The sequence below is a fragment of the Chromobacterium sp. LK11 genome, from assembly GCF_001043705.1.
GTDB classification, from domain to species: domain Bacteria; phylum Pseudomonadota; class Gammaproteobacteria; order Burkholderiales; family Chromobacteriaceae; genus Chromobacterium; species Chromobacterium alkanivorans.
On the sequence record NZ_LDUR01000004.1, the window covers coordinates 1 to 110512 of the forward strand.

The window sequence follows — 110512 nt, forward strand, 5'->3', positions numbered from 1 at the left end:
GCCCCATTGCGAAGCCCAGCTCACTCGAGCTGGGCTTTATGCATTGTGCTGGCGCCGGCGCCGGAACAAAGAAGCCTCCCCATGGGAGGCTTTGTTGCGTCTGGCGTTTTCCGGGGGCTCAGCGCTGCTTGGACGGAAAGCTGATGGTGAAGCTCGCGCCTTGGCCGGGCGCGCTGTCCAGCCGGATCTCGCCTTTCAAGATGGTGTGCACGATGTTGTGCACCATGGCCAGTCCCAGGCCCACGCCGCTTCGCCCCATTTGCGTGGTGAAGAAGGGGTCGAACACCTTGTCCTGCAGTTCCGGCGCAATGCCCTTGCCGTCGTCGGAGTAGCTCAGCAGCAACATCTCTTTCTGCGCTTGCAGCCGGATGCCGATGTGGCCGCGATCATGTCCGTCGAAGCCGTGGGCAAGGCTGTTGGCGATCAGATGGGACAGCAGCTGTTCCAAAGCCCCCGGATAATTCTCGATTTGCAGCTCAGGGGGCGCCTCCAGCGTCAGCCGGATGTCCGGATAGTGTTCCGGCGGCAGCAGCGCCTGGGTTAGCTGGGCGATGGTTTGAGCGGGCTTGAACGCGCGTTTGGGCTGGTTGAGCCGGTCGGAGGCGATCAGCTTGAAGCGGCCGATCAGATCGCCGGCCAGTTCGCTGTTTCTTTGCAGCAGTTCGCTGGTTTCGACCGCCTTGCGCAGGAAGTCTTGCAGATTGCCGCGCGAGAGCTGCTTGGCTTCGTCGGCGCGAATGATGGACTTGAGGTCCGCGTGCAATACCGAGGCGCTGAGCAGGATGTTCCCTATCGGCGTGTTCAATTCGTGGGCCATGCCGGCGACCATGCGGGCGAGCGCGGTCTGCTTTTCCGCGATGCTGATTTGCTGCATGGCCTGCTTGAGTTCGGCGGTCCGCTTGGCGACGCGCTCTTCCAGGTGGCTGTTGAGCTGTTGCAGCTCGGATTCCGCCTGTTTGCGCAAGCTGATGTCGGAGTAGGTGCCTATCATGCGCGAAGGCCGTCCCTGCTCGTCGCGGCCCACCACCATGCCGCGGCTCAGCAGCCAGATCCAGCCGTCCCCGGCGCGGAAGCGATGTTCCGAGGTGAACGAGCCTTCCGGCCGCTGCCGGTAGCCGTTGATGCCGGCCTGCACCGCGGGCAGGTCGTCTGGGTGGATGCCGGTGTGCCAGAGCTGGAACGCGCCGCTGTCCCGCTCCTCCAGCCCCAGCAGTTGCCGGCAGCGGGCGGAGAGAAAGACCGCGTCGCCGGCGATGTCCCAGTCCCAGACGCCGTCGCCGGCGCCTTCCAGCGCGAAGTGCCAGCGCTCTTCGCTTTCGCGCAGGGCCTGCAGCGCTTTTTGCTCCCCGGCCCGCAGCGATTCGAACTCTCGTCTCACCCGCTCGGCTTCGTCCGCGCGAAGGATGGCGTCTTCCTGTTCCCTGGCCTTGTCGTGATAGACCTGATGCAGATCGCGTTCGACCATGGCGCGGAATTGGCTGAGCAATTGCTTGTGGGTGGGGCTGTAGGGATTTTCGGCGCTGTCGAGCACGCAGATGGTGCCGAAGATGTCCTGGTTCGGCCAGATCAAGGGCATGCCCAGATAGGAGATCATGCCCAGCTTGATGTCGGGATTGTGATCCCAGTCCGGGTCTTTCAAGGCGTTGGGCACCAGCAGCTCCCTGCGGCTGCTCATCACGGTCTCGCAATACAGGCCGGTGTCGAGGTCGGCCAATTCGTCTTCTTCGTAGGGGTTGCCCGGGCTGTGGCTGGAGAGAAAGACTTTGATGCGGGGCGCCTGCTTTTGCATGATCAGCGCGGCGGGGATGTCGACGATTTTGGCCAGCAGATCCAGCACCTGCTGCCACTTTTCCGACAGCTCGTGGCTGATGCTCAGGTTTTGGGTGTCGATCTTGATGGCCGGCATCGGGGGCTCCATGTTTTGCTAAGCGCATTCATCTTTTTAGCATATGGGCCGATGCCGGCGGGGCGGGCTTTGAATCGTTTACAGCATCAGGTTGAGCATGCGGTCGATGCGCACGCGGCTCAGGCGGGTCAGCAGCTTTTTGATTTGCTCGGGGTAGGTGCGCACGTCTTCCAGTTCGCGGTAATGCAGCAACTGCCGGCTGTGGCGCAGGATGTTTTCCTGTTCCTGCTGGTTCTGATGCTTGAGTTCGGCCTTGGGGTCGCTGATCAGCAGCGCGTTTTCCATGTCCAGTCGGAAGGCGCGCGGATTGAGATTGTTGCCGGTCAGCAGCATGTGGCGCTGATCGCTGAACATGCCTTTGAGGTGGTAGGTGTTGTCGCCGTCTTTCCACTGATGCACGCGCAGCTGGCCGGTGCCGATGTAATGGCGTTGGCGCTTGGCGAAGCGGCGCAAGTTCATCTCGTAGAGATAAGGCAGCGCGCCGATGACGCGGAAGGGCTCGCTGGGCGGAATGTAGAAGTCGTTGGCGGTCTTGTCGCCGACGACGATGTCGATCTGCACGCCGCGGCGCAGCGCCTTGCTGATGGCGAGCACCACCGGCCGTGGGAAGTTGAAGTAGGGGGTGCAGACGAACAGCGAGCTGCGGGTGTTCGCAATCAGTTCCAGAATCACCCGGTTGAGCGCGTTGCCCTTGCCGATGCCGACGATGGGACTGACCGCCAGCCCGTCTTCCGCGCCGGCCTGGTTTTCAATCCGGTAGTGGCTATGGCTGAGCTTGTCGCGGAAGGCGCGGATTTCCTTGCGTATGCTGCGAGTGGCCGGCGCCGGCTTGTCCAGTCGGAATACCGCGGGGTCGTTGAAGAACTGCTCGTGCATATAGTCGGCCATCGTGTCCGCCAGCGCCTGGTTGCGGATCAGGTGATAGCGGTCGAAACGGTATTTGTCCAACTTGTGCAGGTAGACGTTGTTGATGCTGGCGCCGCTGTACAGCACCTGGTCGTCAACGATCAGTCCTTTGAGATGCAGCACGCCGAACAGCTCGCGGGTTTGCACCGGGATGCCGTAGATGGGCACGTCAACGCTGTGCCGCAGCGCCTGGGCCCGATACCAGGCGGCGTTGCAGCTGTCCTGGCTTTCGCCGATGCGCCCGCGCTGGGCGCGATGCCAGTCCACCATGACGCGGATGTCCAGCTGCGGCTGGCGTTGCTTGGCGGCGAACAGCGCGTCCAGCACTTCCTGGCCGGCCTCGTCGTGCTCCAGATAGAGCGCGGCGATATAGATGCGGTGCCGGGCCTGCGCGATCGCCTCCAGCAGGCAAAGGCGGTAGTCGGCGGTCTGGTGCAGGGTGGTGATGGCGTCGGCTTGCATGCGCAGCTTGGGAAGCTGAGCCAGCAACGATCTTTTTAGCAGAAATGCCATGTAAGCGTTGGGTTTGACGTTTAATCGTGGAATCGTAGCATCGTTTTCGCCTCTTGGGGGAGTCCGCGCCTGCGCAATCCTTGCGCCAGCGCAGTTCCGGACGAAGTCAGGCCTTTGCGAGGTCGGCGATAGAGTCCATGGCAAGGCGGGGCGAAATGTGCAAAAATTCGTTCAACTAGATGAATTGCAGGTTTTCCAATGCTGGACCGGGACGGATACCGCCCCAATGTCGGAATCATCCTCATCAACGGCAAAAATGAGGTGTTCTGGGGCAAGCGAGTGCGAGAGCATTCCTGGCAGTTTCCGCAAGGCGGGATCAAGCCGGGGGAGAGTCCGGAAGCCGCGATGTATCGCGAGCTGCTGGAAGAGGTGGGTTTGCTGCCGCAACACGTGAAGATACTGGGACGCACCCGCGACTGGATGCGTTACGAGGTGCCGACCAACTGGGTGCGCCGGGAGTGGCGCGGCAGTTACAAGGGGCAGAAGCAGATTTGGTTTCTGCTGAAGCTGGTGGGGCGCGAGTGCGATGTATGCCTGCGCGCCAGCAGCCACCCCGAGTTCGACGGTTGGCGCTGGAACGAGTACTGGGCGCCGGTGGACGCGGTGATCGAGTTCAAGCGCGAGGTGTACGAGCGCGCGCTGGCCGAGCTGTCGCGTTTCCTGCGCGGAGTGGAAAGCCGGGAGGCCTATCTGGCCCGGCTTGGCCGCGCTCAGGAGCCGCATTGACGCGGCCGCCCTCGAAGCGACACGGCGGGCCTGGCCCGCTGTCTTTTTTTGCGCCGCGGCCGTTGCCGCGGCGTTTGGCGTAATTTGCTGAGCAACAAGATTCAAACATGACGCAACAATACGATGAGTCGTCGGTACGGGTGCTGAAAGGCTTGGAACCGGTCAAGGAACGGCCGGGGATGTATACCCGCACCACCGATCCCACCCATATCTGCCAGGAAGTGATAGACAACGCCGCGGACGAGGCCTTGGGCGGCTACGCGCGCAAGATCGCGGTGACGGTGCATCAGGACGGCTCCCTGTCGGTGGACGACGACGGTCGCGGCATTCCGGTGGGCCTGCATCCGCAGGAAGGCGTGCCGGTGGTGGAACTGGTGTTCACCCGCTTGCACGCCGGCGGCAAGTTCAACAAGAAGGACGGCGGCGCCTATGCCTTCTCCGGCGGCTTGCACGGCGTCGGCGTATCGGTGACCAATGCGCTGTCCACCCGGCTGGAGGTGGAGGTCAAGCGCGAGGGCGGCGTGCACCGCCTGGTGTTCTCCGGCGGCGACGTGATCGAGCCGCTGGCTCGGGTGGCGGACTGCGGCCCGCGCACCAGCGGCACCCGGGTTCGGGTGTGGCCGGACGGCAAGTATTTTGAAAGCCCGCGCTACTCCCTGCCGGAACTGGAGCGCCTGTTGCGCGCCAAGGCGGTGCTGCTGCCCGGCGTGGCGGTCACCCTGGTGGTGGAGCGCCCCAGCGGCGACGAGGTCAAGGTCTGGCAGTATCCGGAGGGCTTGAAGAGCTATCTGGCCGAACTGTGCAACGGCGACGAGCCGGTGGCGCCCTTGTTCGCCGGAGAGGCGTACATCGGCGACGATCACGAGCAGTTCGCCAAGGGCGAGGGCGCGCAGTGGGCGATGGCCTGGTTCGAGGACGGCGCCAGCGGCGAGAGCTACGTCAACCTGATCCCGACGCCGGTGGGCGGCACCCATGAAGCCGGCTTGCGCGCCGGCGTGTTCGACGCGGTGAAGAGCTTCATCGACCACCACAATCTGCTGCCGCGCGGCGTCAAGCTGATGGCGGAGGACGTGTGGAGCCGCGTGCGCTTCGTATTGTCCGCCCGCGTGCTGGACCCGCAGTTTCAGGGGCAGACCAAGGACAAGCTGACCAGCCGCGACGCCTTGAAGCTGATTTCCGGCTTGGCGCGCGATCCGGTGGAGCTGTGGCTGAACCAGAACGTGGAGTCCGGCAAGAAGATCGCCGAGCTGGCCATCCGCCAGGCGCAGTCGCGCCTGAAGTCGGTGAAGAAGGTGGAAAAGAAAAAAGGCTCCGGCGTGGCGGTGCTGCCCGGCAAGCTGACCGATTGCGAGAGCGAGGACATCGAGCGCAACGAGCTGTTCCTGGTGGAGGGCGACTCCGCCGGCGGCTCCGCCAAGCTGGCGCGCGACAAGGAATACCAGGCCATCCTGCCCCTGCGCGGCAAGGTGCTCAACAGCTGGGAAACCGACAAGGACCAGCTATTCTCCAACGCCGAGATCCACGACATCTCGGTGGCCATCGGCGTGGATCCGCATGGCCCGAGCGATCACCCGGACTTGTCCGGCCAGCGCTACGGCAAGATCGCCATTCTGTCCGACGCCGACGTGGACGGCTCCCACATCCAGGTGCTGTTGCTGACGCTGTTCTTCCGCCATTTCCCGCGCTTGATCGAGAACGGCAACATCTACGTGGCTCAGCCGCCGCTGTTCCGCGTGGACGTGCCGGGCCAGGGCAAGCACCGTCCGCCGCGCAAGCTCTATGCTCTGGACGAGGGCGAGATGACCGCCATCCTGGACCGGTTGCGCAGCGAAGGCGTGCGCGAGAACGCCTGGAGCATTTCCCGCTTCAAGGGCCTGGGCGAGATGAACCCGGAGCAGTTGAAGGACACCACGATGAATCCGGACACTCGCCGGCTGTCGCAGGTGCGCGTGCGCGTCGGCGAACTGGAGCAGACGCTGTCCACCTTCGTCATGCTGATGGGCAAGGGCGAGGCGTCCAGCCGCCGCAGCTGGATGGAGGCCAACGGCAACGCGGTCGAAGCCGACATCTGAGCGCCTCGCTGCCGTTGAGAAATAAACGCCCCCGCGGGTTTGATCCGCGGGGGCGTTTGCATGTCCGGCTATAGTAAGGCTAGGCATCACAACAGGGGCGGCGGACATGGCCAAGCGATGGCGGGGACTGTTGGCGGGGTGGTTGGCCTTGCCCGCGCTGGCGGCCAGTTATCACTCCTCCAGTCAGGACATCGGTCCCTGGGGCGACGGGGCGAGCCAGGACGGCCTGGCGCCGCGTTTCATCCGTTTCGTGGCGCAGCAGGCGGGGCTGACGCTGAGCCAGGATGTCCGGCCCCTGCCGCGCGCGATCGAGGAGTTGAAGCGCGGGCACAACGCCTTGGCCCTGGTGACCGCCTCGCCGGAGCGCGCGCGCTTCGCCGTGGAGCTGTGCCGGCCGGTGTCTATCCGCATCTCTGTGCTCTACCATCGCCGCGGCCTGGTGTCGCCCGTTGACCTCCCGTGGTTCCGCCTGCGCAGCCTGGGCGTGTTGCGCGGCACCCATACCCTGGACGGTTTCATCGCCCAAAGCGGCGCGACGCCGGTGGAGGTGTCGGACATGCCGCAGGGCTTTCGCATGCTGCAAGCCGGCAGGCTGGACGCGATGATGTGCGTGCGTCCCGGTTGCGGGCACGCGTTGAGGCAGATGGGAGGCGGCCTGCCCAATCTGGCCGAGTATGCGCATGGCGACGAGCCGATGGCGCTCTACGTGTCCAAACGCAGCGAGCTGGCGCGCGACGCCGTCATGCTGGGCAAATTGAAGGCCGCCTGCCTGTCCGCCGCCGGCAAGCGCGAAATGGCCGACTTGCTGGCGATTTACGATTGAGGCGGCGGGCTCACCAGACGCGCAGCGTCTGACCGGTCTGCACGCCGTCCACGCTGCGCACATAGGCCAGCGCCGCGCGCGCCGCCGGCACCGCCTCGAAGCCGGGGAAGAAGTCCCGGTATTGCTCCCAGGACTCCTGCAACACGTTGGGGCTGACCACATTGATGCGGCGGCCGTCGCTCAACTCCACCGCCGCGCCGCGCACAAAGCCTTCCAGAGCCGAGTTCACCGCGCTGGCGTTGCTGCCGAAGCGGATGGGCTGCTCGCTGACGATGCCGCTGGTCAGCGTGATGGAGCCGCCGGCGTTCAGATAATGCTGACCGATCAGCGCCAATTCCACCTGGCCCATCAGCTTGTCCTTGAGGCCGACGCGGAATTGCTCGGCGCTCATCTCCGCCAGGGGGCCGAAGTGCAGCTTGCCGGCGGCGCTGACGATGGCGTCCACCTTGCCGACGCGTTCGAACAGCGCGCGGATGCTGTCGCCGTCGGTCAGGTCCACCAGCACATCGCCGCGGCGGCTGCCGGCCTTGATCACTTGATGATGGGACAGCGCCTGGCTGACGGCTTGGCCCAGCGTGCCGTGGGCGCCGACGATGAGGATTTTTTTCATGGGGAGTCTCCCTGATAAGTACAAGATGCGCTCATTCTGCGCCGGTACGGCGGATGGATTAATCCGCTAAGATGAACAAGATTGAAAACCACGGGTTATGAATGGCATGGATCGCCTATTGAGCATGGAGCTGTTCGTGGCGGTGGTGGAGCGCGGCAGCTTCACCGCGGCGGCGGAGGCGCACGGCTTGTCCCAGCCCATGGTGGGCAAGCATATCGCCAGCCTGGAGCGCCGGCTGGGCGGCAGGCTGCTGGCGCGCACCACGCGTCGTCAGCAACTGACCGAATTGGGCTCGCATTATTTCCAGCGCTGCCAGTCCATCCTGGCGGAAATCCGCGCGGCGGAAAGCGGGGCGGAGTTGATGAGCGGCGCGCCGCGCGGCGTGCTGCGCGTCAACGCCTCGGTGACCTTCGGCTCCTTGCGGCTGGCCGGCCTGCTGGCCGAGTTCATGCGGGCGTATCCGGACATCACCGTGGACCTGACCTTGTCCGACGACCTGGTCGACCTGGTGGCCGACGGCTACGACGCCGCCTTCCGCATCGGCCGGCTGCCGGATTCCGGCCTGGTGGCCCGGCCCTTGCAGCCTTACCGGATGATGGTGGCGGCGGCGCCGGCCTATCTGGCGCGCAAGGGCGTGCCGCGCGCGCCGGCGGAGCTGGCCGCGCATGACTGCCTGGGCTTTTCGCTGTGGCGCAAGGACGACGGCTGGGAACTGCTGGGCGCCGGCGAGTGGGCGCGCGCCAGCCGCTTCCAGTCCAATCACGGCCAGGCGCTGCGCATGGTGGCGCTGGCCGGCGGCGGCATCGTGCTGCAGGCCGAGGCGCTGCTGGGCGACGACGTGGCCGCCGGCCGGCTGGTGGAACTGCTGCCGGGCTGTTTGCCGCCGCCCAAGCCCATGCATTTGATTTATCTGCCGGATCGCCAGCCCTTGCCCAAGCTGCGAGTGTTCATAGACTTCATCGTGGAGCGCCTGGGCGCGCTGTGAGTTTTATTGACAGGGGCTGTCAGCGATTTTCGTTTGAGCTGCGGCGCGCATCGGCGTAGCGTGGACGCATCGATGATTTGGCGAGAGGAACGGGCATGGAGCCGGATTTGCGGGCGCCCAGCCGGCGCGATTTGTTCACCGGCTTTTTCGCTATCGGCCTGACCGGTTTCGGCGGCGTGTTGCCGCAGGCGCATCGGATGATGGTGCTGCGCCGCCGCTGGCTGAGCGAGGCCGACTTCGCCGTGGTGCTGGGCCTGGGCCAAGTGCTGCCGGGGCCCAATATCGTCAATGTCGCGGTGGCGGTGGGCAGCCGCTTCCACGGCGCGAGCGGGGCCTTGGCCGCCGTCGCCGGCCTGTTGCTGGCGCCCATGGTCATCGTGCTGCTGCTGGCCTCCTTCTACGGCCATTACCGGCAACTGCCGCTGGTGCAGAACGTGCTGCACGGGCTGGCCTCCGCCGCCGCCGGCCTGATCGCGGCGATGGGACTGCGCTTGCTGGCGCGCATCGAGCGCAAGCCTTGGTGCGTCTTGGTGGCGGCGCTGACCTTCTGCGCGCTGGGCGTCTTGCAACTGCCCTTGCTGTGGTCGCTGGCGCTGCTGGCGCCCGTCGCCGTCGGGCTGGCCTGGCGCGACCGGCCTAAGGAGGGCGCATGATTCTGCTGACGCTGCTGTGGCAGTTCTCGCTGTTGTCGCTGGTGGCGGTGGGCGGCGCCAATGTGCTGATTCCCGAGTTGCAGCGGCTGGTGTTGGAACAGGGCTGGATGAGCGGGCGCGAGTTCGCCGCGCTGTTCGCCATCGCCCAGGCCGCGCCCGGCCCCAATGTGCTGGTGGTCAGCCTGATAGGCTGGCAGGTGGCGGGGGTGCCGGGCGCGTTGGTCAGCATGCTGGGGATTTGCGGCCCGTCTTCGGTGCTGAGCTTCTACGTGGCGCGCTGGTGGCAGCGTTACCAGCGGGCGCCGCTGACCCTGGCGCTCCAGCGCGGCCTGGCGCCGCTGACCATAGGCCTGGTGGCCGCCAGCGCCTGGCTGTTGAGCCTGGCGGCCAACGCCGACGCGGGGGCCTGGCTCTTGTGCGGCGCGGTGGCGCTGACCGCGTGGCGCAGCGCGCTCAACCCCTTGTGGTTATTGTCGGCCGGCGCTTTGCTGGGCGGTTTGGGCTTGCTCTAAGCAGAAGCCATAATGAACAGGGCTTTCTCGGGAGGGCGCGCGTTGACGCGAATCTTGATGCTGCTGTTGTGCGTTCTGGCCTTGCCGGCGCAGGGGCAAACCTTGTCGATCCGCTATGCGCTGGTGTCCGGAGAGCAGGACCCGCACCTGCCTTATATGCAGGCTTTGCTGCAGCTGGCCTGCAGCGAGGCCGGGCTCAGTTGCGAATTGAGCAGCGCGCTGGACATGAACCAGGGGCGGGCGCTGGAGCAGATGGCGCACGGCGACGCCGGCGTGGACCTGTTCTGGGGCATGAGCAGCCGCGAACGCGAACTCAAGGCGCTGCCGGTGCGCATTCCCTTGTACAAGGGCTTGATCGGCTGGCGCGTGCCGCTGGTGTCGCAAAAGCGCGGCCGCTTGTTCGAGAAGGTGTTCACGCTGGCGGATCTGAAGGCGCTGAGCGCCGGCCAGGGGCAGGATTGGCCGGATACGCAGATTCTGCGCGGCGCCGGCTTGCCGGTGGTGGCCAGCCCCTTGTATTTGCCGCTGTTCGCCATGCTGCGGCAGGGGCGCTTCGATTATTTCCCGCGCAGCGTGATCGAGGTGGACCAGGAACTGGAGTCCGAGGCCGCCAAAGGCCTGACGCTGGACCCTTACATCGTGCTGCACTATCCGGCGGCCTTTTATTTCTTCGTGTCGCCGCGCCGGCCGGAGCTGGCCAGGGCGCTGACCCAGGGCCTGGAGGCCGCGATCAAGGACGGCAGCTTCGACAAGCTGTTCCTGCGCTTCAACGGCCCGCGCTTGCGCGCCTTGAACCTGGCGCGGCGGCGCATCATCGAACTGCCCAATCCCTTGCTGCCTAAGGATACGCCGCTGCAGCGCAAGGAGCTGTGGTTCTACCCGCGCTGAGGGTCAGGCGGCAGCAGGTCGGTGAACACGAAGCCGTCCCGCTCCACCGTTTCGCCCACCGCGTGCGGCACCGGATGCAGGAACATCGGCCCGTCCCAGGCGAAGGAATGGAACTCGCCGTATTCGCCGCAGGGGTCGGCGTCCGGCGGCAAGGCGTCCAGCAAGTCCTGGCCGAATTCGCTGCCGGCCAGGCCGCGCGGCAGCTTGCGCGGGTCCAGGCAGGTCAGTCTGGCCTTGAGCCCGCTGCGCAGCATGGTCTGCGCCAACTCGGCGGTGGGCAGGCCCCACAGCGGGAACAGCGGCTCTATGCCGCTGCCGGCCAGGTTCCGCTCGCGGTAGGCGCGCACATCCTCCAGGAATAGATCGCCAAAGGCCATGTGGCTGACGCCGTCGGCGCGGCAGGCGCCGACGAAGTCCGCCATCCGGCCGGCGTAATCCTCGTTGCTGCAAGGGTAGGGGATGGCCACCTGACGCAGCGGCAGCCCCAGCGCCGCGGCCTGCGCCTGCAGCAACTCCACCCGCACCGCGTGCATGGCCACGCGCTGGAAAGCCTGGTTGACGGTGGTGAACAGTCCGACGACTTCGACGTCGGGATCCCGGCGCAGCACATGCAGCGCCCAGGCGCTGTCCTTGCCGCTGCTCCAGGACAAGAGAACGGTTTTCTTCATGGCGCACAGCTTAGCCGCGCGGAGGCGCGCCGCCAAGCGGGGGGACTGAGCCGGGGGACTCGGGTATAATGACGCTCTATTTTTTCGCCTTTCAGGACTGATTGCCGCATGACCCAGCTCAAGAACGATACCTTCCTGCGCGCGCTGCTTGGCCAGCCCGTCGAATACACCCCGATCTGGATGATGCGCCAGGCCGGCCGCTATTTGCCGGAGTACCGCGCCACTCGCAGCCGGGCCGGCAGCTTCATGGGTTTGTGCACCAGTCCCGATTACGCCACCGAGGTGACGCTGCAGCCGCTGGAGCGTTTCCCGCTGGACGCCGCCATCCTGTTCTCCGACATCCTGACCGTGCCGGACGCCATGGGCCTGGGCCTGTACTTCGCCGAAGGCGAGGGCCCCAAGTTCGAGCGCCCGCTGCGCGACGAAGCCGCCGTCCGCGCGCTGACGGTGCCGGCTCTGGACAAGCTGAGCTATGTCTTCGACGCCGTGTCCAGCATCCGCAAGGCGCTGGACGGCCGCGTGCCGCTGATCGGCTTCTCCGGCAGCCCGTTCACCCTGGCCTGCTACATGATAGAAGGCGGCGGCTCCGACGACTTCCGCCATGTCAAAGCCATGCTCTACAGCCGGCCGGAACTGCTGCACCACATTCTGGACGTCAACGCCCGCACGGTGATCGACTACCTGAACGCCCAGATCGACGCCGGCGCGCAGGCGGTGCAGATCTTCGACACCTGGGGCGGCGCGCTGACCCAGGCGGCCTACCGCGAGTTCTCGCTGGCCTATATGCGCCAGATCGTCGCCGGCCTGAAGCGCGAGGCCGACGGCCGCCGCGTGCCGGTGATCGTGTTCACCAAGGGCGGCGGACAGTGGCTGGAGGAGATCGCCGCCATCGGCGCCGACTGCGTGGGCCTGGACTGGACCACGGACCTGGGCGCCGCGCGCGCGCGGGTGGGCGGCAAGGTGGCCTTGCAGGGCAACTTCGATCCCAACGCGCTGTTCGCCGAGCCGGCCGCCATCGAACGCGAAGTGGCCCGCATCCTGGCCAGCTACGGCGCGGGCAGCGGCCATGTCTTTAATCTGGGCCACGGCATCTCGCAGCACGTCAAGCCGGAGCACGCCGGAGCCTTGGTGGAAGCGGTGCATCGCTTGTCCCGTCCTTATCACGCCCAGGGCTGAAAAGCCGGATTAAACGCCGTTGGCATGTTTTTGCCGCTCCGGCGGAGTTGTCCGCGGCGGACGCACCAAGTTGGCGCGGTCCGGCGGGCATTAAAGCCGGCTTTATCAGTGTCTAAATCCGGCATCAAGCCGCTGTTAGCGCGGCCCGCGGAAAAGGATTTGTTTTTTCAACAGAAAATTTAACTTTTCCCCTGACGCCGTTCGCGCGCCGTCGGGGTATCCTTACCCGTCCGGCCAATGGCTCTCCTGCGGCCGGATTGTATTTTTGCACTGTGATGAATAAGGATATTGACAAGGCGAACCATAGTCGTTCTCTGAGTTATGCACATTTGCTAGTCAGAGTTCAGGTCCTTGTCAAGCCGATTGCTCATGTTTTTTTGATCAATTTAAGCCTTTGAAAATAAAGAGAAAAATAATTGATTAATTTTTGCGCAATCTAACGGAAATGTTGATCTGGGGCCGTTTCGACCTCTAGGCGACAGCTTGTTCACAAAGTTATCCACAGCATCTGTGCACAGTGGCCGCAAAGCCTTGTCACAACAGCATTTGTCTTCGGGGGCGCGCCGGATGGGGCAGCAAAGCATCGTGCAAGTGGCCGTGGACGTGCCGCTGCCAGGTACGTTCAGTTACCTGACCCAGTTGTCTGTCATGGCCGGGCAAAGAGTGGCGGTTTCCTTCGGGCCGCGCCGGCTGTGTGGCGTGGTTGTCACGGATATACCTCAGCAGGGTATCGATCCGGCCAAGCTCAAGCCGGTGGAGTCCGTGCTGTCCGGCCTGCCGCCGCTGCCGGAAGATTTCATGGCCCTGGTCCGTTTCGCCGCCGATTACTACCACCATCCGCTGGGACAGGCGCTGTTCACCGCCTTGCCCACCGGCCTGCGCGAGCCCCGGGACATCGTCTTGCCGGATGAACGCCCGTACGCGCTGACCCCGCAGGGCGAGGCGGAAGCGCCGCCGGCGCGCCAGCGCGCCCGGCTGGCGTTGTGGCAGGCGCTGCAGGACGGCGCGTTGACGCTGGCCGCCGCCAAGGCGGTGACGCCGCAGGCGGGCAAGGTGCTGGCGGATTGGCTGGCGGAAGACAAGGTGCGCCGCGTGGCGCCGGAGCCCGTCCCTTTGCGGGTGGCGGACAGCCCTGAACTGAACGACGAGCAGCAGGCCGCGCTGGACGCCTTGCGCGGCCAGGCCGGCTACCAGCCCTGGCTGCTGCACGGCATTACCGGCAGCGGCAAGACCGAAGTCTATCTGCGGCTGATCGCCGATCATCTGGCCGCCGGCCGCCAGGCGCTGGTGCTGGTGCCGGAAATCAATCTGACCCCGCAGCTGATCACGCGCTTCACCCAGCGCTTTCCGGACAGCCGCATCGCGGTGCAGCACAGCCATCTGGCCGACGGCGAGCGCCTGAGGGGCTGGCTGGACGGCTGGCAGGGGCGCGCCGACGTGATGATAGGCACCCGGCTGTCGGTGTTCACGCCGCTGCCGCGCCTGGGCCTGATCGTGGTGGACGAAGAGCACGACGGCTCCTTCAAGCAGCAAGACGGCTTGCGCTACCATGCGCGCGATCTGGCGATCTGGCGCGCGCGCCAGGCCGGCGTGCCCATTGTGCTGGGCTCGGCCACGCCCAGCCTGGAGACCATGGCCAATGTCGAGGCCGGTCGTTACCGCCGGCTGTCCCTGAGCCGGCGAGCGCACGGCGCGGCGCGGCTGCCGGATGTGAGGCTGGTCGACGTGCGGCGGCAAAAGCTGGCCGAAGGCCTGTCCGAACCGGTGATCCAGGCGCTGCGCCAGCGGCTGGCGCGCGGCGAGATGAGCCTGGTGTTCATCAACCGCCGCGGCTTCGCGCCGGTGGTGGCCTGCACCGATTGCGGCTGGACCAGCGGCTGCCCGCGCTGCTCCGCCAAGCTGGTGGTCCATCTGCTGGAGCGCAAGCTGCGCTGCCACCATTGCGGCTGGGAAGAGGCGGTGCCGCGCGCCTGCCCGGATTGCGGCAACCCCGACATCAAACCGCTGGGCGAAGGCACTCAGCGGCTGGAGTCCGCGCTGACGCGCTTGTTCCCCGAGGCGCGCATCCTGCGCATAGACCGCGACACCACCAGCCGCAAGGAAGCCTGGGACGAGATCTACCGCAAGGTGCACGCCGGCGAAGTGGACATGCTGGTGGGCACCCAGATGCTGGCCAAGGGCCACGACTTTGGCACCCTGTCGCTGGTGGTGGCGCTGGGCGCGGACGGCGGCCTGTATTCCGCCGATTTTCGCGCCTCCGAGCGCCTGTTCGCGCAGCTGATGCAAGTGGCCGGCCGCGCCGGCCGCGCCGAGGCCGCCGGCGAGGTGCTAATCCAGACCCAGTGGCCGGATCATGAGCTATACCAAGCGCTGACGCGCCACGATTTCGACGGCTACGCCAAGGCCCTGCTGGACGAGCGGCGCATCGCCGGCTTCCCGCCCTGCGCCTACCAGGCGCTGCTGCGCGCCGACAGCCCCAGCCTGGAACTGGCCACCGCCTTCCTGGCCGAAGTGCGGCGGCTGGCCGAGCCGCTGGCGGCGCAGGTGCTGATCGCCGGCCCGGCGCCGGCGCTGATGGCGCGCTTGGCCAACCGCGAACGCGCCCAGTTGGTGCTGGAAGCGCCGCAAAGGCAGGCGCTGCACGGATTTTTGAATCAATGGCTGCCGCAGGTGGAAGCGGCGGCCAAACGCCATGGACGCGGCCTGCGCTGGTCGCTGGACGTGGACCCACAGGACATGTGACCGCTCAATGAAAGCAAAAACGAAATCAAGCCTGCTGGCGGCCTGCCTGCTGCTGTCTGCCTTGCCGGCCCGCGCGCTGGACTTGCACGGCCTCAAGCCGGAGGAAGTGGCCGTCTGGGCCGCGCCGGTGGAGAGCGGCAAGACCCTGGCCGGCCATCGCGCCGACAGCGCGGTCAATCCGGCCTCCACCATGAAGCTGATCACCAGCTGGAGCGCGCTGAACCTGCTCAAGCCCGGCTACCGCTGGCACACCGGGCTGTGGTCCGCCGCGCCGCTGCGCGACGGCGCGCTGCAAGGAGATCTTTACTGGCTGGGCGCCGGCGATCCGCGCTTCAACAACGACAGCCTGCTCAATCTGCTGTACGGCCTGCGGCTGCGCGGCGTGCAGCGGATAGACGGCAAGCTGCTGCTGGACAAGAGCGCCTTCAAGGGCGCGTCCAGCGCCCGCGACTTCGACGAAGACGCCGGCCGCGCCTTCACCGTGGAGCCGGACAGCCATCTGACCAATCTGAAAGTGGCCTGGCTCAACTTCTACGTCGACGCCGGCGGCGCGCGCGTGGCGCTGGATCCGCCGTTGGCTGGCGTCAGCGTCAACGCCAAGCTGCAGGCCGGCGGCCAGGGCGGTCCGAGCGATTGTTCCGACGTGCGCCGCTATGTCAGCATCGCCAACGATTTGCGTTCGGTCACCGTCAGCGGCACCTTGCCGCCCAGCTGCGACGGCGTCAAAACCTTCGTCAACGTGCTGGATCACGACGCTTTCGCCAGCCAGGACTTCGCCGCCCTGTGGCAGGCGCTGGGCGGGGCCGGGCCCAAGGGCGCGGCGCAGGGACGAGTGCCGGCCGGCGCGCGCGAACTGGCCGGCCACGACTCGCAGCCGCTGACGGTGGCGATCAGCGACATCAACAAATACAGCAACAACACCATGGCGCGCACCCTGTTCCTGACCTTGGGCAAGGAGGGCGGAGGCGGCGAGGACACCCGCGCCAACGCCGAGCACGCGGTGAGGCGCCTGCTGGCCGCCAACGGCATTTCCGATGAAACGCTGGTGTTGGAGAACGGCTCCGGCCTGTCGCGCCGCGAGCGGGTCAGCGCTAGGCTGATGGGGCAGGTGCTGCTCAACGCCGCGCGCGGGCCGTACGCCAGCGAATTCCTGGCCAGCCTGCCCATCGCCGGCGAGGACGGCACCTTGCGCAAGCGCTTCGCCGAGCAAGGGCCGCGGCTGCGGATGAAGACCGGCACCCTGAAGGACGTCAAGGCGCTGGCCGGCTACTGGCTGGGCGCGGACGGCCGCCGGCTGGCGCTGGCGGTGATCGTCAACAGCCCGCGCGCGCCGGAGATGGGCAAGGCGATGGACCAGATCGTCGCCGATCTGATCGACCGCTTCGAGGCGTCCAAATAAGAAGCTGGCGGCTTGACGGTTTCGGCGCGCGCGGCGGGAGTATAATATTCGGTTTTGCGCGCTCCTCGCCGGAGCGCCGGATTCCGCGAGAGCCATCGATGAAACCCGTAACCATGTACACCACCGCGGTATGCCCCTACTGCATCCGCGCCAAGCAAATCCTCAGCGCCAAAGGCGTGGCCGAGATCAAGGAAATCCGCATCGACCTGGACCCGGTCGAGCGCGACAAGATGATGGATCTGACCGGCCGCCGCACCGTGCCGCAGATCTTCATCGGCGATACCCATGTAGGCGGCTGCGACGATCTGGTCGCCTTGAACCAGGCCGGCAAGCTGGACCTGCTGCTGGCCGACTGAGCCGGCTTGCCCGCGATCAAGCCGCCGCTTGGCGGCGGTTGGCCCTGCGGCGCTTTCGTGCGATGATGCAGGCCTGTTTTAACCATTCCAAAACCGGCCGCTTGCGAGCGGCCTCCGTGTGAGACGAAGAGATGAGCGAACAACAAGAGCTGCAGCCGGCGTTTTCCATCGAGAAAATCTACGTGAAGGACATGTCCCTGGAAGTGCCTGGCGCGCCGCAGGTGTTCCTGGAGCAAGAACAGCCGGAAATCGACATGCAGTTGGCCAGCGAAGGCAAACAGCTGGACGACGGTTTCTACGAAGTGACCCTGACCGTGACCGTGACCGCCAAACTGCCGGAAAAAACCATGTTCCTGTGCGAAGTGGGCCAGTCCGGCATCTTCCAGATCCGCAACGTGCCGGCCGAAGACATCGACCCGATTCTGGGCGTGGCTTGCCCCAACATCCTGTTCCCCTACGCGCGCGAAGCCGTGTCCAGCGTGGTGAACCGCGCCGGTTTCCCGCCGGTGCTGCTGTCCCCGATCAACTTCGAGGCCCTGTACATGCAGCAACGCGCGCAACAGGCCGAAGCCGGCAACGCCTGAGGCGAAACCAGCGATGAAACGCCTCGTATACCCGCTGCTGGCGCTGAGCCTGGGCCTGCTGTCCCACGGCGCCGCCGCACTTGAGTTTCGCTCGGTCAAGGAAACCGGCGTGGCGCTGTACGAGGCGCCGACGCTCACTTCGAAGAAGCTGTTCGTGGTGAGCCGCTATTACCCGGTGGAAGTGCTGAGCAGCCAGAAGGAATGGTCGCGCGTGCGCGACGCCACCGGCGGCATCGCCTGGATTCCGGCCGCCGCGCTGTCCAAGCAGCGCTGGCTGCTGATCACCGCCGACAAGGCGGAAGTGCGCGCCGCGCCGGCCAACGACGGCCCGCTGGCCTACACCGTGCCCAAGGACGGCGTGGTGGAGCTGCAAGAGCCGCCCAAGGGCGGCTGGGTCAAAGTGCGCCACCGCGACGGCAGCATCGGCTATGCTCGTATTACCGACCTTTGGGGCTTGTAAGGGCTACGCATGAAACTGGCCATCCTGGGCGCTGGCGCGTGGGGCACCGCCCTGGCCATCGCCTTCGCCCGTCACCATCAAGTCACGCTGTGGGCGCGCGACGCCAATCAGGTGGCCGAGCTGGCCTCCAGGCGCGTCAACCAGCGCTACCTGCCCGACTGCCCGTTTCCGGACGCGCTCAAGCTGTCCGCGGAACTGCCGCGCGCCATCCACGACGCCGAACTCATCCTCATCGTCACGCCGATGGCCGGTCTGCGGCCCACGCTGCGGGCGCTGACCGCGCTGTCCTCGCAACTGCCGCCGCTGCTGTGGGCCTGCAAGGGCTTCGAGGCCGGCTCCAGCCTGCTGCCGCACCAGGTGGTGGCCGAGGAGCTGCCGGCCAACCACCGCTGCGGCGTGCTGTCTGGCCCCAGCTTCGCCCGCGAAGTGGCGCAGGGCTTGCCGGCGGCGGCGGCCATCGCCTCCGACGACGAAGCCTTCGCCCGGCAAGTGGCGCGCGACCTGCACAGCCCGCTGCTGCGCCTGTACGCCAACGCCGACCTGGTGGGGGTGGAGGTGGGCGGCGCGGTCAAGAACGTGATGGCCATCGCCACCGGCGTGGCCGACGGCCTGGAGTACGGCATGAACGCCCGCGCCGCGCTGATCACCCGCGGCCTGGCCGAAATCACCCGCCTGGCCACCGCGCTGGGCGCCAGCCAGCACACCATGATGGGTCTAGCCGGCATGGGCGATCTGATCCTCACCTGCACCGGCGCGCTGTCGCGCAACCGCCAAGTGGGCCTGAAGCTGGCCGAGGGCAAGCCCTTGCAGCAGGCGTTGCAAGAGCTGGGCCACGTCGCCGAAGGCGTGGCCACCGCCCGCGAAGTGCTGACCATGGCGGAGCGGCTGGAAGTGGACATGCCCATCACCGCCGCGGTTTGCGGCCTGCTCTACCAGGGGCACGATCCGCAGCGGGTGGTGCTGGGCCTGCTCAGCCGTTCGCCCAAATCCGAGGATGGCGATCTATTGCAGTAAGGCCCCCGCTTGGATCGGATGCGACAACAGCCGCCTTGGCGGCTGTTTTTTGTCCTTGCAGCGAGCGCGCCCCTTAGTCTCTGCCTTTGGCGGAAACGAGGGCGAGGGGCTGGCTGCTTTTGTTGGATACCTTGCTTGAATCTGAGAATGCAGAATACTTTTCCCTTTGTAGAAGAAACGCGTTTTGGCAATTGGTTCCTGAATACGGCCACCTGGAAAGTGCACGTCTTGCGGCGCGCCTTGAACGATCTGGAGCGGATGATGCCGCCGCGGCGCGCGTTCGCCCGGGTGTTGGACGTGGGCTGCGGGTTTGGGCATTCCTTCGACGAGCTGGCCCGCAGATTCGCGCCGGACGAGATCGTGGCGCTGGACGCGGATCCGGCGATCGAACAGCGTGCGCGCCCGGCCGCCGACCGCTGCCCGAGCAAAGTGACGCTGGCCTTCGGCAATGCGTCGCGCATGGAGTACGCCGACGAGAGTTTCGACATGGTGTATTGCCACCAAAGCTTCCACCATCTGGTGGAGCAGGAGGCGGCGATGCGGGAGTTCTTCCGGGTGCTGAAGCCGGGCGGGGTGCTGCTGTTCGCCGAGTCGACCAGGCGCTACATCCACTCCCTGCCTATCCGTCTATTGTTCCGCCACCCGATGGAGATTCAGAAAACCGCCGACGAATACCTGGGCCTGCTGCGCGGGGCCGGTTTCGACCTGCCGGACGCGCGCGTGTCCATGCCCTATCTGTGGTGGAGCCGGCCGGACTTGGGCGCGCTGGAGTGGTTTGGCTTCAAGGTGCCGCAGAAGCGTGAGGAAACCCTGGTCAACGCGGTGGCGATCAAACCGGCCGTTTAATCCCGCGGCGAGGTTTTTGTTGCGCTTGCGACAAAATGGGACGGATTCGTAACCATCGTTTAATGCCGTATGCTTGTTTGCTTGTTGGCTGAGTGTGAACAATTTAGAATACGCTCCTTTTTTTGATTGACAGGCTTGCGGATGGCGGAAGTGACAATGAGCGGCGAACCCACGCTGGCGATTCGGCGTTGGGCGGCTTGGATGCCGGGCCGCGAGTCGGCCGCCGACTGGGCGCAACGGCCGTTGCAGAAGGCCGAGGCGCCCGTCGCGTATCCGGACTGCCGTTTTGTCGACGCGTCGCAGCGGCGTCGCTTGAGCCCGCTGGCGCGCATCTGTCTGCATTTGGCCCAAGCGTGCGCGGCGGACGTTCCGGCGGCGAAGCTGGTGTTCGCCTCCCGCCATGGCGAGGTCAACCGCACGCACTTGATGCTGGAAGACATCGCCGCCGACTCGCCGGTGTCCCCGACGGTGTTCGGGCTGTCGGTCCATAACGCGATTGCCGGCATGCTGTCCTTGCTGCGCCGCGACGCGTCGGCGGCGAGCGCGGTGGCCGCCGGCGAACAGACTTTGGGTTACGGCCTGCTGGAGGCGGCGCTGGAAGCGGCGGCGGATCCCTCGCAACCGGTGCTGCTGCTGTTCGCGGACCTGCCCCTGCTTCCCTTCTATCAAGGCGCCGACGACGGTCTGGATCAGCCTCAGGGACTGGCGTTGCTGTTGCAAGCCGGCGCGCCGCGCTGGAGCTTGCGGCAGGACGCGCATGCGCGCGCGCCGGAGGGCTGGCCGCAGCCGGCCTGGCTGGCGCACGGGCTGGCCGGCGAGCGGCCGCGGCTGGAGCTGAACGGCTGGAGGCTGTGCCGTGAGGGGGCTTAATTACTGCTGGCGCTTGTTGATGACGGCCTTGGCGTTCTCCTTGTTCAGCGAGGGCGCCTTGTTGCTGACCTTGGTGGTGTTTCCGGCTTTGCGGCTGGTGCCCAAGCGCAACGGCCGCCGCCAGCGGCTGGCGCGCGCCATCATCCAGCGCGCTTTCGCCCTGTTCATCGCCTTCATGCGCCGCAGCGGCATCATGACGCTGCGCATGAACGGCGAACGGCAACTGGAACAGGCGCGGGGCACGCTGGTGCTGGCCAATCACCCGACCCTGATCGACGTGGTGGCCATCATCGCCCGCATGCCCAACGCCAACTGCGTGGTAAAGGCCGCGCTGTGGGACAGCCCCTTCCTGGGGGGCGTGGTGCGCGCCGCCGGCTATATCCGCAACGACGATTCCGGCAGCTTGATCGCGGACTGCGCCGCCTCGCTGCGACGAGGCGACAACCTGCTGATCTTTCCGGAGGGCACGCGCACCGTGCCGGGGCGCGAGCTCAAGTTTCAACGCGGCGCCGCCCATATCGCGCTGGCGGCTCAGGCCCCCATCTTGCCGGTGACGCTGAGCTGCAGCCCGTCCACGCTGACCAAGGACAAGCGCTGGCACCAGATTCCGCCGCGGCGTTTCGACTTCGGCCTGGATGCCGGCCGGCCGCTGGCCTTGGCGGAGCTGTTGCCGGCTGATACGCAGCCGTCGCTGGCCTCCCGCCGTTTGAGCGAGGCCTTGCAACATTATTTCAGCCAAACATTGGCAAGGAAGGAAAGCTGGACATGAATGCGCTGGAACATGAAATCAAGTTGTTGATCATTTCGGCCTTGGAACTGGAAGACGTGAGCGCCGAGGATATCGACGCCGCAGCGCCGTTGTTTGGCGAAGGATTGGGCTTGGATTCCATCGACGCGCTGGAATTGGGCGTGGCATTGAAAAAGACATACAAGGTGAAGCTGGAAGCCAACGATCCCGCCACCAAGGCGCATTTCGCCTCGGTGGCCAGCCTGGCTCGCTTTGTCGCAACGCAACAGGAAGCATGAGAATGACCCGTGAGCAAATTTTGAATGAACTGAGGATCATTCTGCAGGACACTTTCGAGATCGAACCGCAACGCGTGACGGCGGAGGCCAATCTGTTCGTCGATCTGGAGCTGGACTCCATCGACGCGGTGGACCTGGCGATCAAGCTGCAGCAGTTGACCGGCAAGCGCATCAAGCCGGACGGATTCAAAACGGTGCGCACCGTGGATGACGTGATCACCGCGGTTGAGCAATTGCTGGCCGCCTGAGATGTCGGCGACGCGCCTGTTGGCGGCGCTGGGCGCTTGTTGCTATCCGCTCGCCGTCTTTCTGGGCCTGCAATATTTCCCGCCCCGCGCGGTGGGCGCCGCCTTGCTGCTGCTGCTCTTGCTGCGCTACCGGCGGCAAAGCCGCGCGCTGTGGCGCGATCTGGCCGCGGCCCAGCGCGGCGCCTTGCTGGGCATGATCGTCCTGTCCGCGCTGGTGGCGCTGACCGGCAGCGCCTTGCTGCTGCGCTTGACGCCGGCCTTCATCAGCCTGTCCATGCTGTGGGTGTTCGCCCATTCGCTGCGCCATCCGCCCACGATGATTGAACGCTTCGCCCGTCAGATCACGCCGGACTTGCCGCCGGAAGGCGTGGTCTACACTCGGCGCGTGACCCGCGTCTGGTGCGGATTTTTCGTCTTCAACGCGGCGGCGGCGCTGTATACCGCCTTGCCGGCGGGGCAGGCGTTCTGGCTTTGGTACAACGGCCTGGCGTCCTATCTGTTGATGGGCGCCTTGTTCGGCGGCGAATGGCTGTACCGGCGCTGGCGTTTTCCCGAGGCGCGGACATGAGCTTGCTGGCCCTGGAGCATTTGTTGAGCGGCGAGCGCGATCCGGAGCGGGTGGCGGCCTTGCGCGACGGCCGGCCCTTGTTGTGGCGAGACTTCACCGGCGCGGTGGCCGGCGCGGCCGCCACGCTTGAACCCGGCCGGCGCTATGCCTTGATCGCGGCGGACGCCTGGCTGTTCGCCGTCGGCCTGTTTGCGGTTTGGCGCGCCGGCGCTGAGGCGATGGTGCCCAACAACGCCTTGCCCGCCACCTTGAGCGCGCTGGCGCCGGCTTTCGACGAGGTATTGGACGACGCCGCGCTGCGGGCGCGGATGAGCGCGCCGGCCGCGTCAGCGGCGACGCAGGCCTTGGACGGGGAGGGCTGCCGGCTGACCTTGTTCACCTCCGGCTCCACCGGCGAGCCCAAGTCCATCGTCAAATGCCTGCGGCAGCTCTCGGCCGAAGTCGCGGTGCTGGAGCGCAGTTTCGGCGCGCAGGCCGGCGACGCCTGCGTGCTGGCGACGGTGCCGCATCATCATATTTACGGGCTGCTGTTTCGTCTGCTGTGGCCCTTGAGCGCTGGCAGGGTGTTCGAAGCGACGCCGCATTTCCTGCCGGAGGACTTGCTGGAGGCCGCCGCCGGCGTGGGCCGGGCGGTCTTGATCGGCAGTCCGGCGCAGCTGTCGCGGCTGCCCGAGCTGATCGACCTGCCGGCCTTGCTGTCGCGGACGCGCTTGTGCGTGTCCTCGGGCGGCCCGCTGCCGGCCGACGCCGCAGCGGCTTTCGCCGCCGCCGGCGGCGAGCCGCCGCTGGAGATCTTCGGCAGCACCGAGACCGGCGGCGTGGCCTGGCGCCGTCAGCTCGACGGCGACCGCGCCTGGACGCCGCTGCCCTCGGTGAGCTGTTCCGTCGGCGAGGAGGGCGCTTTGCGGGTCGCGTCGCCCTTCCTGCCGGACGACGCGCCCTGGCTGGCCTCGGACGCCGTCGAGTTTCTGCCGGACGGCCGCTTCCTGTTGCAAGGGCGGCGGGACCGGGTGGTGAAACTGGCGGAAAAGCGGCTGTCGCTGGGCGAGCAGGAGCAAAGACTGGCCGATCATCCGTGGCTGGCCGCCGCCGCTCTGCTGGTGCTGCCGGGGCGGCGCGACACGCTGTGCGCCGTCGTCGCGCTGTCGGCGCAGGGGAAGGAGCAACTCCATTCCCTGGGCAAGCTGGCCGTGCAGCAGACGCTGCGGCGCTATCTGGCGGCCTGGTACGAGCCGGTGCTGCTGCCGCGCCGCTGGCGCTTTGTCGACCTCCTGCCGCAGACCGAGCGCGGCAAGCCGGACCGGACGGCGATGCTGGAGCTGTTTTGAATTGGAAGGTATTGGCGCAATGACTCCCTCGCAGGCTTTCATGCCTCCTTATTCCGTGTTGGAACAGACGGAGGACGCCTGCCGCGTGGCCATCCCGCTGGCGGCGGACGCGGCCTGCTTTGACGGACATTTTCCGGGCTTCCCGGTGCTGCCCGGCGTGGTGCAGCTGCATTGGGCGGTGAGCATCGCCGCCCGGATGCTGGGCGCCGCCGGCGTTTTCGCCGGCATGGATCAGATCAAGTTCACCGGCATCGTCCAGCCGGGCGACGCCCTGGAGCTGGCCTTGCAGCTCGACGCGGCCGCCGGCCGCGTCAGCTTCGTCTACGAAGTGGAGGGCCGCAAGATGTCTTCCGGCCGGTTGCGGATGCAAGCGCAATGAGTTTTCGCCCCTGTCTGATCATTCCCTGTTACAACCATGGTTCCACCATGGGCGGAGTCTTGGAGCGGCTGCGGCCTTACGGCGTGCTCGCCTGGGTGGTGGACGACGGCAGCGACGAAGCCACCCGGCTGACGCTGGAGGCGCTGGCGCGCGCGGAGCCCTGGGTGCGGCTGCTGCGTTTGCCGCGCAACGGCGGCAAGGGCGCGGCGGTGACGCACGCGATGCGGCTGGCTTACCAGCAGGGCTACAGCCACGCCTTGCAGGTGGACGCTGACGGCCAGCACGCGCTGAGCGACGTGCCGCGCTTTTTGGAGCGGGCCGCGCAGCGGCCCGACGCGGTGATCGCCGGCCGCCCCCTGTACGACGCCAGCGTGCCCAAGGCCCGCTTGTACGGCCGCTACCTGACCCATTTCTGGGTGTGGGTTGAAACCTTGTCCTTCGACATCGCCGACTCCATGTGCGGTTTCCGCTGCTACCCGCTGGCGGCGACGGAAGCCTTGCTGCGGCAAACCCGCATTCCGCGGCGGATGGATTTCGACATCGAAATCATCGTACGTCTGCATTGGGCCGGCGCGCCGGTGCTCAACCTGCCGACCAGGGTGACGTATCCGCCCGGCGGACTCTCCCATTTCGACGCCCTGCGCGACAATGCGCGCATCAGCCTGATGCACACCCGGCTGGCCTTGGGCATGCTGCCGCGCGCGCCGCGGCTGCTGCGCCGGCGTTGGCGCGAGGCGCGCGCGTGAGCTGGGCCGCCACCGCGGAGCGCGGTTCGCTGTTGGGCATGAAAATCCTGCTGTGGTTCTACCGCCTGCTGGGCGCGCGCTCGGTACGGCTGCTGCTCTATCCCATCGTCGCCTACTTCTTCCTCACCGGCCGCGCCGCCCGCGCCGCCTCCCGCGACTTTCTGCGGCGCGCGCGCACCGCCGACGGCGATTCGTCGCCGGTCCGCGCGCTGGACGTCTACCGCCACCTCTACAGCTTCGCCGAGGCCGCCGCCGACAAAATGGCGGCTTGGGCCGGCGGCCTGCCGCCGGAAGCGGTGGCCGCGCCGGGCAGCGACGATATGCGGGCGCTGCTGGCGAGCGGGCGCGGGGCGCTGCTGGTGGGCTCCCATCTGGGCAACCTGGAAATGTGCCGGGCGCTGGGGCACGCGGCCGGCGCGCGCCGGGTCAACGCCGTGGTCTACACCCGGCACGCCGCGCGGTTTTCCCGTTTGCTGGCCGCGGCCAGTGGCGACTACGCCGTCAACCTGATCCAGGTGCAGGACATGGGCGTGGACACCGCCATCCTGCTCAAGGACAAGATAGACAACGGCGAGTGGGTGGTGATCGTCGGCGACCGCACCCCGGCCAGCGACAACGGCCGGGTGCAGCGCGCCGAATTCCTGGGCGGCTCCGCCGCCTTCGCCGAGGGGCCGTGGATTCTGGCCAGCCTGCTCGAATGTCCGGTCTACCTGCTGTTCTGCCTCAAGGAGAAGCGGCGCTACCGCATTGCCTTGGAGCCATTCGAGGAAAGACTGCGCCTGCCGCGCCGCGAGCGCGGCGAGGCTTTGCGGCGGACGATTCAGCGTTACGCCGATCGCCTGGCCTGGCATGCGCGGCGCTCGCCGCTGCAATGGTTCAATTTTTACGATTTCTGGCGCGCTTAGCCGGAGTCAAAGCTGCCGCGTGGCGCGGCGAGAAAGAGTCCGTAGTGATGAAGAGCAAGGAGGCGCTCAGCGTGGGCGCCGGACGTTTGACGATTGAAGACGTGTGCGCGGTGGCGCAGGGACAAGTGCGGACGGAGCTGGCCGGCGGCGCGTTTCCGGAGCGCATCGAGCGCGGCGCCGCCTTCCTGGCCGGCCTGCTGGCCGAGGGCGGCGAAGTCTACGGCGTCAACACCGGTTACGGCGACAACTGCACGGTGACGATTCCCGCCGCGTTGGTGGCCGAGCTGCCGCTGCACCTGACGCGTTACCACGGCTGCGGCCTGGGCGACTACCTGGACGAGGCGTCCACGCGCGCGGTGCTGCTGGCCCGGCTCAACTCCCTGTCCCAGGGCGTGTCCGGCGTGCGCTGGCTATTGCTGCAGCGGCTGGCCGCCTTGCTGCGGCACGACGCGCTGCCGCTGATTCCGGCCGAGGGCTCGGTGGGCGCCAGCGGCGACCTGACGCCGCTGTCCTATGTGGCCGGGGTGTTGTGCGGCGAGCGCGAAGTGCGCTACCGGGGCCAAGTGCGGCCGGCGGCGGAAGTGCTGGCCGAACTGGACCTGCCGCCGCTGACGCTGGCGCCGAAGGAAGGACTGGCCTTGATGAACGGCACGGCGGTGATGACCGGCCTGGCCTGCCTGGCCTTCGCCCGCGCCGAATACCTGACCCGGCTGAGCGCGCGGCTGACCGCGCTGTCCTGCCTGGCCTTGAAGGGCAATCGCGGCCATTTCGCGCCGGAGCTGTTCGCGGTCAAGCCGCATGAAGGGCAGAACCAGGTGGCCGCCTGGATCTACGCCGACCTGGACGACGGCGGCGAAGCGCGCGAGCAGATCCGCCTGCAAGACCGCTACTCCATCCGCTGCGCGCCGCATGTCATCGGCGTGCTGCGCGACGCCTTGCCCTGGCTGCGCCGCGACATCGAGAACGAGCTGAACAGCGCCAACGACAATCCCATCATCGATCCGGACCTGGAGCGGGTGCTGCACGGCGGCCATTTCTACGGCGGCCATATCGCCTTCGCCATGGACGGCATGAAGAACGCGGTGGCCAATCTGGCCGACCTGATGGACCGGCAACTGGCGCTGCTGGTGGACACCCGCTACAACCACGGCCTGCCGCAGAACCTGTCCGGCTCGCGCGGCGAACGCGCCGCGATCAACCACGGCTTCAAGGCGGTGCAGATCACCGCCTCCGCCTGCACGGCGGAAGCGCTGAAGCTGACCATTCCGGCCTCGGTGTTCTCCCGCTCCACCGAATGCCACAACCAGGACAAGGTCAGCATGGGCACCATCGCCGCGCGCGACGCGCTGCGCGTGTTGCAGCTGACCGAACAAGTGGCGGCTTGCCTGACCCTGGCGGCGGCGCAGGGCGTGCGCTTGCGGCAACAGTCCGGCGAACTTGACCTGGCCCGGCTGCCGCCGGCGCTGAGCGACTTCGTCGCCGAACTGGAGACGCTGTCCCCCTTCCTGGACGAAGACCGCCGCCAGGACGGCGAGCTGCGCCTGGCGATAGAGCGGATTCAGCAACGCGCCTGGAGCCTGTATTGATGACGGCGGACCTTAAAGCGGCCGCGAGCTTGCCGGCGGCGGAGATCGAAATCGAGATTCCCTTCCACGACGTGGACGTGCTGCACGTGGCCTGGCACGGCCATTACGTGAAGTACTTCGAGCTGGCGCGCACCGCGCTGCTGCGCAGCTTCGACTACGACTACCCGCAGATGCGCGATTCCGGCTACGCCTGGCCGGTGACCGAGTGCTACCTGAAATACGTGCGCCCGGCGCGTTACGGCCAGCGGGTGATCGCGCGCGCGCAGCTGACGGAATACGAAAACCGCCTCAAGGTGGTTTACCAGCTGCGCGACGCGCTCAGCGGCGAAAAACTGACCCAGGGCCACACCGTGCAAGTGGCCTTGGACCTGGCCGACGACATGGCGCTGCAATTCGTCACGCCGGCGGTGTTGTGGAACAAGCTGGGCATCCCATGCGAGGAATGACGATGTTGAAACCGTGGACGCGCCGCGCATGCGGCTTGTTGCTGCTATGCCTGGCCGGGGCCGCGCCGTTGGCGCAGGCCGAGGATTTGCTGAGCCAGATTTCCAGAAAGCTGGCGGCGAACTCGATCTTGCACGCGGATTTCGCGCAGAGCCGGCGCATGGCCGCCTTGAAAAAACCGTTGCAGCTGTCCGGGCGCATGGTGTTGTCGCGTGACAGCGGCGTGATCTGGTCCATCGTCAAACCATATCAGTTGGGCTATGTGATGACGCCCAAGGGCGTCAGCGAACTCCTGCCCGACGGCAGCCGCCGCGAGCGGGCCAGCCGCGACATCCCCGGCATCGGCTCGGTGGAAGGCTTGTTCCGCGGCTTGCTGGCCGGGGACAGGAACTTGCTGCAGCAGCACTTCGCGGTGGAGGCCAAGGGCAGCGCCGCCGCCTGGACCTTGTCGCTGACGCCCAAGCCGGGGCCCTTGCAAAAAGGCCTGGGCGCGGTCGAGCTCTCCGGCTCCGCGCAACTGGAGCGCGTATTGCTGACCGAACCCGGCGGCGACAGCACGCAGATCCGCTTCAGCCGCATCGACGCGCAAAGCCCGTTGAGCGTCGAGGAAAGCCGCTTGCTGGGAGGGCGTTGATGCGCAAGCGTTTTTACGGCTGGCTGGCGCTGATGCTGCTGTGCCTGGCCTCGCTGCTGCCCTATCTGGGGCGGCCGCTGCCGGTGCAGACCAATATGCTGGCGATGCTGCCGGACGACGCGCGCCAGCCCGAGGTGGAGCGCGCGCTGGCGCAGCTGGCGGCCAAGGCGGGCGAACGCCTGGTGCTGATGGTGGGCCATGGCGATCCGGCCCAGGCCAGCCTGCTGGCGGAGCGGATGGCCGCCCGGCTGCGCGCCCAGCCTGCCTTGCGCTCGGTGCAAGGGAGAATCGGCGAGGTGGACCCGGCGCGCCTGCTGCGGCCTTACGCCCCTTACCGGCACGGCCTGCTGACCGAGGCCGACAGCGCAGGGCTGCGGCAAAACCCGCAAGCTTATCTGGAAACCCTGCTGCTGCGTCGCTTGAGCCTGCCGGGCCAGGGCGCTTTCGGCCTGCCGCTGGCGGAAGACCCCTTCGGTCTGTTCGGCAATGTGCTGGCCGCGCTGCCCATGGCCAAATCGTCGTTGCAGATCAAGGACGGCTGGCTGGCGGCGGAGCGCGACGGCGTGTCCTGGCGGCTGTTGACCGCGCCCTTGAACGGCGACGCCTACGATCCGGCGCTGCAGCAAGCCCTGAGCCGCGAAGTGGCCGAGCTGCGCGCGCTGGCGGAGGCCGACGGCGGCAAGCTGGCCGCCACCGGCGCGGTGCTGTTCGCCAGCGAGGCGCGCGGCGGCGCCGAAGCGGAAATGAATATGATAGGCAGCGTGTCGATGGCGGCCGTCATCGGCCTGATGCTGCTGGTGTTCCGTCGGCTGCGACACCTGGCCCTGTCCGGCGCGGTGATCGCCGCCGGCACGCTGACGGCGGTGGCCGCCACCCTGGCGGTGTACGGCCAACTGCACCTGTTGACCCTGGTGATGGGCGCCAGCCTGATAGGCGTGGCGATAGACTACTCGACCCATCTGTTCGCCAGCCAGTTGCAGGACGGGCCGGATTGGGACGTGGAGCGGGCGCTGGCCGCCATTCATCCGGCCATCCGCATGGGGCTGCTGACCACGCTGCTGGGTTACGGCGCGCTGGCCTTGCTGCCCTTCCCGGGGCTGCGCCAGATCGCCTTCTTCTCCACTGCCGGCCTGGTCGGCGCCTACCTGACCGTGTTGTGGTGCGTGCCCTGCTTTGTGCGCCAGGCCGCGCCGGCGTCGGCGCGGGGCATTCTGCCGCCGATAGGCCGCGTCTTCGACCGCTACTGCCAATTCATGCGCGGCCGCCGCCTGGCCGCGCTGCTGCTGGCGCTGAGCGCTTTGTCCTTGCCGGGGCTGGCCCGCTTGCAGGCGGACGACGACGTGCATCAGCTGATTCGGCCGTCGGCGGACCTGTTGGCGCAAGAGCACTTGATTCGAGGGCTGGCGGGGCAGGGCAACAGCCGCCAGTTCTTCCTGCTGGAAGCGCCCAGCGAAGCCGCTTTGCTGCGTCTGGGGCGGCAGCTGGACGGCCGCCTCGACCAACTGGTGAGCGCCGGCCAGCTGCAAGGCTACCAATCCTTGTCCAGCCTGCTGCCGCCGCCGGAGCGGCAACAGGCCGACCACGCGCTGCTGCGGGACGCGATGCGGCGCGCGGGTCGGCAAGTGCTGCTGGACGCCGGCGTGCGCGACGAGATCGCCGACGGCTATCTGGCCGGCCTGGCGCGGCCGGCGCCGCCGTTGACGGCGGAAACGCTGCTGGCCCAGCCGCTGGCCGCGCCGCTGCGCCATCTGTGGCTGGGGCCGCGCGACGGCGTCTGGCGCATGGCGGTGATGCCGGGCGATTTCCAGAAACTGGACGCCTTGCGGCAGGCGGCGCAAGGGCTGAGCGGCGTGACCCTGGTGGACAAGGCCGCCAGCGTGTCCGATCTGTTCCGCCAGTTCCGCGAAGCCTCCACGCTGATGTTCGCGCTGTCGCTGCTGGCCATCGTGGCGCTGATGCAACGCCGCTACGGCTGGCGGCGCGCGCTGTTGCTGGCCGCGCCGGTCAGCCTGGCGGTGCTGTTCACCCTGGGCGCGCTGGGCTGGCTGGGCGTGAGCGCCAATCTTTTCGTCGTGCTCGGCTTCCTGATGGTGCTGGGCGTGGGCGTGGACTACGCGATCTTCGTGGAGGAAGGCCGCCGCCACCACCAGCAGGCGGCCTTGCTGGCGGTGGGGCTGTCGGCCCTGACCACGCTGTTGTCCTTCGGCTTGCTGGCCGCCAGCGCCACGCCCGCGGTCAGCAGCTTCGGTTTGACCCAATTGATAGGCGTGGGCCTGGCGGTGCTGCTGGCGCCCATGGTGACTTTGTTCAAGACCGGGGACGCGGGACGGGCCGAGCCATGTTGAAACTGCTGCCCCTGCTGCTCTTGCTCACCGCCTGCGCCGGCGGCGGCCATTGCGTCCGCCTGCCGCAAACCCCGGCCTATTGCCTGCGGCCGCCGGCCGAGACCTATGGCGCCAGCCAACTGGTGACGGCGAGCGGCCGCGGTTTTCGCGAACTGTCCTTGCTGCAGCTGGAGGCCGATGGGCAGCGGCTGTCGCTGGCGGCCTTGTCGCCGCTGGGCCAGCCCTTGCTGAGCGCCGGCTGGGACGGCCGCCGCTGGAGCGCGAGCTCGCCGTTCGGCCGCCGGGTCAGCGAGCAGGGGCCGGCGATGCTGGCCCTGGCGCAATGGCTGCATCTGCCTGAGGCCGCCGTGCTGGACGGCTTCGGCCGTGCGCCCGCCTGGTGGCTGCACGCGGCGGACGGCCAGCGTCGGCTGATGAACGGCGACCAAACCTTGCTGATCGACGCGCCGACGTCCAAGGGGCGACGGGTCCAGCTGCCTTCGCTGGGCATGACGTTGGAGATGGAACCCTTGGCGATAACGCCGGACGCGGAGCCTCAATGACGGTTTACCTGAACGAATTGGCGATGATCAACGCGCTGGGCCGCGAACTGCCTGAGATCCACCGGCGCTTGCTGGCCGGCGACTGCGGCGGCATGTGCGAGGAGGCCGGCGCGGTGGTGGGGCGGGTGGCGGGCGCGCTGCCGGAGATCCCGGCGGAGCTGGCCCGCTACGACAGCCGCAACAACAGGCTGCTGCTGGCCGCGCTGGAACCCTTGCGCGTCCGCGTGGAGGCGCTGGCCGCGCGTTACGGGCGTCATCGGATCGGCGTCGTGCTGGGCACCAGCACCTCCGGCATTCTGGAGACGGAGCTGGCGGTCGCCGCCGCGGCGGCCGGGCAGGCGTTGCCGGAGGGTTACGACTACGTGCAGCAGGAAATGGGCAGCCCGGCTTTGTTCCTGGCCGAGCTGCTGGGGTTGGACGGCGTCGCCTACGTCGTCTCCACCGCCTGCTCCTCCAGCGCCAAGGCGGTGGCCGCCGCCGCCCGGCTGCTGTCGCAGGGGCTGTGCGATGCGGTGATTTGCGGCGGGGCGGACAGCCTGTGCCAGCTGACCCAGCGAGGCTTCGCCGCCCTGGAGTCCGTCAGCCCGGACTTGTGCCAGCCTATGAGCGCGCGGCGCCGCGGCATCAATATCGGCGAGGGCGCCGCCTTGTTCATCGCCAGCCGCGAGCCGGGCCCGGTGGCCTTGCTGGGCTACGGCGAAAGCAGCGACGCCTGGCATATGTCGTCGCCGCATCCGGAAGGCCGCGGCGCGGAAGCGGCGATGCGGCAGGCCTTGAGCATGGCCGGCGCCGAGGCGGCCCAGGTGGGCTATGTGAATTTGCACGGCACGGCCACCGTCAAGAATGATGAAATGGAGAGTCTGGCGATGACGCGGGTGTTTCCCGACGGCGTGCCGGCCAGCTCCACCAAGCCCTTGGTCGGCCATCTGCTGGGGGCCGCCGGCGCCACCGAGCTGGGCTTCTGCTGGCTGGTGCTGAGCGACCGCCGGCGTCGCCTGCCGCCGCATGTCTGGGACGGCGCGGCGGACCCGGCCTTGCCGGCGCTGAGTCTGACGCCCGCCGGCGCGATGCTGCCCGCGGGGCGGCCGCTGGTGATGAGCAACTCTTACGCCTTTGGCGGCAATAATGTGTCGCTGTTGCTGGCGGCAACAGCGGCGGACGAGAACGAACACGCATGATGTTACCGGCTATCACCGAAGTTTTGCCGCACCGCGGCGGCATGTTGCTGCTGGAGGCGCTGCTGCGTTACGACAGCGAAGGCCTGACGGCCAGCGCCACGCCGGACGCGGCGGCATGGTACGCCGACGCCGACGGCAATATGCCGGCCTACATCGGCATCGAACTGATGGCTCAGGCGGTGGCCGCCTGGGTGGGCCTGACCGCGCGCCAGGCGGGGCTGCCGGTCAAGCAGGGCGTGCTGCTGGGCACGCGCCGCTACCAGCCGGCCTGCGCGGCGTTCGCCGCCGGGCGGCCGCTGCGGGTCAGCGCCAGTCCGGTCTACCGCGACGAGTCCGGCATGGGGTCCTTCCTGTGCCGGATCGATTGCGGCGAAGACCGGCTGGCCGAGGCCACCGTCAATGTGTTCGAACCGGAAGATTTCGCCTTATTTCTGCAGGAAAGCAGCGCACAATGAAAAAAAGAATCCTGATCACCGGATCCAGTCGGGGCATAGGCCGGGCAGTGGCCTTGCAACTGGCGAGAGACGGCTTCGACGTGGCCATCCACTGTCGCAGCCGTCGCGAAGAAGCGGAGACCGTGGCAGCGGCCGCCCGCGCGGAGGGCGCGGCGGCCACGCTGATGCAGTTCGACGTCAACGACCGCGAGGCCGCGCGCGCGGCCATCGAGGCGGACATCGCCGCCAACGGCGCGTTTTGGGGCGTGGTGCTGAACGCCGGCGTGACCCGCGACAACGCCTTCCCGGCGCTGGAGGGCGAAGACTGGGACCTGGTGGTCAACACCTCGCTGGCCGGTTTCTACAATGTGACCCATCCCTTGATCATGCCCATGGTCCGCGCCCGCAACGGCGGCCGCGTCGTCACCCTGTCCTCCGTCTCCGGCGTGATGGGCAACCGCGGGCAAGTGAATTACAGCGCGGCCAAGGCGGGCCTGATCGGCGCCACCAAGGCGCTGGCGGTGGAGTTGGCCAGCCGCAAGATCACGGTGAACTGCGTGGCGCCGGGCCTGATCGACACCGACATTCTGGAAGGCGTTCCGGTGGAGGAGGCCTTGAAAATGGTGCCGATGAACCGCGTGGGGCGGCCGGAGGAAGTGGCGGCCCTGGTGGCCTTCCTGATGTCCGAAGGCGCCGCCTACATCACCCGTCAGGTGATAGGCGTGAACGGGGGCATCGTCTGATGCGCCGCGTCGTGATCACCGGCATGGCGGGCATCACCAGCCTGGGCCATGACTGGCCCGCCATCGCGGCCAAGATCCAGGCCGGGCGCAACGGCGTGCGCGCGATGCCGGAGTGGGAGAACTTCCCGGACCTGAACACCCGCCTTGGCGCGCCGGTGGACGACTTCGCGTTGCCGGCACATTACCCGCGCAAGATGTCGCGCGCGATGGGGCGGGTGGCGCAAATGGCGGTGTGCGCCACCGAACGCGCCTTGCTGGACGCCGGCCTGTTGCAAGACCCCTGCATCAAGGACGGCCGCATGGGCGTGGCCTACGGTTCCTCGTCCGGCAGCGTGGCGCCGATACAGGCCTTCGGCCAGATGCTGGCCACCGGCTCCATGGCCGGCGTCACCTCCACCAGCTACATCCAGATGATGAGCCACACCGCCGCGGTCAATATCGGCTTGTATTTCGGCCTGACCGGACGAGTGATTCCCACCGCCAGCGCCTGCACCTCCGGCAGCCAGGCCCTGGGCTACGCCTACGAAACCATACGCTTCGGCCGCTGCGATCTGATGATAGCCGGCGGCGCGGAGGAAATGTCGGCCGGCGGCGCGGCGGTGTTCGACACCTTGTACGCCACCAGCCAGCGCAACGACGAGCCGGCGCATACGCCGCGGCCCTTCGACCGCGACCGCGATGGCCTGGTGGTGGGCGAGGGCGCCTGCACCCTGGTGCTGGAAGAGCGCGAGCACGCGCTGGCGCGCGGCGCCGTCATCTATGCCGAAATCTGCGGTTTCGGCACCAATTCAGACGGCAGCCACATCACCCAGCCGGAAGCGCCGACCATGGCGCGCGCGATGCAGCTGGCGCTGGACGACGCCGGCCTGTCCGCCGGCGCGATAGGCTACGTCAACGCCCACGGCACCGCCACCGATCGCGGCGACATCGCGGAAACCCAGGCCACCGCCGCCGTGCTGGGGCGGGCGCCGATCAGCTCGCTGAAAAGCTATTTCGGCCACACCCTGGGCGCCTGCGGCGCGCTGGAAGTGTGGCTGACGGTGGAAATGCTGCGCGCAGGCTGGCTGGCGCCCACGCTGAACCTGGATCAGGTGGACCCCGCCTGCGGCGAACTGGATTACCTGACCGGCGAGATCCGCCGGGCCGATGTCGAATACGCGATGAGCAACAACTTCGCCTTCGGCGGCATCAACACATCCCTGATTTTGAAACAGGCCGGCTAAAGCGGCCAGGAGAGAAAACATGCGTCAATTACGCGCTTATATTGCAGCCTTGTTTTTGGCGATGATCGCCGTTTCCGCGCAGGCCGCGCCGGCCAGCGTGCCGGTGCGCGACGTGAGCGACCAACTGGTGGCGCGCATGGACGGCAAGCCGATGAGCGCGGACATGCTGCGTCGCGCGATCATCGCCGGCGCCGGCAGCAAAGGCTGGGTGGTGGTGGACGACGGCGAAGGCAAGCTGCTGGCCAGCCTGGACGTGCGCGGCAAGCATCAGGCCAAGGTGGCCATCAGCTACGGCGCGGACCGCTACAGCGTCAAATACCTGTCCGCCAACAACCTGAACGTGGAAACCAAGAGCGAGAACAAAAACTACAGCGGCGCCGCCGAAAAAGCGCCGGTGGGCACCACGCTGATCCATCCCAACTACAACCGCTGGGTCGCCATCATGGTGCAAGAGATCCAGTCTTCGGCCAACCAGATCGCGCCTTGAGCATGAAGCGTCGCGTCGTCGTCAGCGGCTATGGCCTGGCCAGCCCCATCGGCAACGATGAGGCGACGGCGCTGGCGGCCTTGCGCGACGGGCGCAGCGGCATTGCCGCGCGGCCGGATTTCGCCGAGCAAGGCATGAGCAGCCGCGTGGCCGGCGCGCCGCGCCGCGACGACATCGCCTTGCCGCCGCGCAAGCTGCAACGCTTCATGGCGGACGCCGCCCTGTACGGCTGGCACGCGGCCCAGCAGGCGATTGCGCAGGCGCGGCTGCCGGCCTCCGTCCTGCGGCATCCGCGCACCGGCCTGGTCGTCGGTTCCGGGGTGGGCTCGGCGGCCAGGCTGAGCGAGGCGATGGCCATCCTGGCCAGCCGCGGCATCCAGCGGCTGACGCCTTACTACGTGCCGCAGATCATGGGCAACACCGTGTCGGCCAATCTGGCCACCCACCTGGGCATCCAGGGGCTCAGCCTGGGCGTGACCTCCGCCTGCGCCACCTCCGCGCACGCCATCGGCTACGCTTTCGAACAGATTCAGTTCGGCAAACAGGACGTGATGCTGGCCGGCGGCGCGGAAGAAGTCAGCTGGCAATCCGCGGTGCTGTTCGACGTGATGGGCGTGCTGGCCGCCGGCGACGCGGCGGCGCCGGAAGCCTCCTCCCGTCCTTATCACGCGGACCGCGACGGCTTCGTCATCGCCGGCGGCGCGGGCGTGCTGGTGTTGGAGGCGCTGGAGCACGCGCTGGCGCGCAAAGCCCCCATCATCGCCGAGCTGGCCGGCTACGCCGCCGGCAGCGACGGACACAGCATGGTGGCGCCCAGCGGCGCGGGGGCCGAGCGCTGCATGCGGCTGGCCTTGGCGGACGCCGGACTGGAGCGGGTGGATTACATCAACACCCACGCCACCGGCACTCAGCAAGGGGACCGCGTCGAAGTCGAGGCCGTGCAGGCCGTGTTCGGCGCCGACGCCGTGCCCGCCTTCTCCTCCACCAAGGGTTTGACCGGCCACGCGATCGCGGCGGCCGGCGCGATGGAAGCCATCTTCAGCCTGCAGATGATGAGCCACGGCTTCGTCGCCGGCTCGCCGCAGTACGGCGCGCTGGACGATTGCCTGGCCGGCCTGCCGCTGGTGCGGCGCGTCCGGGCGGCCCGGCTGGACAGCGTGCTGTGCAACAGCTTCGGCTTTGGCGGCGCCAACGCCTGTCTGGTGTTCTCTCGCGCGGCGCTTTGACGCCGCCGCTTCTGGCTTACTTGAGCACCTGCGCCTTCAGCGCCACGCCCGCCATCAAGAAGCCGCTGCCGCACATATACTCCTTGGCGTTGCTGACCTCTTCAGACTTGTAATAACTGCGGATATTGACCACGGCGGAGCCGCCTTCCTTGCGCGCGCGCTCCTGGAACTCCAGTAGCGCGGAAATGAAGGCGCGCTGGCAGGCGGCGGCGTTGTCCTTGCCGAAGCTATTGGTTTTCTTATTGCTCACCCATTCGCCCAGCACCTTGCCTTTGCCGCCGCGGGCAAAGCGGAAGGTGATGCTTGGGTCCAGCTTCTCCTTGGCCAGATCGGTGTTCAAGGCGTCTTCGATGGACAGCATCAGTTTTTCATCCGCGGCGTGAGCGGCGGCGGGCAGCGCCAGCGCGCCGGCCAGCAGCAGGGGAGCGAACAGTTTGTGCAGAGTCATGGGTTTGGCGATTCGGCTGTTAAGAGGCTGATGGATGACGCCGGCCGCGCGGAAGCCGCGCCGCCGCGTCGAATCGAGGAGCAGGAGTTTACCCGTGCGCGCAACCCATTCCAAAGACATTATTAACATTGAAACGGCGCCGCGCGCCGCGCCTCCGGTTGACCTCCGCCGGAAAGGCCGTCCAGCGCGCGGACGCTTTCAACGCCGCGCCTGCAGCGCGTCCAGGCCCTGTTGCAGCCATTGCTGTGCCGGCTCCAGCGTCAGATGCAGCACATTGCAGGGGCAGGGCTGTTCCTTGGCCTGCGCCAACAGCGCCAGCACCGCGCGCAGGCTGTCGTGGCCCTTGCGCAGATCCAGCAGGGCGCTGCGCAAGCCTTGCTCGCGGGCGTAGAGCTGGCCTTCCAGCCGTTTCAAGGTGGCCGGCGCCACGCTGTTGAACGGGCGCAATTCGGAGAGCAAGGTATTCAGCGGAAGAGAGGGAGACAGCAGGGCGCGATAGCGCCGGGTTTGGTGCGTCATCGGAAGGCTCCTATGGCTGGGCCTGCCTTCGCTGCTACGCGGATTTGGCAGGCGGATGACGAGGGTAGCAGACCGGCCATAGCTCCGGCAGGCGCACGAATGCGCCTCCCCGCCAGCGCCTGCCTTTGATAAGGCGGGGACTATGGCGAGGCTATGGCGTTATGAGCTGCTACACCCAAATGCCGCGGAATGAGGCGGCACGCGGCGATTGTTACTGATTGGGGGTAGGGGGTCAAGCCGGTTGCTTTGGCGAGGCGGAAGGGCCGCAGCCGGGCGCGGCCGGCGCTTCCGGAGAGAAGTAGCGCCGCCAGAAAGCCTCGCGGCAGGCGTTGTTGAAGCTGATGTGGCCGGGCTGGATGGCGTCGCCGGACGGCTGATGGATCACTTCATAGCGAATCCAGCATTCGGCGCAGGCGGCCTCGGCCGGGTAGTCGTCCTGTTCCGTCGTCCGCTGGATTACCGCGCCGTCGTCGAAAACATAGGTGGACTGCTCCGCAACGACGGTATAGCCCTGATCCGTCCAACTGTCCCGGCTTGAGCCGTCCAGGCGCGCGCGGCGCGGGGAAGGGGCGTCCAGGATGGCGTTGACGTAGTTGACCAGATGATTCATGCGCGCACTGCTTGGATAGGGCGGAAGGCTGTAATGGTAGGCGCAAACGGGGCGGGGGTGAAGCGGAAGGACAAAACAAAAAAGCCCTGATTGCTCAGGGCTTCAATGTCTGGTTCTGGCGGAGAGGGAGGGATTCGAACCCTCGGTACGCTCGCACGTACGCCTGATTTCGAGTCAGGTACATTCGACCACTCTGCCACCTCTCCGACTCAGAGTGGGGCATTCTATTGGGCAAGGGATTGTCTGTCAATAGCCTTGTCGCGGCTAGCCATAAAAAACGCCGCCCGGAGGGCGGCGCATGGCGTGGAGCTGGTTTTGCTCAGTGCTTTTTCAGCTCGCCTTCCCACTTGGCCACCACCGCGGTGGCGATGGAATTGCCCACCACATTGGTGGCGGAGCGGCCCATGTCCAGGAAGTGGTCTATGCCCAGCAACAGCAGCAGGCCGGCTTCCGGAATGTTGAACTGGGCCAGGGTAGCGGCGATCACCACCAGCGAAGCGCGCGGCACGCCGGCCATGCCCTTGGAGGTGAGCATCAGGATCAGCAGCATGGAGATTTCCTGCGCCAGCGTCAGATCGATGCCGTAAGCCTGGGCGATGAAGATGACGGCGAAGGTGCAGTACATCATCGAGCCGTCCAGATTGAAGGAGTAGCCCATCGGCAGCACGAAGCTGGCGATCTTGTTGGAGCAACCGAAGCGCTCCAGCTGTTCCAGGGTCTTGGGATAGGCGGCTTCGGAACTGGCGGTGGTGAAGGACAGCAGCAGCGGTTCGCGCATCATGCCCATCAGCTTGAGCACGCGCGGGCCGATGAACATCGCGCCGGCCAGGATCAGCAGGCCCCACAGGATGCCGATGGACAGGTAGAACTCCGCCATGAACTTGCCGTAGGTGGCGAGAATGCTCAGGCCTTCCTTGGCCACGGTGGCGGCGATGGCGCCGAACACGGCCAGCGGCGCGAACAGCATCACGTAGCTGGTCACTTTCAGCATCACGTGGGCCACCACGTCGATGGTGTCGATCAGCAGCTTGGCGCGTTCGCCCAAAGCGGCCATCGCGCAGCCGAAGAACACCGAGAACACGACGATCTGCAGAATCTCGTTGGTGGCCATCGCCTCAAACACGCTCTTGGGGATGGCGTGGGTGACGAAGTCCTTCACCGACAGAGCGCCGGCCTGGATGCCGCTGGTGGCGTGGCTGTCCGGCAGCGGCAGGTTGAGCGCCACGCCCGGCTTGAGCAGGTTGACCATGATCAGGCCCAGGGTCAGGGACATCAGCGAGGCGCTGATGAACCACAGCATGGTCTTGCCGCCGATGCGGCCCACGGTCTTGGCGTCTCCCATCTTGGCGATGCCCACGATCAGGGTGGACACCACCAAGGGCGCGATGATCATCTTGATCAGGCGCAGGAAGATGTCGGTCAGAATGGAGATGTTGCTGGCGAAGGCTTGGATGTCGGCTTCGCTGGCGGCGTTCTCGCGATAGAGATAGCCGGCGATGATGCCCAGCACCAGGCCGATGAGGATCAGCCCTGTGAGTTTTTTCGACTGCATTGAGAAGTTCCTACCTGTATTTGAGAGCGTTTTGATAACAACACGGCAAGTTCGTAATGAAACAATGCCGGCGCCAGTCCGGTGGAGGGAGCAGCCGCTTCGTGTGTGTCAAGGTTGCCGATGTAGTGGCCCGCCTACGTTATTGTTGTTTGATTTTATTGGCATTGCTGCCAGTTGTAGGACAGTTATTGACCTATTTAGGGGTGGGATTATAGTGAATTAGCGAACGCTTGTCTTTGTTGTATTTCGAGTCTTGAATTTCGTAGACGAGTGTGTGTTGCGGAAACGAATGATGATGAACTTGCCATCGGGATGAAGGGCCGCCGCGGAGGCCTTGCTGCGGCGGCCCGGCGTTTCAGTGGTGGATGTCCAGCGTGACGTCGCCGCGTTCTTCGGCCACGGTTTCCAGAATTTCCAGGATGGTGGCGTAAAGGTCCGCGCCCAGCGCCTTGCGCGCCTCCTCGGTTTCGCGCCAGACGATCTCGAACGGACCCGGCACGTCCTTGGCCAGGCTGTCGTACAGCGCGTCCAGATTGCGGCCGAAATGGGCCGGCAAGCGCAACTGGCGGCTCAGTTCGTCAAACAGCTGGTCCAGGCTTTTGATGTGGTGCAGTTCGCAAACTTTCACTGGCATGGTGGCACCTCGATGAAGCGGTTGTAGTGGTCCACGGTGACGAAACGCTGGCCGGAACCGGAGAACACGATGCGATAAGCGCCGCGCTTGCCCCCTTTATAGTTCAGGTCGGCTTCCTGCCATTGCCCTTTGGGCAGGCGTTTTTCGTAGTTGCCGAAGCGGTCGCCGCCTATGGACTTGCCGTTGAGGCCGGGCACGCTCCACAGGCTGCGGCCGGGCTGCCAGCCGGCGTTCTTGGCCTGGCGCTTGGTGACGAACTGCGGCGGCAGCTGGCCGGTTTTGCCCAGTTGGCTCAATACCGCGCTCAGCTCGTTCTGATTGAGCCGGTTGCCGGCTTGCTGATTGACCTGGGCGGCCACCAGCGAGCATTGCGGCAGCGCCCAGGCGGCGGGGGCGGCGATCAGGCAGGCCAGCGCCAGCAGGCGCGACAGACGTGGAATCATTGGGTTTGCTCCAGGGGCAGGGACTCAACCGGATAGTCGGCGCCTATCAGCAGCGGCAGAATGCGGCGCATGCCGGCGCTGTCGGCGTCGGTGGTGATGAAGCGGTAGGCCGGTTCGGCGGCGGGCGCGGCCTCCGGCAACAGCGAGACCACGCGCCGGGCGATGGCTTCGGCCGGGTCGTACAAGGCGATGCCGTCGCCGGTCAGTTCGCGGATCAGCGGTTCCAGGAACGGGTAGTGGGTGCAGCCCAGCGCGATGTGGTCGATGTTTTCGTCGAGTAGCGGCCGCACTACGGCGGCCACCAGTTCGCGCGTGCGCGGGCTGTCTAGTTCGCCGGCCTCCACTTGCTCCACCCAGCCCGCGCCCACGCGGCGCAGCACTTCGATGTGGTCGGCGTGGGTGTCCAGCAGTTTGCGCACCCGCTCGCTTTGCAGCGTGGCCTGGGTGGCCAGCACCGCGATGCGGCCGGTGCGGCTCATGGCCGCCGCCGGCTTGATCGCCGGTTCTATGCCCACCAGCGGGATGGATAGCTCGCGGCGCATGGCGGCGATGCCGGCGGTGGTGGCGGTGTTGCAGGCCACCACCAGCAGGGAGGCGCCTTGGTCTTGCAGATAGCGGGCCATCCTGACGCTGCGCGCGGCGATGTCGCTGTGGCTGCGTTGGCCGTAGGGGCAGTAGGCCTGGTCGGCCAGATAGGTGATGCCCCAGCCGGGCAGCGCGGCGCGCACGGCCTTCCATACCGAAAGGCCGCCGAGGCCGGAGTCGAACATCGCGATCATGATGTGTTTATCAGTTGTTCTGGATGACGATCTTGGGGAATTTGCCGGAGAAGTCCTGGGCTTTCTCGCCCACCTTCACCGCCACTTTGCGAGCGATGGCCTTGTACAGCTCCGCCACCTTGCCGTCCGGGTCGGCCGCCACCGTGGGTGTGCCGCCGTCCGCCGCCAGGCGGATGCCCATGTCCAGCGGCAAGGAGCCCAGCACGTCGACGCCGAAGTCCGCCGCCATCCGCGCTGCGCCGCCTTCGCCGAAGATGTGTTCGGCGTGGCCGCAGTTGGAGCAGACGTGGATGGCCATGTTCTCCACCATGCCCAGGATGGGAATGCCCACTTTCTGGAACATGGTGACGCCCTTGCGCGCGTCCAGCAGCGCGATGTCCTGCGGGGTGGTGACGATGACGGCGCCGGTGACCGGCACTTTCTGCGACAGCGTCAGCTGGATGTCGCCGGTGCCCGGCGGCATGTCGATGACCAGATAGTCCAGATTGTCCCAGCGGGTGTCGTTGAGCAGCTGTTGCAGCGCCTGGCTGACCATGGGGCCGCGCCAGACCATGGCCTGGTCCGCGTCCACCAGGTAGCCGATGGACATGGTCTGCACGCCGTGGCTTTCCAGCGGTTTCAGGCTCTTGCCGTCCGGGGTTTCCGGACGCTGGCCCTGCAAGCCCATCATCAGCGGCTGCGAGGGGCCGTAGATGTCGGCGTCCAGGATGCCGACGCGCGCGCCTTCCGCGGACAGCGCCAGCGCCAGATTGGCCGCGGTGGTGGATTTGCCCACCCCGCCCTTGCCGGAGGCGACGGCGATCACGTTCTTGACGCCGGAGAGCAGCGGCACGCCGCGCTGGGCGGAGTGGCTGGTGATCAGGCTGCCCACGCGCACGCTGAGCTTGCGTTGCTCGGCCAGCGGCGCCAGCGCGGCTTCAAAGCGCAGGCGAACCGGTTCGTGCTGGCTGTTGGCCGGATAGGCCAACACCACGTCCAGCGACAGTTCGGCGTCGCTGATCTTGATGTTTTTCACCGCCTTGGCGGCGACGAAGGGTTTGCCGGTGTTGTCGTCGATCAGGCTGGACACGGCTTCCAGCACTTGCGCATCGCTGAGTGACATGCTGTTTTCGGTTCCCGGTGAGGACTGGAAAAGGCGGGTGAGCTTGGAAAGCATGGGGAGGACATCCGTTGAATCTGTGGCTGTCCGGCAGTTTACCCCAACTTGCCCGCGCTGGCATCGGCGCGGGCGGGCAGGGCGTTCCGCCGGCCGGGTTTATTTGACCACGTTGCCGGCGACGTTGAGCACGTCCCAGGTGCGGGCGAAGGGGGGGGCGTAGCAAAAGTCCATCATGCCCAGTTCGCGCGCGCTGACGCCCTTGGCGATGGCCACCGCCAGCGCGTCCAGCCGGTGCACCACGTCGCCGTTGCGGCCTATCATTTGCGCGCCCAGCAGCCGCTGGCTGCCGGTTTCGTAGGTGAGCTTGACGTGGACTTCCGCCTGGCCGGGCACGTAATTGGTGTGGTTCTTGTCCTTGACCAGCACGCTCTTGCAATCGAAGCCGGCCGCGCGCGCTTGCGCGTCGGACAGGCCGGTGCGCGCGGCGTCCAGCGACAGCACCCGCACCGCGGCCGAGCCCAGGGTGCCGGGATAGGCCTGGCGGCCGCCGGCCATGTTCTCGCCCACCAGGCGGCCCAGCTTGTTGGCGCCGGTGGCCAGCGCCACATAGACCGGCTGTCCGGTCAGCTGATGCGGCGCCGCGGCGCAGTCGCCGGCGGCGTAGATGTCCGGCAGACTGGTTTCGCCGTAGGCGTCCACCACGATGGCGCCGTTGCCCAGCCGGGCGAGGCCGGCGTCGGCGGCGAAGGCGGTGTTGGGGCGTATGCCTATGCTCAGCACCACCAGGTCGGCCGGGTATTCGCCGCGCTCGGTGAGCACGCTTTGCACCGCGCCGTCGCCGCGCAGCGCGGTGACGGCCTCGGACAGATGCAGCGCCACGCCGTGTTCGCGCAGCTCCTGTTCCATCAGGCTGGTGATCTCGGCGTCGAAGGCGTCCGGCATCACCCGTTCCGCCAGCTGGATCAGCCGCACCCGCTTGCCCAGGCGCACCATGGCTTCGGCCAATTCCAGGCCGATGAAGCCGGCGCCGATGATGGCTACCTCGCGCACCTCGTCGCGGGCCGCGGCGGCGCGCAGCGCCAGGCCGTCCTCCATCACCCGCAGCGTGTGCACGCCGGGCAAGTCCAGGCCAGGCAGCGGCGGGCGGATTTCGCTGGCGCCGGTGGCGATCATCAATTTGTCGTATGCGGCGTCGAAGACCTCGCCGTCCGCCAGCCGGCGCACCCGCACCCGCTTGGCCGCGGGGTCTATGCTCAGCGCCTGGTGGCCGGTGTGCACGCGGATATCGCGCTTGGCGAAGTCTTCCACGCTGAATTCGGCCATATGGCCGGGCTCGTCGAACTCGCCGCCGACGAAATAGGGCAGGCCGCAAGCGCCGAAGGAGATGATCTCGGACATCTCGTAGACGTCGATTTCGGCTTGCGGCGCGCTGCGGCGCGCCTTGGCCGCCGCGCTCATGCCGGCGGCTTCGCCGCCGATGATGACGATTTTCATAGGGTGTTTCCGTTCGGGGTTTGTGTATGGCCTTGCGTCGACGCGCAATGGATCGTCAGGCGGTCTCTTGGCCGCTTTGATGGAAAAAACCGCCGAGCATGCTTGTTTACAGGCTGTAAATAGGCATTCTCCGGCGGTTTTCAAGGCGGCGTCGCGCGTTGTGGCTTAAGCCATCTCTTCGTCCAGATTGATCTCGCGGTCGCTGTTGAACACTTGCATGTCGGTCTGGCCCAGCAGGCGGCTGGTCACGGTGCCGGCGGTGATGGAGCCGCTGACGTTGAGCGCGGTGCGGCCCATGTCGATCAGCGGCTCGATCGAGATCAGCAGGCCGGCCAGCGCCACCGGGAAGTCCAGCGCGGACAGCACGATCAGCGCGGCGAAGGTGGCGCCGCCGCCAACGCCGGCCACGCCGAAGGAGCTGATGGTGATGATGGCGATCAAGGGCACGATGAAGTGCAGGTCCATCGGGTTGACGCCCACGGTGGGGGCGATCATCACCGCCAGCATGGCCGGATAGATGCCGGCGCAGCCGTTCTGGCCTATGGTGGCGCCGAAGGAGGCGGCGAAGTTGGCGATGCCGTCCGGAATGCCCAGCAGCTTGTTCTGGGTGGCCACGTTCATCGGGATGGAGCCGGCGCTGGTGCGCGAGGTGAAGGCGAAGGTCAGCACCGGGATCACTTTCTTGGTCCAGCGCAGCGGATTGACGCCGGCCAGGCCCACCAGCAGCAGGTGCACGGCGAACATCAGCAGCATCGCGCCGTAGGAGGCCAGCACGAAGTTGATCAGGTTGACGATGTCGGCCCAACTGGAGCCGGACACCACCTTGGTCATCAGCGCGAACACGCCGTAGGGAGTCAGGCGCAGCACCAGGGTCACCATGCGCATCACGATGGCCTGGGCCACGGCGATGAAGTGGCTGAAGCTGGCGAACAGCTCGGGCTTCTTGCGGGCGATGCCGGTGGCGGACAGGCCGACCAGCACCGAGAAGATCACCACCGCGATGGTGGAGGTCTTGCGCGCGCCGGTCATGTCCAGGAAGGGGTTGGCCGGCAGGAAGTCCAGCACCAGCTTGCTGAAGGACAGCTCTTCCACCGTGCTCAGGTTTTTCACCAGCGATTCGCCGCGCGCCACTTCGGCCGCGCCGGCGGTCAGGCCCTCGGCGCTGAGGCCGAACAGATTGGCCATCAGGATGCCGGCGCCGGCGGCGAGCATGGTGGTGAACAAGAGCACGCCCAGCGTGGCGGCGCTGATCTTGCCCAGCGAGGAACCGCCCTCCAGCTTGAGCAGCGCGGCGATGATGGACACCATGATCAGCGGGATCACGATCATCTGCAGCAGCTTCACATAGCCGGAGCCGATGATTTCGCACAGTTCCAGGCAGGCGGCCAGCGCCGGCGAGCCGGGTTGGGCCAGCCATTGCAGCGCGGCGCCGAAGGCGACGCCCAGCGCCAGGCCGGTGAAGACCCGCTTGGTGAAGGAGACGTGAGTGCGTTGCTGCTGCCACAGCAGCGCCAGCAAGGCCAGCGTGACGGCTAGCGTGGCGATGACGGTCAAGGTCATGGGAAACCCCTTAATCTATTGGTTTTGTCGTCAGGTTTCACTGGCCGCCCGGGCCGGCTGGTGCAGGGGGGAGTGTTGGGGCGGCGAGCTGGGCTCAGGGTAGCGACGGCAGGGCGCCGGTTTGTTGAGCGAGGTCAGACGAGCGTGGAATCCTGATAAAAAAAGCTTCATCCAGGCCGGGCGTCGCGTGCGGGAGGCTGCGCGGCCAAGCCGGGGAATGCGGCGAAAAGGCGCGATTTTACCGAGTTTCCCCGGGCTTGACCCATATTAATAAGCATAAGCTTATTGATTGTTTTTCTATCAGCCGCGCCGTCGTCTCGGCCCGCAGCGCTCAGGCGCAGGCGCGAACGGTGCGGCAAGCGTCCGCGCCGGCCGGGGAAGCCCGGCCGCTCCCCTGGTCTGGTAGGGCGAAACGGTTTGGCCGCAAATTGCTGTTTTTATTGTGTTTGTGGCAAAAATTGCTTTGCGCGCCCCCGGTTCTGCAGGTACAATTGCGCCCTTTTTTCGCTTTATTGGCCCTTGTCCGTCCGGCCGCATGGGCAAGCGCGCCGCTTGCCGGTCTCAGAAAGGCTGCATCTCCGTAATGTCCGCTCTACACGCAAAGCTTAGCCGTTCCAATCTATTGTTCCCGCTGGCCCTGGTGCTGTTCGAATTCGCCGTCTACATCTGCAACGACATGGTGCAGCCGGCGATGTTGGCGGTGACCCGGGAATTCCTGGTAGACGCCTCCTGGGTGCCGGCGTCGATGACCGCCTTCCTGCTGGGCGGCGCGCTGCTGTCCTGGCTGACCGGCCCCTTGTCCGACCGCATCGGCCGCCGGCCGGTGCTGCTGTTCGGCGTCGCCTACTTCACCGTGACCTGCCTGGCCACCTATCTGGTCAGCTCCATCGAAGCCTTCATCGCGCTGCGCCTGCTGCAGGGCGTCGGCCTGTGCTTCATCAACGCCGTCGGCTACGCCGCGGTGCAGGAAGCCTTTGAAGAAAAGGCCGCGGTCAAGGTCACCGCGCTGATGGCCAATGTGGCGCTGATCGCGCCCTTGGCCGGCCCGCTGGCCGGCGCCGCCTTGATGGAGCTGGCGCCGTGGCGCACCAGCTTCCTGCTGATCGCCGTTCTGTCCTTCCTGGCCTTGCTGGGCCTGCTGTGGAAAATGCCGGAAACCACCCAGCCCAGCCATGAGAAGCTGCCGCTGGCGCAGATGGGGCGCGATTACCTGAAAGTGTTCGGCAACGGCCGCTTCGTGCTGTCCGCGCTGTGCATTCCGCTGCTGGCGCTGCCGCTGATGGGCTGGATCGCCATGTCGCCGGTGCTGCTGATCAATGATCTGCACATGAGCGCGCTGGAATACGGCCTGATGCAGCTGCCGGTGTTCGGCGGCCTGATCGCCGGCAATCTCGCGCTGGTGCTGGTGGCCGGCCGCTGGCCGTTGGGTCGTTCCGCGCTGATCGGCATGTGGCCCATCGTGATCGGTCTCAGTCTGATGCTGTCCGGCGTGCTGTGGTCCGCGCATCCGCAATACTTCATGGTGGCCGGCATGATGCTGATGGCTTTCGGCGAAGGCCTGGCCTTCGGCGTGCTGTACCGCTTTGCGCTGATGTCCTGCGACGCCGCCGGCAAGGGCACGGTGTCCGCCAGCATGAGCATGCTGTCCATGGCCGGCTACGCGCTGGGTGTGGAACTGTTCCGCATCGCTTACCAGCAAGCCGGCATGCTCGGCTTCGCCTGCCTGTCGCTGGCCTTCTCGCTGGCCTATGTGCAAGTGGCGCGCCGCACCGTGCGCTGGGCGATGCTGGAGCGCGCGCAGCAGGCCGAGGCCAAGCAGCCGGAACTGGCCAATCAGGCGTCCTGAGCCTGAACCCGGCCCCGCTGGCACAGCCCGGCCCGCATGCGCGGCCGGGCTTTGTCTTGGCGGAGCCGGCTTCCCGGCGATCCGTCGTGACCGCCGGGGGCGACTGCCTCTATAATCGATCGTTTCAGATCGCACCTTTGGAACAATCCTAATGACCAAACGCAAGATTCTGGTGACCAGCGCATTGCCTTACGCCAACGCGGGGCTGCATCTGGGTCACATGCTGGAACAGATTCAGACCGACATCTGGGTGCGCTTCCAGAAGATGCGCGGCCACGAATGCTATTACGTCTGCGCCGACGACACCCACGGCGCCCCCATCATGCTGGCGGCGGAAAAGCAGGGCATCACCCCGGAGCAGCTGGTGGACAGCGTGCGCGAACTGCACCTGGCGGATTCCCAGGGCTTCCTGATCGGCCACGACAACTACTACAGCACCAACAGCCCGGAAAACAAGGCGCTGGCGGAGCAGGTCTACCTGGCGCTGAAGGCCGACGACAAGATCGCCTGCCGCACCATCGAGCAACTGTTCGACCCGGAAAAGCAGATGTTCCTGCCGGACCGCTTCGTCAAGGGCGAGTGCCCGAAATGCAGCGCCAAGGATCAGTACGGCGACAACTGTGAAGTCTGCGGCGCCACTTACAACCCCACCGAACTGAAGAACCCGTACTCGGCGGTGTCCGGCGCCAAGCCGGTGCTGAAAACCTCCGAGCACTATTTCTTCCGCCTGGGCGAGTGCGCCGACTTCCTCAAGCAATGGACCGGCGGCAGCAGCGCGCGCGCCGACGGCGCGACCCAGCCGCATTTGCAGCCGGAATCGCTGAACAAGATGAACGAGTGGATCTCCGGCGGCCTGCAGGACTGGGACATCAGCCGCGACGCGCCGTATTTCGGTTTCGAGATCCCGGGCGCGCCGGGCAAGTACTTCTATGTATGGCTGGACGCGCCCATCGGCTACATGGCCAGCTTCAAGAACCTGTGCGATCGCAGCGGCCTGAACTTCGATGAATGGTTCGGCAAGGACAGCCAGACCGAGATGTACCACTTCATCGGCAAGGACATCCTGTACTTCCACGCGCTGTTCTGGCCGGCGATGCTGAACTACTCCGGTCTGCGCGCGCCCACCGGCGTGTTCGCCCACGGCTTCCTGACCGTGGACGGGCAGAAGATGTCCAAGTCGCGCGGCACCTTCATCCAGGCCAAGAGCTATCTGGACTGCGGCCTGAACCCGGAGTGGATGCGCTACTACATCGCCGCCAAGCTCAACGGCCGCATCGAAGACATCGACCTCAACCTGAACGACTTCGTCGCGCGGGTGAACTCCGATCTGGTGGGCAAGTTCGTCAACATCGCCAGCCGCTCCGCCGGCTTCATCGCCAAGCGCTTTGACGGCATGCTGGCCAGCCAGGTCAGCGACGGCGACATCCTCGCCAAGCTGCAGGCCGCCGCCGACGAGCTGGCCGCCGCCTTCGAAGCGCGCGAATACGCCAAGGCGCTGCGCGACGTGATGGCGCTGGCCGACGTGGTCAACGCCTACGTGGACGCCAACAAGCCGTGGGAACTGGCCAAGCAGGAAGGCCAGGACGCGCGTCTGCAGGAAGTCTGCACCGTGCTGATCAACGCCTTCCGCCTGCTCACCATCTACCTGAAGCCGGTGCTGCCCAAGCTGGCCGAGGGCGTGGAAGCCTTCCTCGACGTGGCGCCGCTCGCCTGGAGCGACGCCGCAAACCTGCTGCTGGGCAAGAAGATCAATGCCTACCAGCACCTGATGCAGCGCATCGACCCGGTACTGATCGACAAACTGATAGAAGCGAACAAACAGAATATGCAAGCCACCGCAGACGCGCCGGCAGCCGCTCAATACGAGCCGCTGGCCGAAACCATCAAGATCGACGACTTCGCCAAGCTGGACCTGCGCATCGGCAAGGTGCTGGAGTGCAACTTCGTCGAAGGCTCGGACAAACTGCTGCAGTTCACCGTGGACCTGGGCTTCGAGAAGCGCAACATCTTCTCCGGCATCCGCAAGGCTTACCAGGAACCGGAAAAACTGGTGGGCCGCAATGTGGTGGTGGTGGCCAACCTGGCCGAGCGCAAGATGCGCTTCGGCGTGTCCCAGGGCATGATCGTCTGCGCTTCCGGCCAGGACGACAGCGAAGGCCTGTTCCTGCTGGACGCCGACCAGGGCGCCAAGCCGGGCATGCGCATAGGCTGAGCCGGTAGTTCCTAATCCTGACTGTTCTTTTTGCTAGTTGGGTCCCGCGGCCCCTGCTGTCATATTGGCATGCAGGGGCCGCGTCATTTCGCGGCCCCGAAAGCTTCACCAGGCTGTCATCTGAGGCTGTTACATTGACCGCAAGCCAAATGCGAAACATTCTCGTCCGGCTGGCGGAACTTTTGAAAATATGGTATGTCTCTAGATGAAATGAATTTTGAACAACCCAAAAAAAAGAAAAAGGAATGAACCATCATGAAAATTTCTCAACTGAAACCCGGCTACAAAATCCTTGAGCACAAGGACAGCGGCTCTACCATGCATTACGAAGTGGTCAGCATCCGACAGGTTGGCAAGATGTTCGAAGTGACTTTCAAGTCCGCTTTGGGCTTGGCCAGCGCCTTGTATCCCGCCAACGCCTTCATTCAGGCGGCCGCCTGATGCCTCCCCCCTGCGTTTGTCCATTCCATTGCGCAGATTACCGATGAAGCCCCGCGAAACGCGGGGCTTTGTTTTTGGCCGGTCCTTTCCCTCCCTTGCAAAAAACTCAAGCCAGGCAGTTGACGTTTCGATGCAAATTGTTCATGCTTTTTGCATTTGATGGCGGAGGCGCCGTGCCGCAACGCTCAAAACTGATTCTGGAAATCATCGTCAATTTCCTGTTGCCCTGGCTGTGTTACCGCTATGGCGAGCCGCGCTGGGGCGAAGCCGGCGCGCTGATGTTCTCCGCCTTGCCGCCGGTGTTGTGGAGCGTGGTCGAGCTGGTGCGCTTCCGTCGCGTGGACGCCTTGAGTCTGCTGGTGCTGGCGGGCATAGGCTTGTCCTTGCTGGCCATGTTGTTGGGCGGCGACGCGCGCCTGCTGTTGCTGCGCGAGTCCCTGATCACTGGTTTGATCGGCTGCGGCTTTCTGCTGTCCCTAGCGCTGCGTCGGCCGCTGGTGTTTTATCTGGCGCGGGCGACCTTGGCGCGGGAATCGGCGCAGGGGCGGGAACGGTTCGAACAACTGTGGCGGCTTGACGGTTTCAGGCGCGCCATCCAGCGGATGACGCTGTGGTGGGGCTTGGGTCTGAGCCTGGAGGCCGGCGGGCGCGCTTATCTGGCCTGGACCTGGCCGGTGGAGCGTTTTCTGCTGGTGGCGCCCTTCATCAGCTACGGCGTGATGGGCGGGCTGTGCCTGATGACCTTGCTGTATCGGCGACGGATGCGGCGCGAAGCCGCTGTGGGCGTGGCCGCGCCTTGAAGCGGGCGGGTGGACGAATAAAAAAAAGGGCCGCATAAGCGGCCCTGAAGTTCCGTGATGAACACTTAGGAGGAAAGACACGGCTGCTTGATTTGCGGCTTCGCTGGCAGTCGAAGCCGCAGCGGCAATGTCTTCCAAAATGCACAAAGATCGCGCCCGCATCGGCAGTGCCTGTTGGCAGACAGGCGGCTGACTTCTCGGGCCGCAATCGCTCGGGGAGAACGACTGCGCTGACCTTGAGTTCACTTTAGACGGTCTTTGTTGATCAGGTGTGTGGTAGCAAAGATCAACTGTTAACAAGTATGTATCGTCTTGGCGCGAACTTTCAGCGCGCCGGCAATCTTTTTTGTCAAAACGCTTGACCAAGAAAACGGGGCGGGGTATAGTTCACTCCTCTGCACGAAACACAGCAGACAGATCAGACGCGGGGTGGAGCAGTCTGGTAGCTCGTCGGGCTCATAACCCGAAGGTCGTAGGTTCAAATCCTGCCCCCGCAACCAGTTAAAAAAGCCTGAAGCTAAACAGCTTCGGGCTTTTTTGCGTTGGTTTCCCTTCTTTGTCCGGTAAGACTATCGAGTCGGCTTGTTTTTGACGCTTCTCAGCGTTCAGAAGATGAGTTTCCGCTCCCGCTCCGGAAAGACGTTCCCGCCGCGATATTGTCGCGGCAACTCCCTTCTTGGCCCATGCCGGGCCTCATTTCCTTGAGAGCAGCGGGCGCTTGGCCGCCCAGGGAGTTCGGCCGGATTGGCGCGCTTGGGCGATTTGGAGCTTCGGCGGCAGGGGCGCCGCATCCTGCGGCGTTTGGTGGTTCCGAACCTGGGCTCTTGGGGAGAGGCGTCGCCGACTCATGATATTTTCTTGTCGGCCTGAGCATGAGGCTCCTGAACCGCCTGGGCAAGGAAGGGGGATTCACCTGGCAATCCGTTTTCAATTTTCTCGCCTTGCGGTGCCGCCCTCAAACAAGCAATAAACCATCCCGCGGCTTTGCTCAGGATTGCGCCTTCCCGTACCAGTAGCAGCAAGTTCACATCCGGCGGGCGCACGTCCAATGGCAATTCGACAAAGCGCTGCGCTGCCAGCGTCGATCTCAGGGCCAGATTGGACAGCGGCACCACGGCGTCCAGCATCGTCAGTAAAGCGCAAATCAATACATTCGAGGTGCAGCAAATGATGCGTTCCGGCGGCGGCAATCCCTGCCTGGAAAACATGTCGCAGATGAAGCGCTCATATTGGCCGCTTTGATCCGAGTGCAACCACTCGGCGTCCTGAAGCTGGTGCAGGCTGGCGGCATGCCGCAGCGGGCTGTCCGCGCTGACCACGAAGCCGGATCGCGATTTCAACAGTGATTCCGGTTTGACAAAGGCGCCATCGGGCGGGGCGGCGAAAGCCCCGAGTCCAAAATCCAATTGCCCGTTGCGCAAGCCGTCCAGCAGCTGTTGGCTGTCCAGCTCCAGAAAGTCCACGCGCACCTGCGGCATGGTCTTGCGGAACGCGGCGAACGCCTGCGGCAATATTTCCAAGCCGGCCAACGGGGTCAGGCCGATGCGCAGATTACGCTCGCGGCCGCTGCGCAATTGGCTCATTTCCTGTTGCGCCCGCTCCAATTCGCGTATCACCAGCCGCGCGTATCCCAGCAGCGTTTGGCCGGCGTCAGTCAAAGTCACCCCCCAGGAGTTGCGCAGCAGCAGCGACACGCCTTGCTCCGCCTCCAGCTCGCGCAGAGCTTTGGTAATGGCGGGCTGGGTCACGCACAAAGCCCTTGCCGCCGCATTGATGCTGCCATGATCCGCTACCGCCGCCAGCGCGCGCAGTTGGTGTTGCTTCAGCAAACTCACTCTAATAACTCCTGCTTATGGCTATCAATATTTGTGCTTATTCAGCACAAATAGTTTTGCATATCATGCAGCGACACCTTCCAAACCACGGGGCCCAAACCATGGCAAACCTTCCATTCATCCTCCCAGAAATTCTGCTCAACCTGGATGAGTTCATCGAGCTGCGCCGTCAGATCCATGCTCATCCCGAGCTTGGGTTCGAGGAAAAACGGACCAGCGAGCTGGTGGCCGCCAAGCTTGCCGAGTGGGGGTACGAGGTGCATGCCGGCGTGGGCAGAACCGGAGTGGTGGGGACGTTACGAGTTGGCGATGGCTGCCGCGCGCTCGGCATCCGCGCCGATATGGACGCGCTGCCCATCCAGGAGAACACCGGGCTTCCCTACGCCAGCACCTGCCCTGGAAAGATGCACGCCTGCGGCCACGACGGCCACACGGCCATCCTGTTGGCCGCGGCCAAGTACTTGGCCGAAACCCGCCGCTTCAACGGCACGCTGAACCTGATTTTTCAGCCCGCCGAAGAGGGCCTGGGAGGGGCTCCGGCCATGCTGGAGGACGGCCTGTTCGAACGCTTTCCCTGCGATGCCGTATACGCGTTGCACAACGCGCCCGGGTTGCCCGTTGGATGTTTTGCGTTGAAGGAGGGGGCGATGGCGGCCTCGTCCGACAGCGTGGACATACGCCTCGCCGGGGTGGGGGCGCACGGCGCCATGCCCAGTTTTGGCCGCGACCCCATCGTCGCCGCATCGTCCATCGTCATGGCTCTGCAAACGCTGGTGGCGCGCAACATCCCCGCAACGGAAGCCGGTGTGGTCTCCGTCGGTTCGCTCCATGCCGGCAAGACGTACAACGTGATTCCCGAGCACGCGGAGCTGAAGCTGACCGTGCGCGCGCTTAGCCGCGATGTCCATGCCACGTTGAAACAGCGCTTGCATGAAGTCGTCCAGTTGCAGGCGCAGAGCTTTGGCGTGGCGGCGGAGATCGATTACCGCACCATCTCGCCAGTGCTGGTCAATACGCCGGATGAAACGCGCTTTATGAGCGCGCTGATCCGCGAGCAAACCGGCGCGCAGTGTTTGATCGAACCGCCGCAGGGAATGATGGGCAGCGAGGACTTCGCCTGGATGTTGGAGAAGAAGCCGGGCTGCTACGTGCTGCTGGGCAACGGTACCGAAAGCCGCGGCGGCTGCATGGTTCACAACCCCGGCTACGACTTCAACGACGAGGCGCTGCCGGTGGGCGCCTCGCTGTGGGCACGGTTGACGGAAAACTACCTGCGAGCCTGACGCGCATTGCGATCAAGCCGGCGGCACAGCCGGCATTGCACCACCAAGGAGAAACCGATGCTGCTGCGCCATACCTGGCCGCCTCTGCTGGTGGCCTGTCTGTCCCCATTCGCCTGGGCCGATTCTTTCTTAATGACCCGCCTGCAAGGCCTGCCTCTGTTCAACGGCGCTCTGAAGAACGGCGGCGTTGCCCCGTATGGCACATTGGACCTGGGCGTTAACTACTCGCAGGCCGGCGGCAAAAGCACGTGGCAGATGCAGAGCGGTGGCGAATGGACGTCAAAATTCGGGCTGGCCGGGCGCGAGTTGTTGGGCGGCGGCTGGAGGGCGGAGTTCAACCTGGAGGCCGGCTTTAACGCAAATGACGGCACTCCTCAGGTCGCCGGCGCGCCTTTCAACCGCGAAGCCTGGCTGGGGCTGGAGTCCCCGCAATGGGGGGCGCTGCGGCTGGGGCGTCAGCTCAACGCCGGTCTGCCGCTGTTCGTCGATCCATTCGGCGCCGTCAACACCAACTCGGTCTATAGCTGGGTGGGCATGGGGGCGGTGCAGACGTCTCGTGGCGTCTTGCCCAATGCCGATCTCGGTCCCGGCTCTGCTCAGCTGGACAGCCGGGCGGGAGGCGCCGTCAAGTGGATGTCCCCGCGCGGTCAGGGCTTCAATGTGGAGCTGCTGCAAGCCGCCGAGCCAGGGCGGCGAACACCTGGCAGCCGCGGGGCCATGCTGGCCCATCTGGATGGGCCGCTGTTTCTGGCCGCCAGCCTCAACCAGAGTTGGCAGCCTTTGCCCCAAGCGCTCGGCACGGGCGCGGTGCGCAATGACTTCTATGGCTTGGCCGCGGTTTATGACACGGGCCGGCTGGTGTTGTCCACCTCCCACACCGTGACCATTCCGCGCCGCCAGCAAAACGGCATCGCCCGCGTTTACACGGCCGGGGCCATCGTCGCGGAAAAACGGCATGTCTATCGGCTCTCCATCGTTTATCGCGACACGTCCGGCGCGCGCGATTCGGACGGACGCTCCATCTCCAGCGCCGCCCTCGGCCTGATGCTGGGTTACGACTACATGCTGTCCAAACGAACCGGCCTATATGCCCGCGCCGGTTCCATTCGCAATCTTGGCGGCTCCACCTTGGTCCTGAACAGCCAGCCGCTGCCCACCGACGCCCTTGGCCGGCCGTTGTCGGGGATTGCGCCCGTCAGTGCCGCGATAGGCCTGTATCACAACTATTTCTGACGCAGGCTATAGCTAAAACCGGGAAATACACCATGCACAAGACGCTGACCGCTCCACCTCCCTCCGTCCCGGCCGAACCCGCAGCAAAGTCGTCGCGCCGAACCATCGTCGCCGTATCGCTGGGCAATTGGCTGGAGCTGTACGACTTTACCGTATTCAGCTTTTTCGCTTTGCTGATCGGTAAACTGTATTTTCCTTCCCACAGCGAGTACGGATCGCTGCTGATGGCGCTGGCCACCTTCGGCATTGGCTTCGTCATGCGGCCGCTTGGCAGCGTGGTGATAGGCCGCATCGCCGACCGTTCCGGGCGCAAGCCGGCGTTGACGCTAACGATCTGGCTGATGGTGGCCGGCACCGCTCTGATCGGTCTGGCGCCCACCTACGCCAGTATCGGCGTACTGGCGCCGCTGCTGATCGTCGCGGGCAGATTGCTGCAGGGCTTTGCCGCTGGCGGCGAGGTTGGGGCCGCCACTAGCTACCTGATGGAGTCCGGCGCACGCCATCGCCGTGGCTTCAGGGTGAGCTGGCAGATGGCCACTCAGGGCGGGGCCGTGCTGGCCGGCGCGCTGAGCGGCGCTCTGCTCAGCCACTTCCTCAGTGTTGAGGCGCTAGAGAGTTGGGGCTGGCGCTTGCCCTTCCTGCTGGGGCTTCTGGTGGGGCCGGTGGGGCTGTACATCCGCCGCCACTTGGATGAAACCCACCACGCTGAGCCGTCCGCCCAGCCCCGTCTGGGCGAGCTGGTCTATCGGCACCGAAGCAAGCTGTTGCTGGGCATGATGCTGATCATGGGCGGCACCGCCAATATGTATGTGGTCGGCCACTACCTGCCATCCTACTTGATCAAGGTATTACATCAGCCGCCGGCGTCAGCGCTTCTGGCGGGGTGCGCGGCCGGGCTGCTTCTGTTGCTGGCGTCGCCGCCGGCCGGCATGCTGGCCGATCGCCTGTCCCGGCGCAAGCCCTTGCTGCTGGCGGTCAACTTCTTGTTGGTGTTGCTAGCCCTGCCTTGCTTCATGCTGCTGCATGCTTACCCGGCTCTGCCGGCCGCCCTGGTCTTGGTGCTGGTCTTGGCCGGGCTGCTGGCGCTGGGCAGTCCCGCCGGCTTCTTGCTGATCATGGAAGCCTTTCCCCGCAATGAGCGAGCCACCTGCCTAGCCATCGTCTACGCCTGCGGTGTGACGCTGTTCGGAGGTTTCGCCCAGTTCATCGTGACCTGGTTGATCAGCGTCAGCGGCAGCCCGCTGGTGCCGGCCTGGTACATCATGGCTTGCGGGGCGGCCAGCTTGCTGGCGCTGCTGATCTTCCGTGAAGAGCGGGCAAAGGATTGAGCCAGGCAGGCATGGGCGTTATTGAGGCCTCTCTATGGCCCCGACTCGCTCCAGGCGGGAGGTTATCGGCATGATGATCCAGTTGGCCAGATCGTCATGTCGCGTGGCAGGGAAGAGCCGACGCCGTCGCCGACGAAGATCAGGCGGCGAATCTCGTCCAGGCATTTGTCGTAGACGGCGGATTCGATGCGGCTGACGGTCAGCAGCACCACCAGGCCGGCTGCATCCTCCAGCAGCGGGGCGGCCCGGCGGCCGGCGTGCTCGCCGGCGATCAGCGCCGCGCCGCCCCATTCTCCGCCCACGGCGACGCCTTGCAGCACTCGCAAGGCCACCAGAGTCCGATTCGCTGGTAGGTGGGCAGCAGGCCGATGCAGACGGTGGCCACCCCCATCAGCATCAGGGTGATGACCAGCGATTTCTTCCGGCCCAGCCTGTCTCCCAGGTGCCCGAAGACGATGCCGCCCAAGGGGCGGGCGAAGAAGCCGACGGCAAAGGTGCCCAGGGCGGCCATGCGGCTGAGGAAGGGGTCGCCGGGCGGGAAGAACAGCTGGTCGAACACCAGGGCGGCGGCGGTGCCGTAGATGTAGAAGTCGTACCACTCGATCGTGGTGCCGACAAAGGCGGCCAGGCCGGCGCGCGCCGGCTGGCGGGCGCCGGAGGCGAGCGGCCCGGATTTACTATTACCTGAAATAGTATTTTCCATATTAATAGTCTATCCCCAAGCGAGGGTTGATCATCTTGCCGGCAGGCCAAGTTTATTGCGCACCGCCGGCCTGTCGTCAAATCATCAATATGCATCCGGACTATGGCCGGGATTCATATTTTCCCGGCGCCGTCACCGGCGGCGACGCCAGGGGAGAGGCTGTTGCTGGGCGCCGCGCTGCCTTATAGTGGGTTCATCCATCCGCATCCGGGAGCCGCAGCATGCGCATTGCCGTTTTTGACGCCAAGAATTACGACCGCCACGCGCTGGAGGCCGCCAATCAAAGCCACCGCCATCAATTGCAGTTTTTCGAGCCGCGCTTGAACCTGGACACCGTGAGCCTGGTGCAGGGGGCGGACGCGGTCTGCCCCTTCGTCAACGACAGGCTGGACGCCGCGGTGGTGGCCAAGCTGGCGGCGGCGGGAGTGAAGCTGGTGACCTTGCGCTGCGCTGGCTACAACGGTGTGGACCTGGCGGCCTGCCGCCGGCACGGCATCGCGGTGACCCGGGTGCCGGCCTATTCGCCGCACGCGGTGGCCGAGCACGCCTTCGCCTTATTGCTGGCGGTGGTGCGCCGCATCCACAAGTCCTACACCCGGGTGCGGGAGATGGATTTTTCGCTGGACGGGTTGGTGGGTTTCGATCTGCACGGCAAGACCATGGGGGTGTTGGGCGCCGGCCGCATCGGCCAGGCCACGATGTCCATCGCCCGCGGTTTCGGCATGCGGGTGCTGGCCTATGATCTGTACCCCAAGGCCGAGCTGGCGGCGAGCCTGGGCTGCGAGTTCGTGTCCCTGGACGAGATCTGGCGGCAGGCGGACGTGATCAGCCTGCATCTGCCGCTGACGGCGGAGAGCCGGCACCTGGTCAATCGCGAGACGCTGGCGCGGATGAAGCCGGGCGCGGTGTTGATCAATACCAGCCGCGGCGGCCTGATCGACACCGCCGCCTTGCTGGAGGCGCTGAAGGCCGGGCGCTTGTCCGGCGTGGGCCTGGACGTGTACGAGATGGAAGAGGGCGTGTTTTTCGAAAACTTGTCGGAAAGCGGGCTGCAGGACGATCAGCTGGCGCGGCTGCTGACCTTTCCCAATGTGCTGGTGACTTCGCACCAGGGCTTTTTGACGCGCGAGGCGCTGATGAATATCGCCGACGCCACCTTGGGCAACGCCGGCGCTTTCGAGCGGGGAGAGGCGCTGGTCAACGCCGTCTCGGCCTAGTCAGGGCAGGTCGCGGCGGAACACCCAGTTCAGCTCGCCGGAGGCGGCGGCGTCGAAGGCGTAGCCGGCGCTGTCGAAGTGCTTGAGCTGTTCCGGCTGGCTGACCTGATGCAGCGCGGCCCAGCGCGCCATCATGCCGCGCGCGCGCTTGGCGTAGAAGCTGATGATTTTGTACTGGCCGTTCTTGCGGTCCTGGAACACCGGGGTGATCAGGCTGCCGTTGAGCTTGGCGGGCTTCACCGCCTTGAAGTATTCCTCCGAGGCCAGATTCACCAGCACCGGGTCTTTTCTTTGCTCCAGCACCGCGTTCAGCGCCTGGGTGACGGTGTCGCCCCAGAACTCATACAGGTTCTTGCCGCGCGGGTTGCTCAGCCGGGTGCCCATTTCCAGCCGGTAGGGCTGCATCAGGTCCAGCGGCCGCAGCGCGCCGTAGAGTCCGGACAGGATGCGCAGATGGCTTTGCAGATAGTTCATCTGCCCCGGCTCCAGGCTGGCGGCGTTCAGGCCTTCGTAGACGTCGCCCTTGAACGCCAGCACCGCCTGTTTGGCGTTGGCCGGGCTGAACGGCGCCTGCCAGTCGTGATAGCGGCCCACGTTCAATTGCGCCAGCGCGTCGCTGATGCTCATCAGCTTGCCGATTTCCAGCGGGCTCTTGGCGCGCAGCACCTGGATCAGTTCGGCGCTGTGGTGCAGAAAGTCCGGCTGGGTGTATTGATCGGTGGCGGCGGGGGTGTCGAAGTCCAGCGTCTTGGCTGGAGAGATGACCATCAGCATGAGGCGAATCCTTGTTGAGCAACCGCCATTGTACTGGACTGCGCCGGGCTTGGCCCGTCGTCGTGACCGACGGCGCGCTTGGCTCTAGAATGCAGGCCGGGATTTGAATCTATGATGCTCTGGCAAGGAGAGGACATGCGGGTATTGGTGCAGCGGGTGCGGCAGGCGTCGGTGACGGTGGAAGGGCGCGTGAGCGGGGAGATCGGCCCCGGGCTGCTGCTGCTGGTGGGCATTGAAGAAGAGGACGGGGCGGAGGACATCGCCTGGCTGACGCGCAAGCTCAGCCAGCTGCGCATCTTCAACGACGAGGCCGGGGTGATGAACCGCTCGGTGCTGGACAGCGGCGGCGAGGTGTTGGCGGTCAGCCAGTTCACCCTGTTCGCCAGCACCAGGAAGGGCAACCGGCCGTCGTATTCGCGCGCGGCTCGGCCGGAACGGTCCAGCCCCTTGTTCGATCAGTTTGTCGCCGCGATGGCGCAGACCCTGGGCAAGCCGGTGCCCACCGGGGTGTTCGGCGCGGACATGCAAGTGGCGCTGGTCAACGACGGTCCGGTGACGATCTGGCTGGACAGCAAGACGATGGAGTGAGCGATGGAAGGCAGCCGCTGGCGGTCCTGGCGCATTCTGCTGACGCCGTATTATCTGAATCTGTACGCCCGACAGGCGCATGTGCTGCGGGTGGCCGCGGCGTTTCTGGTCGGGCTGGCCCTGAACCTGTTGTTCGAGATACCGCACGGCAGCTGGATGCTGGTGACCATCCTGATCGTGCTGGGCAGCGTGCCGCACTGGGGCGGGGTGAGGCGCAAGGCCTTGCAACGCATGGGCGGCTCCTTGCTGGGGGCGGCGGCCGGCCTGGTGGCGATGGCCTTGTACCGCCATTCCCCGCTGTCCTGCTACGCGTGGATGACGGCGCTGGTGATGCTCAGCGCCTGGTTCGCGCTGGGCAAGGGCGAGTATCTGGCGCTGCTGGTGGGCTTGACCATGGTGATCGTCGCCGGCCTGGGCAATGAGCCGGTGGAGGCGGCGCTGTGGCGCGGCTTCAATGTGCTGGCCGGCTCCGTGCTGGGCCTGGTGGCCGCCGGCCTGTTTCCGCTGCGGGCGATAGACAGCTGGCGCTTTTTGCTGGCGGACAATCTGCGCGAGGCGGCCACCCTGTACAGCAAGATCGCGAGGCGGAGCGAAGTGGACGCCGGCCTGGCGCTGGAGCGCTTCAACAGCCGCTTGATCCGCATGCGCGCCCTGGTGGCCGCGGCGGTGCAGGAGTCCGGCCTGCCCGGCGCCCGCTTCGACGCCATCCAGCGGCGGCAGCGCGCCTTGTGCAGCCTGCTGGACCGGATGAGCGAGGTGGCCCAGGGCACGCCGGCCTTGAGCGACAGCGCGGAACAGCGCCGCGCCATCGTGCGCACGCTGATGCGCGCCGCCCACGGCATGCGCTTCAATCAACCGGAGATGCTGGCGGAGGCGCTGGACGAGGCGGTGAGCCCGCTGGCGCTGGACAAGCCCTCGTATTGCCACTGGCTGACCGCGGAGTTCAATCTGGTCGCCGAGCATTTGCGCGAGGAGCTGGCGCAGCTGCTGCCCTGCCTGATGCAAGTGCCGCCGCCCAGCCGCGGGGTGCTGCTGATGGTGTGGCACTGGCTGAGCAGCGCCAGCCAGGGGCGCAGCCGCTAGCGCATGAAAAAAGCCAGGGCTCGCCCTGGCTTTTTGCTTGCGTCCACGCGCTTATAGGCCCTGGATGCGCACTTTCTGGCCCGGCTGCAAGCGGGTCAGCTGGCGCGAGTCGTTCCAGCGCTGGATGTCGTTGTGGTTGACGCCGAAGCGGCGGGCGATGCTGAACAAGGTGTCGCCGCGCTGCACCACGTATTCCGCCGGCACGCTGCCGGTGGCGCGCTGGCTGGTCTGCAGGCCGCTGACTTTGAGCAAGGCGTCTTGCTGCGCCTGGCTGGCGCGGCTGTCCGCCAGCAGGGTCACGCCCTTGTCCAGAGTCTTGTTGACGTTCAGCACCTGGCCGACCAGCACGGTGTTGGAGTCCAGCTGATTGGCCGTTTTCAAATCGTCCAGGCCGAGGTTGAAGCGACGGGCGATGCTGTACAGAGTGTCGCCGGCGGCCACGGTGTAGTTGCCGTCGGCGTCGGCCACGGGCAGGGCCGCGGGCGCCGCCGCCACGAGGACGGCTTTGGCCGGAGCCGGCGAGGCTTCCGGCGCGGCCGCCAAAACCGGCGCCGGCTGGGCGGCCGCTTGCGGGGCCGGGGCCTGCGCGACCGGAGCGGTTGGCGGCACGGCCTGGGCCGAGGCCACCATCACCGCCGGCGCCGCGCGCGGCGCGTCCGCCTGCGCCAGCAAGGTGGCGCTGTCGCCGCTTTCCGGCAAGGCGGTGTCGGTGGCGTCCAGCGGACGGATGTCGCGCTGATCCTTGCTCATCGCCACCAGCACCGGCTGGCCGGCCTTGAGCGAGGTGCCGCTCAGATTGTTGGCGCTCATCAGCTGGCCGGCGCTCATGCCGTGCTCGCTGGCGATCAGGCTGACGTTGGAGTCCGCGGGCGGAGTGTAGACCTCCCAGGTCAGCAGCGGCTTGTCCCACTTGGCCAGATTGGCCTGGAATTTGTCTGCCTTGGCCGCCGGGATCAGCATCTGGCGGCCGTTTTTGTGCGCGTACACCGGCAGATTGAACGCCGGGTTCAGCTCTTTGAATTCGTTGATGGACACGCCGGCCAGCTTGGCGGCGATGTCGATGTTCATGTGCTTGCCGGTGGAGACGGCGACGAAGTAGGGCTTGTTGGGGAATTTGTCCAGACGCACGCCGAACTTGGCCGGGTCGTTGAGGATGTTGCGCACCGCCAGCAACTTGGGCGCGTAGTTGCGCGTTTCGTTGGGCATGCGGATGTTTTCGTAGCTGACTTCCTGGCCGCTGGCCTGCAGCCGGGCGATGGCGCGGGAGACGTTGCCCTCGCCCCAGTTGTAGGCGGCCAGCGCGATGTTCCAGTCGCCGAACTGCCCATAGAGGTTTTCCAGGTAGTCCAGCGCGGCGCGGGTGGCTTCGGTCACGTCGCGGCGGCCGTCGTACCACCAGGTTTGCTCCAGGCCGTACTGACGGCCGGTGGCCGGCATGAACTGCCACAGGCCGGAGGCGCCGACATGGGATTTGGCGGTGGGAACGAAGGCGCTTTCCACCAGCGGCAACAGCGCCAGCTCGGTGGGCATGCCGCGGCGCTCCACCTCGTTCATGATGTGAAACAGATATTTTCTACTGCGGTCCAGCGTGCGGCGGAAGTATTCCGGCTTGCTGGCATAAAAGCGTTCCTGGCGGCGCACGATGTCGGCGTTCACTTCCGGCAGTTGGAAGCCTTCGCGAGCGCGTTCCCAGACATTGTCGCCGTTGCGAAGCAGGCTGGAGTTCAGCAGCATCATGTCCAGGCCGGCGGCCAGGCCCTCGTCCACGCCGACGGATTGGCGAAACGCCCCGTCCGCGTGCGCGGCGGAGGCAAATAAAAAAGCAAATGACAGCGAAAGTGCCAACGGGGTGAAGCGATTCATTTGGCGGGCCCGGAATTCTGATTTCGGCTGATGCTAAACAGCCAACATAGGGGTGTCAACCAAAAAACCAAATAACTTCATGTGCTTTGCTGACATATAGGCCATGCAGACTGTCCTGCGCCAGTTATTTTTAACAGCGCCGCTCAGGATTCAGTTCCTTGTCATGGTTTTCGCGCCGCTTTGCGCCCCGCTGCGCGTCGCGACTGAGGACGCGGCGAGCCGTGGATTCGGCGTGCGCGCGCGGCCCATTAGCGTTCCGCTTCTTTCGCTGGCTTTACCTTGTTCCGCCCCGGCTCGCGAGACAGTAAACGCGTTTTCAGAAGCGGTTTTTCCACTCGCGCAGCGCGGAAAAAACTTCCACCGCGTCGTTCAGCGGCTTTCCGCTCCAGTGCGCGGCGGACTGGCGCACCGCCGGCTCGTGCGCGCGCAGGAAGGGGTTGCTGGCGCGCTCCAGGCTGATGGTGGAGGGCAGGGTGGGCAGGTCCTGTTCGCGCAGCTTCAGGTCCCGGCTCATGCGGATGGCCAGCACCGGGTTGCCTGGCTCCACCGTCAGCGCGAAGCGCAGATTGGCCAGGGTGTACTCATGGGCCGGATAGACCTTGGTGGCGTCCGGCAGCGCGGCCAGCTTGGCCAGCGAATCGTGCATTTGCCGCGGCGTGCCCTCGAACAGCCGGCCACAGCCGGCGCCGAACAGGGTGTCGCCGCAGAACAGCGCGTCGTCGATCACGTAGGCCAGGTGGTTCAGCGTGTGGCCCGGAACTTCCAGCACCGCGGCCGCGCCGAAGGAAAGCTCGACGCGGGCCCCGTCCATCACCGGTCGGGAGACCGAGGCGATGTCGGCCGGGCCGTAGACGGCGGCGTCCGGCCAGCGCGCGGACAGCTCGGCCACGCCGCCGATGTGGTCGGCGTGGTGGTGGGTGATCAGGATGGCTTCCAGCCGCAGCCCTTCCCGTTCCAGGAAGGCGGCCGCCGGCGCGGCCTCGCCCGGGTCCACCACCACGGCGCGGCCGCTGTGATGCAAAACCCAGATATAATTGTCACTGAAGGCCCCTACCGGGCTGACGGTGAATTTGGCTGGCATAAGGCTTCTCTCGATGAAGAATTCGTTTAGCGACTGGCTGTGCTCCAGCGAATTGGGATGTTATCTGCTGGAGCGGGAGCAGGCTTATTTCGACCGCGCCGTCGCCGACGTGTTCGGCTTTCATGCGGTGCAGCTGGGTTTGCCGGAAGTCGATTTCCTGCGCGCCAACCGCATTCCCTGGCAGTGCCGCGTTTCGGACTCCGGGCCGGCGCAGATCCGCTGCGCTCCGGAACAACTGCCGTTCGAGAGCCGCAGCCTGGACCTGCTGGTGATGCCGCATGTGCTGGATTTTACCACCGTGCCGCATCAGGTACTGCGCGAAGCCGAGCGCGTGCTGATGCCGGAGGGCCGGCTGATCCTCACCGGCTTCAATCCGGTGTCGCTGTGGGGCGTGCGCCGGCTGATCCAGGGGCGCGAGAACGCGCCGTGGAGCGGCAATTTCCTGTCGCTGGTGCGCATCAAGGACTGGCTGACCCTGCTGGAGCTGGAGCCCGCCAGCGGAGGCTTCATGGGCTACGCGCCGCCGTTCTCCCGCTGCGACTGGGTGCAGCGCTTCCGCTTCATGGAGCGGGCCGGAGACCGCTGGTGGCCGCTGGCCGCCGGCGTGTACGGCATCGAGGCGATCAAGCGTCAGCGCGGCATGCGCTTGATCCTGCCCAACTGGAAGCAGGGCAAGGCCAAGGCCGGCCTGGCGGTGGCCGCCGGCAACGAGCGTCATCACAGCCACCGGGAACCATGAGACAACACAGCAAGCGGGGCGCGAGCCCCGGCAATGACGAGACAGCATGACGACTGAAGACAAGGTAGAGATGTATACCGACGGCGCCTGCAAGGGCAATCCGGGGCCGGGCGGCTGGGGCGCTTTGCTGCGCTTCAAAGGCAAGGAAAAGGAAGTGTGCGGCGGCGAGGCCAACACCACCAACAACCGCATGGAGTTGCTGGCGGTGATCAAGGGCCTGGCCACCCTGAACCGGCCGTGCCGGGTGGTGGTGTACACCGACTCCCAATACGTGCAAAAGGGCATTTCCGAGTGGATACACGGCTGGAAGGCGCGCGGCTGGAAGACCGCGGCCAAGGAGCCGGTGAAGAACGCCGATCTGTGGCAGCAACTGGACGCCGAACGCAACCGCCACCTGCATGTGGAGTGGCGTTGGGTCAAAGGCCACGCCGGCCATGAATTCAACGAACGGGCCGATCAACTGGCCAACCGCGGCGTAGAGCTGGCCTGAGCCGGCCGCGCCCGCCCTTCCTCGGAATTCAGAGCGGCGCCGCCGGCGGCGGCCGTCGCCAGGACAGCGCATGAGACAAATCATTCTCGATACCGAAACCACCGGTCTCGAACACGCCCAAGGCCATCGCATCATCGAATTCGCCGGCCTGGAAATGATCAACCGCAAGCTCACCGGCAAGCATCTGCATCTTTACATCCATCCGGAGCGAGACATCGATCCGGACGCCCAGCGCGTGCACGGCATCTCGCTGGAGTTCCTGGAAGGCAAGCCCAAGTTCCGCGAGGTGGCCGAGGAAATGGCCGACTTCCTGCGCGACGCGGAATTGATCATCCACAACGCGCCGTTTGACGTCGGCTTCCTCAACGCCGAGTTCGAACGGGTAGGCCTGCCGTCGATCAAGAACCTGTGCGCCAATGTGATTGACACCCTGCGCGAGGCGCGCGACCAGTTCCCCGGCAAGCGCAACAGCCTGGACGCCTTGTGCGACCGCTTCGAGATCGACCGCTCCAACCGCACCTTGCACGGCGCGCTGGTGGACTGCGAACTGCTGTCCGAAGTCTATCTGTGGATGACCCGCGGCCAGGAAAGCCTGGTGATGGACATCGACGTCGATCTGCCCGGCGGCCAGCACGGCGCGATGGATTTCGAGCGCAAGCCGCTGATCGTCAAGCGCGCCAACGAGCAGGAGCTGGCCGATCACCAGAGCTATCTGAACGATCTGGACAAGTCGGTGAAGGGCCGCTGCCTGTGGCGCAGCCTGGAGACGCCGGCCGGAGAGGGCGCGTGAGCCGCTATCTGGCGCTGGTGCCGGCCGCCGGCCACGGCAGCCGCTTCGGCGCGCCCAGCCCCAAGCAATACCTGCAACTGAACGGCAGGCCCTTGATGTGGCACACCCTGCAGGCATTGGCCGCGGTGCCCGCGGTCGAGGCGGTGGCGGTGGTGATTTCCCCCTGCGACGAGTGGTTCGACGATTTCGATTGGGACATCCCCAAGCTGCAAGTGCTGCGCGTGGGCGGCGTCAGCCGCGCCGAAAGCGTGCGCAACGGCCTGGAGGCGCTGGACTGCGAGGCAGACGACTGGGTGCTGGTGCACGACGCCGCGCGCTGCTGTCTGACCGCGGACGCGGTGGAACGGCTGCTGGCCGAGGTGGGCGACGACCCGGTGGGTGGCCTGCTGGCGCTGCCGGTGCCGGACACCGTCAAGCGCGCCGACGCCGAGCAGCGCGTGGCGGTCACTGTCTCGCGCGCCGGCCTGTGGCTGGCGCAAACCCCGCAGATGTTCCGTCACGGCAAATTGCGGGAAGCGCTGCAAGGCGGCGACCTGGCGGACGTGACCGACGAGGCCTCCGCGATAGAGCGTTGCGGCGGCAAGCCGCGGCTGGTGGAGGGCGACGCCCAGAATTTCAAAGTGACTTATCCGCGCGATCTGGCCTTGGCGCGCGCGGTGCTGGCGGCAAGAAAGGATTGATATGTTTCGAGTTGGACAGGGCTACGACGTGCATCAGCTGGTGGCCGGCCGGCCGCTGATTCTGGGCGGCGTGCTGATTCCGCACGACAAGGGCCTGCTGGGCCACTCCGACGCCGACGCCTTGCTGCACGCGATCACCGACGCGCTGCTGGGCGCGGCGGCGCTGGGCGACATCGGCCGCCATTTCCCCGACACCGCCGCCGAATTCAAGGGCGCGGACAGCCGCGCGCTGCTGCGCGAAGCGGTCAAGCGCGTGCGCGCCGCCGGCTGGCGGCCGGTGAACGTGGACAGCACGCTGATCGCGCAGCAGCCCAAGCTGGCTTCGCACATAGACGCGATGCGCGCCAACGTCGCCGCGGACCTGGGCCTGGAACTGGACGCGGTCAACGTCAAGGGCAAGACCAACGAGAAGCTGGGCTATCTGGGCCGCTGCGAGGCGATAGAGGCGCAAGCCGTCTGCCTGCTGGCGCCGGCGTGAAACCGGGCCGCACCGCGGTGCGCGGCTCGAGATTCTAGATTGATGACAGGTGTCTGGCGGACCGCCCCGTGCCATAATCCGCCCGGCGCAATACCATCCCAACACAGGAGGCATTACCATGTTGACTCAGGACCAGCTGAAGCTTGCCGTGGCCAAGAAGGCCATTGAATTCGTGCCGGACGATTGCATCGTCGGCGTCGGCACCGGCAGCACCGTCAATCTGTTCATCGAAGAGCTGGCCGCGATCAAGGGCCGCATCCGCGGCGCGGTGTCCAGCTCCGACGCCTCCACCGCCCGCCTCAAGGCCCACCACATCCCGGTGTTCGACCTCAACGAAGTGGATTCGCTGCAGGTCTACATCGACGGCGCCGATGAAATCAACCACCACCTGCACATGATCAAGGGCGGCGGCGCCGCGCTGACCCGCGAGAAGATCGTCGCCAGCGTGGCCGAGCAGTTCATCTGCATCGCAGACGAAACCAAATACGTCGCCATGCTGGGCGGCTTCCCGTTGCCGATCGAAGTCATCCCGATGGCGCGCAGCTATGTGGCGCGCGAGCTGGTCAAGCTGGGCGGCCACCCCGAGCTGCGTCAGGGCGTGACCACCGACAACGGCAATGTGATCCTGGACGTGCACGGCTTGAAAATCCAAAAGCCGGTGGAGCTGGAAGAGATCATCAACCACCTGGCCGGCGTGGTCACCTGCGGTCTGTTCGCGCGCCGCCGCGCCGACGTGCTGGTGTTGGGACGTCAGAGCGGCGTCGAAGAAATCCGTTAACGGCCAGTGCAAAGTCCCGACGGCGCATGCCTGCCTCTGAACAGGCTTGCGCCGCCCGCGGGCGGGCAGATGAATTGTCACATCGTCGTCATCTGCCCGCATTAACATAGCGTTTTTTGACAGGTTTTGGTTTGGGGCAGACATGGCAGAGCATATTTCCAAACAGTTCGATATGGAGCTGGAAACCATCCGCACCCGCGTCCTGCAGATGGGCGGACTGGTGGAGCAGCAGATTTTGTCCGCGGTGGAAGCCCTGCTGGCCGGCGACATTGAAAAGCTGGACAAGGTGATTGCCGAGGACGCGCTGGTCAACGCGATGGAAGTCACCATCGACGACGATTGCCTGCACATCATCGCCCGCCGCCAGCCGGCCGCCAGCGACCTGCGCATCGTGTTCACCGTGATCAAGGTGATCACCGATCTGGAGCGCATCGGCGACGAAGCCAAGAAGATCGCGCGCATGGGCAAGACCATCTATCAGTCGGAGCGCTACCAGGTGCCGCGCTTCCGCGAGATCGAGAAAATGGCGGACGTGGCGCTGGGCATGCTGCGCCGCGCGCTGGACGCCTTCGCCCGGCTGGACACCAGCGCCGCGCTGGAACTGGCCGAAGCCGACCAGGAGCTGGACGAGGACTTCGCCGCCGAACTGCGCCAGCTGATCACCTTCATGATGGAAGACCCGCGCACCATCAGCATGTCCATCGACACCCTGTTCATCTCCAAGGCGATCGAGCGCATCGGCGACCACGCCACCAATATTTCCGAATACGTGGTCTACCTGGTCAAGGGCAAGGACATCCGCCACACCACGCTGGAAACCAAGAAGCGCGAAACCCTGGGCTGAGCCCGGCCGCGCCGGCCACGGCGACTGGACATGACGGTTTGACTAAAATGGCGGTAACATTCGGTGTTGCCGCCATTGTTGCGTCCGGCGTCCATGCCAGTCCCGGCGATCCAAACTGACGATGAATCCCCCCCGTTGCCGCCGGCGCCGCCGCGCGGGCGCGGGCCCTGACAAAGAGAGAAGGGGTGTCTTTGACACTGACCACGCCCCCCAACAACGTGCTCGCCACCATCGATATGGGCTCCAACAGCTTCCGCCTGCAAGTGTCGCGGGTGGTGGACGACCAGCTGTACGCGCTGGACGTGATGAAGGAGACCGTGCGCCTGGGCGCCGGGCTGACCGCCGACAAACAGCTGGACCAGGAAACCCAGGACAAGGCGCTGGCCTGTCTCGCCCGCTTCGGCGAGCGCCTGCGCGGCTTCACCCCGGCGCAAGTGCGCGCCGTGGGCACCAACACCCTGCGGGTGGCCAAGAACGCGGCGGACTTCATCGCCAAGGCCGAACCGCTGCTGGGCTTTCCCATCGAAGTGATCGCCGGCCGCGAAGAAGCGCGGCTGATCTATCTGGGCGCCGCCCACTCGCTGCCGGACACCAAGGAAAGGCGCATGGTGGTGGACATCGGCGGCGGCTCCACCGAATTCATCATCGGCAGCCATTACAAGGCGCTGGTCACCGAAAGCCTGCCCCTGGGCTGCGTCAGCTACACCTTGCGCTATTTCGGCGACGGCAAGCTGACCCAGGTCAATTTCCGGGACGCCATCCTGGCCGCGCGCAATGAGATCCAGCGCATCGCCCACCAATACCAGCGCGAGGAATGGCAGCTGGCGGTGGGCACCTCCGGCACCGCGCGCTCCTTGCGCGACGTGCTGGAAATCAACGACTGGAGCACGGCCGACATCACCCTGGCCGGCATGGAAAAGCTCAAGGCGCTGCTGATCCGCCAGGGCAGCATCGCCGCCATCGACGTCAACGGCCTCAAGGCCGACCGCGCGCCGGTGCTGGCCGGGGGCCTCGCCATCATGATCGCGGTGTTCCAGGAGCTGGCCATCGACAAGATGACGGTGGCGGAAGGCGCTTTGCGCGACGGCGTGCTATACGATCTATTGGGCCGCCAGCGTGAAAAGGATATGCGCGATACCACCGTCACCCAGTTCAAGCGCCGCTACCATGTGGACACCGCCCAGGCCGAGCGCGTCACCGCGCTGGCCGAGCGCCTGTACCGGATGGTGGCCGGCGAGGACGTGGACCAGGCCATGCTCAAGCGCCTGCTGTGGGCGGCCAAGCTGCACGAGATCGGGCTGACCATCTCGCACACCGCCTATCACAAGCACTCCTCCTACATTCTGCAGCACGCCGACATGCCCGGCTTCTCCAAGCGCGAGCAGGCCACGCTGGCCGCCATCGTGCTGGGCCACCGCGGCGACATGGGCAAGATGCGCCAGTACATGGAAGACGCCAGCCTGTGGCAGGCGGTGGTGGCGCTGCGGCTGGCGGTGCTGTTCCACCGCAGCCGCAACAGCATCGCGCTGCCGGAAATGCTGGACCTGCGCCAGCACGCCACCGGCTTCGCGCTGACGCTGAACAAGGTCTGGCTGAAAGGCAGCCCGCTGACCGCCAGCGGCTTCAAGCAGGAGATCGGCCAGTGGAAGAACGTCGGCTTCGTGCTCGACATCGTGCAAGTGTGAGCCGCCCATGCGCCACGCCACGCTGAAAAAACGCATACCCACGCTGGGCGAGGCGCCCGGCACCCTGCTGTCGGTGGGCGAGGCCAAACTGCCGGAGGCCTCGATCTCGCTGTTCGAATACGGGCCTGAGCAATTGCAGGAAACCGTGTTCCAGACCGTGGCGGAGGGCCTGGCCCATCAGCCCGGCGGCGGCGTGCTGTGGCTCAACGTCTACGGCCTGCACCAGCCCGAGGTGATGCGCGCCATCGGCCAGCGTTTCGGCCTGCACTCCCTGGTGCTGGAAGACATCATGAACGCGCGGCAGCGCCCCAAGGTGGAGGACTACGGCGATTACCTGTTCGTCGCCAGCCGGGTGTTCGACTATCACCAGCACAGCGAAAACGGGGCGGGGCGTTTGCTGTCGGACCAGATCTACCTGGTCATCGGCCGCCGCTTCGTGCTGAGTTTCCAGGAGCGTCCCACCGGCGTGTTCGAAGAAGTGCGCGAACGGCTGCGCCGCGGCCGCGGCCTGCTGCGCCACAAGGACGCCGACTACCTGGGCTACTCCTTGCTGGACGCGATGATAGACGACTACTTCGGCGTGCTCACCGAGTTCAACGAAAAAGTGGAGCGCATGGACACCATGCTGCTGCGCGGCCGCGACCAGGGCGTGCTGCTGCAGATCCAGCGGCTGAAGCGCGACTGCCTGAAGTTGCGCCGAGCGCTGATGCCGATGCGCGAAATGCTGATCTCGCTGAACCGCGGCGAACACGGCTTCTTCAAGCCGGAGACCCTGGTCTATCTGCGCGACGCCTACGACCACACCATGCATGTGATCGAATCGCTGGAAATGTCGCGCGAGATGGTGGGCGACATGCTGGACCTTTATCTGTCCACCCAGTCCCATAGGCTCAACCTGCAAATGCGGGTGCTCACCGTCTTGACCATGATCTTCATGCCGCTGACGCTGATCGCCGGCATCTACGGCATGAACTTCGAATACATGCCGGAACTGAAATGGCATTACGGCTATCACCTGGTGCTGGTGGCGATGCTGGGCATCGCCGGCGGGCTGGGGTGGTTGTTCTGGAAGCGGCGCTGGCTTTAAGAACCCGGTCAAAGTCCGCTGCGCGTCGGCGATACGGCGTTGAAACCGGCTTCGAAATGCTCATGTACCACTTGTACATTCCGCTTTCTCAACCGGTTTCGCCTTGTCTCGCTCTAGCTCGCTAGACTTTGAACAGGTAGTAAGAACCTGTCTGCCATCCGCTGCGCGTCGGCGATACGGCGTTGAAACCGGCTTCGAAATGCTCATGTACCACTTGTACATTCCGCTTTCTCAACCGGTTTCGCCTTGTCTCGCTCTAGCTCGCTAGACTTTGAACAGGTACTAAGAACCTGTCTGCCATCCGCTGCGCGTCGGCGATACGGCGTTGAAACCGGCTTCGAAATGCTCATGTACCACTCGTACATTCCGCTTTCTCAACCGGTTTCGCCTTGTCTCGCTCTAGCTCGCTAGACTTTGAACAGGTACCAAGAACCTGTCTGCCATCCGCTGCGCGTCGGCGATACGGCGTTGAAGCCGGCTTTGAAATGCTCATGTACCACTTGTACATTCCGCTTTCTCAACCGCAAGGCCTTGTCGCGCTCTGGCTCGCGAAACTTTGAACAGATTCTTAAGGTGGCGCGTTCCTGACAGGAGCGTCAGCTTCCGTATCCGGCCGGGCCCGCCAGCCTGGCCTTGAACAGCGCGCGCTTTCCCGGCGCCCGCCGTTTTTCCTTTTTCTCTCTCCACCCCCGCCGTGCCGGAGCGCAAGCATCGGGGGGAGTTTCTGCGTCGCCGATTATCCTGATGTCCTTTTGTATTTAAATGCGTTCTTCTTGAATCTTTAAGTCCATCGAAATTCATTTTCCCTATTTATTTATTTTTGTTGATGAAATTGAATGATGTCCATGGTTATGTAGGATCATAACTTTTATGACGTTATTTTAGGACAAATCCTATATTTCAGAACTTATTGAAAACATAGAATCTTCCGCAGATTGTTAGAAAGTTTTGGCATTGGCGCGTGAGCGTCATTCGAATGTCGCGGCTTCATGCTTGCGGCTTTTTCAATCTGTAGGAGGCTTTACATGAAACTATCAAGCAAGAAGCAAGGGAAATTCATTCTGGCGGCGCTGGCAGCTTTCGCCGTCAGCCCGGTATTCGCCGACACCTTGTCCGGTCAGATCGACTTCACCGGCAAAGTGATTTCGGACTCTTGCCGTCTCAGCTCGCCTAATGGCGACGCCACCAGCATCAAGGTGGACATGGGTACGGTGTCGGTGGAGGACATCGGCACAGTGGCCAATCCCAAGTTCACTGGCGCTGGCAGCAAGCAGGTGGATTTCAACATTATCTGCTCCACTGCCAGCAAGGTGACGATGAACCTGGCCGGCACGGCGCCGGAAGTGCTGAGCGGCAACAACATCCTGCGCGTCAACAACGGTACTCAATCGGCGGGCTTCGCCCGAGGCGTGGGCATCGCCGTGTTCGACAGCGCCGTGGCGGCCAATCCCAAGGCCTATGACCTAACCAACGGGATTTTGCTGAAGGAAGACGCTGCCGGTGTAGCTGGCGAGGTCCGCCGCGTCAGCTTTGCCGCCGCCTATGTCACCACCGGGGCGACGCAGGTACCCGGCATCGCCAACGCCAGCCTGCCGTTTACGCTGACTTACGAGTAAAGCGCCGATGCGGCGCCGTCAGGCGCCAAGCGTCTGTTCCGGACCCACGGCATGAGATGGACGGTGCCGTGCGGACGGGATGGGCTCTGTCAGCAAGGAGGGCGGTTTGCCGCTCTCCGTTTCCCTCTCGCGTCCTGGGCCGTACCCGCCGCCTTGGAACCATTGTTGGACATCTCGTGGTCGCACTCATGAAAACCATTTTGTCCCTGGCGCTGACCTTGGCCATCAGCCCTGTCTGGGCCAGCATCGCCCTCAACGGCACCCGCGTCATCTTCGATGGCAAGGATAAGGAGGCCTCCATCGTCGTCAGCAATCTGGGCGAGGAAATTCTGGTCCAGTCCTGGCTGGAGCCGGCGGAAGGCCAGCCGGACGAGCTGCCGTTCGCGGTGACGCCGCCATTGGCGCGCTTGCCGGCCAAGCAGCAGCAACTGCTGCGCGTGTTGTATGAAGGCGCTGGCGCCGAGCCCGAGCGTGAATCGGTGTTCTGGTTGAATGTGCAGGAAATCCCCCAAGCGGCAAAGGGCGACAATGTGCTGCAGCTGGCGGTACGCCAGCGCATCAAGGTGTTCTTCCGGCCACCGGGCCTGGGCAGCGAGGCGGCTTTGCAAGCGCCGGAAGGCTTGCGCTGGAGCTTGCTCCAGGCCGAGGGCAAGCCGGTGCTGCGAGTGGACAACCCCAGCCGCTATCACGTGACGGTGGTGGACTTGAAACTCAAGGCCGGCGCCGGCGATAAAGAGCTGGCCAACGCCTATATGGTGGCTCCGGGCGGCAGCGGGCAATGGTCGCTAAAGCCGTCCGCCGCCGGCGTGCAGCTGCATTACGGCATCATCAACGACTTCGGCGGCCATGTGGAGTACGAAGTGGCGCTGGGCGCCGGCCAGGATGGCCATCCCCGGCAGCGCGCGCCGCGCGTCCCTGGCCCTTGAGTCTGCCGCGCCAGCCCAGGATTGCCGATCCCCTTCTGACTGCAAAGCCCAACCATGCGTAAACGCCCAAACCGCTTGCCCTGGCATAAGCCTTCGCCCCAGCGCCGCTGCGCACTGAAACCCGGCTGCCTGGCCCTGCTGCTGGCGCTGGCGGAACTGGCCCGCGCCGAGGCGATGGAGGGCGGCATGCCGCCCGCGCCCGCCTTGTTGGCCTTCAACACCAACTTCATCAACGGCTCCGGCCGTCCGGCCGACTTGAGCGCGGTGCTGAGCGCCGGCAACGCCTTGTTGCCCGGCAGCTACCGGGTGGACGTGCTGGTCAACGACAACCTGACCGGACGCCGCGACGTCGTGTTCCGGCAACACGCCGCCAGCGGCAAGGTGGAGCCCTGCATCGACGCAGACATGCTGCAAGCCGCCGGCGTGCTGTTGCAACGCCTGAGCCCGCCGCCGGCCGCCGACGACCCGGCCTGCCTGGACCTGCCGGCCTTGATGGAACAGGCGGCGGTGGATTACGACGCCAACCGGCTGCAACTGAAGCTCAGCATCCCCCAGGCCTTCCTCAACCGCAGCGTGCGCGGCTATATCGACCCGGCGCTGTGGGACGAGGGCGTGGCCGCCGCCTACGTCAACTACCAGTTCAGCGGCAATGACAGCCGCAGCAGCGAACCGGACGGCGTCAGCCGCCGCAGCGGCTTCCTCGGTCTGCAGAACGGCATCAATCTGGGCGTCTGGCGCTTGCGCAACGACAGCACCTTAAATTGGGCCGACGGCGAGAAAATGAAGGCGCGCAGCAACCGCAGCGTGCTGCAGCGCGATCTCATCGGCTGGAAAAGCCAGCTGGCGTTGGGCGAGCAATACACCGACTCCACCTTGTTCGACAGCGTGCGCTTCCGCGGCGCGCAGCTGGCCAGCGACGACGCGATGCTGCCGGACGGCGAGCGCGGTTACGCGCCGGTGGTGCGCGGCCAGGCGCAAAGCAACGCGGTGGTGGAAGTGCGCCAGAATGGTTACATCTTGTACCGCGCCAATGTGCCGCCGGGGCCGTTCGAGCTGACCGACATCTTCCCGTCCGGCTCCAACGGCGACCTGGAAATCACCGTCACCGAGGCCGACGGCAGCCAGCGAGTCACGCACCAGACCTTCTCCAGCCTGCCCTTGATGCTGCGCAAGGGGCGCTGGCAGTACAGCGTCGCGCTCGGCGAGTACCAGGGCGGCCAGGATGTCCGCCCCAGTTTGGCCGCCGGCACCGTGGTCTACGGCATCGGCGACAATAGCACCGTGGCCGCGGGCTTTCAGTTCACGCCCAACTTTCAGGCCGTCAACCTGGGCGTGGGCACCAATACCCCGCTGGGCGCTTTGTCGCTGGACCTCACCCAGTCCGGCAGCCGGGTCCGGGGCGAGCGGCAGCAGGGGCAGAGTTTGCGGCTGCTGTACGCCAAGACCTTCACCCGCACCCTGACCAACTTGACGCTGGCCGCCTACCGCTATTCCACCTCCGGCTACCGCAGCTTCAACGACCACGCCAACGATCTTGCCGGCAACAGCCAGGGGCAGTTCGGCCGCAGCCGTTCGCGCATCGACCTGACCACCCAGCAAGACCTGGGCCGCGAGCGCCGTTTCGGCAGCCTGTATCTGAACCTGAGTCAGCAAAGCTATTGGGGACAGAGCGGCAGCACCGGCAGCGTGGGCCTGGGCTACGGCAACAACTGGAAACTGCTGGGCTACAACTTCACCTTCAGCCAGAACCGCGACAGCCGGCCCGGCGGCCGCAACAGCAATCAGGTGATGCTGACCTTCACCGTGCCCCTGGGGGCCAAGCCGCGCTCGCCGCGGCTGTACTCCAACCTCAGCCATACCTCAGGCAGCGGCTCCACGCTGCAAACCGGCGTCAGCGGCTATCTGAGCGAGGCCACTTCCTACTCGGCGCAGCTGGGCCACACCGGCCGCGACGGCAGCACCTCGGGCAGCTTCAGCGTCAACCACAACGCCGACTTCATGCAGCTGAGCGCGGCCTATAACGCGGGACGCCAGTACCACTCCACCAATATCGGCGCGTCCGGCGCCATCGTCGCCCACGGCGGCGGCGTCAACCTGAGCCGCACGGTGGGCGACACCTTCGCGCTGTTGCAGGTGGACGGCGTGTCCGGGCCGCCGTTGCGAACCGGCGCCGGCGGCGAACTGGGACGCAACGGTTACGCGGTGCAGCCGTATGCGCAGCCTTACCGCGTCAACACCCTGAGCCTGGACACCCGTCAGCTTGGGGCCGACGTGGAGATGGAGGACACGGTCAAGCTGGTGGTGCCGCGGCGCGGCGCCGTGGTCAAGGGCGTGTTCAAGGCCCGGCGCGGCCTGCGCGCCCAGTTCACCCTGTTGCGGCCGGACGGAGCGCCGGCGCCGTTCGGCGCCAGCGTGGAGGACGGCGACGGCAAGCCGCTGGGCATCGTCGACCCCAAGGGCCGAGTGCTGACCTTGCTTAAGCAGGAAACCGGGCGGATGACGGTGAAATGGCGCGATGGCCAGTGCGTGGCGGACTACCAGCTGCCGTCGGCCAAGCCCGGCCAGTATTACCAGCGACGGATCCTTAGCTGCAACTAGATCGAAACGAGAAGGCGTAAGAGATGAAGCGGGAAGTGAAACCAATAGAGGCCGGTTTGTCGGGAGGTAGGCAAGTTCAACGCGGGCTAAAGCGGGTTGTTGGCCAGGGGGGGCTGCTGCTGGCTTTGCTGTGGATCAGCCTGCCGGCCCAGGCCAAGATCAGCCGTTGTGACGATAGAGCCATTCTCTCCAATGTGACCGAGGTGCCTGGCGTGCCGCTCAGCAGCGCCTCCAAGGCCGGCGATGTGTTGCATAGGAGAATTTACGCCATTTCGGTGGGCTACACCGTGATCAACCCCGTCAACAATGACCGGATGCGCATGGGCGCGGGGTGGACTGGTCCTCCTGACTCCAGTCGATTCGACACGCACCCCGTTCTTCCGGGGCTGGGCATTCGCTGGCGTCACTTTGAAGGCGGTTTTGGCGGCCGGATCATCTACAGTGGCAATGATCATGCCAATACCTGGGCCCGGGGTGATGATTTTCCGCAGGCTGCGGGCAGCTACAGCAAGCAGGAGTATTTTGTGCAGGAATTCGTGCTGACCGACCCCAAGCTTTATCAAGGGGGAACGGTGCTGATCATGCCGGCCGGTTTTTATATTATTGCGCATGGCACCGGCAGCGGCGCGAGCCAGGATGTGTCCAAAGGCTGCAATGATTCGTCCCTGCTGGGGAGCGTGAAGAACCCCAAACTGGTTTACGCTTTCATCCTAGATAATTGGAGCGGCGGCACGCTGCCGCCTCTGCCCAAGCCTAGTTGCAAGGTGTCGTTGAGCTCGCAGCGGCAAGGCGTTGCGATGGACTCGATCAAGGTCTCCGGCCTGAAGCGCAAGGATGATGTGTCCCAGGGGCGCGTGTCGTTCAGCATCCGGCTGGAGGACTGTGCGATCAACGCCAAGCCGTCGATCAATTTCACGGATGCGGGCACTCCTTCCAATACCAGCCATACCTTGTTCGCCAATAACGTAAATGTCAGCGGCAGCGCCAAAGGACTAGGGGTGCGGTTGCGCCGCAATGGTCAGACCGACCTGTACTTTGGTCCGCCGGACAGCAGCGACAGCAGCCGTCGCATCCCACTGGGCACCGCCAACAGCGATACGCCGGTGCTGACGCTGGACCTGAACGCCCACTACGTCCGCACCACGGATGCGGCGATCCAGCCGGGCGCTTTCTCTGCGACGGCCACGTTTGTCGTGTCCTATCCCTAGCTCGCGGCTTTCCTGAGATGCCTCGGCATTTTCGCGTGGCCGGCTATGGCCCTTGTTTGCGCCGGGCATTGACGTGGACGACAGGGATGAAGCAGGAGAGGAAGGCGCGCTGAAAGGATGGCGCGCCGGAACGGGGCTCGGCCTTTTCAGAGCAGGCCCGTCTAAGTGGTGGAGTTTGCAATGTGACGGAATGGAGCGTTGGCTAATGAAACAAACCCGAATCTGGTTGAGCGCCGGCCTTGTATCGCTGATGTTGCTTCTGGGCGACATGGCCCGCGCCGGGGCATGCGAGCCGGTCGACAATGCGCAGAGATTCAGTTTCGCCTTCAACAGGGTGTTTGCCACGCCGGAGGAAAACGCCACTGACGCCTTGTATCCCAACGCCTATGAATGGAACCTGGGACGCTTGTACTCCGGACGCTGCGCCTGCTCAGGCAGCACATTGCCGGGTGGCGTCTATTTTACGACTCGGACTTCGCTGGCCAAGGGCATGAGCCGGGGGGTGAACGGGGTCAATGTTCAGTTTTACGAGATCAACCGCAACCTGCAGCTGGGCACTGAGATTTATCTTGCTGGGCTGGTGAAGGCCTTTAAACCGACACCGTGGAGCCGCTTGTTCAATGAAAACACCGGCAGTTTCAATTGCAGTCAGGGCTCAGCGCTGGTGTCCAACTTTGAGACCGGCAGCCGAGGCCGGCTGCACCTGCTGATCAGCCGTCCCTTTGTCGGCGTCATCAATGTGTCGGAATTCAAGGTGTTGGACGTTTTCGGCTCGATGCATGACGCCGGCGCGGAACCGGTCAAGCCACTGGTGGGCCTGTTCATGAGCATGAGCGTGACGGTGCCGCAGAACTGCAAGCTGGCGCCCGGCCAGTCGACCACCATAGACTTTGGCTCGCTGCTGGCATCCCAATTGGCCGTGCCTGGCGGCTCCAGGCAAGGCGCGGTGAGCCGCAGCTTTTACATTCAGTGCACCAATATCTCCGCCGGCGTGCGGGTCAATCTGGCGTTGGAAGGGCGGCCGCACGGCCGGGACGCGCGCTATCTGGAAACCACGCACCAGAACGTGGCGGTGGCGATGGAGAGCGGCGGCAAGCGGGTGCCGCCCACCGTGCCCGGCGCGCTGCCGGGCGGCGATCAGCTGGTTCCGATCGCGCTGGATTACAACAATCTGCGCGCGCTGTTCGATTTGATCGCCTGGCCGGTGAAAATGACGGAGCGGCCGGCGCCGGGCGGCTTCCAGGGCAGCGCCACCTTGAAGTTCGACTTTGAATAGCGGCAGCGCTTAGAGCCTGTTCAAAGTCTCGCGAGCAAGGGCGAGACAAGGCGAAAACAAGCGAAAAAGCGGAATGTACACGTGGTACATGAGCATTTTGAGCTTGTACTCACCGTGCAACACTTCACGAAGCGCAGCAGACTTTGAACAGGTTCTTAGGGCCGGCTCAGCTCCACCGACCACTCCGGCCCGGAACCGATGCCGCGTTTGGCGGCGTAGCTGTCCATATTCAGCGCCAGCGACACGTCCAGCAGGCTGTTCAGGTAGACCAGCGGCTGGCCGCTGGCCACTTCGCCGAAGGTATGGCGGTAGGGCGCCACCACCTCGTCCACCGGCTTGCCCTGTTTGAAGATGCGCACTTTCACCAGGTCGCCGGGGCGGAAGCCCTGGGCTTCGAACAGCTTCTTGGGGATATTGGTCCATACATTGCCGTATTGCGGGTCCAGCACCGGAATCATGCCCTTGATCCGCTCGCTGGCGGCTTCGGCGCGCTGATACGGCAGCTTGACCACGGCGGCGGCCGGCAGCAGCGGGCCCACTTCCTCGAAGCGGATCTTGCCGGCGGCCAGCCGCGCGCCGGTGTAGGCGTAGACGTCGCGGCCGTGGAAGGTGTAGGAGTCCGCCGAGCCTTGCAGGCGGTTGGTTTTCTCGTCGATGCGGCGCAGCTCGGCCACGCCGTCGCGCTCGGCGATCAGGGTCAGCAGGCCGTTGTTGGGATTGACGAAGTAGCGGCCGTCGCGGGTTTTCAGCGCCACCGACTGGCGTTCGGTGCCGACGCCGGGGTCCACCACCGACACGAACACCGTGCCCTTGGGCCAGTAGTTGGCGGTCTGGTATAGCCGGTAGGCGCCGCTCCAGATGTCGTAATCGGGAATCTCGTGGGTCAGGTCGGACAGCGTCAGCTTGGGGTCCACCGAATAGGCGACGCCGCGCATAGCCGACACCGCGCCGTCCTTGAGGCCAAAGTCCGTCATCAGCACCAGCGGCGCGTCCGCGCGCGCCAAGCCGGCCAGCAGCAGGCCGGCGGCGAGCCAGAGGCGGGCGTGTTGGAATAGCTTCATTCTTCTTCTCCTAAAGAACCTGTTTACGATCTGCTGCGCGTCGGCAGGATGGATAGAAAAGGGCGTTGAAAACCTCTTCAGAAATGCTCATGTACCACTCGTACATTCCGCTTTCTCAGCCGTTTTCGCCTTGTCTCGTCTTAGCTCGCGAGATCGTAAACACGTTCTAAGTGTTTTCTTGTGTTCAAAAGGTGGTTCGCGGTCTTGCGGCGCCTGCCAGCGCCGGGTTTGTTTAGACTTCGTCCGAGCGCAGCCGCTGTACGCCGGCGGCCAGCATCTGCGCCCAGGCGCTGCTCAGCGAGCCGTTCAGATTGATGCCGCGGCAGGCGTCGTCCACCACCGTGGTTTCCAGGCCGGCGGCGCGCGCGTCCAGCGCGCTCCAGGCCACGCAGAAGTCGGTGGCGAGCCCGGCCAGCCATACCCGCTTGACGCCGCGCTCGGCCAGATAGCCGGCCAGGCCGGTGGGCGTCTGGCGGTCCGCTTCGACAAAGGCGGAATAGCTGTCCAGCGCCGGATTGCAGCCCTTGCGGATGATCAGCTGGGCAGGGCTGGTGTCCAGGTCCGGGTGGAAGGCCGCGCCGTGGCTGCCGGCCACGCAGTGGTCCGGCCACAGCGTCTGCTCGCCATAAGGCAGCGTGATGCTGTCGAAGGGCTGCGTGCCGGGGTGCTGGCTGGCGAAGGAAACATGTTTGGCCGGATGCCAGTCCTGGGTCAGGATCACCCGATTGAAGAACTGCATCATGTGGTTGATCAGCGGCACGATCTGATCGCCGTCGGCCACCGCCAGCTCGCCGCCGGGACAAAAACTGTTCTGCACGTCCACCACGATCAAAGCGCAATCGTCGCCGTAGCGTTTCAGGGGCATAGCGTTTTCCTGCAAGGGTTCTCAGCCTTTCTTGTTACCACGCGGCCGCCGGCGCGGTAAAGCCCGGCGCTGTGTCAATCGCGAAAAAATGGTTTGCCATATATACCCTGTGGGGGTATATAATTCAGCCCAGGAGGTCATCATGACAGCAAGCACCGTGGATTTGCCGATTGAGGGCATGAGTTGCGCGGCCTGCGCCGCCAGGATTGAAAAACAGTTGAACCGGCTGGACGGGGTGGAGGCGGCGGTCAATTTCGCCAGCGAATCCGCCAAGGTCTCGTTCGACCCGGTCAAAACCCCGCCGCAGACGCTGGTGGACACCATCGCCAAGACCGGTTTCGCCGTGCCGCGCCGGCAGGCGGAGCTGGATATCCAGGGCATGACCTGCGCCGCCTGCGCCGGTCGCATCGAGAAGGTGCTGAACCGGCTGCCGGGCGTGTCCGCCCAGGTCAACTTCGCCAGCGAGACCGCGCGCGTCGATTACGTGGCCGGACTGGCCGACGAGGCGGCGCTGATCGCCGCGGTGAGCCGCGCCGGCTACCAGGCCGCGGCCAAGGCCGGGCCGGGCGACGACACGCTGGCCGCCGAGCACGCGCGCCGCTACCGGCGCGAGCGGCTGTGGTTCGCGTTCTCCGCCTTGCTGACGTTGCCTTTCGTGATCGAGATGGCGGCGATGTTCAGCGGCGGCCACCATGGCTGGCTGCCGCGTTACTGGCAGTTGGCGCTGGCCACGCCGGTGCAGTTCGTCGTCGGCTGGCGCTTCTACAAGGGCGCCTGGGCGGCGCTGCGCGGTGGCGGCGCCAATATGGACGTGCTGGTGGCTCTGGGCACCAGCATGGCCTGGCTGTTGTCGGCGGCGGTGACGCTGCTGGGGCTGGAAGGCCAGCATGTCTATTTCGAAGCCAGCGCCTCGGTGATCACCCTGGTGCTGCTGGGCAAGCTGCTGGAGGCGCGCGCCAAGGGCAAGACTTCGGCTGCGATCGAGGAGTTGATCCGGCTGGCGCCCAAGACCGCCCGCGTCGAGCGCGAGGACGGCCGAGTGGAGGAGGTGGCGGTCACCGCGCTGCGGCAGGGCGACCTGGTGGTGGTGCGCCACGGCGAAACCCTGCCGGTGGACGGCGAGGTGGTGGACGGTGCGGCGGCGCTGGACGAGAGCATGCTGACCGGCGAAAGCCTGCCGGTGGCCAAGCGCGTCGGCGACAGCGTTTACGCCGCCACCCGCAACCAGGACGGCATGTTGAAGGTGCGCGCCACCGGCGTGGGCGGCGACACCCAACTGGCCGAGATCGTGCGCCTGGTCAGCGCGGCCCAGGGTTCGAAAGCGCCGATCCAGCAATTGGCGGACGTGATTTCCGGCGTGTTCGTGCCGGTGGTGGTGGGCATCAGCCTGCTGACCTTCGTCATCACCGGCCTGTGGTTGCAGGATTGGTCGGCGGCGCTGATCCACGCGGTGGCGGTGCTGGTGATCGCCTGCCCGTGCGCGCTGGGCCTGGCCACGCCGACGGCGGTGATGGTGGGCGTGGGCAACGGCGCGCGGCGCGGCATTCTGTTCCGCAACGCCACCGCGCTGGAGCTGGCCAGCCAGGTGGGGGTGTTGCTGGTGGACAAGACCGGCACCCTGACCGAGGGCAAGCCGCAAGTGAAACAAGTGCTGCCGCTGGCGGCGGACGCGGACCTAGTGTTGCAGCTGGCGGCCAGCGTGGAGGCCGGTTCGGAACACCCGCTGGCGCGCGCCATCCTGCAGCAGGCGCAACAGCAGGGCCTGCCCTTGCTGCCGGTCAGCGGTTTCGCCGCCCAGGTGGGGCAGGGGGTGCAGGCGGAAGTGGCCGGCCACGGCCTAGTGCGAGCCGGCGTGCCCGGCTGGCTGGGCGAGCAGGCGCTGAGCGCCGCCTTGCCCTTGCAGCAGGCGGGCAACACCGTGGTGGCGGTGGCGCGCGGCGATGAGCTGCTGGGCCTGCTGGCCATCGCCGACCGCATCCGCCCCAGCTCGGCCCGGGCGGTGGCGCAGTTGCAGCAGATGGGCATACGGGTGGCGATGTTGACCGGCGACAATCCGGTCACCGCCGCCGGCATCGCCGCGGAGGCGGGTATTCGCGACTACCGCGCCGAGGTGAAGCCGCAGGACAAGGCGGCGGAAGTGCGGCGCTGGCAGGCGCAGGGCTTCAAGGTGGCGATGATGGGCGACGGCGTCAACGACGCGCCGGCGCTGGCCGCCGCCGACGTCAGCCTGGCGATGGGCGCCGGCTCGGACGTGGCGATCGAGGCCGCCGACATCACCCTGATGCACGGCGACCTGATGCACGCGGTGGACGCGATCCGGCTATCGCGCGCCAGCCTGCGCAAAATCCGGCAGAATCTGTTGTTTGCCTTCATCTACAACGTGATGGGGATTCCGCTGGCGGCGCTGGGCATGTTGAACCCGGTGATCGCCGGCGCGGCGATGGCGATGAGTTCGGTGTCGGTGGTGAGCAACTCGCTGCTGCTGCGGCGCTGGAAGTAAGGCGGCATCGGGGTGAGGGAAGATTTGAATTTTTTCAGGAGAAAGCAATGTCCGAATTGATCATGAAAGTGGATGGCATGACCTGCCAGGGTTGCGTGAAAAGCGTCAGCGGCGTGCTCAGCGGCATGGCCGGCGTCAGCGAGGCCGAGGTGAGCCTGGAGGCGAAGCAGGCCAAGGTGGTGTACGACGCGGAGATCGTGTCGCCGGAGGAGCTGGCGGCGGCGGTGGAGGACGCGGGCTTCGACGTGACGCGCTGAGGCTGCGGCGCTCAGGGCGAACAGGGCATGGCTTGCGGGCCGTGCCCTGTGTTGTTGGCTAGGCGGCCAAGCTTGTTATGGTCCCATATCGGGACTATCATGCGCTCATGAAGATCATCGCCACTCGCGCCTTGAAGGCTTTTTGGGCGCAACATCCCAATGCCGAGCAAGCGCTGAAAGCGTGGGTGGATGAGGCGAGCCAGGCGTGCTGGGCCAGTCCGCAAGACATCAAGGACCGGTATCGCAGCGCCAGCTTCATCAAGGCCAATCGGGTGGTGTTCAATATCAAGGGCAATGACTATCGCTTGATCGTTGCCGTCGCCTATCGGGTGGGCATCGTCTACATCAAGTTCATCGGCACTCACGCACAGTACGATGCCGTCGATGCCGCCACCGTGGAAATGGAGTCTCCATGAATATCCGTCCCATCCGCAGCGAAGCCGACTATCAGGCCGCGCTCAAGGAGATATCGGCGTTGGTGGAGATCGACCCGGCGGCGGACTCGCCGGAAGGCGAACGTCTCGATATCCTGGCCACGCTGGTCCAGGCCTACGAAGCCAAGCACTTTCCCATCGATTTGCCGGATCCGATCGAGGCGATCAAATTCCGCATGGAGCAGGGCGGTTTGACGGTGGCGGACATGCAGGCTTATCTCGGCAACCGCAACCGCGTCTATGAAGTGTTGAATCGCAAACGGCCGCTCAGCCTCGCGATGATCCGCCGCCTGCATAAAGGCTTGCATATTCCCGCCGAGGTGTTGATCCGCGGTTGAACGATTCGAACCGTCCTCCTTCCCGGTGTGACGGAGCGGGCTCTTATTCCTCCTCCCCCAACACGCCGAACTCCACCGGCGTCTTCACGTAAAACACCCTGATTCCGGCGGCGGCGAGAGCGGCCAGCAGCCGTTCGGCCTCGTCGGCGCCGAGCACCAGCGTGACTTCCTCCGGCTGGTCCGCCAGCTCGAAGAAGTGGGCGGAATGCAGCCGGCGGTGGCGGCCGTAGCCTTCGCTGGCGGCGAACAGCGTGGCGCCGCGGAGGTTCAGCCGCCGCGCCTGTTGCACTATCCATTCCGCCAGCGGCTGGCCGTCGTGGCTGTGGTCCTGCTGGGTGAAGAAAGAGAGTTGATAGCCTTGCATGGCGCGGGTCTCCGGCGGCTACAGTTCGATCAGCATGCCTTCGCGCAGCGGGCAGACGCGCAGGCCGTTCGGGTACTCCGAGCGCAGCTGTTCCAGCAGGTGTTCGCGGCAGCCGGGGTCGATGTGGCTGATCCACAGATGGGTGTTGGCCGGCAGCAGCGGCAGGAAGGGCAGCAGCAGCATGGGCGTCATATGGCCCTGGCGCGCGGCTTCGCCCTGGCGCTCGTCGGTATAAGTCAGCTCGCAGATCACATCGGTCAGCGAGGGCACATTGGCCACCCATTGCCAGAAGGCCGGGCAGGGGCCGCTGTCGCCGCTGAAGGCCAGCGCGCGCCAGCTGCCCTCTATCAGCCAGCCCAGCGCCGGCACGCTGTGATTGGCCGGCAGCGCGGTGGCCAGGCCTTCGCCTATCGGCAGCGCGTAGCCGGGCTCCACCGGCTGCAGCCGCAGCCAGGGCTGTTCGACGCTGGGCTGGCGGGTGTAGTCCGGCCACAGCTCGCCGTTGAACAGATGGGCGCGCAGCGCGTCCAGCGTTTCCTGCTGGCTGTAGACGGTGATGCCGGGGCCGCGGCGGCTGGCGTGGACGTCGGCCAGCAGCGGCAGGCAGCCGCAGTGGTCGGCGTGGCTGTGGGTGAGCAAGACCTGGCGGATGGACAGCATCTCGTCCGCGCGCAGGCTGGTGACGCCGGTGCCGCAGTCTATCAGGGTGTCTTCGTCTATCAGGAAGCTGGTGGTGTGGCCGGGATGGCCGATGCAGGCGGCGGCGCCGAGAACCTTGATGTGCATGGGTTTCTCCTGGTTGCGGCCGTTGACCGGCCGGGCATGGCCGGTCCGCCGCTGCAAACATGGAAACGATCTGCTGCCCGCCCCGCCTTGAGTGGGCGCCTGCGCCGTTAAAGTCCGGCCGGCTTTAATCTATTCATTGTAGACAAGCCGGCGGACGCTTGCGCGGGACGAGCTCAGCGCACGATGCCTACCGGGTAGAGGAAGCGGTTGCTGTCGGCGAATGGCGTCTGCTCATAGAACCAGTTGAGCCGGGCGTTGCGGTCCTTGGCGAACTTGGGATCCTTGAGCCTGGCCTGGAAGGCCTGGCGCAAGGCCGGGCTTTCCGCCAGCATGCGCCGCGCCATCGGTTCCATCACATAGGCTTCCGGCGCTTCCGCCGAGGTGAGGTTGGCGTTGAAGAAGCCCCAGTGCAGGAAGGAGTCTGGGCTGGCCGGCTCCAGCAGCAGCATCGCCAGCGTGCCCAAGGGCTGCTGCGGGTCCACCACCACGGAGCCGGCAGGATAGGTGACTTTGCGCTGCAGCGGGCTGGGCTTGCCGTCTATCAGCAGGCGGCCTTCGTAGCCGGGAATCTTGTCGGCGGATTCGCGGTCCGGTTCGAACGGCGTGCCCAGTTTGATGTCGTCCAGCCGGTAGACAGTGACGTCCAGCGCTTCCGGCCGGCTCAGTTCGCGCAGCTGAATGCCGTGGGCGCGCAGCCGGGCGATCACCTCGTGCCATTGCGCCGGCACCACATAGGCCTTGGGCCGCGCGGCGATCAGGTCCGGCACCGTCAGCGGGGTGATGGGCAGCCGGTAGTCGCGCGGCTGATTGCTCCAGCGCATGATCTTGTCGCCGGTGATAGGGGAGGGCACTTTGTCGAACTTGACGCCCTTGAAGTCCACTAGCTTGGGCTTGCCCTCGGCCTCCTTCCAGCTCAGCGTCACCGGGTCCGGCCGGGCGGCGCGGTCCTTGGCGATGGCGGCGCGCAGGCCGTCGTAATGGCGGGACACGCTGTCGAAGATGGCGCGGTAGAGCACGTAGTTGCCCAACACTTGCTGCTTGTAGGGCTTGAGCGCGTGCAGCTCCACCAGGATGGCGGGGATGCCGCGGGCGTCGGCATACTGGTTGGAGAAGCGGGCCAGATCGCTGTAGTACGGGTAATAGCCCTTGTCGGGGTTCTCGTTGTCGTTCATCGAGATGCAGACATTGGGTTCGTGGCCGTAGCGGCGCAGTTCGCGGTAGACCTCGGGCGTCATCACCCGGTCCATCCAGCGGCTGGATTCGGGCGACCAGCCCTGGCCGTTGTTGCAGTAGGTGACGTCATACTGGTAGTTGACGCCGTCGGTGCTGTGGGTGTCGATGAAGAAGTCCGGCTGGTAGTCGGTGAGCGCGCGCGCCACGTTGCGGATTTCCGGGCTGTCCAGCTTGGTGAAGTCGCGGTTCAGGTTGAGGTTGCGGCCGTTGACGCGCCAGCCGGTCTGCTCAGGTCCGTTCTGGTTGATGCGGCCGTATTTGCCGTAGCGCATGTCGCCGTCCACGTTGACGGTGGGGACGAACAGCAGGTTGACCTTGGACAGCAGCGCGTCGTCGCGGATCAGCAGGTCGCGGATCAGCATCAGCCCGGCGTCCTTGCCGTTGGCTTCGCCCGGGTGGATGCCGGCCTGCACGTAGATCAGCGGCTTGCCGCTGGCGCGCAGGCCCTGCGGCGATTTGTCGGCGGCGGCGGACACCACCGCCATCATCATCTCGCGGCCCTGGTCGGTTTTCTCCGTCATCGGGGCCAGCTTGAGCAGCGCCGGCTTGGCGGCGGCCAGCTTTTGCAGATAGGCGATGGTTTCCGGATAGGCCGGCGTGTGCTGGAAGCCGCTGGCCTCCAGCGGCGTGGCCCACGGGTCGTCCGCCTTGGCGGCGAAGCGCTGGCTGTCGCCCTGCCAGGGGATGTCGGGAGGCAGTACGCGCTGGCGCGCGGCGGACAGGTATTGGCTGTCGTCGACATAGTCCGGCGCGGCCGGAACGGCGTGCGCGGGCGGGCTGAGGTGCAAGGCGGCGAAGGCGGAAACGATGGCGAAGCGTAGCGACAAGTGCATGATGATTATCCTGATTGTCCGAGACCGAAACAGGCTACGCCTGCCCGGCCGGCGCGCGCACGGGCTGTTGCATGGCGGCTTGACCGGGATCAAGCCGGCGGCCGCCGGCGATGCTACAGCGCGATGACGCTGTGGAATAGTCGGTTTCAATATATGCTGACGGCACATTTTGGCTGCAAGCCGGCCAAGATTCAAATCAAAGGGGAAAGCAGAGTGAAGACAGCCATCATCCGTTTGACCGCCGCCGCGCTGCTGTCCGGCACCACGTCCGCCGCGGACATTCCCATGCGCGATTTTTTCCGCAATCCGGAGAAAAGCGGTTTTTCGATCTCGCCGGACGGCATGAGCGTCGCCTACCTGGCGCCGTGGGAGGCTCGGCGCAATATCGTGGTGCGCCGGCCGGGCCAGCCGGAGCGGCGCGTCACCGCGGTGAAGGACCGCGATCTGGCCGGCTATTTCTGGAAGGGCAATCAGCGGCTGGTGTATCTCAAGGACAGCGGCGGGGATGAGAATTTCCACTTGTTCGCCGTGGACCTGGCCAGCGGCGACAGCCGCGATCTGACGCCGTTTCCCGGCGTGCGCGCCGAGATCGTCGACGAGTTGATAGACCGCGACGACGAAGTGCTGGTGGGTCTGAACAAGCGCAATCCGGAGTTGTTCGACGTCTACCGGCTCAATCTGAAAACCGGGGAGCTGAAGCTGGAGGCGGAAAACCCCGGCAAGGTGGTGAGTTGGGACACCGATCACGACGGCAATGTCCGCATCGCCGTCACCTCGGACGGGGTCAACCGCAGCGTGTTGTACCGCGACGAAGCGGGCGGGCCGTTCCGTCCGCTGATGACCACCTCCTTCCGCGACAGCTTCAATCCGCTGTTCTTCACTTTCGACAATCAGCGTTTCTACGCCGCCAGCAATCTGGGGCGGGACAAGAGCGCCATCGTCGAGTTCGATCCCAAAACCGGCAAGGAAGCGCGTCAGATTTACCGCCGCGACGACGTGGACGTGCGCAGCCTGGCGTTTTCCCACAAGCGCAAGGTGATCACCTGCGCCCGTTTCGAGACCGACAAGCCGGGCCGGCGATGCTTCGACGAGAAGAGCGCGGCCTTGCTGGCCAAGCTGGAGGCGCGCTTCCCCGGCTACCAGGTGGACATCCAGTCCGCCGACCGCGATGAAAACCGCTTCGTGGTGGCGGTGTGGAACGACAGGACCCGCGGCCGCAGTTATTGGTACGACGAGGCCGAGGACAAGCTGGAGCTGCTGGCCGAGATCGCGCCCTGGCTGAAAGAGAGCGAGATGGCGGCGATGCGGCCGGTGCAGTACCGCAGCCGCGACGGCTTGTTGATCAACGGCTATCTGACCCTGCCCAAGGGCAAGGAGAACGCCAAGGGCCTGCCGGTGATCGTCAATCCGCACGGCGGCCCGTGGGCGCGCGACAGCTGGCGCTTCAACCCGGAGGTGCAGTTCTTCGCCAGCCGCGGCTGGGCGGTGCTGCAGATGAACTTCCGCGGTTCCACCGGCTATGGCCGCGATTTCTGGCAGGCCTCGTTCAAGCAATGGGGCGGCGCCATGCAGGACGATGTCAGCGACGGCGTGCAGTGGCTGATCAAGCAGGGGGTGGCCGATCCCAAGCGCGTCTGCATCTACGGCGGCAGCTACGGCGGCTACGCCACGCTGGCCGGCATCACCAAGACGCCGGAGCTGTACCGCTGCGCGGTGGACTACGTGGGCGTGTCCAATCTGTTCACCTTCATGACCACCATTCCGCCGTACTGGAAGCCGATGCTGGACATGATGTACGAAATGGTGGGCGACCCGGTCAAGGACAAGGCGATGATGCGCGAGCGCTCGCCGGTGTTCCAGGTGGACCGCATCCAGGCGCCCCTGCTGGTGTTGCAGGGGGCCAAGGATCCGCGGGTCAACATCGACGAATCCAACCAGATCGTCAACGCTTTGAAACAACGCGGCGTGGAGGTGGAATACATGGTCAAGGACAACGAGGGCCACGGCTTCCACAACGAGGAAAACCGCTTCGACGCCTACGGCGCGATGGAGCGCTTCTTCCGCAAGCATCTGGATTGAGCCGGTCCGGCGGAACCGCCCTCGCCGCAAGGCCGGGGCGGTTTTTCACGCTTCCGGCTCGGGGCCGGTTTACGCTGGCAAACCGGTACTCAGCCGGCCGGCAGACTCCAGCGCCTGTCGCTCCAGCGGCCCAGCCACTGCAGGCCGCCGCAGACCAGGAAATAAGCCAGCGCGATGAAGGCGAAGATTTCCAGCGGATAGACCTGTTCGCGGTTATTGACCTGGGTGGCGACGAAGGTGAACTCGGCCACGCCCACCACATAGGCCAGCGAGCTGTCCTTGATCAGGGTGATCCACTGATTGACGAAGGAGGGCAGCATCATGCGCAGCGCCTGCGGTAGCACGATCAGCCGCAGCGTCTGCCAGCGGTCCAGGCCCAGCGACAGCCCGGCCGCCCACTGGCCCGGGCCGATGGCGGCGATGCCGGCCTGCACCGACTGGCTCAGATAGGCGGCGTTGATCAGCGCCAGCGCCAGCACCACGGTGAGCACGCCGGGGATGTCCACGCCGAACAGGATGGGCAGCAGGAAATAGCACCAGAAGATCAGCATCAGCACCGGGACGGCGCGCAGCAGCGCCACCAGCGCGGCCAGCGCGCGGCGCGGGCCGGGCCCGCCCATGACCAGGGCGACGCCGCCGGCCAGGCCCAGCAGGCTGGCCAGCGCGCCGGCGGCGGCGCTGATGGCCAGGGTCAGCAGCAGGCCGCCGGGTTCGCCGTTGGCCAGATTGCCCCACAGCAGATAATCGAGATTGTCCTGAATCACCGGCGGCATCATCGCGGCGCCCTCCATGCCGGCTCGCCGCGCTGGCTCAGCGCCTGGGTCAGCAGTACCAGCAGCAGATAGGCGACGGTGGCGACGGCGAAGGCCTGGAAGGCGAGCAGGGTTTCGGTTTCCACCTGGCGCGAGGTATAGGACAGCTCGGCCACGCCTATGGCCATCGCCAGCGAAGTGTTCTTCACCACCGCGGTGTACTGGCCGACCAAGGGCCGGCGCGCCAGCGCCCAGGCCTGCGGCAGCACCACCCAGCGGAATTCCTGCCAGCCGTTCATGCCCAGCGCGCGCGCCGCCTGGCGCTGGCCGGCGGCGACGCCGCGCAGCCCGGCCCGCAGTTCGCCGCAGATGAAGCTGGCGCTGTACAGGGTCAGGCCCACCAGCGCGGCCAGGAATTCGAAGGACGGCCACGGCAGCGCCAAGCCGCCCGGCAAGGGCAGGCTGCGCGGGGTGTTCAGCCACAGCATGGCGGTTTCCGGCAGCAGGCCGGCCACGCCGAAATACCACAGCAGCAGCTGCACCATCAGCGGGGTGTTGCGGTGCAGGCTGACCCAGAAGCCGGCGCCATGGCTCAGCGCGCGCCAGCGCGATTCCAGCGCCGCGGTCAGCAGCATGCCGAGCGCGGTGGCGGCGGCGCAGACCAGCAGGGCCAGCCAGCCGGTGAGCAGCGCGCCCTTGAGCAGCCAGCCCAGGTAATGGGGCTCCAGCCAGTGGTGGCCGAGCCAGGATGGGGGATTCATTGCTTGCAGTCCTGTATTGCCAGAGCGGACCGCCGTTCAGCGCCGGCGGCGCCTGAAACGGCGAAACCGCCGGGCATGCCCGGCGGCTGAATGAGGGAAGCGAGACGCTCTTTATAACTTAGCTGGCTTCGCCGATCTTGAAGTCCCTGGGCAGCGGCGCCTTGGTGGCCGGGCCGAACCACTGATTGTAGATCTTGGCGGCCTGGCCGGATTTTTCCAGTTCCAGCAGGCTGTCGTTGACCGCCTTCAGCAGCCGCGCCTCGCCCTTGGGCAGACCGATGGCCTGGTATTCGCGGGTCAGGGTGAAGGGCGCCAGTTCGAACTTGGCCTTGTCCGGCGCGTTGGCCAGCAACGCGGCCAGCTTGGAGCCGTCCTGGCTGATGGCCTGGACGTTGCCGTTGCGCAGCGCGGTGAAGGCCAGCGGGGTGTCGTCATAGGCCACCACGGTGGTCTTCGGGTATTTGTCGCGCAGGTTCACTTCCTGGGTGGTGCCCTTGTCCACGCCCACGCGCAGGCCGGCCAGCTGCTCCGGCTTCTGCAAAGAACCCTTGCGGGCGATGAACTGCTGGCCGGAGGCGAAGTAGGGCAGGCTGAACGCCACTTGCTTCTTGCGCTCGTCGGTGACGGTGAAGTTGGCGGCCACCAGGTCGGCCTTGCCGGACACCAAGAGCGGCACGCGGTTGGCCGGATTGGTGGGGATCAGGCTGAGCTTGACGCCCAGCTTCTTGGCGATGTGCTGGGCCACGTCCACGTCCAGGCCGGAAATCTGGCGGGTCTTGGCGTCGAGGAAGCCGAAGGGCGGGTTGCTGTCGAAGGCGGCGACGCGCAGCACGCCGGCTTTCTTGATGTCGTCCAGACGGTCGGCCCAGGCGGCGCCGGCGGCGGTGCTCAAGGCGATGGCCAATGCGATGGCGTGTTTCATGATGATGCCCCTTGTCTGAGACGCGCCGCGGGTTTCGTTCGCGCCGGCTGGCGGCGCGTTTTCAGAAGATGCCGGCGCATCGTGATTCCGAGAAATTTCCTGCCATGGATAAGCCCATGACATGCGATGGGATGATGCTAAGGCATCCGGCAAATTCTTGGAAATTATTAAAAATTAGTCTTATATATTAATTTGTTTTGATGGTGTGATTTTCATCATCGGAACAATGCCTTGTCCGCATTGAGGCCGCGGCGGCGGCGGGCCGGTATTTTTGTTCGAGGTAGGATTGCCAAACAATTTCCTTTGCCGCGCTTTTCTGCAATCGGCATAATCGTGGTTTCCGTGCGTTTCCCTTGGCGGGCGCGCCGGCTGATTTACAACTTTTCTTGACGACTGTGATGACTGGCGCGCGAGCGCGCCGGACGGATCGGACGAGCCGAAGCCGAAATGCCCAGCATCTATCAACTCAAATCCCGCTTTCAGGACCTGCTGCGCCCCTTGCTGCGCGGCCTGGTCGCCGTAGGCGTCACCGCCAACCACGTCACGCTCGGCGCCATGCTGGCCTCCGTCGCCTACGGCGGCTGGCTGGCCTGCCAGCCGGGCCGGGCGCTGCCCTGGCTGCTGTTGCCGCTCTTCCTGTTCCTGCGCATGGCCTTGAACGCCATTGACGGCATGCTGGCGCGCGAGCACGGCCAGAAGTCTAGGTTGGGCGGCATCCTCAACGAGGTGGGCGACGTGGTGTCCGACGCCGCGCTCTATCTGCCCTTCGCCCTGCTGCTGGCGCAGCCGGCCTGGGTGGCGCTGGCGGTGGTGCTGGCGCTGCTGACCGAGTTCGTCGGCGTGCTGGGGCCCAGCCTGGGCGCGACGCGGCGCTACGACGGCCCGATGGGCAAGAGCGATCGCGCCTTTGCGTACGGCGCCTACGCGCTGCTGCTGGGCCTGTGGCCGCAGGCGGCGGCCTGGGGCGGCTGGGTGTTTGGACTGAGCGCCGCCTTGATGGCGCTGACCTGCGTCAACCGGGCGCGGGCCATTTTGAAAGAGGGCGAAGATGTTTAAACCGCTGTTGCCGCAAGCATTGATCTGGGCGCTGGGCGCCGTATTCGCGTTGCTGGTGATCGCCAGCGTCGCCGTCCGCGTGCTGGAAAGCCGCTCGCCGCAGAAGAACTGGCTGGAATTGAAGCTGCGCATCCGCACCTGGTGGTGGATCGTCGCCTGCTTCTCCTTGACCCTGTTGGGCAATGTGCCGCTGGCCTTGGTGGTGTTCGCGCTGATCAGCTTCCTGGCGCTGAAGGAATATCTGACGCTGTGCGCCACCCGCACCGCCGACCACGTGGTGCTGTTCTGGGCCTATCTGAGCATACCGCTGCAGTATTACTGGCTGGGCGTCCACTGGTACGGCATGTTCATCATCTTCATTCCGGTTTACATCTTCCTGTTCCTGCCGATGCGCATGGTGCTGATCGGCGAGACCCAGGGCTTCCTCAAGGCCGCCGCCTCGCTGCAATGGGGGCTGATGATCTGCGTGTTCTGCCTGAGCCATATGGCCGCGGTGCTGACCCTGCCGCAGCTGACCCATATCGGCGAGCCGGCCCAGGGCGCGATGCTGCTGTTCTACCTGGTGGCGCTGACCCAGCTCAACGACGTGGCGCAATACCTGTGGGGCAAGGCCTTCGGCCGGCGCAAGGTGGCGCCCAAGGTGTCGCCCAACAAGACGCTGGAGGGCTTCCTCGGCGGCGCGCTGACCACCTGCCTGCTGGGTTGGCTGTTGGGGCCGCTGCTGACGCCGTTTTCGCCGCTGCACGCGGCCTTGGCCGGCTTGTTGATCGGGGTGATGGGCTTTATCGGCGACATCGTGATATCCGCGGTGAAGCGCGACATCGGAGTCAAGGATTCCGGCCGCCTGCTGCCCGGCCACGGCGGGGTGCTGGACCGGCTGGATTCGCTGACCTATACCGCGCCGCTGTTCTTCCACTATGTCCACTATTTGTACTTCTGAGCCGATGATGAGCCGATTGCTGCGCATTCTGTTCGTATTGCTGCTGGCCCGGCCGGTGGTGCGTTTGTGGTTGGGGGTGACGGTGCGCCACCAGGAGCGGCTGCCGCTGCGCGGCCCGGCCATCGTGGTGGCCAACCACAACAGCCATCTGGACATCCTGGCCTTGTACAGCCTGTTCCCGCTGGGCCGCATCCCCGAGGTGCAGCCGGCGGCGGCGGCTGATTATTTCCTGAAAAACCGCCTGTTCGCCTGGTTCGCCACCCAGGTGGTGGGCATCATCCCGGTGGTGCGCGGCGGCGTGGCCAAGGGCATGGACCCGCTGGAAGGCTGCCGTGACGCGCTGCGCCAGGGCCGCATCCTGATCCTGTTCCCGGAAGGCTCGCGCGGCGAGCCCGAGGTGCTGTCCGAGATCAAGTCCGGCATCTGGTATCTGAGCCGCGATTTCCCGGACGTGCCGGTGGTGCCGGTCTATCTGCACGGCCTGGGCCGGGCGATGGGGCGCGGCCAGTGGCTGCCGGTGCCCTTCTTCGTCGACATCGCCATCGGCCGGCCGCTGCAGTGGCTGGAAGAGAAAACCGCTTTCCGCGAGCGCGTCCGCGAATCGCTATTGCACTTGAAGCAAAAAACGCTGCCCGCCGCGCCGGCGGAGCAGGAGGCTTGAAAGGAGCCCAGGCATGCGCCAAGCCGAGGAATCGCAGTTTGTCAGCTTTGATGGTCAAACCCTGTTTTATCGGCATTGGCCGGCGCTGACCACCGGGCCGCGGCCGCGCGCCATCGTGCTGCTGCACCGCGGCCACGAGCATTCCGGCCGCCTGCAACACCTGGTGGACGAGTTGCAATTGACGGACACGCCGATGTTCGCCTGGGACGCGCGCGGCCACGGCCGCAACGAGGGGCCGCGCGGCTACAGCCCCAGCCTGGGCGCCACGGTGCGCGATCTGGACTGCTTCGTCCGCCACCTGTGCCAGCGCCACGGCCTGGCGATGGAGGAAATCGTGGTGATCGCCCAGAGCGTGGGCGCGGTGCTGGCGGCCATTTGGGCGCATGACTACGCGCCGCGCGTGCGCGCGCTGGTGCTGGCCTCGCCGGCCTTCAAGGTCAAGCTCTACGTGCCCTTCGCCCGGCCCGGCCTCAGGCTGATGCAGCGGCTGCGCGGCAACTTCTTCGTCAACTCCTACGTCAAGGCGCGCTTCCTGACCCATGATCCGGAGCGCATTGCGTCTTACAACAGCGACCCGCTGATCACTCGGCCGATTTCCTCCAACATCCTGCTGGCGCTGTACGACACCGCCGAACGCATCGTCGCCGACGCTGGCGCCATCACCTTGCCGACCCAGTTGCTGATGTCGGGCGCGGATTTCGTCGTGCATCAGGGACCGCAGCGCGAATTCTTCCAGAAGCTGGGCAGCCCCCTGAAGGAAATGCACGTGCTGCCGGGCTTTTATCACGACACCCTGGGCGAGCGCGACCGCGCGCCGGCGCTGGACAAGATCCGCGCCTTCATCCAGCGGGTGGAGGCGGGCGCGCCGGCGGTGGACCTGAGCCGCGCCGACGCCGCCGGCTACACCGCGCTGGAATACCAGCAGCTGCAGCAGCCGCGTTCCTGGCTGTCGCCGCTGCGCTGGCAGTTCGCGCTGACCCGGCTGAGCCTGGCCACGCTGGGCCGCCTGTCCGCGGGCATCCGTCTGGGTTGGCGCACCGGCTTCGATTCCGGCAGCACCCTGGATTATGTTTACCGCAACCAGGCGTCCGGCCTGACGCCGCTGGGCCGGCTGGGCGATCGCGCCTACCTGGACAGCGTGGGCTGGAAGGGCATACGCCAGCGCAAGCTGAACCTGGAGGAGCTGATCGCCGCGGCGATGGGCCGCCTGCGCGCCGACGGCCAGCCGCTGCGGCTGCTGGACATCGCCGCCGGCCATGGCCGCTACATCCTGGACGCCGTTGCCGGCCAGCCGGTGGAGCACGTGCAGCTGCGCGATTACAGCGACATCAACGTCGGCGCCGGCCGCCGCCTGATCGCTGAACGCGGGCTGGACGCGGTGGCGCGTTTCGACCAGGGCAACGCCTTCGACCGCGCCGGCCTGGCCGCATTGCAGCCGGCGCCGACGCTGGCGGTGGTGTCCGGCCTCTATGAGCTGTTCCCCGAAAACGAACCGATTCGCCAGTCGCTGGCCGGCCTGGCCGAGGCGGTGCCGCCCGGCGGCTATCTGGTTTACACCAACCAGCCCTGGCACCCGCAGCTGGAACTGATCGCGCGCACCTTGAGCAGCCATCGCGGCGGCGCCGACTGGATCATGCGCCGCCGCACCCAGCAGGAGATGGACCAACTGGTGGCCGACGCCGGCTTCGAGAAGCTGGAGCAGCGCATCGACGAGTGGGGCATCTTCAGCGTCAGCCTGGCGCGCCGCCGCGTTGCCGCCGCAGCGGAACGGCCGCAGCCGCTGGCCGAGGCCGAGGCGTGAGCGCGCCGGCCGCGGCGGGCCGCCCCTGGCGGCTGGCCTGCCTGTGGCTGTTGTTGCTGGGACCCAGCTTCTTCCTGCTCTACGGCGCGGCCAATCAATACGCGGCCGGCCTGCCGCCGGAGCGGGTGGGCAATGTGGCGATGGCCTGGGAGCGCGCCATCCCGCTGTGGCCGTGGACCATCGTGCCGTATTGGAGCATAGACCTGCTCTACGGCGTCTCGCTCTTCCTGTGCGCCAGCCGCGCCGAACTCAATGCCCACGCCAAGCGCCTGCTGGCGGTCACCCTGTTGTCCTGTCTGTGCTTCCTGCTGTTTCCGCTGCGCTTCGGTTTCGAGCGCCCGCCGCTGGACGGCGTGTTCGGGCGGATGTTCGACCTGCTGATGGGCTTCGACAAACCGTTCAACCAGGCGCCGTCGCTGCACATCGGCCTGCTGCTGGTGCTGTGGCTGCGCTACTGGCAGCACACGCCGCCGCGCTGGCTCTGGCTGCTGCACGGCTGGTTCGCGCTGATCGGCGTATCGGTGCTGACTACTTGGCAGCACCATTTCTGGGATGTGCCCAGCGGCTTCGCGCTGGCGGTGCTGGTCTGCTATCTGTGGCCGATGCCGGCGCCGGCGGCGGAGCCCTGGCGCTCGCCCGAGCCCGGCCGCAGCCGGCGCCTGGGCGCGCGCTACGCGATGGGCGCCGCGCTATTGCTGGCGCTGGCGGCGGCGCTGGGCGGCTGGGGCTGGCTGCTGGCCTGGCCGGCGCTGGCCTTGGGCGTGCTGACGCTGGCTTATTGGCGGCTGGGCCCGGCCGCCTTGCAAAAGCACGCCGGCCGCCGCCGTTTCGCCGCGCGGGTATTGCTGTGGCCCTACAGTCTGGCCGCGCGGCTGACGCATGGCTATTTCCTGCGCCGCTTGCCGGGCGCGGAGGAAGTGATCGACGAGGTCTGGCTGGGTCCGGTCAGCGCCGCGCGCGACGCGCGCTTCGTCGCGGTGCTGGACCTGGCCGCCGAATACGACCGCCAGGCGCCCCAGGCCGCCGCCTACCACAGCCAGCCCTTGCTGGACCTGCTGCTGCCGCCGCCGGCGCAGCTGCGGCAGGCGGCGCTGGCCTTGCATCGGCTGCGGACCAGCCATCGCGGGCCGCTGCTGGTGCATTGCGCGCTGGGCTTGACTCGCAGCGCCGTGGTGCTGCTGGCCTGGCTGGTGCTCAGCGGCCGCGCCGACTCGGTGGAGCAGGCGCGCGCGCTGTTGCGGCAGCGCCGCCAGCGCGTGGAGTTGAGCGATGAGCAATGCGCGGAGCTGGCGCGCCAGTGCGCGCGATTGGAGCCCTTATGAACGCCGAACTGGCCCAGGCGCGGCTCAGTGCCGCCATCCTGGCTTCCTGTCGCTGGCTGTGCTGGCCCAGCTGGGGCTTGCTGCTCTTGTTGGCGCTGACGTCGCCACAATCACGGTGGCTGCCCGCGTGCGCCGCTGTTGCTTTATGGCAGGCCTGGCTGGGTTGGCGTCTGCAATTGGACGCGGCGCTGTTGCGGGCTTTGGATTCGGCTGGCACTCTTGAGGAGTTGGACCTGGCCTTGTCGCGACTATTTGGCCGCGACTTGGCCGGCCGCCCGCTGGAGGCGCGGCAGCGAGGCATGGCCCGCTTGCTGCGCGGTTTCTTGCTGGCGACCGGCTTGTGCTGGCTGCTATGCCTGGTCGGCTTGTTGGCGGGGCGGGTGTGAATAATAAGAAGATTCAAAGTCGTGGGAAGAGGAGAACCGTGATGAGCAAGAGAGCATGGTATGGCGGGGCGGTCTGCGCCTTGCTGGCCGCAGGCGGCGTGGCCTGGCTGGGGCTGATGCTGGCGGGATTCGGCGCGTCCGGCGGCAACGGCAACACGTCGGAGTGGCCGTTTGTGCTGGCCAAGGCCTTGGGTTTTGCGGGCTTGGCGATGTTTGTGTGTGGCTTGGTGGCCTGCAAGGAAGCCAATTAAGCATGGGATGAGAATGGACGGGGCGGCAGGCTAAGGCTTGCCGCCCCGTTCGTCGTCTCAGAGCCTGTTCATAATCTGCTGCGCTGTGTGGAGCGTTACACGGTGAGTACCGCTTCGAAATGCTCATGTACCATGTGTACATTCCGCTTTCTCAGCCGTTTTCGCCTTGTCTCGCTCTTGCTCGCGAGATTTTGAACAGGCTCTCAGCCCATGCGCTGTCGCAGCGCGCGGCTCAGCTGTTCCACGCCCCAGGACAAGGCCACCATGGCCAGGATGACGGCGGCGGCGGCCTGCTGCTGGAACAAGGACAGCGCCAGGTAGAGCTGCTGACCCAGGCCGCCGGCGCCGACGATGCCGAGCACGGTGGCGATGCGGATATTGTTTTCCCAGCGGTACAGCGTATAGGCCAGCCACTGGCTGGCGACCACGGGCAGCGGCCCGTAGCAGAAGGCGGCGACGCGGCCGGCGCCGGCGTGCAGCAGCGCCTGCTCCGCCTGCGGCGGCGCGTTCTCCAGCGTTTCCGCGAACAGGCGGCCCAGCACGCCGGCGGTGTGCATCGCCAGCGCCAGCACGCCGGCGGCTGGCCCCAGGCCCAGCGCCAACACCGCCAGCGCCGCCCACAACAGATCCGGGATGCCGCGCAGCGCGTTCAGCAACAGCCGCGTCGCGCGCTTGGCGGCGGCGCCCAGCCGGCCGGCGGCGGGCAAGGCCAGCGGCATCGCCAGCAAGGCGGCCAGCACCGTGCCCAGCGCCGACATCGCCAAGGTTTCCACCACGCCTTGCCCCAACTGCCGCAGGGCGGCGGCGGAGAAGTCCGGCGGCAGGAACTCCATGGCGAAGCGCGGCAGGCCGCGCCAGTCGAAGCCGTTGGCGCGCCAGTCCGGCCACAGCCAGGCCAGGCTGAAGACGGCCAGCGCGCCGCCGGCCAGCAACAGCCGGCCGCCGCCGCCGTCGCGCTCCAGCGCGCGCCGCGACCAGCGGCTGACGCCTTCGCTCAAGCCCACCAGCATCAGAAACACCAGCAGCAGGGTGGCGACTTCGCCGCCGTTGAGCATTTTCAGGCTGCTGTCCAGCAATTGGCCGATGCCGCCGGCGCCGACGAAGCCCATCACCGCCGACGCGCGGATCGCGCATTCCCAGCGGTAGACGCTGTAGCTGATCAATTCCGGCAACGCCTGCGGCCACAGCGCCCAGCACAGCCGCTGCCAGCGGCTGGCCCCGGCGGCCGCCAGCGCCTGCGCCGGCGCGTGCGACTGGGATTCCAGGATTTCCGCGTAGACCTTGCCCAGCATGCCGCCGTAGGCCAGGCCCAGCGCCAGCACCGCCGGCAGGCTGCCCAGGCCGGCTGCGCGGACGAAGAGCAGCGCCCAGACGATGTCCGGCACGCCGCGCAGCCACACCATCAGCCCGCGCAGCAGGCTTTGCGCCGCCAGCGTGGCGCGATGAGGCGGGGAGGCGGTCAGTTGGTGATCGTCCAGCGCGCGGCTGGTGGCGAAGGCCAGCGGCGCGCCCAGCAGCATGGCCAGCAGCAGGCCGGCGCTGGCCACCGCCAAGGTGGTGGCGGTTTCCTTCGCGACTTCTCTCAGGAAATCGCCGTCGTGGGCCGGCGGCAGAAAGCCGGCGGCGAAGCGCGCCAGGCCTAGCCAGGTGTCGCCGTTGAGCAGGGTGCCCAGCGTGAATTGGGTGAGCGGCAGCGTGGGCAGCAGCAAGGCCAGGGTCAGCAGCAGCCAGCCCAGCCGCGCGCGCGCGGCCGGGTCGCGCGGCTTCAGCATTGCAAGCCTCTCAGCGCGGCCGCCGCCGCGGGCGTTTCCGTCGCGGCCTCGGGCGCGTCGCCGGCGTAGAGTTCGGTCAGCCGCGCGGAGTCGACCTGTTCGCGCGGCAGATCGAAGGCGACGGCGCCGTCGCGCAGGCCGATGATGCGCGGGAAGTGCTCCAGCGCCAGTTGCACCGAGTGCAGGCTGACCAATAGGGTGGCGCTGCGCGCGCGCGCGTCTTCGCACAGCAGGCGTACGCTGTCGTCGGCCAGCCTGGGGTCCAGCGCCGACACCGGCTCGTCGGCCAGCAACAGTTCCGGGCGCTGGTACAGCGCGCGGGCGATGCCGACGCGCTGGCGTTGGCCGCCGGACAACTGCTCGCAGCGCTGCCACAGCTTGTCGGCCAGGCCCAGCCGTTCCAGCTCGGCGGCGACGCCGGCGGCGTCGTCCGGCCACAGCAGGCGGCGCAAGGCCGCCAGTTCGCCGCTGTGGCCCAGCCGGCCGGCGGCCACCGCGTGGATCACCCGCTGGCGCGGCGGCAGCGGCGGCGCCTGGTAGACGCTGCCGATGCGCGCGCGCAAGGCGCGCAGGGCGCGGCGCGGCAGGCGCCAGGGATCGTCGCCCAGCAGCCGGACCGCGCCGGCGTCCGGGCGCAGGCCGGTGTTGGCCAGCAGCAGCAGCGAGCTCTTGCCGGCGCCGGACGGGCCGATCAGGGCAGCCTGTTCGCCGGCGGCCAGCCGCAGCTCGATGTCGCGCAGGATGGCGGCGCCGCCCAGCTTCAGGCCGGCGCCGTGCAGCTCCAGGCTCACTTCAGCAGCCCGGCGGCCGTGGCGGCGGCTTCTATGCCCTGGTAGTTGTCCGGCTTGGTGGGGATGAAACGGCTGGCGCGTTGCAGGTCCAGCACGGCTTTCTGATCAGGATTCTTGGCGTCCAGCTTGAGGAAGGCCTGGCGGATCTTGTCCTGCAAGCCCTTGTCCATGCTGCCGCGCACCGTCCAGTTGTAGTCGTAGTAGGGCGGGGTGGTGGCGATCACGCGCACCTTGGCGCTGTCCACCTTCTTGCTTTCCACCAGCTTCTGCCACACCGAGCTGTTCAGCACCCCGGCTTCCACCTTGCCGGCGGCCACCCAGGCCACGGTGGCGTCGTGGGCGCCGGAGTAGGCGACGTTCTTGAAGAAGCTCTCCGGCTTGATGCCGTCCTTCTGCATGAAGTAGCGCGGCATCAGGTGGCCGGAGGTGGAGGAGGCGGAGCCGAAGGCGAAGCTGTCGCCCTTCAACTCCTTCAGGCTCTTGGCCGGGCCGGAGGTGATGAAGGTGGAGGTGAACTTGCTGTCCTCCTCGCGCTGCACCAGCGGCACCACCTTGCCGCGCTGGCTGGCCTGCACATAGGTGAAGCCGCCCAGCCAGGCCAGGTCCAGCTTGTCCGAGGTCAGCGCGGTGACCACGCCGGCGTAGTCCGACACCGGCACGAACTGCACCTTCATGCCCAGCTCTTTTTCCAGGTATTGGCCCAGCGGCGCGAATTTGCGCTGCAGCTCGGTGGGCGATTCGTCGGGGATCGCGGAAACCTTGAGCACGGTCTGGGCGGCGTTGGCCAGGGCGGCGGCGGCCAGCAGCGCGCCGGCCAGCGTCAGTTTGATGGCGGTCATGGGGACTCCTCTATTCATCACGGACCAAAAGCCGCCAGGGCGGGCGGCTCAAAAAAGGCCAGTCGCGGGACTGGCCTTGGGGCGGAGAGCCAAGGCCCGCCGCGCATGGAAAGTATTCTAGCCTAGCTTGGCTCAGGCCGCCTTGCGCCGGCCGAACAGGTAGAACAGCGCCAGGCCGATCACGATCATCGGCAGGCTCAGCCACTGGCCCATGCTGATCACGTCGGACTGGCCGAAGATGCCGGCGTCCGGGGTGCGGAAGAATTCGCTGCCGAAGCGCGCCAGGCCGTAGCCGATCAGGAACAGCGCCGACACCCGGCCGCGGACGCGGGTCTTGGCGCTGAACCACCACAGCAGCGCGAACAGCGCCAGGCCTTCCAGCGCGAACTCGTAGAGCTGCGACGGGTGACGCGGCAGGCCGCCGTACTGGAGCAGGGTCACCATCAGGTCGGACGACTGCTGCGCCTGGATCAGATCGTCCATCTTGGCCTGCGGGAACAGCATCGCCCACGGCAGCTTGGGATCGGCCACCCGGCCCCACAGCTCGCCGTTGATGAAATTGCCGATGCGGCCGGCGGCCAGACCCAGCGGCACCAGCGGCGCGATGAAGTCGGTGACTTCCCAGAAGCTGCGGCCGTGCTTGCGCGCGAACAGCGCCACGCCGATCAAGACGCCGATGAAGCCGCCGTGGAAGGACATGCCGCCCTTCCACACCATCAGGATTTCCAGCGGGTGGCTAAGGTAATAGCCGGGCTGGTAGAACAATACCTCGCCCAGGCGGCCGCCCAGCACCACGCCGACGGCGCCGTACATTAGCAGATCGTCCAGCAGTTTGGAGGTGAGGAAGGCGTGGCCGCGCTTGATGCGGTAATTGCCTAGAATCAGGAAGCTGGCAAAGCCCAGCAAATACATCAGGCCGTACCAATGAATGGCCAACGGGCCCAGCTGGATGGCCACGGGGTCGAACTGCGGATGAATGATCATTTGTCAGTCGTGTGCGTTTGCGGTAAAAGAATGTGGACGGATTATATGGGAAAGCGTTCCCACGCGTCGCGCGGCCCACCCGCCGCCCGGCGCATTTTTGCCTTGAGCTCCCCGGCACCCGGAGCCAGGCGGCCTGGTTTTAAGCCAAACCGGGCCTGGAGCGCCTTTCCGCCCATGTAGAGATTAAGGAATCAGCAATGCCCCAATACCGCTCCCGCACTTCCACCGCCGGCCGCAATATGGCGGGTGCCCGCGCCCTGTGGCGCGCCACCGGCATGAAGGACGACGACTTCGGCAAGCCCATCATCGCCATTGCCAACAGTTTCACCCAGTTTGTGCCCGGCCATGTGCACCTGCACAATATGGGCCAGCTGGTGGCGCGGGAAATCGAACGCGCCGGCGGCGTGGCCAAGGAATTCAACACCATCGCCATCGACGACGGCATCGCCATGGGCCACGGCGGCATGCTCTACAGCTTGCCCAGCCGCGACCTGATCGCCGACAGCGTGGAATACATGGTCAACGCCCATTGCGCCGACGCGCTGGTGTGCATCTCCAACTGCGACAAGATCACCCCCGGCATGCTGATGGCCGCGATGCGCCTGAACATCCCGGTGGTGTTCGTCTCCGGCGGCCCGATGGAGGCCGGCAAGGTGCAGTGGGGCAACGACATCCGCAAGCTGGACCTGGTGGACGCGATGGTGGAGGCCGCCAACAGCGCGGTGTCCAACGAGGACGTCGAGCGCGTGGAGCGCTCCGCCTGTCCCACCTGCGGCTCCTGCTCCGGCATGTTCACCGCCAATTCCATGAACTGCCTGACCGAGGCGCTGGGCCTGTCCCTGCCCGGCAACGGCAGCCTGGTGGCCACGCACGCTGACCGCAAGGAATTGTTCCTGCGCGCCGGCCGGCTGATCGTGGACATCACCAAGCGCCATTACGAACAGGACGACGCCAGCCTGCTGCCGCGCGCCATCGCCACCAAGGCCGCGTTCGAGAACGCGATGAGCCTGGACGTGGCCATGGGCGGTTCCACCAATACCGTGCTGCACCTGCTGGCGGCGGCGCAGGAAGCCGGCGTGGACTTCAAGATGGCCGACATCGACCGCATCTCGCGCTCGGTGCCGTGTCTGGCCAAGGTGGCGCCGGCCACCCAGAAATACCATATGGAAGACGTGCACCGCGCCGGCGGCGTGGTGGCCATCCTGGCCGAGCTGGACCGCGCCGGCCTGATCCGCCGCGAGGTGCCCACCGTGCACAGCGCCACGTTGGGCGAGGCGCTGGAAGCCTGGGACATCTGCCGTCACGGCGAAGACAGCGAGGCGCGGCGCTTTTACCGCGCGGCGCCGGGCGGCGTGCCCACCACCATCGCCTTCTCGCAATCCATGCGCTACCCGACGGTGGACGACGACCGCGCCGAAGGCTGCATCCGCGACCGCGAACACGCCTATTCCCAGGACGGCGGCCTGGCGGTGCTGGCCGGCAATATCGCAGAGCGCGGCTGCATCGTCAAAACCGCCGGCGTCGACGACTCCATCCTCAAGTTCAACGGCCGCGCCCGCATCTTCGAAAGCCAGGACGCGGCGGTGGAGGCCATCCTGGCCGACCGCATCGTGGCCGGCGACGTGGTGGTGATCCGCTACGAAGGCCCCAAGGGCGGCCCGGGCATGCAGGAAATGCTGTATCCCACCAGCTATCTGAAGTCCAAGGGCCTGGGCAAGGAGTGCGCCTTGCTGACCGACGGCCGCTTCTCCGGCGGCACTTCCGGCCTGTCCATCGGCCATGTGTCGCCGGAAGCGGCCGAGGGCGGAGCCATCGGCCTGGTGGAAGAGGGCGACCGCATCGAGATCGACATCCCCGGCCGCAGCATCCGCCTGGCGCTCAGCGACGAGACGCTGGCGGCGCGGCGCGCGGCGATGGAGGCCAAGGGCCGCGACGCCTGGAAGCCGCTGGGTCGCGACCGCGTGGTCAGCCCGGCCTTGCGCGCCTACGCGGCGATGACCACCAGCGCCGACACCGGCGCTGTGCGCGACGTGACGCAAGTCGAGAAGTGAACGGCGAGAAGTGAACGCGGGCAGTTCTGCCCCCTGCGTGAAGAACGGCGGCCTTGGCCGCCGTTTTCTTTGGCTAAGAACCTGTTTACGATCTGCTGCGCGTCGTGAAACGTGACACGGTGAGTACAACTTCGAAATGCTCATGTACCGTATGTACACTCCGCTTTCTCAGCTGTTTTCGCCTTGTCTCGCGAGATCGTAAACACGTTCTAAGGCTCGATGTCGCTGGTCGCGCGCCCGGCTTCCGTCACGTTCTGGGCCGCCTGGATCAGCATGTCCAGCAGCCGCGCCAGCGCCGGTTTCAGCGGCGCGCCCTGGCGGGTGACGGCGTGAAAGCCCGAGTGATAGGCCAGCTGTTCCGGCAGCAGCGCGCGCAGGCGGCCGGCGTCCACCCAATGCCGGGCGTAGTGGGTGGGCAGATAGCCAAGATAGGTGCCGGACAAGACCAGGGTGGCGATGGCCTCCATCGAATACGCGCTGACCACTTGGCGCAAACGCCAGTTCTGCGGCCGCTGGTGCTCCGCCATATAGCCGCGTCCGACGTAGTCCGCCGCGCAAATCTGCTGCTGGCTGGGGGCGGCGACGGCAAACAGCGGGTGCTGCCGCGAGCAATACAGATTCTGTTCCTCGGAAAACAGCGGCTGATAACGCAGGCCGGACAACTGATGGTGAAAGGCGCCCAGGCCAAGTTGCAGCCGGTCTTCCAGCACCGCCTGTTCCAGTTCGTCCGGCCGCATGGTGTGCAGATGCAGCTGCGCTTGCGGCCATTGCCGGCGGAACTGGCGGATGACGGCGGGCAAGGGCGCGCGCGGCAGACTGAGCAGGCCGTCCACCGCGCCGAGATACAGCGCTTCGCGGCGGGGCTCGCCCAGCGCGTTGGCTTGTTCCCGAAACTGCTCGATCTCGCGCAACAGGCCCTGCGCGGCCTGATAGAGCGCCTGGCCGGCCGGCGTCAGCTGGAAGCCGCCGTTGCCGCGCCGGCACAGCGAATAGCCCAGCCGCTGTTCCAGATCGCGCACCGCCACGCTCAGGCGCGGCAGGCCGGTGTTCAGTTTGGCCTGGGCGGCGGTGAAGCCGCCGGCCTCGACGATGCTGCAAAAGATGCGCAGCAGACGCAGATCCAGATCCGAGACATTGCCTAGCATCGGGCCTCCCGCGGCGTGGGGTCGAACAGGGCGCGGGCTGGGCCCGCCGTCCCGAGTTTACGAAGCCCCTTCCGCGCCGGCAAGCGAGCCGGGCGCGCGGCGCGATTCGGCCAGCAGGCACAGCAGTTCGAACATCAGCGTGGCGCCGAGCAGCGCGGTGGCGCCGCCGACGTCGAACGGCGGCGACACCTCCACCACGTCGGCGCCGACCAGGTTCAGCCCGCGCAGGCCGCGCAACAGCTGCAGCGCCTGCAGGCTGCTGAGGCCGCCGATTTCCGGCGTGCCGGTGCCGGGGGCGAAGGCCGGGTCCAGCGCGTCGACGTCGAAGCTGATGTAAGTCGGCCCGTCGCCGACGATGCGGCGGGCCTCGGCCAGCGTCGCCTGGACCCCCAACTCGGCGAAGCTCTCCATATGGATGACGCGGATGCCGCAGGCCTGGGCGAAGTCCTCGTCCTCGGCGGAATAGATGGAGCCGCGGATGCCGATCTGCACCGTGCGCCTTGGATCCAGCAAGCCTTCCTCCACCGCGCGGCGAAACGGCGTGCCGTGGGTGTAGCGCTGCTGGCCGAAATAGCTGTCGTTGGTGTCCGAATGGGCGTCGAAATGCACCATGCCCAGCGGCCGGTCCCGCGCCAGCGCGCGGAAGATGGGCAGGGTGATCAGGTGGTCGCCGCCCACCGCCAGCGGCAGCGCGCCGGCCTGGCGGATGCGGCGGAAAAAGCCCTCGATGCGCTGCAGCGAGTCCATCAGATCGATGGGATTGACCGGCGCGTCGCCCAAGTCGCCGACGCGCGCCAGCTCATAAGGGGAGAGGCGGCTGAGCGGATGCACCCTGCGCATCAGGCTGGACTGGTTGCGCACCTCGCGCGGGCCGTGGCGGGCGCCGGCCCTGTACGTGGTGCCGCCGTCCCAGGGCACGCCGACCAGCGCGACGTCGAGCTGGGCGGGGTCCTCGCAGAGGGGCAGGCGCATGAAGCTGGGAATGCCGGCGAAGCGGGGAACCTGGGCGGCGTCTACGGGTTGGGGGAAGGCGGTGGGCATGGGAAGGCTCCTGAACTGGGGTTATTTGCTGGCGCTTAGCGAGGGCGCCGGCGCGGTCATCAGGCTGACGCCGACAAAGCCCAGCAGATTGGCGGCCAGGCCGTAATAGATGGGGGTGTTGGCGGTCAGGCCGTCGAGCATCATCAGCGCGACGACGGTCAGGCTGCCCAGCAGCATGCCGGCCATGGCGCCCTGGGCGGAGGCGCGGCGCCACAGCAAGGCACCGAGAATGGGCACCAGCAGCCCGCCCACCAACAGGTTGTAGGCGATGCTGAGGCCGGCGATCACATCGTTGACCAGGCAGGACAGCAGCAGCATGAGCAGGCCCAGGCCCAGCGTGATCCAGCGGCTGCCGGCCAGGTGACGTTGGTCGCCGCGGCGCAGGAAACGGCTGTAGACATCCTCTTTCAGCACCGTGGCCGCGGCCAGCAGACAGGCGCTGGCGGTGGACATGATCGCGGCCAGCGCGGCGGCGGCCACCAGGCCGCGCAGGCCGGCCGGCAGCAGGCTGCGGGTGAGTTCAGCGAAGGCGTTTTCCGTTACCGCCAGTTCCGGCAGCAGCCGCCGGGCGGCGACGCCGATCAAGGCGCAGGCGGCGCCGTAACAGACGCAATAGCCGCCGGCGGCCAGGCCGGCGTAGCGCACCACCCGCTCGCTGCGGGCGGTGAACAGCCGTTGCCAGATGTCCTGGCCGATCAGCGCGCCGAAGAAGTACAGCAGGAAGTAGGCGACGATGGTGTCCAGACCGATGGCGCCGAGTTCGAAGAAGCTGGCCGGCAAGCCCGCCCGCATCGCGTCCAGGCCGCCGGCTCCGGCCACGCTGAGCGGCAGCAGCACGCCGAAGATGCCGACGGTCATGATCACGAACTGGACGATGTCGGTCAGGGTCAGCGACCACATGCCGCCGATCGCCGAATAGAAGATCACCAGCCCGCCGCCGAGCAGAATCGCCGGAATGCGCGGCAGGCCGAACATCACCTCGGTCACCGAGCCGATGGCGATGGTGGCGGTGACCGCCACCATCAGGTCGTAGCCTATCATCACCACGCCGCCTATCAGCCGGGACGAAGCCCGGTAGCGCTGCTCCAGGATCTGGGTGACGGTGAACACCCGCATGCGGGCGATCTGCCGCGAAAACGCCAGGCTGAGCGTCATGACGCCCAGGCCCAGCATGAGCACCAGCCACAAGCCGGAAATGCCGTATTGATAGCCCAGGCGCACCGATCCTATGGTGGAGGCGCCGCCCAGCACCACTGCGGACAGGGTGCCGAGATACAGCGTCGGCCCCAGGCGGCGGCCGGCCAGCAGAAAATCGTCGCGGGTTCGCGCGCGGCGCATCCCCCACCAGCCCAGCCCCGCCATCGCCAGCGCGTAGGCCAGTATCGTCGCGTAATCGATAAGCATCGTGCACCTCGCTTGAAGCGGCGCCGATGGGTGTTCGGCGGCCCGGCAGCCATCATGGCAAGGCTTGCCCGGGCCTTACATAGCGAGGAAGGCAAGCGGGCTTGCCGATTGCGGCAAGTAGCGGCGAATGGCCGGCGGACAGCTGTTGATATTCGTCATATTTCCGTAACCGTTTTGCGGATAGGATTTGGGCCGTGCGGTTTTTTTGCCGCGCGGCCCATTGTTTTTTGCATGGCAGCAACCATCTGTTCCCCATCGGCATGAGCCCGGCCGCCGCCGGGGCCTCCTGTGGCCGCCTCGCTTCCTGTCGCCCGTTCATGGCGGCGTCTTAGTCTTGTTCATTTGTTTTCGAATCCAACAGTTCTTCCCTGTGTGTTTTCCTAAATTTTCACAAACGAAATCCGTTCTAATGCCGTTAGTCATATGCTTGGTCTGTTTAAATCTAAATGGCATGGTTTCTGGCTGAGACCAGGACAGGGCGGGGCAGGGTCAGGCTGGGGCGGGAAGGAGAAAACGAAGAGGCGGAGCGGCGTCGGCAGGCAAGTTCCCTTGCGACACGGATTTTAATAATTTGGTTGTTTAACAGAAGCTTAGTGTTTGCTTAGCATGGGATGGGCTGGGAAAAAGGCAAAAAAAATGCGCGGTACCGTTAGGTCCGCGCCAAGTCTACAAAGGAGAAATAGAGGAGAAACTATCAAGAAGCAATTGCTGCATCTCAACGAGAACGAATTATCCAGATTGCGGTATCGAGTGTCAACATGTTGTTTTTCGCAAATGTGTGAAATTATAATTTTCTGTCGCGCATCTGGTACATCGCCGCCGGAAGCGCCGCTGTCGCGGCGCACCATGGGCGCCGCAGCTGTGCCAAAATAGCGGTTTTCCGATTGCCGCAGGATTTCCCTTCATGGACGCCGTACGCCACACCCTTCCCGATCCGCGCCAGTACCACCCGCAAGTGGCGCTGACCAATATGCTGATTCACAACGCCCAGTCGGCCTTGAACGCCAAGACCGAGTCCGATCGGGAAATGTGGTTCTCCGCGGTGCGCGACGCGATGGCCGAAATGCTGGCGCGCGGCGAGCTGCTGTCCATCTCGGTGGCGCTGGCCATGGTGCCGTCGCAGCAATGCTATCAATTGGTGTGGGACGCGCTGCGCGACGCGGCGGAAAACACCGGCGGCGCGCGCGCCATCGTCTTCGCCATGCCGCTGGTGCTGGTGGCCGGCAGCAAGAACCAGACCACGCTGCCCGGCGAGATCGCCGACGCGGCCGGCCTGAACCAGCTGCTGCGCGAGCACGGCGTGTTCGCCGCCGACGCCGACGTCGCCCTGGGCGGCGCGCTCTTGCACCCGGACAGCGTGGTGGGTCTGGACTCCGCCCAGCTCTATAAGCTGAACCGCGATCCGGCCCACGCCCGCGCGCTGCTGCCACAGCAGCCGGCGCCGGTCACGGTGAAGGAAGAGGGCGTGTTCCTGCGCTACCTGCTGGGCGTGGCGATTCAGCCGGAAGGCGC

General features: G+C 66.0%; 108 protein-coding genes and 2 tRNA genes (1 of these 110 cut by a window edge). 74 read left to right on the forward strand and 36 right to left on the reverse strand.

Annotated features, from left to right (window positions below; all coding sequences use genetic code 11):
• Positions 1-118: 118 nt before the first annotated feature.
• Both VK98_RS01930 and pssA read right to left on the reverse strand, forming a co-directional pair.
• Positions 119-1906 carry an ATP-binding protein gene (locus tag VK98_RS01930; RefSeq protein WP_048412439.1) on the reverse strand — a complete coding sequence of 596 codons (1788 nt, stop codon included), beginning with the start codon at positions 1904-1906 and terminating at the stop codon, positions 119-121.
• 78 nt (positions 1907-1984) lie between these two features.
• The gene (pssA, locus tag VK98_RS01935; RefSeq protein ID WP_048412440.1) at positions 1985-3325 is read right to left on the reverse strand and encodes a CDP-diacylglycerol--serine O-phosphatidyltransferase; all 1341 of its coding nucleotides are present in this window, start codon (positions 3323-3325) and stop codon (positions 1985-1987) included.
• Between the two features lie 198 nt (positions 3326-3523).
• Here pssA and VK98_RS01940 point away from each other — a divergent pair, with 198 nt between their 5' ends.
• The 3 genes from VK98_RS01940 to VK98_RS01950 all read left to right on the forward strand — a co-directional run bounded on the left by VK98_RS01940 (position 3524) and on the right by VK98_RS01950 (position 6946).
• Positions 3524-4051 carry an RNA pyrophosphohydrolase gene (locus VK98_RS01940; protein ID WP_019103838.1) on the forward strand — a complete coding sequence of 176 codons (528 nt, stop codon included), beginning with the start codon at positions 3524-3526 and terminating at the stop codon, positions 4049-4051.
• 107 nt (positions 4052-4158) lie between these two features.
• On the forward strand, positions 4159-6123 hold the full coding sequence (gene parE, locus VK98_RS01945) for a DNA topoisomerase IV subunit B (RefSeq protein WP_048412441.1): 1965 nt from the start codon (positions 4159-4161) through the stop codon (positions 6121-6123).
• 106 nt (positions 6124-6229) lie between these two features.
• Positions 6230-6946: an ABC transporter substrate-binding protein gene (locus VK98_RS01950; protein WP_082158717.1), complete on the forward strand. Its 717-nt coding sequence runs from the start codon at positions 6230-6232 to the stop codon at positions 6944-6946.
• A 10-nt stretch (positions 6947-6956) separates the two neighbouring features.
• Here VK98_RS01950 and VK98_RS01955 read toward each other — a convergent pair whose 3' ends face one another.
• Positions 6957-7556 (reverse strand): short chain dehydrogenase, encoded by a 600-nt coding sequence (locus VK98_RS01955; protein ID WP_048412443.1) that lies wholly within the window; start codon positions 7554-7556, stop codon positions 6957-6959.
• 106 nt (positions 7557-7662) lie between these two features.
• Here VK98_RS01955 and VK98_RS01960 point away from each other — a divergent pair, with 106 nt between their 5' ends.
• The 4 genes from VK98_RS01960 (at position 7663) to VK98_RS01975 (ending at position 10594) form a co-directional block, all read left to right on the forward strand.
• Complete coding sequence (locus VK98_RS01960) at positions 7663-8541, forward strand: LysR family transcriptional regulator (RefSeq protein ID WP_048412591.1); 879 nt, start codon at positions 7663-7665, stop codon at positions 8539-8541.
• Between the two features lie 95 nt (positions 8542-8636).
• A complete protein-coding gene (locus tag VK98_RS01965; RefSeq protein ID WP_048412444.1) occupies positions 8637-9194 on the forward strand; it encodes a chromate transporter in 558 nt (185 codons plus the stop codon).
• Positions 9191-9706, forward strand: a complete 516-nt coding sequence (locus VK98_RS01970) for a chromate transporter (protein WP_048412445.1) — start codon at positions 9191-9193, stop codon at positions 9704-9706. Before VK98_RS01965 ends, VK98_RS01970 begins: the two co-directional genes overlap by 4 nt.
• Positions 9707-9748: 42 nt before the next feature.
• Positions 9749-10594, forward strand: a complete 846-nt coding sequence (locus VK98_RS01975) for an ABC transporter substrate-binding protein (protein ID WP_053077175.1) — start codon at positions 9749-9751, stop codon at positions 10592-10594.
• Here the strand turns inward: VK98_RS01975 and VK98_RS01980 are convergent.
• Complete coding sequence (locus VK98_RS01980; protein ID WP_048412592.1) at positions 10582-11262, reverse strand: ATP-binding domain-containing protein; 681 nt, start codon at positions 11260-11262, stop codon at positions 10582-10584. The two genes, VK98_RS01975 and VK98_RS01980, sit on opposite strands and share 13 nt — an antisense overlap.
• Positions 11263-11370: 108 nt before the next feature.
• Here VK98_RS01980 and hemE point away from each other — a divergent pair, with 108 nt between their 5' ends.
• The 28 genes from hemE to VK98_RS02115 all read left to right on the forward strand — a co-directional run bounded on the left by hemE (position 11371) and on the right by VK98_RS02115 (position 36751).
• Positions 11371-12438 (forward strand): uroporphyrinogen decarboxylase, encoded by a 1068-nt coding sequence (gene hemE, locus VK98_RS01985; RefSeq protein WP_048412447.1) that lies wholly within the window; start codon positions 11371-11373, stop codon positions 12436-12438.
• 567 nt (positions 12439-13005) lie between these two features.
• Positions 13006-15180 (forward strand): primosomal protein N', encoded by a 2175-nt coding sequence (locus tag VK98_RS01990; RefSeq protein ID WP_048412448.1) that lies wholly within the window; start codon positions 13006-13008, stop codon positions 15178-15180.
• A 7-nt stretch (positions 15181-15187) separates the two neighbouring features.
• Entirely contained in the window at positions 15188-16579 is a 1392-nt protein-coding gene (gene dacB, locus VK98_RS01995) for a D-alanyl-D-alanine carboxypeptidase/D-alanyl-D-alanine-endopeptidase (RefSeq protein WP_048412449.1), read from the forward strand.
• A gap of 98 nt (positions 16580-16677) precedes the next feature.
• Positions 16678-16935, forward strand: coding sequence for a glutaredoxin 3 (grxC, locus tag VK98_RS02000; RefSeq protein ID WP_048412450.1), 258 nt, complete (start codon positions 16678-16680; stop codon positions 16933-16935).
• 131 nt (positions 16936-17066) lie between these two features.
• A complete protein-coding gene (gene secB / locus VK98_RS02005; protein ID WP_048412451.1) occupies positions 17067-17519 on the forward strand; it encodes a protein-export chaperone SecB in 453 nt (150 codons plus the stop codon).
• A gap of 13 nt (positions 17520-17532) precedes the next feature.
• Positions 17533-17979, forward strand: coding sequence for an SH3 domain-containing protein (locus tag VK98_RS02010; protein ID WP_048412452.1), 447 nt, complete (start codon positions 17533-17535; stop codon positions 17977-17979).
• 9 nt (positions 17980-17988) lie between these two features.
• Positions 17989-18993, forward strand: coding sequence for an NAD(P)H-dependent glycerol-3-phosphate dehydrogenase (locus tag VK98_RS02015; RefSeq protein WP_048412453.1), 1005 nt, complete (start codon positions 17989-17991; stop codon positions 18991-18993).
• A gap of 147 nt (positions 18994-19140) precedes the next feature.
• Entirely contained in the window at positions 19141-19839 is a 699-nt protein-coding gene (locus VK98_RS02020; protein ID WP_048412454.1) for a class I SAM-dependent methyltransferase, read from the forward strand.
• A 141-nt stretch (positions 19840-19980) separates the two neighbouring features.
• Positions 19981-20709 (forward strand): beta-ketoacyl synthase chain length factor, encoded by a 729-nt coding sequence (locus VK98_RS22630; protein WP_082158718.1) that lies wholly within the window; start codon positions 19981-19983, stop codon positions 20707-20709.
• Positions 20710-20728: 19 nt separating this feature from the next.
• Entirely contained in the window at positions 20729-21478 is a 750-nt protein-coding gene (locus tag VK98_RS02030; RefSeq protein ID WP_048412594.1) for a 1-acyl-sn-glycerol-3-phosphate acyltransferase, read from the forward strand.
• A complete protein-coding gene (locus tag VK98_RS02035; RefSeq protein WP_043590868.1) occupies positions 21475-21735 on the forward strand; it encodes a phosphopantetheine-binding protein in 261 nt (86 codons plus the stop codon). The genes VK98_RS02030 and VK98_RS02035 overlap by 4 nt, the downstream gene beginning before the upstream one ends.
• Before the next feature lie 2 nt (positions 21736-21737).
• Positions 21738-21983: an acyl carrier protein gene (locus tag VK98_RS02040; RefSeq protein WP_081575821.1), complete on the forward strand. Its 246-nt coding sequence runs from the start codon at positions 21738-21740 to the stop codon at positions 21981-21983.
• Position 21984: 1 nt separating this feature from the next.
• Positions 21985-22551 carry a hypothetical protein gene (locus tag VK98_RS02045; RefSeq protein WP_048412455.1) on the forward strand — a complete coding sequence of 189 codons (567 nt, stop codon included), beginning with the start codon at positions 21985-21987 and terminating at the stop codon, positions 22549-22551.
• Positions 22548-23879 (forward strand): AMP-binding protein, encoded by a 1332-nt coding sequence (locus VK98_RS02050; RefSeq protein WP_053077177.1) that lies wholly within the window; start codon positions 22548-22550, stop codon positions 23877-23879. Before VK98_RS02045 ends, VK98_RS02050 begins: the two co-directional genes overlap by 4 nt.
• Before the next feature lie 40 nt (positions 23880-23919).
• Positions 23920-24258 carry a 3-hydroxyacyl-ACP dehydratase FabZ family protein gene (locus VK98_RS02055; RefSeq protein WP_197082931.1) on the forward strand — a complete coding sequence of 113 codons (339 nt, stop codon included), beginning with the start codon at positions 23920-23922 and terminating at the stop codon, positions 24256-24258.
• Positions 24255-25004 (forward strand): glycosyltransferase family 2 protein, encoded by a 750-nt coding sequence (locus VK98_RS23980; protein WP_197082932.1) that lies wholly within the window; start codon positions 24255-24257, stop codon positions 25002-25004. Before VK98_RS02055 ends, VK98_RS23980 begins: the two co-directional genes overlap by 4 nt.
• A complete protein-coding gene (locus tag VK98_RS23985; RefSeq protein ID WP_197082933.1) occupies positions 25001-25909 on the forward strand; it encodes an acyltransferase in 909 nt (302 codons plus the stop codon). Before VK98_RS23980 ends, VK98_RS23985 begins: the two co-directional genes overlap by 4 nt.
• A gap of 47 nt (positions 25910-25956) precedes the next feature.
• Positions 25957-27495, forward strand: coding sequence for a histidine ammonia-lyase (hutH, locus tag VK98_RS02065; protein WP_048412457.1), 1539 nt, complete (start codon positions 25957-25959; stop codon positions 27493-27495).
• Positions 27495-27941, forward strand: coding sequence for a thioesterase family protein (locus VK98_RS02070; RefSeq protein ID WP_043590872.1), 447 nt, complete (start codon positions 27495-27497; stop codon positions 27939-27941). Before hutH ends, VK98_RS02070 begins: the two co-directional genes overlap by 1 nt.
• Positions 27942-27943: 2 nt before the next feature.
• Positions 27944-28573 (forward strand): outer membrane lipoprotein carrier protein LolA, encoded by a 630-nt coding sequence (locus tag VK98_RS02075; protein ID WP_048412458.1) that lies wholly within the window; start codon positions 27944-27946, stop codon positions 28571-28573.
• Positions 28573-30918 carry an MMPL family transporter gene (locus VK98_RS02080; protein ID WP_053077178.1) on the forward strand — a complete coding sequence of 782 codons (2346 nt, stop codon included), beginning with the start codon at positions 28573-28575 and terminating at the stop codon, positions 30916-30918. Before VK98_RS02075 ends, VK98_RS02080 begins: the two co-directional genes overlap by 1 nt.
• Positions 30912-31460 (forward strand): DUF3261 domain-containing protein, encoded by a 549-nt coding sequence (locus VK98_RS02085; RefSeq protein ID WP_048412459.1) that lies wholly within the window; start codon positions 30912-30914, stop codon positions 31458-31460. Before VK98_RS02080 ends, VK98_RS02085 begins: the two co-directional genes overlap by 7 nt.
• Entirely contained in the window at positions 31457-32638 is a 1182-nt protein-coding gene (locus tag VK98_RS02090) for a beta-ketoacyl-[acyl-carrier-protein] synthase family protein (protein ID WP_048412460.1), read from the forward strand. Before VK98_RS02085 ends, VK98_RS02090 begins: the two co-directional genes overlap by 4 nt.
• Entirely contained in the window at positions 32635-33093 is a 459-nt protein-coding gene (locus tag VK98_RS02095; RefSeq protein WP_043590879.1) for a hypothetical protein, read from the forward strand. The genes VK98_RS02090 and VK98_RS02095 overlap by 4 nt, the downstream gene beginning before the upstream one ends.
• Positions 33090-33815, forward strand: coding sequence for a 3-ketoacyl-ACP reductase FabG2 (locus VK98_RS02100; RefSeq protein ID WP_048412461.1), 726 nt, complete (start codon positions 33090-33092; stop codon positions 33813-33815). The genes VK98_RS02095 and VK98_RS02100 overlap by 4 nt, the downstream gene beginning before the upstream one ends.
• Positions 33815-35038, forward strand: a complete 1224-nt coding sequence (locus VK98_RS02105) for a beta-ketoacyl-ACP synthase (RefSeq protein WP_048412462.1) — start codon at positions 33815-33817, stop codon at positions 35036-35038. Before VK98_RS02100 ends, VK98_RS02105 begins: the two co-directional genes overlap by 1 nt.
• A gap of 19 nt (positions 35039-35057) precedes the next feature.
• Entirely contained in the window at positions 35058-35525 is a 468-nt protein-coding gene (locus tag VK98_RS02110) for a hypothetical protein (protein ID WP_156187732.1), read from the forward strand.
• Between the two features lie 2 nt (positions 35526-35527).
• Positions 35528-36751, forward strand: coding sequence for a beta-ketoacyl synthase N-terminal-like domain-containing protein (locus VK98_RS02115; protein ID WP_048412464.1), 1224 nt, complete (start codon positions 35528-35530; stop codon positions 36749-36751).
• Positions 36752-36767: 16 nt separating this feature from the next.
• Here the strand turns inward: VK98_RS02115 and VK98_RS02120 are convergent, their stop codons facing one another.
• The 11 genes from VK98_RS02120 to VK98_RS02170 all read right to left on the reverse strand — a co-directional run bounded on the left by VK98_RS02120 (position 36768) and on the right by VK98_RS02170 (position 45889).
• On the reverse strand, positions 36768-37199 hold the full coding sequence (locus tag VK98_RS02120; protein ID WP_053077179.1) for a hypothetical protein: 432 nt from the start codon (positions 37197-37199) through the stop codon (positions 36768-36770).
• Between the two features lie 198 nt (positions 37200-37397).
• A complete protein-coding gene (locus VK98_RS02125) occupies positions 37398-37718 on the reverse strand; it encodes a hypothetical protein (RefSeq protein ID WP_043590888.1) in 321 nt (106 codons plus the stop codon).
• 232 nt (positions 37719-37950) lie between these two features.
• Entirely contained in the window at positions 37951-38328 is a 378-nt protein-coding gene (locus tag VK98_RS02130; protein WP_048412465.1) for a hypothetical protein, read from the reverse strand.
• Between the two features lie 116 nt (positions 38329-38444).
• Positions 38445-38534 (reverse strand) — tRNA-Ser (locus tag VK98_RS02135).
• Positions 38535-38647: 113 nt separating this feature from the next.
• Positions 38648-39880, reverse strand: coding sequence for a dicarboxylate/amino acid:cation symporter (locus VK98_RS02140; protein WP_048412466.1), 1233 nt, complete (start codon positions 39878-39880; stop codon positions 38648-38650).
• A gap of 355 nt (positions 39881-40235) precedes the next feature.
• Entirely contained in the window at positions 40236-40514 is a 279-nt protein-coding gene (locus tag VK98_RS02145; RefSeq protein ID WP_048412467.1) for a barstar family protein, read from the reverse strand.
• On the reverse strand, positions 40505-40957 hold the full coding sequence (locus VK98_RS02150) for a ribonuclease domain-containing protein (RefSeq protein ID WP_048412468.1): 453 nt from the start codon (positions 40955-40957) through the stop codon (positions 40505-40507). Before VK98_RS02150 ends, VK98_RS02145 begins: the two co-directional genes overlap by 10 nt.
• The gene (gene murI, locus VK98_RS02155) at positions 40954-41736 is read right to left on the reverse strand and encodes a glutamate racemase (protein ID WP_048412469.1); all 783 of its coding nucleotides are present in this window, start codon (positions 41734-41736) and stop codon (positions 40954-40956) included. The genes VK98_RS02150 and murI overlap by 4 nt, the downstream gene beginning before the upstream one ends.
• A 10-nt stretch (positions 41737-41746) precedes the next feature.
• Positions 41747-42838, reverse strand: a complete 1092-nt coding sequence (apbC, locus tag VK98_RS02160) for an iron-sulfur cluster carrier protein ApbC (RefSeq protein ID WP_048412470.1) — start codon at positions 42836-42838, stop codon at positions 41747-41749.
• 153 nt (positions 42839-42991) lie between these two features.
• Entirely contained in the window at positions 42992-44329 is a 1338-nt protein-coding gene (locus VK98_RS02165; protein ID WP_048412471.1) for a CoA-disulfide reductase, read from the reverse strand.
• Positions 44330-44494: 165 nt separating this feature from the next.
• On the reverse strand, positions 44495-45889 hold the full coding sequence (locus tag VK98_RS02170; protein WP_048412472.1) for an L-cystine transporter: 1395 nt from the start codon (positions 45887-45889) through the stop codon (positions 44495-44497).
• Between the two features lie 583 nt (positions 45890-46472).
• On the opposite strand from VK98_RS02170, the gene VK98_RS02175 reads away from it, so the two are divergent.
• The 5 genes from VK98_RS02175 (at position 46473) to VK98_RS02195 (ending at position 51688) form a co-directional block, all read left to right on the forward strand.
• Positions 46473-47735, forward strand: a complete 1263-nt coding sequence (locus VK98_RS02175; protein WP_048412473.1) for an MFS transporter — start codon at positions 46473-46475, stop codon at positions 47733-47735.
• Positions 47736-47886: 151 nt separating this feature from the next.
• On the forward strand, positions 47887-49947 hold the full coding sequence (metG, locus tag VK98_RS02180; RefSeq protein WP_048412474.1) for a methionine--tRNA ligase: 2061 nt from the start codon (positions 47887-47889) through the stop codon (positions 49945-49947).
• Positions 49948-50202: 255 nt separating this feature from the next.
• Positions 50203-50388, forward strand: a complete 186-nt coding sequence (locus VK98_RS02185; protein ID WP_019103612.1) for a hypothetical protein — start codon at positions 50203-50205, stop codon at positions 50386-50388.
• Between the two features lie 173 nt (positions 50389-50561).
• Entirely contained in the window at positions 50562-51188 is a 627-nt protein-coding gene (locus VK98_RS02190) for a VC0807 family protein (protein WP_197082936.1), read from the forward strand.
• Between the two features lie 423 nt (positions 51189-51611).
• Positions 51612-51688, forward strand: a tRNA-Met gene (locus VK98_RS02195).
• A 345-nt stretch (positions 51689-52033) separates the two neighbouring features.
• On the opposite strand, the gene VK98_RS02200 is transcribed toward VK98_RS02195, so the two are convergent.
• The gene (locus VK98_RS02200; RefSeq protein ID WP_053077180.1) at positions 52034-53023 is read right to left on the reverse strand and encodes a LysR family transcriptional regulator; all 990 of its coding nucleotides are present in this window, start codon (positions 53021-53023) and stop codon (positions 52034-52036) included.
• A 101-nt stretch (positions 53024-53124) separates the two neighbouring features.
• Between VK98_RS02200 and VK98_RS02205 the strand changes: the two genes are divergently transcribed.
• Genes VK98_RS02205 through VK98_RS02215 form a run of 3 tightly spaced genes read left to right on the forward strand, consistent with a single transcriptional unit; the run spans position 53125 to position 56867 of the window.
• On the forward strand, positions 53125-54306 hold the full coding sequence (locus VK98_RS02205) for a M20 aminoacylase family protein (RefSeq protein WP_156187733.1): 1182 nt from the start codon (positions 53125-53127) through the stop codon (positions 54304-54306).
• Between the two features lie 57 nt (positions 54307-54363).
• Positions 54364-55539: a porin gene (locus VK98_RS02210; protein ID WP_048412476.1), complete on the forward strand. Its 1176-nt coding sequence runs from the start codon at positions 54364-54366 to the stop codon at positions 55537-55539.
• A gap of 32 nt (positions 55540-55571) precedes the next feature.
• Positions 55572-56867, forward strand: a complete 1296-nt coding sequence (locus tag VK98_RS02215; RefSeq protein WP_053077181.1) for an MFS transporter — start codon at positions 55572-55574, stop codon at positions 56865-56867.
• Between the two features lie 62 nt (positions 56868-56929).
• Here VK98_RS02215 and VK98_RS24100 read toward each other — a convergent pair whose 3' ends face one another.
• A complete protein-coding gene (locus VK98_RS24100; protein WP_053077182.1) occupies positions 56930-57169 on the reverse strand; it encodes a hypothetical protein in 240 nt (79 codons plus the stop codon).
• Positions 57139-57570, reverse strand: coding sequence for an MFS transporter (locus VK98_RS24105; protein ID WP_053077183.1), 432 nt, complete (start codon positions 57568-57570; stop codon positions 57139-57141). Before VK98_RS24105 ends, VK98_RS24100 begins: the two co-directional genes overlap by 31 nt.
• 221 nt (positions 57571-57791) lie before the next feature.
• Between VK98_RS24105 and VK98_RS02225 the strand changes: the two genes are divergently transcribed.
• A complete protein-coding gene (locus VK98_RS02225; RefSeq protein WP_048412477.1) occupies positions 57792-58787 on the forward strand; it encodes a 2-hydroxyacid dehydrogenase in 996 nt (331 codons plus the stop codon).
• Here VK98_RS02225 and yaaA read toward each other — a convergent pair whose 3' ends face one another.
• Positions 58788-59561 (reverse strand): peroxide stress protein YaaA, encoded by a 774-nt coding sequence (gene yaaA, locus VK98_RS02230; RefSeq protein WP_048412478.1) that lies wholly within the window; start codon positions 59559-59561, stop codon positions 58788-58790.
• 135 nt (positions 59562-59696) lie between these two features.
• Between yaaA and dtd the strand changes: the two genes are divergently transcribed.
• Both dtd and VK98_RS02240 read left to right on the forward strand, forming a co-directional pair.
• Positions 59697-60149, forward strand: coding sequence for a D-aminoacyl-tRNA deacylase (gene dtd / locus VK98_RS02235; protein ID WP_048412479.1), 453 nt, complete (start codon positions 59697-59699; stop codon positions 60147-60149).
• A 3-nt stretch (positions 60150-60152) separates the two neighbouring features.
• A complete protein-coding gene (locus VK98_RS02240) occupies positions 60153-61232 on the forward strand; it encodes an FUSC family protein (protein ID WP_053077184.1) in 1080 nt (359 codons plus the stop codon).
• Between the two features lie 51 nt (positions 61233-61283).
• Here the strand turns inward: VK98_RS02240 and VK98_RS02245 are convergent, their stop codons facing one another.
• Both VK98_RS02245 and gloB read right to left on the reverse strand, forming a co-directional pair.
• On the reverse strand, positions 61284-63095 hold the full coding sequence (locus VK98_RS02245; RefSeq protein WP_048412480.1) for a LysM peptidoglycan-binding domain-containing protein: 1812 nt from the start codon (positions 63093-63095) through the stop codon (positions 61284-61286).
• A gap of 316 nt (positions 63096-63411) precedes the next feature.
• Positions 63412-64176, reverse strand: coding sequence for a hydroxyacylglutathione hydrolase (gene gloB, locus VK98_RS02250; protein WP_048412481.1), 765 nt, complete (start codon positions 64174-64176; stop codon positions 63412-63414).
• Between the two features lie 13 nt (positions 64177-64189).
• On the opposite strand from gloB, the gene VK98_RS02255 reads away from it, so the two are divergent.
• The 14 genes from VK98_RS02255 to VK98_RS02320 all read left to right on the forward strand — a co-directional run bounded on the left by VK98_RS02255 (position 64190) and on the right by VK98_RS02320 (position 79371).
• The gene (locus tag VK98_RS02255) at positions 64190-64915 is read left to right on the forward strand and encodes a class I SAM-dependent methyltransferase (protein ID WP_048412482.1); all 726 of its coding nucleotides are present in this window, start codon (positions 64190-64192) and stop codon (positions 64913-64915) included.
• A gap of 46 nt (positions 64916-64961) precedes the next feature.
• Positions 64962-65405 (forward strand): ribonuclease HI, encoded by a 444-nt coding sequence (rnhA, locus tag VK98_RS02260; RefSeq protein ID WP_048412483.1) that lies wholly within the window; start codon positions 64962-64964, stop codon positions 65403-65405.
• A 70-nt stretch (positions 65406-65475) separates the two neighbouring features.
• Positions 65476-66195 carry a DNA polymerase III subunit epsilon gene (gene dnaQ, locus VK98_RS02265; RefSeq protein ID WP_048412484.1) on the forward strand — a complete coding sequence of 240 codons (720 nt, stop codon included), beginning with the start codon at positions 65476-65478 and terminating at the stop codon, positions 66193-66195.
• Positions 66192-66875, forward strand: a complete 684-nt coding sequence (ispD, locus tag VK98_RS02270; RefSeq protein WP_048412485.1) for a 2-C-methyl-D-erythritol 4-phosphate cytidylyltransferase — start codon at positions 66192-66194, stop codon at positions 66873-66875. Before dnaQ ends, ispD begins: the two co-directional genes overlap by 4 nt.
• A 1-nt stretch (position 66876) precedes the next feature.
• Positions 66877-67353 carry a 2-C-methyl-D-erythritol 2,4-cyclodiphosphate synthase gene (ispF, locus tag VK98_RS02275; protein ID WP_048412486.1) on the forward strand — a complete coding sequence of 159 codons (477 nt, stop codon included), beginning with the start codon at positions 66877-66879 and terminating at the stop codon, positions 67351-67353.
• 118 nt (positions 67354-67471) lie between these two features.
• Complete coding sequence (gene rpiA, locus VK98_RS02280; protein WP_048412487.1) at positions 67472-68131, forward strand: ribose-5-phosphate isomerase RpiA; 660 nt, start codon at positions 67472-67474, stop codon at positions 68129-68131.
• Between the two features lie 142 nt (positions 68132-68273).
• Positions 68274-68975, forward strand: coding sequence for a phosphate signaling complex protein PhoU (gene phoU, locus VK98_RS02285; protein ID WP_048412488.1), 702 nt, complete (start codon positions 68274-68276; stop codon positions 68973-68975).
• A 191-nt stretch (positions 68976-69166) separates the two neighbouring features.
• Positions 69167-70660, forward strand: a complete 1494-nt coding sequence (ppx, locus tag VK98_RS02290) for an exopolyphosphatase (protein WP_275899872.1) — start codon at positions 69167-69169, stop codon at positions 70658-70660.
• Positions 70661-70667: 7 nt separating this feature from the next.
• A complete protein-coding gene (gene corA, locus VK98_RS02295) occupies positions 70668-71747 on the forward strand; it encodes a magnesium/cobalt transporter CorA (protein WP_048412489.1) in 1080 nt (359 codons plus the stop codon).
• A gap of 1025 nt (positions 71748-72772) precedes the next feature.
• Complete coding sequence (locus VK98_RS02300) at positions 72773-73363, forward strand: fimbrial protein (protein WP_053077185.1); 591 nt, start codon at positions 72773-72775, stop codon at positions 73361-73363.
• A 188-nt stretch (positions 73364-73551) separates the two neighbouring features.
• A complete protein-coding gene (locus tag VK98_RS02305; RefSeq protein ID WP_048412490.1) occupies positions 73552-74289 on the forward strand; it encodes a molecular chaperone in 738 nt (245 codons plus the stop codon).
• Between the two features lie 54 nt (positions 74290-74343).
• Positions 74344-76887, forward strand: coding sequence for a fimbria/pilus outer membrane usher protein (locus VK98_RS02310; protein WP_048412491.1), 2544 nt, complete (start codon positions 74344-74346; stop codon positions 76885-76887).
• Positions 76888-76910: 23 nt separating this feature from the next.
• Entirely contained in the window at positions 76911-78095 is a 1185-nt protein-coding gene (locus VK98_RS02315; RefSeq protein ID WP_048412492.1) for a fimbrial protein, read from the forward strand.
• Between the two features lie 205 nt (positions 78096-78300).
• A complete protein-coding gene (locus tag VK98_RS02320; RefSeq protein WP_197082937.1) occupies positions 78301-79371 on the forward strand; it encodes a fimbrial protein in 1071 nt (356 codons plus the stop codon).
• A 155-nt stretch (positions 79372-79526) separates the two neighbouring features.
• On the opposite strand, the gene VK98_RS02325 is transcribed toward VK98_RS02320, so the two are convergent.
• Complete coding sequence (locus tag VK98_RS02325; protein WP_082158723.1) at positions 79527-80432, reverse strand: S-adenosyl-l-methionine hydroxide adenosyltransferase family protein; 906 nt, start codon at positions 80430-80432, stop codon at positions 79527-79529.
• 232 nt (positions 80433-80664) lie between these two features.
• Positions 80665-81297, reverse strand: a complete 633-nt coding sequence (pncA, locus tag VK98_RS02330; protein ID WP_156187735.1) for a bifunctional nicotinamidase/pyrazinamidase — start codon at positions 81295-81297, stop codon at positions 80665-80667.
• 142 nt (positions 81298-81439) lie between these two features.
• Between pncA and VK98_RS02335 the strand changes: the two genes are divergently transcribed.
• The 4 genes from VK98_RS02335 to VK98_RS02350 all read left to right on the forward strand — a co-directional run bounded on the left by VK98_RS02335 (position 81440) and on the right by VK98_RS02350 (position 84826).
• On the forward strand, positions 81440-83797 hold the full coding sequence (locus tag VK98_RS02335) for a heavy metal translocating P-type ATPase (RefSeq protein WP_048412494.1): 2358 nt from the start codon (positions 81440-81442) through the stop codon (positions 83795-83797).
• A gap of 47 nt (positions 83798-83844) precedes the next feature.
• Entirely contained in the window at positions 83845-84054 is a 210-nt protein-coding gene (locus tag VK98_RS02340; RefSeq protein WP_019102750.1) for a heavy-metal-associated domain-containing protein, read from the forward strand.
• Positions 84055-84161: 107 nt separating this feature from the next.
• Positions 84162-84470, forward strand: coding sequence for a type II toxin-antitoxin system HigB family toxin (locus VK98_RS02345; protein ID WP_048412495.1), 309 nt, complete (start codon positions 84162-84164; stop codon positions 84468-84470).
• On the forward strand, positions 84467-84826 hold the full coding sequence (locus tag VK98_RS02350) for a type II toxin-antitoxin system HigA family antitoxin (protein ID WP_048412496.1): 360 nt from the start codon (positions 84467-84469) through the stop codon (positions 84824-84826). Before VK98_RS02345 ends, VK98_RS02350 begins: the two co-directional genes overlap by 4 nt.
• A gap of 43 nt (positions 84827-84869) precedes the next feature.
• Here the strand turns inward: VK98_RS02350 and VK98_RS02355 are convergent, their stop codons facing one another.
• From VK98_RS02355 to VK98_RS02365, 3 genes are all read right to left on the reverse strand, one after another.
• The gene (locus VK98_RS02355) at positions 84870-85190 is read right to left on the reverse strand and encodes a DUF190 domain-containing protein (RefSeq protein ID WP_048412497.1); all 321 of its coding nucleotides are present in this window, start codon (positions 85188-85190) and stop codon (positions 84870-84872) included.
• 18 nt (positions 85191-85208) lie between these two features.
• Positions 85209-85976, reverse strand: coding sequence for a 3',5'-cyclic-nucleotide phosphodiesterase (locus VK98_RS02360; protein ID WP_048412498.1), 768 nt, complete (start codon positions 85974-85976; stop codon positions 85209-85211).
• A 173-nt stretch (positions 85977-86149) separates the two neighbouring features.
• Positions 86150-88042 (reverse strand): M14 family metallopeptidase, encoded by a 1893-nt coding sequence (locus VK98_RS02365; RefSeq protein ID WP_048412499.1) that lies wholly within the window; start codon positions 88040-88042, stop codon positions 86150-86152.
• A gap of 213 nt (positions 88043-88255) precedes the next feature.
• Here VK98_RS02365 and VK98_RS02370 point away from each other — a divergent pair, with 213 nt between their 5' ends.
• Positions 88256-90121: a S9 family peptidase gene (locus VK98_RS02370; RefSeq protein WP_231589191.1), complete on the forward strand. Its 1866-nt coding sequence runs from the start codon at positions 88256-88258 to the stop codon at positions 90119-90121.
• A gap of 89 nt (positions 90122-90210) precedes the next feature.
• Here VK98_RS02370 and VK98_RS02375 read toward each other — a convergent pair whose 3' ends face one another.
• The 3 genes from VK98_RS02375 to VK98_RS02385 form a co-directional block, all read right to left on the reverse strand.
• Positions 90211-90897, reverse strand: coding sequence for an amino acid ABC transporter permease (locus VK98_RS02375; RefSeq protein ID WP_048412607.1), 687 nt, complete (start codon positions 90895-90897; stop codon positions 90211-90213).
• Positions 90894-91634: an amino acid ABC transporter permease gene (locus VK98_RS02380; protein ID WP_048412500.1), complete on the reverse strand. Its 741-nt coding sequence runs from the start codon at positions 91632-91634 to the stop codon at positions 90894-90896. Before VK98_RS02380 ends, VK98_RS02375 begins: the two co-directional genes overlap by 4 nt.
• 118 nt (positions 91635-91752) lie before the next feature.
• A complete protein-coding gene (locus VK98_RS02385; RefSeq protein ID WP_048412501.1) occupies positions 91753-92556 on the reverse strand; it encodes an ABC transporter substrate-binding protein in 804 nt (267 codons plus the stop codon).
• A gap of 447 nt (positions 92557-93003) precedes the next feature.
• On the opposite strand from VK98_RS02385, the gene VK98_RS02390 reads away from it, so the two are divergent.
• The 7 genes from VK98_RS02390 to VK98_RS23570 are packed head-to-tail and all read left to right on the forward strand — an operon-like array spanning position 93004 to position 98973.
• Positions 93004-93612 (forward strand): CDP-alcohol phosphatidyltransferase family protein, encoded by a 609-nt coding sequence (locus VK98_RS02390; RefSeq protein ID WP_048412502.1) that lies wholly within the window; start codon positions 93004-93006, stop codon positions 93610-93612.
• Entirely contained in the window at positions 93605-94552 is a 948-nt protein-coding gene (locus VK98_RS02395) for a phosphatidate cytidylyltransferase (protein WP_156187736.1), read from the forward strand. Before VK98_RS02390 ends, VK98_RS02395 begins: the two co-directional genes overlap by 8 nt.
• A gap of 7 nt (positions 94553-94559) precedes the next feature.
• The gene (locus tag VK98_RS02400; protein ID WP_048412503.1) at positions 94560-95213 is read left to right on the forward strand and encodes a lysophospholipid acyltransferase family protein; all 654 of its coding nucleotides are present in this window, start codon (positions 94560-94562) and stop codon (positions 95211-95213) included.
• Between the two features lie 13 nt (positions 95214-95226).
• Positions 95227-97014, forward strand: coding sequence for a bifunctional alpha/beta hydrolase/class I SAM-dependent methyltransferase (locus VK98_RS02405; RefSeq protein WP_048412504.1), 1788 nt, complete (start codon positions 95227-95229; stop codon positions 97012-97014).
• Entirely contained in the window at positions 97011-98336 is a 1326-nt protein-coding gene (locus VK98_RS02410) for a phosphatase PAP2/dual specificity phosphatase family protein (RefSeq protein ID WP_048412505.1), read from the forward strand. Before VK98_RS02405 ends, VK98_RS02410 begins: the two co-directional genes overlap by 4 nt.
• Positions 98333-98722: a hypothetical protein gene (locus VK98_RS02415; RefSeq protein WP_048412506.1), complete on the forward strand. Its 390-nt coding sequence runs from the start codon at positions 98333-98335 to the stop codon at positions 98720-98722. The genes VK98_RS02410 and VK98_RS02415 overlap by 4 nt, the downstream gene beginning before the upstream one ends.
• 41 nt (positions 98723-98763) lie before the next feature.
• Positions 98764-98973 (forward strand): hypothetical protein, encoded by a 210-nt coding sequence (locus VK98_RS23570; protein WP_156187737.1) that lies wholly within the window; start codon positions 98764-98766, stop codon positions 98971-98973.
• Between the two features lie 203 nt (positions 98974-99176).
• Here VK98_RS23570 and phnE read toward each other — a convergent pair whose 3' ends face one another.
• The 4 genes from phnE to lgt form a co-directional block, all read right to left on the reverse strand.
• Entirely contained in the window at positions 99177-100745 is a 1569-nt protein-coding gene (phnE, locus tag VK98_RS02420) for a phosphonate ABC transporter, permease protein PhnE (RefSeq protein WP_048412507.1), read from the reverse strand.
• Positions 100739-101536 carry a phosphonate ABC transporter ATP-binding protein gene (locus tag VK98_RS02425; RefSeq protein ID WP_048412508.1) on the reverse strand — a complete coding sequence of 266 codons (798 nt, stop codon included), beginning with the start codon at positions 101534-101536 and terminating at the stop codon, positions 100739-100741. Before VK98_RS02425 ends, phnE begins: the two co-directional genes overlap by 7 nt.
• Positions 101533-102375 (reverse strand): putative selenate ABC transporter substrate-binding protein, encoded by an 843-nt coding sequence (locus tag VK98_RS02430; RefSeq protein WP_048412509.1) that lies wholly within the window; start codon positions 102373-102375, stop codon positions 101533-101535. Before VK98_RS02430 ends, VK98_RS02425 begins: the two co-directional genes overlap by 4 nt.
• A 132-nt stretch (positions 102376-102507) precedes the next feature.
• Positions 102508-103359: a prolipoprotein diacylglyceryl transferase gene (gene lgt / locus VK98_RS02435; protein ID WP_048412510.1), complete on the reverse strand. Its 852-nt coding sequence runs from the start codon at positions 103357-103359 to the stop codon at positions 102508-102510.
• Between the two features lie 197 nt (positions 103360-103556).
• Here lgt and ilvD point away from each other — a divergent pair, with 197 nt between their 5' ends.
• Positions 103557-105410: a dihydroxy-acid dehydratase gene (gene ilvD / locus VK98_RS02440; RefSeq protein WP_048412511.1), complete on the forward strand. Its 1854-nt coding sequence runs from the start codon at positions 103557-103559 to the stop codon at positions 105408-105410.
• 209 nt (positions 105411-105619) lie between these two features.
• Here the strand turns inward: ilvD and VK98_RS02445 are convergent, their stop codons facing one another.
• From VK98_RS02445 to VK98_RS02455, 3 genes are read right to left on the reverse strand one after another with little or no spacing between them, the layout of a single operon-like run.
• The gene (locus VK98_RS02445) at positions 105620-106555 is read right to left on the reverse strand and encodes a LysR family transcriptional regulator (RefSeq protein WP_048412512.1); all 936 of its coding nucleotides are present in this window, start codon (positions 106553-106555) and stop codon (positions 105620-105622) included.
• A 57-nt stretch (positions 106556-106612) separates the two neighbouring features.
• A complete protein-coding gene (gene speB / locus VK98_RS02450; protein ID WP_048412513.1) occupies positions 106613-107596 on the reverse strand; it encodes an agmatinase in 984 nt (327 codons plus the stop codon).
• Positions 107597-107617: 21 nt separating this feature from the next.
• The gene (locus VK98_RS02455; RefSeq protein WP_048412514.1) at positions 107618-109000 is read right to left on the reverse strand and encodes a sodium:solute symporter; all 1383 of its coding nucleotides are present in this window, start codon (positions 108998-109000) and stop codon (positions 107618-107620) included.
• A gap of 904 nt (positions 109001-109904) precedes the next feature.
• On the opposite strand from VK98_RS02455, the gene VK98_RS02460 reads away from it, so the two are divergent.
• Positions 109905-110512 carry the 5' portion of a hypothetical protein gene (locus VK98_RS02460; RefSeq protein WP_048412515.1) on the forward strand. 478 nt of this gene lie beyond the right edge of the window, so 608 of the gene's 1086 nt are visible here — the first part of the coding sequence; the start codon lies at positions 109905-109907; its stop codon lies off the right edge, out of view.

Excerpts from the sequence above, each read along its gene's own strand:
- VK98_RS01930 (WP_048412439.1), bottom strand. The coding sequence starts at position 1,906 with ATGCCGGCCATCAAGATCGACACCCAAAACCTGAGCATCAGCCACGAG.
- pssA (WP_048412440.1), bottom strand. The coding sequence starts at position 3,325 with ATGGCATTTCTGCTAAAAAGATCGTTGCTGGCTCAGCTTCCCAAGCTG.
- VK98_RS01940 (WP_019103838.1), top strand. The coding sequence starts at position 3,524 with ATGCTGGACCGGGACGGATACCGCCCCAATGTCGGAATCATCCTCATC.
- parE (WP_048412441.1), top strand. The coding sequence starts at position 4,159 with ATGACGCAACAATACGATGAGTCGTCGGTACGGGTGCTGAAAGGCTTG.
- VK98_RS01950 (WP_082158717.1), top strand. The coding sequence starts at position 6,230 with ATGGCCAAGCGATGGCGGGGACTGTTGGCGGGGTGGTTGGCCTTGCCC.
- VK98_RS01955 (WP_048412443.1), bottom strand. The coding sequence starts at position 7,556 with ATGAAAAAAATCCTCATCGTCGGCGCCCACGGCACGCTGGGCCAAGCC.
- VK98_RS01960 (WP_048412591.1), top strand. The coding sequence starts at position 7,663 with ATGGATCGCCTATTGAGCATGGAGCTGTTCGTGGCGGTGGTGGAGCGC.
- VK98_RS01965 (WP_048412444.1), top strand. The coding sequence starts at position 8,637 with ATGGAGCCGGATTTGCGGGCGCCCAGCCGGCGCGATTTGTTCACCGGC.
- VK98_RS01970 (WP_048412445.1), top strand. The coding sequence starts at position 9,191 with ATGATTCTGCTGACGCTGCTGTGGCAGTTCTCGCTGTTGTCGCTGGTG.
- VK98_RS01980 (WP_048412592.1), bottom strand. The coding sequence starts at position 11,262 with ATGAAGAAAACCGTTCTCTTGTCCTGGAGCAGCGGCAAGGACAGCGCC.
- hemE (WP_048412447.1), top strand. The coding sequence starts at position 11,371 with ATGACCCAGCTCAAGAACGATACCTTCCTGCGCGCGCTGCTTGGCCAG.
- VK98_RS01990 (WP_048412448.1), top strand. The coding sequence starts at position 13,006 with ATGGGGCAGCAAAGCATCGTGCAAGTGGCCGTGGACGTGCCGCTGCCA.
- dacB (WP_048412449.1), top strand. The coding sequence starts at position 15,188 with ATGAAAGCAAAAACGAAATCAAGCCTGCTGGCGGCCTGCCTGCTGCTG.
- grxC (WP_048412450.1), top strand. The coding sequence starts at position 16,678 with ATGAAACCCGTAACCATGTACACCACCGCGGTATGCCCCTACTGCATC.
- secB (WP_048412451.1), top strand. The coding sequence starts at position 17,067 with ATGAGCGAACAACAAGAGCTGCAGCCGGCGTTTTCCATCGAGAAAATC.
- VK98_RS02010 (WP_048412452.1), top strand. The coding sequence starts at position 17,533 with ATGAAACGCCTCGTATACCCGCTGCTGGCGCTGAGCCTGGGCCTGCTG.
- VK98_RS02015 (WP_048412453.1), top strand. The coding sequence starts at position 17,989 with ATGAAACTGGCCATCCTGGGCGCTGGCGCGTGGGGCACCGCCCTGGCC.
- VK98_RS02020 (WP_048412454.1), top strand. The coding sequence starts at position 19,141 with ATGCAGAATACTTTTCCCTTTGTAGAAGAAACGCGTTTTGGCAATTGG.
- VK98_RS22630 (WP_082158718.1), top strand. The coding sequence starts at position 19,981 with ATGGCGGAAGTGACAATGAGCGGCGAACCCACGCTGGCGATTCGGCGT.
- VK98_RS02030 (WP_048412594.1), top strand. The coding sequence starts at position 20,729 with ATGACGGCCTTGGCGTTCTCCTTGTTCAGCGAGGGCGCCTTGTTGCTG.
- VK98_RS02035 (WP_043590868.1), top strand. The coding sequence starts at position 21,475 with ATGAATGCGCTGGAACATGAAATCAAGTTGTTGATCATTTCGGCCTTG.
- VK98_RS02040 (WP_081575821.1), top strand. The coding sequence starts at position 21,738 with ATGACCCGTGAGCAAATTTTGAATGAACTGAGGATCATTCTGCAGGAC.
- VK98_RS02045 (WP_048412455.1), top strand. The coding sequence starts at position 21,985 with ATGTCGGCGACGCGCCTGTTGGCGGCGCTGGGCGCTTGTTGCTATCCG.
- VK98_RS02050 (WP_053077177.1), top strand. The coding sequence starts at position 22,548 with ATGAGCTTGCTGGCCCTGGAGCATTTGTTGAGCGGCGAGCGCGATCCG.
- VK98_RS02055 (WP_197082931.1), top strand. The coding sequence starts at position 23,920 with ATGCCTCCTTATTCCGTGTTGGAACAGACGGAGGACGCCTGCCGCGTG.
- VK98_RS23980 (WP_197082932.1), top strand. The coding sequence starts at position 24,255 with ATGAGTTTTCGCCCCTGTCTGATCATTCCCTGTTACAACCATGGTTCC.
- hutH (WP_048412457.1), top strand. The coding sequence starts at position 25,957 with ATGAAGAGCAAGGAGGCGCTCAGCGTGGGCGCCGGACGTTTGACGATT.
- VK98_RS02070 (WP_043590872.1), top strand. The coding sequence starts at position 27,495 with ATGACGGCGGACCTTAAAGCGGCCGCGAGCTTGCCGGCGGCGGAGATC.
- VK98_RS02075 (WP_048412458.1), top strand. The coding sequence starts at position 27,944 with ATGTTGAAACCGTGGACGCGCCGCGCATGCGGCTTGTTGCTGCTATGC.
- VK98_RS02080 (WP_053077178.1), top strand. The coding sequence starts at position 28,573 with ATGCGCAAGCGTTTTTACGGCTGGCTGGCGCTGATGCTGCTGTGCCTG.
- VK98_RS02085 (WP_048412459.1), top strand. The coding sequence starts at position 30,912 with ATGTTGAAACTGCTGCCCCTGCTGCTCTTGCTCACCGCCTGCGCCGGC.
- VK98_RS02090 (WP_048412460.1), top strand. The coding sequence starts at position 31,457 with ATGACGGTTTACCTGAACGAATTGGCGATGATCAACGCGCTGGGCCGC.
- VK98_RS02095 (WP_043590879.1), top strand. The coding sequence starts at position 32,635 with ATGATGTTACCGGCTATCACCGAAGTTTTGCCGCACCGCGGCGGCATG.
- VK98_RS02100 (WP_048412461.1), top strand. The coding sequence starts at position 33,090 with ATGAAAAAAAGAATCCTGATCACCGGATCCAGTCGGGGCATAGGCCGG.
- VK98_RS02105 (WP_048412462.1), top strand. The coding sequence starts at position 33,815 with ATGCGCCGCGTCGTGATCACCGGCATGGCGGGCATCACCAGCCTGGGC.
- VK98_RS02110 (WP_156187732.1), top strand. The coding sequence starts at position 35,058 with ATGCGTCAATTACGCGCTTATATTGCAGCCTTGTTTTTGGCGATGATC.
- VK98_RS02115 (WP_048412464.1), top strand. The coding sequence starts at position 35,528 with ATGAAGCGTCGCGTCGTCGTCAGCGGCTATGGCCTGGCCAGCCCCATC.
- VK98_RS02120 (WP_053077179.1), bottom strand. The coding sequence starts at position 37,199 with ATGACTCTGCACAAACTGTTCGCTCCCCTGCTGCTGGCCGGCGCGCTG.
- VK98_RS02125 (WP_043590888.1), bottom strand. The coding sequence starts at position 37,718 with ATGACGCACCAAACCCGGCGCTATCGCGCCCTGCTGTCTCCCTCTCTT.
- VK98_RS02130 (WP_048412465.1), bottom strand. The coding sequence starts at position 38,328 with ATGAATCATCTGGTCAACTACGTCAACGCCATCCTGGACGCCCCTTCC.
- VK98_RS02140 (WP_048412466.1), bottom strand. The coding sequence starts at position 39,880 with ATGCAGTCGAAAAAACTCACAGGGCTGATCCTCATCGGCCTGGTGCTG.
- VK98_RS02145 (WP_048412467.1), bottom strand. The coding sequence starts at position 40,514 with ATGCCAGTGAAAGTTTGCGAACTGCACCACATCAAAAGCCTGGACCAG.
- VK98_RS02150 (WP_048412468.1), bottom strand. The coding sequence starts at position 40,957 with ATGATTCCACGTCTGTCGCGCCTGCTGGCGCTGGCCTGCCTGATCGCC.
- murI (WP_048412469.1), bottom strand. The coding sequence starts at position 41,736 with ATGATCGCGATGTTCGACTCCGGCCTCGGCGGCCTTTCGGTATGGAAG.
- apbC (WP_048412470.1), bottom strand. The coding sequence starts at position 42,838 with ATGTCACTCAGCGATGCGCAAGTGCTGGAAGCCGTGTCCAGCCTGATC.
- VK98_RS02165 (WP_048412471.1), bottom strand. The coding sequence starts at position 44,329 with ATGAAAATCGTCATCATCGGCGGCGAAGCCGCCGGCATGAGCGCGGCG.
- VK98_RS02170 (WP_048412472.1), bottom strand. The coding sequence starts at position 45,889 with ATGACCTTGACCGTCATCGCCACGCTAGCCGTCACGCTGGCCTTGCTG.
- VK98_RS02175 (WP_048412473.1), top strand. The coding sequence starts at position 46,473 with ATGTCCGCTCTACACGCAAAGCTTAGCCGTTCCAATCTATTGTTCCCG.
- metG (WP_048412474.1), top strand. The coding sequence starts at position 47,887 with ATGACCAAACGCAAGATTCTGGTGACCAGCGCATTGCCTTACGCCAAC.
- VK98_RS02185 (WP_019103612.1), top strand. The coding sequence starts at position 50,203 with ATGAAAATTTCTCAACTGAAACCCGGCTACAAAATCCTTGAGCACAAG.
- VK98_RS02205 (WP_156187733.1), top strand. The coding sequence starts at position 53,125 with ATGGCAAACCTTCCATTCATCCTCCCAGAAATTCTGCTCAACCTGGAT.
- VK98_RS02210 (WP_048412476.1), top strand. The coding sequence starts at position 54,364 with ATGCTGCTGCGCCATACCTGGCCGCCTCTGCTGGTGGCCTGTCTGTCC.
- VK98_RS02215 (WP_053077181.1), top strand. The coding sequence starts at position 55,572 with ATGCACAAGACGCTGACCGCTCCACCTCCCTCCGTCCCGGCCGAACCC.
- VK98_RS24105 (WP_053077183.1), bottom strand. The coding sequence starts at position 57,570 with ATGGAAAATACTATTTCAGGTAATAGTAAATCCGGGCCGCTCGCCTCC.
- VK98_RS02225 (WP_048412477.1), top strand. The coding sequence starts at position 57,792 with ATGCGCATTGCCGTTTTTGACGCCAAGAATTACGACCGCCACGCGCTG.
- yaaA (WP_048412478.1), bottom strand. The coding sequence starts at position 59,561 with ATGCTGATGGTCATCTCTCCAGCCAAGACGCTGGACTTCGACACCCCC.
- dtd (WP_048412479.1), top strand. The coding sequence starts at position 59,697 with ATGCGGGTATTGGTGCAGCGGGTGCGGCAGGCGTCGGTGACGGTGGAA.
- VK98_RS02240 (WP_053077184.1), top strand. The coding sequence starts at position 60,153 with ATGGAAGGCAGCCGCTGGCGGTCCTGGCGCATTCTGCTGACGCCGTAT.
- VK98_RS02245 (WP_048412480.1), bottom strand. The coding sequence starts at position 63,095 with ATGAATCGCTTCACCCCGTTGGCACTTTCGCTGTCATTTGCTTTTTTA.
- gloB (WP_048412481.1), bottom strand. The coding sequence starts at position 64,176 with ATGCCAGCCAAATTCACCGTCAGCCCGGTAGGGGCCTTCAGTGACAAT.
- VK98_RS02255 (WP_048412482.1), top strand. The coding sequence starts at position 64,190 with ATGAAGAATTCGTTTAGCGACTGGCTGTGCTCCAGCGAATTGGGATGT.
- rnhA (WP_048412483.1), top strand. The coding sequence starts at position 64,962 with ATGACGACTGAAGACAAGGTAGAGATGTATACCGACGGCGCCTGCAAG.
- dnaQ (WP_048412484.1), top strand. The coding sequence starts at position 65,476 with ATGAGACAAATCATTCTCGATACCGAAACCACCGGTCTCGAACACGCC.
- ispF (WP_048412486.1), top strand. The coding sequence starts at position 66,877 with ATGTTTCGAGTTGGACAGGGCTACGACGTGCATCAGCTGGTGGCCGGC.
- rpiA (WP_048412487.1), top strand. The coding sequence starts at position 67,472 with ATGTTGACTCAGGACCAGCTGAAGCTTGCCGTGGCCAAGAAGGCCATT.
- phoU (WP_048412488.1), top strand. The coding sequence starts at position 68,274 with ATGGCAGAGCATATTTCCAAACAGTTCGATATGGAGCTGGAAACCATC.
- corA (WP_048412489.1), top strand. The coding sequence starts at position 70,668 with ATGCGCCACGCCACGCTGAAAAAACGCATACCCACGCTGGGCGAGGCG.
- VK98_RS02300 (WP_053077185.1), top strand. The coding sequence starts at position 72,773 with ATGAAACTATCAAGCAAGAAGCAAGGGAAATTCATTCTGGCGGCGCTG.
- VK98_RS02305 (WP_048412490.1), top strand. The coding sequence starts at position 73,552 with ATGAAAACCATTTTGTCCCTGGCGCTGACCTTGGCCATCAGCCCTGTC.
- VK98_RS02310 (WP_048412491.1), top strand. The coding sequence starts at position 74,344 with ATGCGTAAACGCCCAAACCGCTTGCCCTGGCATAAGCCTTCGCCCCAG.
- VK98_RS02315 (WP_048412492.1), top strand. The coding sequence starts at position 76,911 with ATGAAGCGGGAAGTGAAACCAATAGAGGCCGGTTTGTCGGGAGGTAGG.
- VK98_RS02320 (WP_197082937.1), top strand. The coding sequence starts at position 78,301 with ATGAAACAAACCCGAATCTGGTTGAGCGCCGGCCTTGTATCGCTGATG.
- VK98_RS02325 (WP_082158723.1), bottom strand. The coding sequence starts at position 80,432 with ATGAAGCTATTCCAACACGCCCGCCTCTGGCTCGCCGCCGGCCTGCTG.
- pncA (WP_156187735.1), bottom strand. The coding sequence starts at position 81,297 with ATGCCCCTGAAACGCTACGGCGACGATTGCGCTTTGATCGTGGTGGAC.
- VK98_RS02335 (WP_048412494.1), top strand. The coding sequence starts at position 81,440 with ATGACAGCAAGCACCGTGGATTTGCCGATTGAGGGCATGAGTTGCGCG.
- VK98_RS02340 (WP_019102750.1), top strand. The coding sequence starts at position 83,845 with ATGTCCGAATTGATCATGAAAGTGGATGGCATGACCTGCCAGGGTTGC.
- VK98_RS02345 (WP_048412495.1), top strand. The coding sequence starts at position 84,162 with ATGAAGATCATCGCCACTCGCGCCTTGAAGGCTTTTTGGGCGCAACAT.
- VK98_RS02350 (WP_048412496.1), top strand. The coding sequence starts at position 84,467 with ATGAATATCCGTCCCATCCGCAGCGAAGCCGACTATCAGGCCGCGCTC.
- VK98_RS02355 (WP_048412497.1), bottom strand. The coding sequence starts at position 85,190 with ATGCAAGGCTATCAACTCTCTTTCTTCACCCAGCAGGACCACAGCCAC.
- VK98_RS02360 (WP_048412498.1), bottom strand. The coding sequence starts at position 85,976 with ATGCACATCAAGGTTCTCGGCGCCGCCGCCTGCATCGGCCATCCCGGC.
- VK98_RS02365 (WP_048412499.1), bottom strand. The coding sequence starts at position 88,042 with ATGCACTTGTCGCTACGCTTCGCCATCGTTTCCGCCTTCGCCGCCTTG.
- VK98_RS02375 (WP_048412607.1), bottom strand. The coding sequence starts at position 90,897 with ATGATGCCGCCGGTGATTCAGGACAATCTCGATTATCTGCTGTGGGGC.
- VK98_RS02380 (WP_048412500.1), bottom strand. The coding sequence starts at position 91,634 with ATGAATCCCCCATCCTGGCTCGGCCACCACTGGCTGGAGCCCCATTAC.
- VK98_RS02385 (WP_048412501.1), bottom strand. The coding sequence starts at position 92,556 with ATGAAACACGCCATCGCATTGGCCATCGCCTTGAGCACCGCCGCCGGC.
- VK98_RS02390 (WP_048412502.1), top strand. The coding sequence starts at position 93,004 with ATGCCCAGCATCTATCAACTCAAATCCCGCTTTCAGGACCTGCTGCGC.
- VK98_RS02395 (WP_156187736.1), top strand. The coding sequence starts at position 93,605 with ATGTTTAAACCGCTGTTGCCGCAAGCATTGATCTGGGCGCTGGGCGCC.
- VK98_RS02400 (WP_048412503.1), top strand. The coding sequence starts at position 94,560 with ATGAGCCGATTGCTGCGCATTCTGTTCGTATTGCTGCTGGCCCGGCCG.
- VK98_RS02405 (WP_048412504.1), top strand. The coding sequence starts at position 95,227 with ATGCGCCAAGCCGAGGAATCGCAGTTTGTCAGCTTTGATGGTCAAACC.
- VK98_RS02415 (WP_048412506.1), top strand. The coding sequence starts at position 98,333 with ATGAACGCCGAACTGGCCCAGGCGCGGCTCAGTGCCGCCATCCTGGCT.
- VK98_RS23570 (WP_156187737.1), top strand. The coding sequence starts at position 98,764 with ATGAGCAAGAGAGCATGGTATGGCGGGGCGGTCTGCGCCTTGCTGGCC.
- phnE (WP_048412507.1), bottom strand. The coding sequence starts at position 100,745 with ATGCTGAAGCCGCGCGACCCGGCCGCGCGCGCGCGGCTGGGCTGGCTG.
- VK98_RS02430 (WP_048412509.1), bottom strand. The coding sequence starts at position 102,375 with ATGACCGCCATCAAACTGACGCTGGCCGGCGCGCTGCTGGCCGCCGCC.
- lgt (WP_048412510.1), bottom strand. The coding sequence starts at position 103,359 with ATGATCATTCATCCGCAGTTCGACCCCGTGGCCATCCAGCTGGGCCCG.
- ilvD (WP_048412511.1), top strand. The coding sequence starts at position 103,557 with ATGCCCCAATACCGCTCCCGCACTTCCACCGCCGGCCGCAATATGGCG.
- VK98_RS02445 (WP_048412512.1), bottom strand. The coding sequence starts at position 106,555 with ATGCTAGGCAATGTCTCGGATCTGGATCTGCGTCTGCTGCGCATCTTT.
- speB (WP_048412513.1), bottom strand. The coding sequence starts at position 107,596 with ATGCCCACCGCCTTCCCCCAACCCGTAGACGCCGCCCAGGTTCCCCGC.
- VK98_RS02455 (WP_048412514.1), bottom strand. The coding sequence starts at position 109,000 with ATGCTTATCGATTACGCGACGATACTGGCCTACGCGCTGGCGATGGCG.